At 40.2% G+C, this 115,343-nt stretch carries 92 protein-coding genes, 1 tRNA gene, 6 rRNA genes and 2 pseudogenes (2 of these 101 cut by a window edge); 77 read left to right on the top strand and 24 right to left on the bottom strand.

What is annotated here, in order from left to right; genetic code table 11:
- Window positions 1-206: the 5' portion of a hypothetical protein gene (locus CCK98_RS30650; RefSeq protein WP_088090031.1), read on the bottom strand. It extends 118 nt beyond the left edge of the window; the window shows 206 of its 324 coding nt (coding positions 1-206); it begins with the start codon at window positions 204-206; the stop codon falls past the left edge of the window.
- A 904-nt stretch (window positions 207-1,110) separates the two neighbouring features.
- On the opposite strand from CCK98_RS30650, the gene CCK98_RS30645 reads away from it, so the two are divergent.
- The 5 genes from CCK98_RS30645 to CCK98_RS30625 all read left to right on the top strand — a co-directional run bounded on the left by CCK98_RS30645 (window position 1,111) and on the right by CCK98_RS30625 (window position 6,116).
- Entirely contained in the window at window positions 1,111-1,860 is a 750-nt protein-coding gene (locus CCK98_RS30645; RefSeq protein WP_088090030.1) for an IclR family transcriptional regulator, read from the top strand.
- Between the two features lie 16 nt (window positions 1,861-1,876).
- Entirely contained in the window at window positions 1,877-2,830 is a 954-nt protein-coding gene (locus tag CCK98_RS30640; protein WP_088090029.1) for a sugar kinase, read from the top strand.
- Window positions 2,831-2,855: 25 nt separating this feature from the next.
- Window positions 2,856-3,485 carry a bifunctional 4-hydroxy-2-oxoglutarate aldolase/2-dehydro-3-deoxy-phosphogluconate aldolase gene (locus tag CCK98_RS30635; RefSeq protein ID WP_088090028.1) on the top strand — a complete coding sequence of 210 codons (630 nt, stop codon included), beginning with the start codon at window positions 2,856-2,858 and terminating at the stop codon, window positions 3,483-3,485.
- Window positions 3,486-3,513: 28 nt separating this feature from the next.
- Window positions 3,514-4,662 (top strand): galactonate dehydratase, encoded by a 1,149-nt coding sequence (gene dgoD, locus CCK98_RS30630; RefSeq protein ID WP_088090027.1) that lies wholly within the window; start codon window positions 3,514-3,516, stop codon window positions 4,660-4,662.
- Window positions 4,663-4,802: 140 nt separating this feature from the next.
- Window positions 4,803-6,116, top strand: coding sequence for an MFS transporter (locus tag CCK98_RS30625; protein WP_088090607.1), 1,314 nt, complete (start codon window positions 4,803-4,805; stop codon window positions 6,114-6,116).
- A gap of 219 nt (window positions 6,117-6,335) precedes the next feature.
- On the opposite strand, the gene CCK98_RS30620 is transcribed toward CCK98_RS30625, so the two are convergent.
- From CCK98_RS30620 to CCK98_RS30605, 4 genes are all read right to left on the bottom strand, one after another.
- On the bottom strand, window positions 6,336-7,487 hold the full coding sequence (locus CCK98_RS30620; protein ID WP_088090026.1) for an asparaginase: 1,152 nt from the start codon (window positions 7,485-7,487) through the stop codon (window positions 6,336-6,338).
- A gap of 387 nt (window positions 7,488-7,874) precedes the next feature.
- Window positions 7,875-8,018, bottom strand: a complete 144-nt coding sequence (locus CCK98_RS30615; RefSeq protein ID WP_088090025.1) for a YvrJ family protein — start codon at window positions 8,016-8,018, stop codon at window positions 7,875-7,877.
- 68 nt (window positions 8,019-8,086) lie between these two features.
- Window positions 8,087-8,305 (bottom strand): DUF2922 domain-containing protein, encoded by a 219-nt coding sequence (locus CCK98_RS30610; protein ID WP_088090024.1) that lies wholly within the window; start codon window positions 8,303-8,305, stop codon window positions 8,087-8,089.
- 38 nt (window positions 8,306-8,343) lie between these two features.
- Window positions 8,344-8,562, bottom strand: a complete 219-nt coding sequence (locus CCK98_RS30605) for a DUF1659 domain-containing protein (protein WP_088090023.1) — start codon at window positions 8,560-8,562, stop codon at window positions 8,344-8,346.
- A 1,408-nt stretch (window positions 8,563-9,970) separates the two neighbouring features.
- On the opposite strand from CCK98_RS30605, the gene CCK98_RS30600 reads away from it, so the two are divergent.
- From CCK98_RS30600 to CCK98_RS30590, 3 genes are read left to right on the top strand one after another with little or no spacing between them, the layout of a single operon-like run.
- Window positions 9,971-10,693, top strand: a complete 723-nt coding sequence (locus CCK98_RS30600; protein ID WP_088090022.1) for an amino acid ABC transporter ATP-binding protein — start codon at window positions 9,971-9,973, stop codon at window positions 10,691-10,693.
- Between the two features lie 23 nt (window positions 10,694-10,716).
- A complete protein-coding gene (locus CCK98_RS30595) occupies window positions 10,717-11,508 on the top strand; it encodes an ABC transporter substrate-binding protein (protein WP_088090021.1) in 792 nt (263 codons plus the stop codon).
- Window positions 11,509-11,568: 60 nt separating this feature from the next.
- Window positions 11,569-12,285: an amino acid ABC transporter permease gene (locus CCK98_RS30590; protein ID WP_088090020.1), complete on the top strand. Its 717-nt coding sequence runs from the start codon at window positions 11,569-11,571 to the stop codon at window positions 12,283-12,285.
- Between the two features lie 320 nt (window positions 12,286-12,605).
- On the opposite strand, the gene CCK98_RS30585 is transcribed toward CCK98_RS30590, so the two are convergent.
- On the bottom strand, window positions 12,606-13,523 hold the full coding sequence (locus CCK98_RS30585; protein WP_088090019.1) for a response regulator: 918 nt from the start codon (window positions 13,521-13,523) through the stop codon (window positions 12,606-12,608).
- Between the two features lie 5 nt (window positions 13,524-13,528).
- The gene (locus CCK98_RS36880) at window positions 13,529-14,800 is read right to left on the bottom strand and encodes a sensor histidine kinase (protein WP_306298979.1); all 1,272 of its coding nucleotides are present in this window, start codon (window positions 14,798-14,800) and stop codon (window positions 13,529-13,531) included.
- A 180-nt stretch (window positions 14,801-14,980) separates the two neighbouring features.
- On the opposite strand from CCK98_RS36880, the gene CCK98_RS30575 reads away from it, so the two are divergent.
- The 5 genes and pseudogenes from CCK98_RS30575 to CCK98_RS30560 all read left to right on the top strand — a co-directional run bounded on the left by CCK98_RS30575 (window position 14,981) and on the right by CCK98_RS30560 (window position 19,345).
- The gene (locus CCK98_RS30575; RefSeq protein WP_088090017.1) at window positions 14,981-16,267 is read left to right on the top strand and encodes a cation:dicarboxylate symporter family transporter; all 1,287 of its coding nucleotides are present in this window, start codon (window positions 14,981-14,983) and stop codon (window positions 16,265-16,267) included.
- A 32-nt stretch (window positions 16,268-16,299) separates the two neighbouring features.
- Window positions 16,300-16,518 (top strand): annotated as a pseudogene (aspA, locus tag CCK98_RS30570) (aspartate ammonia-lyase); the annotation flags it as partial.
- Window positions 16,519-16,659: 141 nt separating this feature from the next.
- On the top strand, window positions 16,660-16,815 hold the full coding sequence (locus CCK98_RS35765; RefSeq protein WP_179195978.1) for a hypothetical protein: 156 nt from the start codon (window positions 16,660-16,662) through the stop codon (window positions 16,813-16,815).
- 113 nt (window positions 16,816-16,928) lie between these two features.
- Window positions 16,929-18,176, top strand: a complete 1,248-nt coding sequence (locus tag CCK98_RS30565; protein WP_088090015.1) for an NADP-dependent malic enzyme — start codon at window positions 16,929-16,931, stop codon at window positions 18,174-18,176.
- A gap of 548 nt (window positions 18,177-18,724) precedes the next feature.
- Window positions 18,725-19,345 carry a YARHG domain-containing protein gene (locus tag CCK98_RS30560; RefSeq protein ID WP_088090014.1) on the top strand — a complete coding sequence of 207 codons (621 nt, stop codon included), beginning with the start codon at window positions 18,725-18,727 and terminating at the stop codon, window positions 19,343-19,345.
- A 77-nt stretch (window positions 19,346-19,422) separates the two neighbouring features.
- On the opposite strand, the gene CCK98_RS30555 is transcribed toward CCK98_RS30560, so the two are convergent.
- The 3 genes from CCK98_RS30555 to CCK98_RS30545 are packed head-to-tail and all read right to left on the bottom strand — an operon-like array spanning window position 19,423 to window position 20,483.
- Window positions 19,423-19,704, bottom strand: a complete 282-nt coding sequence (locus CCK98_RS30555; protein WP_088090606.1) for a hypothetical protein — start codon at window positions 19,702-19,704, stop codon at window positions 19,423-19,425.
- 10 nt (window positions 19,705-19,714) lie between these two features.
- On the bottom strand, window positions 19,715-20,104 hold the full coding sequence (locus tag CCK98_RS30550; RefSeq protein ID WP_088090013.1) for a hypothetical protein: 390 nt from the start codon (window positions 20,102-20,104) through the stop codon (window positions 19,715-19,717).
- 13 nt (window positions 20,105-20,117) lie between these two features.
- Window positions 20,118-20,483: a DUF2089 domain-containing protein gene (locus CCK98_RS30545; protein WP_088090012.1), complete on the bottom strand. Its 366-nt coding sequence runs from the start codon at window positions 20,481-20,483 to the stop codon at window positions 20,118-20,120.
- Between the two features lie 284 nt (window positions 20,484-20,767).
- Between CCK98_RS30545 and CCK98_RS30540 the strand changes: the two genes are divergently transcribed.
- The 7 genes and pseudogenes from CCK98_RS30540 to CCK98_RS30510 form a co-directional block, all read left to right on the top strand.
- On the top strand, window positions 20,768-21,934 hold the full coding sequence (locus tag CCK98_RS30540; protein WP_088090011.1) for a MalY/PatB family protein: 1,167 nt from the start codon (window positions 20,768-20,770) through the stop codon (window positions 21,932-21,934).
- A 703-nt stretch (window positions 21,935-22,637) separates the two neighbouring features.
- On the top strand, window positions 22,638-24,092 hold the full coding sequence (locus CCK98_RS30535) for an NADP-dependent glyceraldehyde-3-phosphate dehydrogenase (protein ID WP_088090010.1): 1,455 nt from the start codon (window positions 22,638-22,640) through the stop codon (window positions 24,090-24,092).
- A 154-nt stretch (window positions 24,093-24,246) separates the two neighbouring features.
- On the top strand, window positions 24,247-24,444 hold the full coding sequence (locus CCK98_RS30530; protein WP_088090009.1) for a hypothetical protein: 198 nt from the start codon (window positions 24,247-24,249) through the stop codon (window positions 24,442-24,444).
- Window positions 24,445-24,541: 97 nt separating this feature from the next.
- Window positions 24,542-24,730, top strand: a complete 189-nt coding sequence (locus tag CCK98_RS30525) for a hypothetical protein (protein WP_088090008.1) — start codon at window positions 24,542-24,544, stop codon at window positions 24,728-24,730.
- Between the two features lie 442 nt (window positions 24,731-25,172).
- Complete coding sequence (locus tag CCK98_RS30520) at window positions 25,173-26,648, top strand: DHA2 family efflux MFS transporter permease subunit (protein WP_088090007.1); 1,476 nt, start codon at window positions 25,173-25,175, stop codon at window positions 26,646-26,648.
- A 177-nt stretch (window positions 26,649-26,825) separates the two neighbouring features.
- On the top strand, window positions 26,826-28,100 hold the full coding sequence (locus CCK98_RS30515) for an RNA-guided endonuclease TnpB family protein (RefSeq protein ID WP_179195977.1): 1,275 nt from the start codon (window positions 26,826-26,828) through the stop codon (window positions 28,098-28,100).
- 142 nt (window positions 28,101-28,242) lie between these two features.
- Window positions 28,243-28,626, top strand: a pseudogene (locus tag CCK98_RS30510) (ABC transporter permease); the annotation flags it as partial.
- A 119-nt stretch (window positions 28,627-28,745) separates the two neighbouring features.
- Here CCK98_RS30510 and CCK98_RS30505 read toward each other — a convergent pair.
- Window positions 28,746-29,525, bottom strand: a complete 780-nt coding sequence (locus CCK98_RS30505) for a LysM peptidoglycan-binding and 3D domain-containing protein (protein WP_088090005.1) — start codon at window positions 29,523-29,525, stop codon at window positions 28,746-28,748.
- A 287-nt stretch (window positions 29,526-29,812) separates the two neighbouring features.
- Here CCK98_RS30505 and CCK98_RS30500 point away from each other — a divergent pair, with 287 nt between their 5' ends.
- The 5 genes from CCK98_RS30500 (at window position 29,813) to CCK98_RS30485 (ending at window position 34,631) form a co-directional block, all read left to right on the top strand.
- Window positions 29,813-30,517: a hypothetical protein gene (locus CCK98_RS30500; protein WP_088090004.1), complete on the top strand. Its 705-nt coding sequence runs from the start codon at window positions 29,813-29,815 to the stop codon at window positions 30,515-30,517.
- 147 nt (window positions 30,518-30,664) lie between these two features.
- Window positions 30,665-30,838, top strand: a complete 174-nt coding sequence (locus CCK98_RS35760; RefSeq protein WP_179195976.1) for a hypothetical protein — start codon at window positions 30,665-30,667, stop codon at window positions 30,836-30,838.
- 262 nt (window positions 30,839-31,100) lie between these two features.
- A complete protein-coding gene (locus tag CCK98_RS30495; RefSeq protein ID WP_088090003.1) occupies window positions 31,101-31,388 on the top strand; it encodes a hypothetical protein in 288 nt (95 codons plus the stop codon).
- Window positions 31,389-31,947: 559 nt separating this feature from the next.
- Window positions 31,948-32,130: a hypothetical protein gene (locus CCK98_RS30490; protein WP_088090002.1), complete on the top strand. Its 183-nt coding sequence runs from the start codon at window positions 31,948-31,950 to the stop codon at window positions 32,128-32,130.
- 113 nt (window positions 32,131-32,243) lie between these two features.
- Entirely contained in the window at window positions 32,244-34,631 is a 2,388-nt protein-coding gene (locus CCK98_RS30485) for a SpoIID/LytB domain-containing protein (protein WP_179195975.1), read from the top strand.
- A gap of 134 nt (window positions 34,632-34,765) precedes the next feature.
- Here the strand turns inward: CCK98_RS30485 and CCK98_RS30480 are convergent, their stop codons facing one another.
- A complete protein-coding gene (locus CCK98_RS30480; RefSeq protein ID WP_088090000.1) occupies window positions 34,766-34,909 on the bottom strand; it encodes a YvrJ family protein in 144 nt (47 codons plus the stop codon).
- A gap of 295 nt (window positions 34,910-35,204) precedes the next feature.
- On the opposite strand from CCK98_RS30480, the gene CCK98_RS30475 reads away from it, so the two are divergent.
- The 7 genes from CCK98_RS30475 (at window position 35,205) to CCK98_RS30445 (ending at window position 40,258) form a co-directional block, all read left to right on the top strand.
- On the top strand, window positions 35,205-36,062 hold the full coding sequence (locus CCK98_RS30475; RefSeq protein ID WP_088089999.1) for a dimethylarginine dimethylaminohydrolase family protein: 858 nt from the start codon (window positions 35,205-35,207) through the stop codon (window positions 36,060-36,062).
- A 252-nt stretch (window positions 36,063-36,314) separates the two neighbouring features.
- Window positions 36,315-36,791, top strand: a complete 477-nt coding sequence (locus tag CCK98_RS30470) for a DUF2975 domain-containing protein (RefSeq protein ID WP_088089998.1) — start codon at window positions 36,315-36,317, stop codon at window positions 36,789-36,791.
- Between the two features lie 10 nt (window positions 36,792-36,801).
- Window positions 36,802-37,023 (top strand): helix-turn-helix transcriptional regulator, encoded by a 222-nt coding sequence (locus CCK98_RS30465; protein ID WP_088089997.1) that lies wholly within the window; start codon window positions 36,802-36,804, stop codon window positions 37,021-37,023.
- A 57-nt stretch (window positions 37,024-37,080) separates the two neighbouring features.
- Window positions 37,081-38,013, top strand: a complete 933-nt coding sequence (locus CCK98_RS30460; RefSeq protein ID WP_088089996.1) for an ABC transporter ATP-binding protein — start codon at window positions 37,081-37,083, stop codon at window positions 38,011-38,013.
- Window positions 38,006-38,950, top strand: coding sequence for an ABC transporter permease (locus CCK98_RS30455; protein ID WP_088089995.1), 945 nt, complete (start codon window positions 38,006-38,008; stop codon window positions 38,948-38,950). The genes CCK98_RS30460 and CCK98_RS30455 overlap by 8 nt, the downstream gene beginning before the upstream one ends.
- Before the next feature lie 48 nt (window positions 38,951-38,998).
- Complete coding sequence (locus CCK98_RS30450) at window positions 38,999-39,364, top strand: hypothetical protein (RefSeq protein ID WP_088089994.1); 366 nt, start codon at window positions 38,999-39,001, stop codon at window positions 39,362-39,364.
- A 129-nt stretch (window positions 39,365-39,493) separates the two neighbouring features.
- Entirely contained in the window at window positions 39,494-40,258 is a 765-nt protein-coding gene (locus CCK98_RS30445) for a DUF817 domain-containing protein (RefSeq protein ID WP_088090605.1), read from the top strand.
- Window positions 40,259-40,386: 128 nt separating this feature from the next.
- Here CCK98_RS30445 and CCK98_RS30440 read toward each other — a convergent pair whose 3' ends face one another.
- The 4 genes from CCK98_RS30440 to CCK98_RS30425 all read right to left on the bottom strand — a co-directional run bounded on the left by CCK98_RS30440 (window position 40,387) and on the right by CCK98_RS30425 (window position 42,589).
- The gene (locus tag CCK98_RS30440) at window positions 40,387-40,530 is read right to left on the bottom strand and encodes a YvrJ family protein (protein ID WP_088089993.1); all 144 of its coding nucleotides are present in this window, start codon (window positions 40,528-40,530) and stop codon (window positions 40,387-40,389) included.
- 69 nt (window positions 40,531-40,599) lie between these two features.
- Complete coding sequence (locus CCK98_RS30435; RefSeq protein WP_088089992.1) at window positions 40,600-40,818, bottom strand: DUF2922 domain-containing protein; 219 nt, start codon at window positions 40,816-40,818, stop codon at window positions 40,600-40,602.
- A gap of 83 nt (window positions 40,819-40,901) precedes the next feature.
- Window positions 40,902-41,120, bottom strand: coding sequence for a DUF1659 domain-containing protein (locus CCK98_RS30430; protein ID WP_088089991.1), 219 nt, complete (start codon window positions 41,118-41,120; stop codon window positions 40,902-40,904).
- An 899-nt stretch (window positions 41,121-42,019) separates the two neighbouring features.
- Entirely contained in the window at window positions 42,020-42,589 is a 570-nt protein-coding gene (locus tag CCK98_RS30425; RefSeq protein ID WP_256942499.1) for a DUF6241 domain-containing protein, read from the bottom strand.
- A gap of 292 nt (window positions 42,590-42,881) precedes the next feature.
- Between CCK98_RS30425 and CCK98_RS30420 the strand changes: the two genes are divergently transcribed.
- From CCK98_RS30420 to CCK98_RS30375, 10 genes are all read left to right on the top strand, one after another.
- Window positions 42,882-43,562, top strand: a complete 681-nt coding sequence (locus CCK98_RS30420; protein ID WP_179195974.1) for an RraA family protein — start codon at window positions 42,882-42,884, stop codon at window positions 43,560-43,562.
- A gap of 87 nt (window positions 43,563-43,649) precedes the next feature.
- The gene (locus CCK98_RS30415; RefSeq protein ID WP_088090604.1) at window positions 43,650-44,951 is read left to right on the top strand and encodes an MFS transporter; all 1,302 of its coding nucleotides are present in this window, start codon (window positions 43,650-43,652) and stop codon (window positions 44,949-44,951) included.
- A gap of 42 nt (window positions 44,952-44,993) precedes the next feature.
- Window positions 44,994-46,175 (top strand): aminotransferase A, encoded by a 1,182-nt coding sequence (locus tag CCK98_RS30410; protein ID WP_088089988.1) that lies wholly within the window; start codon window positions 44,994-44,996, stop codon window positions 46,173-46,175.
- A 201-nt stretch (window positions 46,176-46,376) separates the two neighbouring features.
- Entirely contained in the window at window positions 46,377-47,030 is a 654-nt protein-coding gene (locus tag CCK98_RS30405; RefSeq protein WP_088089987.1) for a GntR family transcriptional regulator, read from the top strand.
- A gap of 144 nt (window positions 47,031-47,174) precedes the next feature.
- Window positions 47,175-48,818: a M20/M25/M40 family metallo-hydrolase gene (locus tag CCK98_RS30400; protein WP_256942498.1), complete on the top strand. Its 1,644-nt coding sequence runs from the start codon at window positions 47,175-47,177 to the stop codon at window positions 48,816-48,818.
- Between the two features lie 264 nt (window positions 48,819-49,082).
- On the top strand, window positions 49,083-49,955 hold the full coding sequence (gene galU, locus CCK98_RS30395) for a UTP--glucose-1-phosphate uridylyltransferase GalU (protein WP_088089986.1): 873 nt from the start codon (window positions 49,083-49,085) through the stop codon (window positions 49,953-49,955).
- A gap of 510 nt (window positions 49,956-50,465) precedes the next feature.
- A 16S ribosomal RNA gene (locus CCK98_RS30390) occupies window positions 50,466-52,015 on the top strand.
- 204 nt (window positions 52,016-52,219) lie between these two features.
- Window positions 52,220-55,154 (top strand): 23S ribosomal RNA (locus CCK98_RS30385).
- Window positions 55,155-55,229: 75 nt separating this feature from the next.
- Window positions 55,230-55,346 (top strand): 5S ribosomal RNA (rrf, locus tag CCK98_RS30380).
- The 16S, 23S and 5S rRNA genes sit together here with 1 tRNA gene alongside, the layout of an rRNA operon.
- A 39-nt stretch (window positions 55,347-55,385) precedes the next feature.
- Window positions 55,386-55,460: transfer RNA gene (locus tag CCK98_RS30375), tRNA-Glu, on the top strand.
- Window positions 55,461-55,688: 228 nt separating this feature from the next.
- Here the strand turns inward: CCK98_RS30375 and CCK98_RS30370 are convergent.
- The 4 genes from CCK98_RS30370 to CCK98_RS30360 all read right to left on the bottom strand — a co-directional run bounded on the left by CCK98_RS30370 (window position 55,689) and on the right by CCK98_RS30360 (window position 59,203).
- Window positions 55,689-55,958, bottom strand: a complete 270-nt coding sequence (locus CCK98_RS30370) for an excalibur calcium-binding domain-containing protein (RefSeq protein WP_088089985.1) — start codon at window positions 55,956-55,958, stop codon at window positions 55,689-55,691.
- 469 nt (window positions 55,959-56,427) lie between these two features.
- Window positions 56,428-56,601, bottom strand: coding sequence for a hypothetical protein (locus CCK98_RS35755; RefSeq protein ID WP_179195973.1), 174 nt, complete (start codon window positions 56,599-56,601; stop codon window positions 56,428-56,430).
- Between the two features lie 321 nt (window positions 56,602-56,922).
- Window positions 56,923-57,186: a hypothetical protein gene (locus CCK98_RS30365; protein ID WP_088089984.1), complete on the bottom strand. Its 264-nt coding sequence runs from the start codon at window positions 57,184-57,186 to the stop codon at window positions 56,923-56,925.
- 1,105 nt (window positions 57,187-58,291) lie between these two features.
- Window positions 58,292-59,203, bottom strand: coding sequence for a TauD/TfdA family dioxygenase (locus CCK98_RS30360; RefSeq protein ID WP_088089983.1), 912 nt, complete (start codon window positions 59,201-59,203; stop codon window positions 58,292-58,294).
- A 492-nt stretch (window positions 59,204-59,695) separates the two neighbouring features.
- Between CCK98_RS30360 and CCK98_RS30355 the strand changes: the two genes are divergently transcribed.
- From CCK98_RS30355 to CCK98_RS30340, 4 genes are read left to right on the top strand one after another with little or no spacing between them, the layout of a single operon-like run.
- Window positions 59,696-60,739 carry an ABC transporter substrate-binding protein gene (locus CCK98_RS30355; protein ID WP_088089982.1) on the top strand — a complete coding sequence of 348 codons (1,044 nt, stop codon included), beginning with the start codon at window positions 59,696-59,698 and terminating at the stop codon, window positions 60,737-60,739.
- Between the two features lie 12 nt (window positions 60,740-60,751).
- Window positions 60,752-61,579: an ABC transporter ATP-binding protein gene (locus CCK98_RS30350; protein WP_088089981.1), complete on the top strand. Its 828-nt coding sequence runs from the start codon at window positions 60,752-60,754 to the stop codon at window positions 61,577-61,579.
- Window positions 61,580-61,614: 35 nt separating this feature from the next.
- Complete coding sequence (locus tag CCK98_RS30345; protein ID WP_088089980.1) at window positions 61,615-62,445, top strand: ABC transporter permease; 831 nt, start codon at window positions 61,615-61,617, stop codon at window positions 62,443-62,445.
- A 17-nt stretch (window positions 62,446-62,462) separates the two neighbouring features.
- Window positions 62,463-63,809, top strand: coding sequence for an LLM class flavin-dependent oxidoreductase (locus CCK98_RS30340; RefSeq protein WP_088089979.1), 1,347 nt, complete (start codon window positions 62,463-62,465; stop codon window positions 63,807-63,809).
- A 124-nt stretch (window positions 63,810-63,933) separates the two neighbouring features.
- Here the strand turns inward: CCK98_RS30340 and CCK98_RS30335 are convergent, their stop codons facing one another.
- Window positions 63,934-65,571 carry a response regulator gene (locus tag CCK98_RS30335; protein WP_088089978.1) on the bottom strand — a complete coding sequence of 546 codons (1,638 nt, stop codon included), beginning with the start codon at window positions 65,569-65,571 and terminating at the stop codon, window positions 63,934-63,936.
- Between the two features lie 5 nt (window positions 65,572-65,576).
- Window positions 65,577-67,283, bottom strand: coding sequence for a sensor histidine kinase (locus CCK98_RS30330; protein WP_088089977.1), 1,707 nt, complete (start codon window positions 67,281-67,283; stop codon window positions 65,577-65,579).
- A 313-nt stretch (window positions 67,284-67,596) separates the two neighbouring features.
- Here CCK98_RS30330 and CCK98_RS30325 point away from each other — a divergent pair, with 313 nt between their 5' ends.
- From CCK98_RS30325 to CCK98_RS30290, 8 genes are all read left to right on the top strand, one after another.
- Window positions 67,597-68,490, top strand: a complete 894-nt coding sequence (locus CCK98_RS30325) for an ABC transporter permease (protein ID WP_373408550.1) — start codon at window positions 67,597-67,599, stop codon at window positions 68,488-68,490.
- Between the two features lie 15 nt (window positions 68,491-68,505).
- Entirely contained in the window at window positions 68,506-69,426 is a 921-nt protein-coding gene (locus tag CCK98_RS30320; protein ID WP_088089975.1) for a carbohydrate ABC transporter permease, read from the top strand.
- Window positions 69,427-69,442: 16 nt separating this feature from the next.
- Window positions 69,443-70,984: an extracellular solute-binding protein gene (locus CCK98_RS30315; protein WP_256942496.1), complete on the top strand. Its 1,542-nt coding sequence runs from the start codon at window positions 69,443-69,445 to the stop codon at window positions 70,982-70,984.
- Window positions 70,985-71,135: 151 nt separating this feature from the next.
- Window positions 71,136-71,804 (top strand): YesL family protein, encoded by a 669-nt coding sequence (locus tag CCK98_RS30310; RefSeq protein ID WP_088089974.1) that lies wholly within the window; start codon window positions 71,136-71,138, stop codon window positions 71,802-71,804.
- Window positions 71,801-72,865: a Gfo/Idh/MocA family protein gene (locus tag CCK98_RS30305; RefSeq protein WP_088089973.1), complete on the top strand. Its 1,065-nt coding sequence runs from the start codon at window positions 71,801-71,803 to the stop codon at window positions 72,863-72,865. The genes CCK98_RS30310 and CCK98_RS30305 overlap by 4 nt, the downstream gene beginning before the upstream one ends.
- Window positions 72,866-72,950: 85 nt before the next feature.
- Window positions 72,951-73,679 (top strand): ThuA domain-containing protein, encoded by a 729-nt coding sequence (locus CCK98_RS30300; RefSeq protein ID WP_088089972.1) that lies wholly within the window; start codon window positions 72,951-72,953, stop codon window positions 73,677-73,679.
- A gap of 27 nt (window positions 73,680-73,706) precedes the next feature.
- Window positions 73,707-74,756 (top strand): Gfo/Idh/MocA family protein, encoded by a 1,050-nt coding sequence (locus tag CCK98_RS30295; protein ID WP_088089971.1) that lies wholly within the window; start codon window positions 73,707-73,709, stop codon window positions 74,754-74,756.
- Window positions 74,757-74,961: 205 nt separating this feature from the next.
- On the top strand, window positions 74,962-76,719 hold the full coding sequence (locus CCK98_RS30290) for an alpha-amylase family glycosyl hydrolase (RefSeq protein ID WP_179195972.1): 1,758 nt from the start codon (window positions 74,962-74,964) through the stop codon (window positions 76,717-76,719).
- Window positions 76,720-76,872: 153 nt separating this feature from the next.
- Here CCK98_RS30290 and CCK98_RS30285 read toward each other — a convergent pair whose 3' ends face one another.
- Complete coding sequence (locus CCK98_RS30285; protein ID WP_142292210.1) at window positions 76,873-76,998, bottom strand: YvrJ family protein; 126 nt, start codon at window positions 76,996-76,998, stop codon at window positions 76,873-76,875.
- Between the two features lie 818 nt (window positions 76,999-77,816).
- Here CCK98_RS30285 and CCK98_RS30280 point away from each other — a divergent pair.
- The 14 genes from CCK98_RS30280 (at window position 77,817) to CCK98_RS30220 (ending at window position 99,826) form a co-directional block, all read left to right on the top strand.
- Window positions 77,817-78,221 carry a hypothetical protein gene (locus CCK98_RS30280; RefSeq protein WP_088089969.1) on the top strand — a complete coding sequence of 135 codons (405 nt, stop codon included), beginning with the start codon at window positions 77,817-77,819 and terminating at the stop codon, window positions 78,219-78,221.
- Between the two features lies 1 nt (window position 78,222).
- The gene (locus CCK98_RS30275) at window positions 78,223-78,894 is read left to right on the top strand and encodes a PspA/IM30 family protein (protein ID WP_179195971.1); all 672 of its coding nucleotides are present in this window, start codon (window positions 78,223-78,225) and stop codon (window positions 78,892-78,894) included.
- 79 nt (window positions 78,895-78,973) lie between these two features.
- Window positions 78,974-79,651 carry a M50 family metallopeptidase gene (locus tag CCK98_RS30270; protein ID WP_256942596.1) on the top strand — a complete coding sequence of 226 codons (678 nt, stop codon included), beginning with the start codon at window positions 78,974-78,976 and terminating at the stop codon, window positions 79,649-79,651.
- Window positions 79,652-80,038: 387 nt separating this feature from the next.
- Window positions 80,039-81,169 (top strand): SH3 domain-containing protein, encoded by a 1,131-nt coding sequence (locus CCK98_RS30265; RefSeq protein WP_179195970.1) that lies wholly within the window; start codon window positions 80,039-80,041, stop codon window positions 81,167-81,169.
- 253 nt (window positions 81,170-81,422) lie between these two features.
- Window positions 81,423-83,591: a transglycosylase domain-containing protein gene (locus tag CCK98_RS30260; protein ID WP_088089965.1), complete on the top strand. Its 2,169-nt coding sequence runs from the start codon at window positions 81,423-81,425 to the stop codon at window positions 83,589-83,591.
- 405 nt (window positions 83,592-83,996) lie between these two features.
- Window positions 83,997-84,155 (top strand): hypothetical protein, encoded by a 159-nt coding sequence (locus CCK98_RS35750; RefSeq protein ID WP_179195969.1) that lies wholly within the window; start codon window positions 83,997-83,999, stop codon window positions 84,153-84,155.
- A gap of 512 nt (window positions 84,156-84,667) precedes the next feature.
- Window positions 84,668-86,217 (top strand): 16S ribosomal RNA (locus tag CCK98_RS30255).
- A gap of 194 nt (window positions 86,218-86,411) precedes the next feature.
- Window positions 86,412-89,347, top strand: a 23S ribosomal RNA gene (locus tag CCK98_RS30250).
- Between the two features lie 75 nt (window positions 89,348-89,422).
- A 5S ribosomal RNA gene (rrf, locus tag CCK98_RS30245) occupies window positions 89,423-89,539 on the top strand.
- A 472-nt stretch (window positions 89,540-90,011) separates the two neighbouring features.
- The gene (locus CCK98_RS30240) at window positions 90,012-92,708 is read left to right on the top strand and encodes an alpha-mannosidase (RefSeq protein WP_088089964.1); all 2,697 of its coding nucleotides are present in this window, start codon (window positions 90,012-90,014) and stop codon (window positions 92,706-92,708) included.
- A gap of 17 nt (window positions 92,709-92,725) precedes the next feature.
- Window positions 92,726-94,060: a glycoside hydrolase family 125 protein gene (locus CCK98_RS30235; protein WP_088089963.1), complete on the top strand. Its 1,335-nt coding sequence runs from the start codon at window positions 92,726-92,728 to the stop codon at window positions 94,058-94,060.
- A 38-nt stretch (window positions 94,061-94,098) separates the two neighbouring features.
- Entirely contained in the window at window positions 94,099-94,719 is a 621-nt protein-coding gene (locus CCK98_RS30230; RefSeq protein ID WP_088089962.1) for a YesL family protein, read from the top strand.
- A 45-nt stretch (window positions 94,720-94,764) separates the two neighbouring features.
- The gene (locus CCK98_RS30225; RefSeq protein WP_088089961.1) at window positions 94,765-96,645 is read left to right on the top strand and encodes a beta-N-acetylhexosaminidase; all 1,881 of its coding nucleotides are present in this window, start codon (window positions 94,765-94,767) and stop codon (window positions 96,643-96,645) included.
- Between the two features lie 70 nt (window positions 96,646-96,715).
- Window positions 96,716-99,826 (top strand): alpha-mannosidase, encoded by a 3,111-nt coding sequence (locus tag CCK98_RS30220; protein ID WP_088089960.1) that lies wholly within the window; start codon window positions 96,716-96,718, stop codon window positions 99,824-99,826.
- A 613-nt stretch (window positions 99,827-100,439) separates the two neighbouring features.
- On the opposite strand, the gene CCK98_RS30210 is transcribed toward CCK98_RS30220, so the two are convergent.
- Window positions 100,440-103,448, bottom strand: coding sequence for a discoidin domain-containing protein (locus CCK98_RS30210; RefSeq protein ID WP_088089958.1), 3,009 nt, complete (start codon window positions 103,446-103,448; stop codon window positions 100,440-100,442).
- 416 nt (window positions 103,449-103,864) lie between these two features.
- Here CCK98_RS30210 and CCK98_RS30205 point away from each other — a divergent pair, with 416 nt between their 5' ends.
- From CCK98_RS30205 to CCK98_RS30165, 9 genes are all read left to right on the top strand, one after another.
- Window positions 103,865-104,794 (top strand): sugar ABC transporter permease, encoded by a 930-nt coding sequence (locus CCK98_RS30205; RefSeq protein ID WP_088089957.1) that lies wholly within the window; start codon window positions 103,865-103,867, stop codon window positions 104,792-104,794.
- A 48-nt stretch (window positions 104,795-104,842) separates the two neighbouring features.
- Window positions 104,843-105,835, top strand: coding sequence for a carbohydrate ABC transporter permease (locus CCK98_RS30200; RefSeq protein ID WP_373408513.1), 993 nt, complete (start codon window positions 104,843-104,845; stop codon window positions 105,833-105,835).
- A 28-nt stretch (window positions 105,836-105,863) separates the two neighbouring features.
- The gene (locus tag CCK98_RS30195) at window positions 105,864-107,321 is read left to right on the top strand and encodes an ABC transporter substrate-binding protein (RefSeq protein ID WP_088089956.1); all 1,458 of its coding nucleotides are present in this window, start codon (window positions 105,864-105,866) and stop codon (window positions 107,319-107,321) included.
- A 172-nt stretch (window positions 107,322-107,493) separates the two neighbouring features.
- Window positions 107,494-109,290, top strand: coding sequence for a sensor histidine kinase (locus CCK98_RS30190; RefSeq protein WP_088089955.1), 1,797 nt, complete (start codon window positions 107,494-107,496; stop codon window positions 109,288-109,290).
- Window positions 109,283-110,788: a response regulator transcription factor gene (locus tag CCK98_RS30185; RefSeq protein ID WP_088089954.1), complete on the top strand. Its 1,506-nt coding sequence runs from the start codon at window positions 109,283-109,285 to the stop codon at window positions 110,786-110,788. The genes CCK98_RS30190 and CCK98_RS30185 overlap by 8 nt, the downstream gene beginning before the upstream one ends.
- 70 nt (window positions 110,789-110,858) lie before the next feature.
- On the top strand, window positions 110,859-112,271 hold the full coding sequence (locus CCK98_RS30180) for a glycoside hydrolase family 1 protein (RefSeq protein ID WP_088089953.1): 1,413 nt from the start codon (window positions 110,859-110,861) through the stop codon (window positions 112,269-112,271).
- A gap of 74 nt (window positions 112,272-112,345) precedes the next feature.
- The gene (locus CCK98_RS30175) at window positions 112,346-113,254 is read left to right on the top strand and encodes an ROK family protein (RefSeq protein WP_088089952.1); all 909 of its coding nucleotides are present in this window, start codon (window positions 112,346-112,348) and stop codon (window positions 113,252-113,254) included.
- 15 nt (window positions 113,255-113,269) lie between these two features.
- Window positions 113,270-114,184 (top strand): ROK family protein, encoded by a 915-nt coding sequence (locus CCK98_RS30170; RefSeq protein WP_088089951.1) that lies wholly within the window; start codon window positions 113,270-113,272, stop codon window positions 114,182-114,184.
- Window positions 114,185-114,335: 151 nt separating this feature from the next.
- Window positions 114,336-115,343: the 5' portion of an ABC transporter ATP-binding protein gene (locus CCK98_RS30165; RefSeq protein ID WP_088089950.1), read on the top strand. 747 nt of this gene lie beyond the right edge of the window; only the first 1,008 of its 1,755 coding nucleotides appear in the window; it begins with the start codon at window positions 114,336-114,338; its stop codon lies beyond the right edge, outside the window.

The raw sequence follows: 115,343 nt of genomic DNA, 5'->3' as shown, positions 1-115,343 counted from the left end.
TCCTTTAATGAATCGGTTTCTAAATCAATCCATTTTCCATATTCCGATACCCATTGCAATAGTTCTTCCCGTAATTTATCTGATAAAGGGAAATCCTCTATTTCAAGATTCCAGCCACATACGTTGCACCAAATAGGGTCAGCCACTAAATCCGCTTCTAGTTTAAATGAATTAGTAAATTCGCATTTACAAACCTCTTTTAACATCAAAAAGTCATCTCCCAAAAATACAATTTCTCAACTGATTTCACCTTTTATTTGTGCAAATCCCTCATATTGATCATACGTCCCAAATGAGGAGGGTAATGGAAGCCAATCCGCATAGATACCAACACCCTTCCGTTCTCTAACAGGACTCGTTGGTCAAGATGTATTTGGCTTTTTAACCTTAGTAATTAAAGCAGTGCCTTGTGCATTGTGAATTCTGCTCTAATTCTTCGATATTGCCAGATTTTCAACCCAGGAAGGGGTGTTAGTTCGTTATTCCTCATTTTTAATAACCTTCTATATTGATTCTGTTAACTGGGTTTACTAGAGAACATTCAGTAACAAGCCGCATATTTGAATGGGGGGAAATCCTAATTCAGCTGCCCACCTGGGTTCCTTTTTAAAAAAGGAACTGTTGGAGACAGCTATCGACATTCTTTTCAGGTATTTGAAGCGATAAGTCCAGTCATGGTAGATACTGAGGGGAGTTTTAACCAATCGTTTGTGTAATAGGGAAAAGACGGGCAATTAATAGAATTATGTAAGTTTAATAGAAACCTATCTGATTTTGTGGAAAATTGGGTTATTTCCTGCGAAATTAACAAACGGTTCTCGACAATCTTCCGCCCCTTAGCCGGGAAAACCCATATAGGTCAGTACTTGCAGCTGTTTCAACCGAACGTTTGATTAGTATAACCCATTTGGTATTTAGTCGAATGGCTGCATATTTGTGTGCAAAACTCCCGATTGTCCCCGAAAGGAACCCACCTGTGGAGTCATTATTTTTTGCGAACGGTTGCATTAACCGGTTGACGGAGGGATGGAGTGGTGCTATTATGTGTCTGTAATAATCACATATAGGATTTAATATCACATATGTGATTTTGAAAGAAGGAGGGAGAGTATGTCGGTAAAATCGGCTGAACGAGTTCTCCAGGTATTTGAATTACTAGCAAATAATCCTGATGGGTTATCGATTAAAGAGATTAGTGAAAAACTTTCATTTCCGCAAAGCAGCACATCGAACCTTATTGGCACTCTTTTAAAACAAGGGTATTTAAGTTTAGACAACATGAAGAAATATAAGCTTGGAGCAAAGTTAGTTCACATTGGCACCATGGCTATGGAGAACTTAGATATTTCTCTTCAAGCAAAGCCATTTCTTGAAAAACTAATGCAAAGTGTCCAGGAAACGGTATTTATGGCAACGCTGTCAGGGGAGGATCTGGTCTATCTTACTAAAATAAACAGTAATCGATCGATTCGAACAACCGCTCAAACGGGATATAGTAAACCGCTTTATTGTACGGGGTTAGGTAAAACCTTTTTAGCGAATATGGCAGATGAGGATAGAAAAAGTATCTTAGATCGGGTTGACTTAGTACCGATCACCGCGAAAACCATCACCAATCGGGAAGAGCTAGAGAAAGAACTGTATCAGTATTCATTAATTGGCTACACCATTGATGATGAAGAAAATGAAGAAGGATTATATTGTGTGGCAGCTCCTATTTTTGGTGCGGATCGAAGGATTCAAGCTGCTATTAGTGTGGCAGGTCCAAAAGAACGAATGCTGGCTCAAAAAGCAGAGGTAGTGGAACGCGTCCTTTGGACATCAAAGAAAATATCTGAAAGTATGGGATGTATTTTATAAGAAACAAGGTGAGTACATGGATGTTATAAGCATTGGGGAAACGATGGTTTTACTAACCCCCAATACGCCTGGAAAAATGCGCTATTCAAATCAATTTACCTCGAAGATAGCTGGTGCAGAAACGAATACACTTATTGGGCTAGCTAAACTTGGCCATAAGGCGGGGTGGATTAGCCGGTTAGGGAGAGACGAATTTGGAGCTCAAATCCTAACTTCCGTTCGCGGAGAAGGTGTAGATATTAGTCGAGTAGCTTTGGACGAGAATGCCCCAACAGGTGTATTTTTTAAAGAAATTATCAATCAAGATCGGGTTAATATTTACTATTATCGAAAAAATTCAGCAGCGAGTCAGCTCGCTCCTACTGATATAGATCAAGAGTATATCGCCCAGGCGAAATACTTATATATATCGGGGATTACGCCGGCTCTTAGTCAATCTTGCAGGGAATCTATCTTTCATGCGATTGAAATTGCGAAGGACAACCGGGTAAAGGTTGTGTTTGACCCAAATATTCGCAGGAAGCTGTGGGAAGATGATGAAGCAAGGGCAACTATCTTAGAAATTGCAGGGAAATCAGACATTGTCTTACCTGGGATTGGTGAATGTGAATTTTTGTTTGGCTCAAGGGATTGTGAAAAAGCAGCTCGTTCCTTACTGGCTTTAGGTGCAGAGACCGTTATCGTCAAGCTTGGCGAAAAAGGGGCTTATTATTCTACAGCAGCTGAAAAAGGATATATTGATAGTTTTACAGTTAAAAACGTAGCCGATCCAGTCGGAGCAGGAGATGGTTTTGCTGCAGGGGTACTTTCTGGATTTCTCGATGGCCTATCTATTGGAGAGGCCGTGAAACGAGGCTGCGCGATCGGTGCTATGGTTGCTACCATAAACGGTGATATAGAAGGACTACCGGACAGGATTGAATTGGAGAAATTTACTCAATCAAATTTAAGGGATGAAGTCAATCGCTAGTTTTTAAGAAGGAAGGGAATGTCTAATGAGTACACTGCAAAAAATCTTAGATCACAAATTAATCGCTATTATTCGCGGAGCAAACCCTGAGGATACATTAAACATTGTTCGATCCTTATATGAAGGGGGGATAAGAGTCGTTGAAATCACGATGAATTCCCCGAAAGCGCTATCTGCAATTGAGATGGTCGCTGATACATTTGGTAAAGAAATGGCCGTTGGCGCAGGAACGGTTTTGGATCCAGAATCTGCTCGAAGCGCCCTTCTTGCAGGTGCTCAATTTATTCTATCTCCGACGTTAAAGGCTGAAACGATTCGGATGACCAAAAGATATGGTGCGGTGAGTATTCCGGCTGCATACACTCCGACTGAAATTTTGGAGGGTTATGAACAAGGCGGCGATATTATTAAAGTTTTTCCGGCAACCACTTTAGGTCCAAAGTTTATCAAGGATATGGGGGGACCACTGCCGCAAATTCCATTATTGCCTACAGGCGGTGTGGGCTTAAATAATATCAAGGACTATCTTGCTGCTGGTGCTGCAGGACTCGGAATTGGTAGTTCTCTTGTGAATACAAAAGAGGAAATAACAGAGGAGTATTTAGTGAGTTTAACGGAAAAAGCAAAGCAATTTACATTAGCAGCCAAAAACTAATACTACTATTAAATGGAGAGTGTTCATTATGAAAATAACAGGTTATGAATTATTCACAGTCCAACCACGCTGGTTATTCTTAAAGATTGAGACAGATGAAGGTATTGTTGGTTGGGGAGAGCCGGTCATCGAAGGTAAAGCGGCAACCGTAAAAGCTGCAGTTGATGAAATGATGACTTATTTAGTAGGTAAAGATCCTTTAAGAATTGAGGATCATTGGAATGTTATGTACCGAGGTGCCTTTTACCGAGGCGGCGCTATTTTAATGAGTGCGATTGCTGGTATTGACCAAGCTCTCTGGGATATCAAAGGGAAATATTTCAATGCACCAGTTTACCAGTTACTGGGAGGAGCATGCCGCGATTCGATCAAGGTGTATTCATGGATTGGCGGAGATCGCCCAAGTGATACAGCACGGGCTGCGAAGGAATGTGTAGAACGAGGGTTTCAAGCGGTTAAAATGAATGGAACCGAAGAATTACAATACATTGATTCCTATGACAAGATTGATAGAGTACTAGAAAACGTGGCCGCTGTTCGTGAGGCTGTTGGAAGAAATATTGGAATTGGTATTGATTTTCATGGACGTGTACATAAACCAATGGCAAAAGTATTGGCTAGAGCCCTTGAAGAATTTAATCCTATGTTTATTGAAGAACCTGTCTTGCCAGAGAATAACGAGGCACTAAAGGAAATTGCTTCGTTAACATCGATTCCGATTGCAACGGGTGAGCGTATGTTCTCAAGATGGGATTTTAAACCGTTATTACAAGGTGGGTACGTTGATATTATCCAGCCTGACTTATCCCATGCAGGCGGTATTACCGAATGTAAAAAGATAATAAGCATGGCTGAGGCATATGATGTTGCCGCTGCTCCGCATTGTCCATTAGGACCCATCGCTTTAGCGGCGTGCTTACAAGTAGATGCCACTGCACATAATGCGTTTATCCAAGAACAAAGCTTGGGAATTCACTATAACCAGGGCAGTGATTTATTAGACTATCTAAAGGATCCAACTGTCTTTGATTATGAAAACGGTTATGTGAAAATTCCACAAGGACCAGGTCTTGGTATTGAAGTGAATGAGGAGTTTGTTCGTAAAATGGCTAAAGAAGGTCATCAATGGCAAAATCCAGTTTGGCGCCATCGTGATGGCAGTGTAGCTGAGTGGTAATCCTTTTTTGAAAGGGTGAAAATGTGCTTGGGCTTACCTTTGAACACAGGGGTAATGCGGCAAAGGTAAGTCCTCTAAGCGCATGTCGAAAGATGTATGGATTGAACGTTAAGAGGATGAAAAAAATTACCTACAAGGGGATGAGAAAAATGAATAATAAAGCGACGAAGGTTCGTTATGGTGTTGTATTTATGTTGTTCATAACGGTTATTGTAAACTATATGGACCGTAGCAATATTTCCATAGCCGCTCCTTTTATAACAAAGGAATTAGGAATAGACTCCGTCACAATGGGCTTAATTTTCTCTGCTTTTGGCTGGACCTATTGTGCCCTGCAAATTCCTGGCGGCTGGGTTTTAGATAAGTTAGGAAACCGAAACACTCACGCTATTGGTATTGCAGGATTTTCTATTATGACTTTATTGCAAGGGTTTGCAAGCGGTTTCTCTGGAATGTTTTTATTACGTGTAGGTTTGGGTGTCTTTGAAGCCCCTGCTTTTCCAACAAACAGTAAGGTAGCGGCTAGCTGGTTTCCAGAAAATGAACGAGCTAGAGCGATTTCCATTTACACTTCTGGTCAATTTATTGGACTAGCCTTTTTAACACCAACCCTTATCTTCCTACAGCAATCCTTTGGCTGGCGGGGATTGTTCATCATTGCCGGTATCGTTGGTCTTGCTTGGTCAGTTCTTTGGTATATTTTCTATCGCGATCCAAATAAAAGTAACAAGGTCAATCAAGCGGAACTTGACTATATCCGCGAAGGAGACGGATTTATTGAAGCGTCAGAAAAGGGAGAAAAGGTTAAAATTGGAGCAAAGGATTTCCGTATAATTTTGAGTAGTAGAAAATTGTGGGGCATTTTTATTGGACAATTTGCAGTGAGCTCCACACTTTGGTTCTTTTTGACATGGTTCCCTACCTATCTAGTGGAATATAGAGGATTAAGTTTTATTAAAACAGGATTTTTATCGTCATTGCCGTTTCTCGCTGCTTTCGTGGGTGTTTTATCAGCCGGTTTTCTTTCTGATTTCCTTGTGAAAAAGGGTGTTTCGAAAGATAAAGCAAGAAAAGCACCAATTATCACTGGTTTATTATTGTCAACCTCAATTATCGGTGCGAATTATGTTGATAGTCCTGGATTAATCGTGATGTTTATGTCTATTGCCTTTTTTGGTAACGGTTTCGCATCCATCACTTGGGTTTTCGTTTCACTTCTAGCTCCAAAACGATTAATTGGAATTGCTGGAGGGGTATTTAACTTCATCGGTGGTACGGCCTCTATCATTATTCCAATTGTTATTGGATTCTTGGTAAAAGGCGGTAACTTTGCCCCTGCACTAACCTTCATTGCGTGTGTAACCCTAACGGGAGCATTGTCTTACATCTTCCTAGTTGGCAAAGTTGAACGTGTAAAAGAACCAATAGATCAATTGGGAAAAGTCGCTTCTTAAATTAGCATACCTGTCACACCCTAGTTTTTTCGGAAATTGCTAAAGATAAAAAACTAACAATTAATAATAATAAAAATAATTAAACATTTTAAATAACAAAGCAAACAAAAAAGGAGAAGAGAAATCATCCTCAGACAATTTCTCTTCTCCTTTTGTTGTGTAGAGTTCTACAACTTGATTATTCAATTGAATTTGTATCGTATCAATTTCCCTCCTGCCTTAGTATTCGTTGAAATACTCTTGGATCTTCTTAGAGTCTTCGGTTTTGGTGAGTGCCAACATCAACAGAATACGAGCTTTTTGAGGGTTAATGTTGCCAGAATTGACGAAGTGGTTGTCTACGTCAATTTGTTCGTGAGTAACCATGCCTACTGGTACACGGGTGTCACGAACAACGACAACACCATTCTTCACAGCATCCTGCAGACCCGGAAGCGTTTTTTCATGGATAGAACCGTTACCAGTACCAGCGTGGATAATTCCCTTCGCACCGGCAGCAACCGTAGCGTCAACTATTACACGGTCATCATTGGCATGTGAATAAACAATATCAACACGATGTAGATTGTCTTCAGTGATCTTGCGAATGTCAAACTCGGACTCAGTGGTGTGCTTTTTAATTGGCAGGTTATAGAAATAGGGATTACCGCCTTGTATAATGCCGAGGGAGCCGAGCTCCGGATTATTGAAAGCATCAACGTCGGTGGTATTAGTTTTAAATGTGTCGCGAGCACTTCCAATCTTGTCATTCAGGGTGATCAGGACGCCCTTGCCGCGAGCTTCTTTGGAACCAGCAAGTGCTACAGCGTTGTACAGGTTCAACGGACCGTCAGCAGAGATTGACGTAGAGGGGCGCATTGAACCAACCACGACGATCGGTTTGTCAGAATGAACAGTCAGGTTGAGAAAGTAAGCCGTTTCCTCCATTGTGTCGGTACCGTGGGTGATGACAACACCGTCACACTTTGGATCATCCAATTCCTTTTGGACTTCCTTCGCCAGTTTGACCATTATGGCATTAGTGTTAGACGTACCAGAATCAATGCGTGATACCTGCTCAGTGGAAAGGTTAGCAATATCTTTTATCGTAGGAATTGCTTCTATTAGTTGATTTGGGGTTAGGACGCCAGCCTGATAGCCGGTTGTTTGGGTAGAAGTAGAACCAGTTCCTGCGATGGTGCCACCCGTTGCCAGAATTTTAATGTTAGGTAATTTTTTCTCAACAGGATTGGTTGTATTAGATGTTGTAATCTGTTTAGCTTCAACAGGATGCGATGCACCAGTGTAACTTGAAGAGATGGTGATAATCCCGGTTGACATTAATGCTAGTGTGGTGAGAGCAACTTTTTTCTTTGTAGTTAGTTTCTTCATTAGAAATTCCTCCATATAACGTGTGATTGGCAAAAATTAAAGTGAAACTTCCATCAGTGGGATCTTACTGCCCGTTAATTCGGGATAAATCTCATTAAGCGCTTTCATATTTGTTCTAAAAAAGGATAATTTTAATTTATAATAAGAACTACTAAAAACTACAAAAACTCACAAAAAAATGAAAATTAAAAAAATGATTGTTTTAATACCAGTTAGTTCTTTGGGTTCTGATGCAAAAACTTGAAGACAATTGCAAGTAAGATTCCACTGTCACGCCCCGAAATTTGTCTAAGATTGATAGGCTTTTAGATTGTGGAAAGTGAAAGATTAAAAACAAAAAACCACCTTGGATCTACTTAATAGTAGAGGCTAGGTGGTTTCTCTTTTTTAGGTACGCTCCCTCATCCGCTCAGGAAGTGTCTGTATCGATTGGACGACCAAATCAAGCTTTGCTTCAATCCGGTAAAGCAAATAGAGCGTCACAACGATGGGGAATCCCACTTGGCTGATGATTGGAATCAACTGCCCCACTTTTCTCCTCTCCTTCCATTATTGATAAAAAGAGGCTGGTTCATCATGAATCCGGCCTCTTTTCCTTATTAAGCAATCACGTAATCCGTCACATTGCGGTCAATCACTCTTGCTCCTTTTGCAGCTATAAACTTCCCACTGCTAGTTGTGAAAACTTCAGATGCAATAATCTGCGCCATCGATAATTTGACGACTTCTTCATCGATTGGCTCTTTGGGGTTATCAACGGAAAGGCTCGCCGTCTTTCCAAACTCCGTGGTAAATTGCAATTCCAATGTTTTTGCCATTTCTTTCACCTCCCATCACTTCGTTTTTTACTAGACTATTAACCTACAATTGCGATGCTATCATTCCGCTCCACTTTGTTTAGCGTGTCATTGCATAGAACTGCAACTGCTAGTGCCGCTTGCGATAATTGATCTGCAGTAGCTGCCTTGGTGACATTGCTAAACGTTTTCGATTTGAGGATGGGATTTCCCTCGTCATCCATGCCCGCTTCAAATACGATACGAAGCTTCGTTACTTCTAATAACGCTAGTGCCATTGTCTCTCACCACCTTTCACCTTATATATAGAAAAAAGTCGGCAAAAAGGACAGGGGAGGGAGAAGAGAATTTTAAATAAATTGAAAAAAGCCCTGGAGGATAGCGTCTCTCAGGGCAATTTAATAGAGTTTTCGAGATTTCGTGGACGATCCGCAAATAAAAGCAGTGAATCCGCAAATAAAAGCCAAATTTGCATAAATAAAGCTAACTTTTAGGCGGAGGAGGGAGCCCGGAGGGGGGGAATTAGTTCAATGAGCAGCTTATCAGCGAATTATTGAAGGATATCAGCGAACTGGACCATTTTATCAGCGGAAATCCCACTTTTATCAGCGAAACTAGCATTTTATCGGCCAATGAATCTTCGAAGCTGCAAAGTAAGAACCCATTATTGAGTTATATTAATCTGAAGTTTGAGAGGATTACTCATGGAGGGCTAGTTTAAATGAATTTTGGTGTAAAATTACACTTCAATAGTTGCGCATTTATGATTTATTAAACGATTTGACCCTTTAATGGGCGAATTTTTGAGTTTTATGAGCGAATCTTCGAGTTTTATGGGCGGATTTTGGGCTTTAATGAGCGAATTTAACCATTTAATGAGCGAATTTAGAAGCAATAGCTTAATAGTAAGAAACTAAATCTCCATGCCTGTCACGCCCCGAACTTGTGGACAGAACTAATCTCATTTGGACCATGAGAACCGTCCCTGTTGTGTGTGATTTAACTTGTTTTCAAGTGAATCCAAATACAAAAAGCGAAGCCTATTTTAAGGCCTCGTTAAAGACGATGGCTAGTGCTAGTCTATATGAATCATGGAATAAACAGATGTTTTAGAAACCTAAAAAAGTGTAAAGAGAAGAGTTAATAACTGAACTACTATCGTGTATGGTCCAATGGTCATCATAGAACCATTCAATCTTAATATTGTTTGTGAAATATCTAAGACCTTTAGCGCTATTAGGTCCAACACTTAGAAAGACCATCATCTGGAGAGCTGGAATTCCTTGCAGCGAAACAAAAAAATTTTATTCGCGGAGCTTGTGGCAATAAATAGAGTAATGGATTATGCGCTTGGATTACTAGAATCCAAGCGCTGTTTGTTCTATTGTTACTGTATATGACCGTCTCCAAAGAACCCTCCTAAAAATGAATTGGAAATAATTGATTTATTCATCTATTTTATGGATAATTATAATTATCAGAATATTATTTTAGTAGAAGGGAGAATTGAAAAAGAGAACACCAGAAAATAACAAACATTTAATAATAAACATTTTTGTATCCGCTTGCAATTTATATACAATTTGAAATTTTCAAAATTTATTATTATAATAGAGTGATATTCTATCATTTATGCTGTTTCATCAGTTTGAATCCGTTTTTAATTATAGAAAAGGGGGGGTCTTGTTGATTCAGATAAAGCAATTATACAAGTCATTTGATTCATTGGAGGTGCTGAAGGGAATCGATTTGTCGGTTCAGCCGAAGGAAGTGGTGGTATTGGTGGGAGCCAGCGGTTCAGGAAAGAGTACATTGCTGCGCTGCATTAACTTCCTTGAAGTTTATGATAAAGGAGAGGTATGGATAAACAACGAACAGATCGATCCGGGGAAAACGGATTTAAATCGCGTACGTGCAGAAGTTGGGATGGTCTTTCAACATTTCAATCTCTTTCCACATAAAACAGTGCTGGAGAATATCATCGAAGCCCCGATGCATGTAAAAAGAGAAAGTAAGGAGGATGCGAAGAAAGCGGCCTATAGTCTTCTGGAGAAGGTGGGATTAGGCGATAAGGCCAATACATATCCGAATTTATTGTCCGGGGGACAGAAGCAGCGGCTTGCCATCGCTCGTGCGCTTGCCATGAAACCCAATGTGATGCTTTTTGATGAGCCAACCTCTGCGCTTGATCCAGAATTGGTAGGGGAAGTTTTGCAGGTCATGAAAGAACTGGCCAATGAAGGGATGACTATGGTAATAGTTACCCACGAGATGGGATTTGCCCGGGAAGTGGCAGATCGTGTTGTCTTTATGGGAGATGGACAGATTCTTGAACAGGGGGCACCTAAGACGTTTTTTGAAAATCCGCAGCATGAAAAAGCAAAGCAATTTCTTAACAGTATTCTATAGCCAATGATAAGGGGGAAGAAATAATGAAAAAGTCAATTATCAGTCTTGTAGCAGCCTGTATGGCTGGAGTTTTGATCATGTCAGGGTGTGGAGCGAAAGAACAAGTTTCTCAGTCGACTTCTGCAGAGAAAAAAGAGTTTCACTATGCCATGAGTGGGCTGTTCAAACCGTTTAATTATAAAGAAAGCAACGAACTGAAGGGATTTGATGTTGAGATCGGCAAGGCACTTGCTAAAAAAATGGGAATGAAGGCCGTTCCGGTAACGAATCCTTGGGAAACGATCATCCAAGGCCTACAAGCCAAAAAATACGATGCCATCCTGGGCAGCATGACGATTACGGATGAGCGAAAAAAGGTGGTTGACTTTTCAAATCCTTACTACAGATCAGGCTCACAGGTTTTCGTATCGGAAAATAATACGGATATCAAATCGCCGGATGATTTGAAAGGGAAGCGTATCGGGGTGGCCAAGGGAACGCCTTATAAGGATCTGGCGTTAAAATACACATCAAAAGAAAACATTGTTGAATATGATACAGATTTAGTGGCTCTTATGGATCTTCCTTCCAAGAGAATTGACGCTGCGATAACCGATCGAATGGTGGGACTGCCGATTATCAAGGCAGGCACCGTTAAAATCAAGGATGTTGGAAAGCCTATGACACATGATGATCAAGCGATTGCCGTCAGGAAAGAGGATAAGGAATTAATGGACAAGCTGAACAAGGCTATGGATGAAATCATAAAAGACGGCACCTATGACAAGATTTCTGATAAATATTTTGGCCGCAACATTTTAGGAACAAACAACTAGGGTGAAAAAGGGTGCCCTCGAGGGGCACCTGATAACAGATCATATGTGGGGTGAATCCATTTGCTAGAAATTCTTCTTTCCAATTATAAGCTTTTTTTTGAAGCAACGTTGCTTACGCTTAAGGTTACCATTATCTCTCTTCTGATTGGCTGTCTTATTGGCTTAATCTTTGCCTTTTTTCGTCTCTCTAATAACAAATTTTTGAACTTTATTGCACATGTCTATATCACCGTGATCCGTGGAACTCCGCTTATTGTTCAGATTGCGGTTCTTTATTTTGGCATCACATCGATTGTGACTCTGTCGCAGTTCTGGGCCGGAGCGATTGGCTTGGCTATTCATTGCGGGGCTTATATTGCCGAGATCTTTCGCGGGGCCATTCAATCTGTTGACCGCGGGCAAATGGAAGCTGCAAGATCACTTGGAATGTCCTATCCGTTGGCAATGAGAAGAATCATTCTGCCCCAAGCGTTTAAATCAGCCATCCCTTCACTCAGTAACCAGTTCATCATTTGTTTAAAGGATTCTTCTCTTGTTGCCTACGTGGGCATGGCGGATTTGTGGGGGGCGGGCCTTAGCGTCGCGGCATCCAGCTTTCAACAATTGAATTCGTATGTGATTGTAGGATTGTATTATTTTGTTCTTGTGTTAATCTTCTCTTTCCTCTCCGGCAAACTAGAAGCAAGAATGAATGTAACAGAGCCAGGAAGGAAGCAGAAGTCAAATTCAATATTTAATCCTTTTAAAAAGCCGGCAGAAGAGATAAACAGAGTGTAATTAGAAATAAGGTTGAAAACGAGGGCTGTCAGGTCCTGAAAAAAAGCGGATTAGACACATGTAAATGTGGGTTCTAATTCGCTTTTTTTGGGTGGGCTGAACCCTCCTCAATTAAAAAGAAGGATAAAATGAAATTTTTTGGTGAAATTACCAGGTGCAAATAATTCGTAGAATACAAATAGAAGTATAGATTCCTTACTGAATCTCATATTATGCGGTGAGATTGAAGAAACGGGCTAGTGCCTCAACCCGCACACCTTGTTACAACAGTACTGTAATATTTTTACAATCTCTGCGATTTGCAAGAAACAATTTATTGGCTAATCCACCAACTGCTGTGCTTCGATATAGAGCGATTGAATGAATTTTTTCATGTTGATTCGGCTTTGATTGGTGCTTCTTTCACTTTTATCTTCAAGCTCCAACATTTTCTTTCGGACTTCCGAGAAATCGAAAAACGTGGATGAATACGCTTCAAATTTTGGATTCGTGTAATCTGTTAATCCTAATGAGGCAATATGGATGAGCACCTGGTGAATAGCTCTGCGAACCCGTTGTTCGGAGGCTTTCATTTCTTTTTGTATTTCCGCCTCGGCAGCCTGTTCTCCAAGCTTTTTTTTGGCATTTTCATAAAATATTTCTTTTAGAGGCGGAAAGATGTAGAGGGATCCGAACTTTTGTTTTTGATCCTGCAGGAATTCTAAAATTTTCATCAAGTCTTCACTGCCGCTTTCTCCGATTATCCCTAAATCCGAAATCAATGAACCGCCTGCTTCGATTATATTTTTTGTATGAGAAGAGCTGGATGGAGGCGACTGATGAACTGTAAATAATGTTAACGATTCTTGTATGCCTCGAATTGATTTTTCCAGAATCACCTTTTCGTTTACCTTTTTTAACACTCCTGCGATTTCAAGGCGGTTTATCGGTTTTGTGATATAGTATTCTGCTCCTAAACTATATGCTTCCCCTATGAGCTCCTTTGCCTCCACTTGCGAAATCATCACGAATTTCCCCTGGAATTCAGAAGAAAGAACACGAATTGTTTCAATGCCATCCCTTTTTGGCATCAGTAAATCAATGAGCACCACTTCTACTTTTTTGAGCGCAAGCAATCCATTGTCCACCAATGATCCGTCTTCAGCTTCACCCACCACTTTTCCTAAATCCTCATCCTCAATCATGTCTGTCAGCATCGCTCTAATAGCTGGATCATCGTCTATAATGAAGTAATTCATATGACCTATCCTTTCTGTATCATCGCCTCAATTGGAATCTCGATAACAAATACGGTTTCTTTATGACTTTCTATTAGCTTAATATGTCCGCCAAGCTTGTCGACGGTTTGTTTCACATACGAAAGTCCAATGCCTGTGGAAGGATTGCCGCAAGCATCATACTTCGTTGTAAACCCATCTTTAAAAATGACTTCTTTCAGCTTCGGCGCAATGCCTGGTCCATTATCACAGACATGAAATTCTACCATCCGGTCTCTTCGAATGACATACAACGATACATGTCCCTCTTGTTCAATGGCTTCCACCGCATTTGAGATCAAGTTATTTATCAATGATAACACCATGTATACATGATATGGCGGATGTTCTTCTTCCACTTGCAGGGAAAACGAAACGTGTTTATTCAATAACTCCGCATACCTTCTATTGGAAACAAACATAATGTTACTAAGCTGCTCAATGCTCATGTAGTCCTCTAGCTTTTCAGAGGACATCAACTTGGATAGTCCAGCATAAATTCGCTGATTATCTTTTTTCATTTCATGCACGAGACCTGCGATTTGCAGTGCGGTTTGGGCATCATGGCCATGATAATCTCCCGATTTCAACCTACGATAAAAATCGTAACATATGCGGGTGATTTCTTCTGCATTTTGCATCGTTTTCTTAAGCTGAACAGATTCCTCATACAAATTCGAAATGAACAGCAGCATTTGCTCGTTTTGTCTGCGCTGCTCTTCCTCTGCCAATTTTGCTTCTCTCAGTTTAAAAATGTTAAAAAAACCAAGTACAAAAAAACTTCGAATAAACGCGATAAAGATAATTTGTTCGATTGAATAAAATGAAATGGTTTGATCCGCTAACGAGGATCGAATCGCCATTTCCGACAAGCTTGCCCAAAATTCAATGACCACGCCTAGTAATCCAATCATAAACGGCTTGTTATGCTGATCATTCAGCTTTGTAAAATGAAACATGAAGGCGTAAACGACGTAATAAAAGAATACTGGAAAATGATGGTATATCGCCTCTTCAACCGGTATATCCCTGATTATGACCGCAAGCAAAAACCGAAACACAAACACACTTGTCCCAGTCAAAATTCCTACAATATTCGGGTGAATGCCCCTGCCTAATAACAAAAACAAGAAAAATGCCGGTGTCCCCAGGCTGACGCGGAATGCATCATTGAACGGATAGAATTTAAACTCTCCAGCGAGCGGTACGGTAATCATCATCAATACGACTGCTAAAATTCGTTCCTTCAATTCGGACACCTCTATAAATTACATTGTACAAACATTACACATTGTACTCAAAACTTTGGAAAATTGAAACAGTTATGAGAAAATTTTTTATTTTTTAATAATTATTTGTAGGTTTTCGTATGATTCGGTAGGTTTTTGTATGTAATCGCTTACACTCATATTAGAAATAAACATGAAGGGGTGTATGGGATGAAAAAACTAAAACTTAGCCTAGCTTGGCAGATTGTAATTGGTCTCATTTTAGGAATCGCGGTTGGAGCTGCCTTTTATGGAAATCCAAATATTGAAGGATTCCTCAAGCCGATTGGAGATATTTTTATTCGCTTAATCAAAATGATTGTGATTCCAATTGTTGTCTCAAGCTTAATTGTCGGTGTTGCCGGGGTTGGGGATATGAAAAAGCTTGGTAAACTCGGTGGTAAAACGATTTTATATTTTGAAGTCATTACGACTATTGCCATTCTAATTGGATTGTTAGCGGCAAATATCTTTCAACCCGGCAGCGGTGTTGACATGTCATCCTTACAGAAGACAGATATCGGCAGTTATGTAGCAACAACCGAAACGACGAAAAGCCACGGTTTTGCTGAAACTTTCGTCAACATCGTTCCTCCGAACATCATTGCAGCAATGACAGAAGGAAACATGTTGGCCATTATTTTCTTCTCTGTTTTATTTGGACTAGGAGTGGCAGCCATAGGTGAAAAAGGAAAACCGGTCTTAAAGTTTTTCGATGGTACAGCTGAAGCAATGTTCTTTGTGACAAACCAAATCATGAAGTTTGCTCCATTTGGTGTATTTGCATTAATTGGTATAACGGTATCAAAATTCGGTGTTCAATCACTGATCCCATTAAGTAAGTTAATGATTCTTGTTTATGCAACGATGATTTTCTTTGTGTTAGTTGTTTTAGGACTTGTCGCAAGATGGGCAGGCATTAACATTATTCATTTTATTAAGTTATTAAAAGATGAACTGATCCTTGCTTATTCAACGGCTAGTTCTGAGACTGTTTTACCTCGTATTATGACTAAAATGGAGAAATTGGGATGCCCAAAAGGAATCACTTCGTTCGTTATCCCAACAGGCTATTCTTTCAACTTAGATGGGTCTACTTTATATCAAGCATTAGCGGCCATGTTTATTGCGCAAATGTATGGCATTGATTTATCGATTGGCGACCAAATCTCTTTATTACTTGTATTGATAGTAACATCTAAAGGAATGGCGGGGGTTCCGGGAGTGTCGTTTGTTGTATTGTTGGCAACGCTCGGTACAGTTGGAATTCCGGTAGAAGGATTAGCGTTTATCGCTGGTATTGACCGTCTTTTAGATATGGCGAGAACAGCGGTTAACGTCGTAGGTAACTCGCTTGCGGCAGTTGTTATTTCTAAATGGGAAGGTCAATTCAATGAACAGAAAGCAAATGATTATATCAAATCACTTGACTCCAGTAAGCAAACAAATGTAGCTTAATCTTTCTTAACATCATAAGAGAGCAAGATATAGAAGAAAAAAGCGTAGGAATTATTACAGCTGTAAATCCGCATATTGGATACGAAGTGGCTGCACGCATCGCACGGGAAGCTATTTTAAAAGGAAAATCCGTACGCGAGCTATGCCTGCAATATGATGTATTAACAGAAGAAGAGCTTGATCTCATATTAAATCCTTATGAGATGACAAACCCTGGGATTGCTGGTGCCGCCCTTTTTGAAAGAGAGTAACAGCTTATTCAAGATGTAAGAACAGAAAAGCAATAAAAAAAGTAGATTCAGTATGATAAGTAAAAAACATGGTGCTTTTGAAATTACCTATCAGTCTGTGGAAAAAGAAGAAAAATTATCTTTTAATTGGGGGATATTTTTATGTGGGTCATCACTCTCTATTCAAATTCAACTATTAGCATGTTTGAATTTGACACAGAAGAAGAAGCAAGAAAAGCTTTCGAAAACATTAAAGGCTGTAAGATTCTTTCCGAGATTGTGTACTTTACAGATTATGATTTTTTAGTTGCTATTTAAGATCTTTATCATGATAACTAAGAATAAAATGGGCTGAAGCCCAAAGTTATGTATTCTTTTGTAATATAGGCTAGCAGTATGGAAACAAAATTAAAAACAGGGAGAGATATTGTATGTCAACTTTACGTGAAGAAGCATTAAAGATGCACAAAGAAAATCGAGGAAAGCTTGGTGTTCACTCAAAAGTCGCAGTACGCAATGCAAACGATTTAAGTCTTGCTTATTCACCAGGCGTTGCAGAACCCTGCCTAGAAATTTATGAGAATGAAAGCAAAGTATATGACTATACTATGAAGGGTAATCTTGTTGCCGTCGTTTCAGACGGAACAGCTGTACTCGGACTTGGAAATATTGGCCCAAAAGCTGCCATGCCTGTTATGGAGGGAAAAGCATTGTTATTCAAAACATTTGCCGATGTCGATGCATTCCCTCTTTGCCTGAATACGACTGATCCTGATAAAATCGTAGAAGTGGTTAAATTGTTAGAGCCTACATTTGGAGGCGTCAACTTGGAGGACATTGCAGCACCGCAATGCTTTGAGATTGAAGAACAATTACGAAAAGCTTGCAACATCCCTATTTTCCATGACGACCAGCATGGAACAGCGATTGTAACAGCAGCCGGGTTGATTAACGCCCTTAAGCTTGTAGATAAGAAGTTGGAAGAAATTTGTGTTGTTGTCAATGGAGCAGGTGCTGCCGGTGTAGCGATTGTGAAGCTTTTACTGCAAATGGGTGTAAAAGATGTGATGTTATGTGACACAAAAGGAATTATCTATAAAGGTCGCCCTGTCGGCATGAATCCTTTTAAAGAAGAAATGGCACTTATCACAAATAGAGAGAAGAAACAAGGAACATTAAAAGATGCGATGGTTGGATCCGATGTCTTTGTAGGTGTATCGGCTGCCGGTGCTAACAATGAAGAAATGATTCAGTCCATGAATCATGATCCAATCATTTTTGCTCTCGCAAATCCAATCCCTGAAATTATGCCCCAAGAAGCAAAAGATACGGGTGCTAAAGTAGTCGGTACAGGTCGGTCCGACTTTCCGAACCAGGTCAACAATGTTCTTGCCTTCCCTGGTATTTTCCGCGGTGCGCTGGACGTATACGCAACAGAAATCAATGAAAAAATGAAGTTAGCAGCAGTTTACGCCATTGCCGAACTCATTCCAGATCAGGAGCTTCATGCAGACTATGTAATTCCAGATCCATTTGATCGCAGAGTTGCTGCTCACGTTGCGGCAGCTGTAGCGCAGGCGGCAATAGACAGTGGAGTGGCCCAAACAACTGTCAACCCAGAAGACATAAAAAAACGCTTACTATCCCTTGTGGAAGAAAAAGAGCTTGTATTAGCCTAAAACTCCCCTTAATGGGGTGAAAAGAACGGAAGCGAATAGTTCACTCCCGTTTCTTCTTTTATTCTATCCACCAATAGAGTGAACCTTACATCACTGGGGGTTCGACTTACAGAATGCTGCACGGTTAGTTTTTCAATGTACAGAATGATGTTCCTGTATTAAAGAAATAAATTTAGGTGCACTGTCACCGCCCGATAAGAAATTGTGGCCTAGTGCCGTATTAGTCGAAATGAAAAAATAGATTTCTTCTTTTTTAGAAATAAGGTTGAAAACGAGGGCTGTCAGCTCCTGAAATAAAGCGGATTAGACACATGTAAATATGTGTTCTAATTCGCTTTTTTTGGGTGGGCTAAATCCCTCTCTTGTAGAAAGGAAGATTAACTGGAGATTTTTAGGGAATTATAGGACCTGAAATGGTGCTGTCACATCAGAATAATCTGTTTGAAATAATTCCAACCTCTTTTTGTTCTATAATATTTATGATTGCAAAGTATAGAATTTTGGATGTCCTTTAGTAAGGAATATTCAATAGAAAGGGGAATGTTTAAATGGATTTTTGCACAAATTGTGGTGAAAAATATATGAATCTAGTAGATTTCTGTACAAACTGTGGTTCGAGGGATGCACAAGATAATAAGAACATGCCCTCAACCTTAAAAACGCGCATGGAAATAAAGAAAAATCGTTCGAAAACGAGATTAACAGTAGGACTCGGATCGATTATAGGTTTGCTGCTCGTCATAAGCTTTACCTTAATGGTTAAAGATTTTTATAAGCCTGGACCTAAATCGAATGTAGCAGCCACCAAAACGATTGATCAATCAAAAGATAAAGCTGTAGAAAATAAAGATCAATCTAGTTATGATCATCATTCAACTGAAGAAAAAAGTCATGAAAGTTCAAATCTTTCCTCTTCAGATCATATTTTGCCTGCTAGTGATAAGAGGGTGTTGAGTGAAGAAGACATTGCTAATCTTACAAAAGGGCAGCTGCGTTTAGCCAGAAATGAAATCTATGCACGTCATGGGTATGGCTTTAAATCACAGGATCTGCAAACATATTTTTCAAGTAAGTCATGGTATCATCGAGACCCTTCCTTTGATGGCTCTTTAAATGAAGTAGAAAAAGAAAATGTAGACTTCATAAAGGTGAGAGAGGACAGTCTTTAGTGAGTTTCTTTTTTTAGGAAGACCCAAGTGATTAATCTTCACTTGGGTCGTGATTTAAGTCGTATTAGTGATTTTCTTCAAAGTCTAACCTTTACCTCAGTACCGTCTTTAGCTTTGACATCTACCAGCACGATCCCTTTATGATTTTTCAGTTCCTTTAAGATTGGCTTTAGCGTTTCTTTGTCTATCAGTGGAATGGTAAAGTCCAGTTTTTTTCTTTCGAAGTGCTCTTTTGTCCATTTGTTTGCATGGTGATGAAGCAATTTTGAAGACAAAATTGATATACCCATGTTTAAAATGGCATATGGAATGGGAATGGTGAGCCGAAAGTCTTTTGCTTTCACTTTTAAATGCAGCATAAGCAACTCACTATTCAATGATGACAGAAACGGTATCTCCGTTTGCCGATTTAACATCAACAATTTGGCCATCCAATTCGTTTTCCATTGCTTCAATAATCAGGTTTATGTCTAGATCCTTTACATATTTTTCTGCTTGAGGAATACTCGCTGCGATGCTGTGTCCAGCCTTTAATACTACCTGGATAAGTTTTATGGGCAAATTGACCGTGACGTTATCATTTTCAGCGGATACCACACGAACTTTTAATGTTTTATCTAAATATTTAGTCGGTTTGTCTACTAGCTTACTTCCTGCTTCTTCTTTCTCTTTTAATACTTGGATAAGTTCTGATCCCTTATCTGCATCAATTTTTCCTTCTTGGACCATTGTTAATACTTTTGCAATTTCCTCTCTCATGGTAAATTCCTCCCTATTCGTCTTTTAAGAGCTTAATGGCTTCTTCAGGAGTGATTTCGCCATTTTCCAACATGGCGACAACCTTTTTCTCGTCTACTTCATTTTTCTTCTTCTGCTCATATCCAAGGGATGAAATGATGTCTGTTAGCTTGCCTCGAACCGTTGGATACGAAATCCCCATTTCCTTTTCAACTTCTTTGATATTCCCTCTACATGTTAAAAATACTTCCACAAAATGAAGCTGATCCTTTGATAATGACGCCAGCTTGGATAATTCAAATTCATTTTCAATCGTCGTGTGACAATGAGAGCAATGCAACTTCGTAATCTTCAATGTTTTGCTGCAGACGGGACAATTTGTAATTACTTGATAGGCCATAATGAATTCCTTTCTTTTATTTGATTATATATCAATAAATTTAAATAGTAAATAAGAAAACTTAATTTTATTAACGAAAACATTAAAATAATTAATTAGTGAATCAATATTATTAATTCGGCGTTTTTTGGGGTATGTGTTAAATAAAATCAAATGGACGAGACTGCGATGTTAATAACAGACTTTTTCAAAAGAAGGCCAAAGTCACACGGATAACTATACTTCAATTTCCTGTCTAATATGGATAGACTATCAATAGGTGATGAAAGATAGGAGAGAATGCCATGCAACTTGAAAAATTTATTGATCGAAGAAAAACACATTCGGTTAAATGGTACATAGAAGATCAAGATATTATTCCATTATGTATTGCCGATATGGATTTTCAAGTTTCAGAAGAAATAGTAAATGCCATAAGTCAAAAAGCAACGCACGGAATATACGGCTATAGTACGTTTTGCGAGCGTTATTATGATGCTGTTCAGTATTGGTGGAAAACACAATACGATTGGGAGTTAAAACGAGAGTGGATTTCTTTTAGCCCGGGAATCATTCCTGGAATTAATTTATTGTTAAATGCATTAACACAACCAGGTGATGCGGTTATCGTTCAAGATCCTGTATATTATCCTTTCTTTTCTACGATTGAAACACAAGGTTGTACCATTTTAAACAATTCACTTGTTTATTCGAATGGTTCATATGAAATGAATTTTGAAGACTTTGAGGAAAAAGCATCACATCCCAACACGAAAGTATTTATTTTGTGTAGCCCTCACAATCCAGTAGGTAGAGTGTGGACTCGGGAAGAATTACAAAAAATTGGAGAAATTTGTGATGAACATGGTGTCTTTGTTATTTCGGATGAAATGCATGGGGATTTAACTTACTCAGGTTATAAACATACACCATTTGCAACGGTTCATCCAAACCATTTAAAGTTTTCTATCACATGTGCTGCACCGAGTAAAACATTTAACATTGCGGGAATGCAAAGCTCTATATTTATTATTCCGAATAAAGATGTTAAAGAAAAGTATGAAGCGCTTTTAACAGGATACGGATTAATGCGGCCAAATGCCTTTGCAGTGGAAGGGACGATTGCTGCCTACTATAGAGGATTACCTTGGCTTCAAGAAGTAAAGAGTTATTTAGAAGGGAATCTTCAATATGTTTGTTCGTTTCTAAAAGAATATATTCCTTCAATTAGAGTAGTGAAACCAGAAGCAACCCATTTGATTTGGCTAGATTGTCGTGAACTAGGAATTCCACACAAAGAATTGCATACGTTCTTCTTAGAAAATGTAAGAGTCCGCCTCGATGAAGGAATGAAGTTCGGTAAAGGTGGATATGGTTTTGAACGTATAAATATTGCATGTTCGCGTGAGGTTCTAACTGAAGCTTTACTTAGAATGAAAAATGCAATAAAAGGAAAAGAAGAGATTTCCTAACGTGTTTTGAACTGACACATAGTTCGGGGACACTAATAAAACACTAGGCTACCGATGAAACGTATGTAAAAGGTCAATGGATGTCTGAATCGTGAAGTGGATTCCGAAGGAAATGCAGACTTATTATTATAAATAAACAAAAAAATACATTGGAGTAACGAAAAAAGCCCAATTCCTCAATTTTAGTGCAAAGGAATTGGGCTTTTTACTATCGGAATTCCCTAAACGTTGTAAATCCGCATTTTCCTGATGCTACCCTGAAGGTCCCCCCTACTTTGAGAAACATGGCTACGTTTCGATATAAATTCGTACCATAGATCAATTATCTGAGATAAAGGGGAAAGAATATTTATGAATTAATGATCTATGAATAGTTAGGATTTATAATGATTGAATTTTGTCTATTTTTGTAATGTTTTGATATTTTTTGTAGAAACTATTTTTATTTTTCTTAATATGATCCATAATACTTTTTGTAGAATTCCAATCTTTTATGGAAAGGGAAAAATTGAAATATTAAAAAAATATAATCTAAAGTGGTCCCAATGAAGGAATGACTGATCTTGCAAGAATAAAAAAGTAACAAGAAGAATTTTTTTTACACAAGTCGGGACATTTTATGTCTACACGGGACAAATTAGGTCCCTATCTATTATGTTGCAATTTATTCAAAATATATTAAAAACTTCAAGGAGGATTTATTATGCCAACAAACGTATTATCCTTAACAGCTTATCCTTTTTATATAAATGGGGAATGGAGAGAAGGTAAGTCTGGTGAAACAATTAAAATCACGTCACCTTATCTTTATGAAGAGATTGGAGAAGTACAGGCGATTACAACTGAAGAGGTAGATGAGGCAATTTATTATGCTCATATAGCCCAAAAAAATTGGGCAGAAACTTCCCTTCAAGAACGAGCAAAGTTTTTGTATAAATGGGCAGAAGAATTAGTGAATATGCAAGATGAAATTGCTGAAATCATTATGAAAGAAGTAGGGAAAAGTTTGAAAGATGCAAAGAATGAAGTCATACGTACTGCGGATTTCATTCGTTACACGGTTGAAGAAGCAATGCATATGCATGGTGAAAGTATGAAGGGTGATAGCTTCCCGGGCGGTTCTAAGTCTAAGATTGCGATTGTTGATCGTGTTCCACTGGGAGTAGTCCTAGCCATCCCTCCATTTAACTATCCGGTCAATTTAGCTGCTGCTAAACTGGCACCTGCACTTATTTCCGGGAATGCTGTCATCTTTAAACCTGCTACACAAGGCGCGATCAGCGGGATTAAAATGATTGAGGCTCTTCACAAAGCAAACTTTCCAAAAGGTCTTGTCAATATCGTGACAGGTCGTGGTTCGGTTATTGGTGATTACTTAGTGGAGCATAAAGGAATTAATATGATTTCCTTTACAGGTGGAACAAATACCGGAACTCGCTTAGCGAAAAAAGCGGGCATGATTCCACTTGTCCTTGAGCTTGGCGGGAAAGATCCTGGTATTGTGCATGAAGATGCTGATTTAAATGAAGCGGCGAAACATATTATCAGCGGTGCATTTTCTTATTCCGGTCAGCGTTGCACAGCGATTAAACGCGTATTAGTTCATGACAGTGTTGCGGACGAACTTGCTTCGATTTTAAAAGAAGAAATTGAAAAACTGGTGGTAGGCTCCCCGGAAGACGGCAGCACGGTTGTCCCGTTAATTGATAACCAGTCTGCTGACTTTGTTCAAGGATTAATTGAGGATGCCATTGAAAAAGGTGCAACTCTTGTAACAGGAAATAAGCGTGAACGCAATTTAATTTACCCTACTCTTCTTGATCATGTGACAGAAGACATGGCCGTAGCTTGGGAGGAACCGTTCGGACCTGTGCTGCCAATAATCCGTGTATCCTCTGATGAAGAAGCGATCAATATTGCGAATGAATCTGAATTTGGTTTACAGGCAAGTGTCTTTACCAAAGATATTAATAAAGCATTTGCGATTGCAAATAAAATTGAAACAGGCTCAGTTCAAATAAACGGACGTACCGAACGCGGCCCGGATCATTTCCCATTTATCGGTGTAAAAGGATCCGGAATGGGTGCGCAAGGTATCCGTAAGAGCCTTGAATCGATGACGCGTGAAAAAGTAACTGTATTAAATCTTGCTGAGTAATATAAATTTGTAAAATTGTAACTTTAATTCCTAATAGAGGGGTCCTTATTGGCCCTTCTTTGTTAATTTCCTTTGGAAGCTTTAAAAGCAATTTGCGTTGCATTGGCCCCAGCAAATCCAGGGGTCCCACCAAATAAAAGGAGTTGGAAGATTTATGAAGAATACTAATAGCCTTACTATAGAGGAATTAGAAAGACGAATTGCTCATTTTGAGGATCGTCTTAAGGATTTTATTATTACCGAGGAACAAATTGAGTTTATCAAAGAATGGTTAAGGGAACTAAAAAACGCTAAAGAGTCAGTAATTGATTATATAGATGAAAATGGTAAGACATCTCAATATTTTGTATAACAAATTTAATCCGTTCCTAAAAAACATTTTAAAGCGGAAACATGCATTATCAATCTTTCTGGCTCGATTTTTTGTAAATCAAAAAGAGGTGAGTAGATTGAAAACAAAACAAGAAATACTTGAAGAGTTGAAAACAGAATTGCTAAGGATTGGTTCAACCAACCAAAGGGATTATGATTTGTTGAAGAAGAAAGGACAAGTTTTTAGTACAACCATTTGTCGCAGGTTAAAGTTAAGCTGGCCTGAAGTCGTTAATCAAACTGGATTAAAGTTTTTTTCTACATAGAAAGAATTCGTAAAAAATAAACTTTGTTTAACGAGATTACTAAAAATCGATGATACGCACACGAAATTGCCATTTTTGTACCTTTTTCATATTTTCCGATATTCAACAATCGGGCGCTTTAATGGAGTAACGAAAAAAAGCCCAATTTCTTAATTATTAATGCTAAGAAATTGGGCTTTTTAATATTGGAATTTCCTTAACGTTGTAAACGCGGTTTCGAATTACATTGATACTCTTGATACTGTCGATAGTTTCATTCGAGCTTCTTTAAACGACCGATATGCTGATCTGGCCGTTGTGGCAAATTTAAAGAAACTTTTGGGTTTAATGAAAAAACTGTAAGCAAGGAATCCTGTTTAGATAATCATTTAAGAGGAAATCCTGTCATTACCATGATAAACTTTGTGAAGACTGCAGTTTTAGAAAAGGAGGTAAATTCCGTATGTCAGCAAAAACAGAAAATAGCAATGAAGCATTTTCCATTAAAACCATCATAGGGCCACTACTAGCTGTCATTGTTGGAATGATAATGGTAATTCTTGATAGTACGGCGATGAATGTTGCTCTTCCTGGAATAGTGGAAGATTTTAAATCTGATTTATCGACCATGCAATGGTCCATTACAGGTTATACGCTTGCATTATCAGCTGTCATTCCTTTAGCTGGTTGGATGACGGACCGATTTGGGGCAAAAAAGATATTTTTAATTACAATCGCCTTGTTTACGCTTGGTTCCGTTCTATGTTCTGTAGCACAAAACCCTGAACAGCTCATCCTCTATCGGGTTATTCAAGGGCTGGGCGGAGGAATGGTTGCCCCAATAGGAATGGCCATGATTTTCCGACTTGCTCCTCCGGATAAAATGGGGGCCGTAATGGGAACACTTGGGGTTCCTATGCTATTAGCACCTGCACTAGGGCCTGTTTTAGCAGGATATCTTGTAGAATACGTTACTTGGCACTGGATTTTCCTTATTAATTTGCCAATCGGTATTATTGCACTATTGGTCGGAATGAAATTTTTGCCGAATGTTGAACGTAAGACAGTTCCATCGCTTGATTTTTTAGGAATTATATTAGCACCGATTGCATTCGCAATGCTCGCCTATGGAGTGAGTGAAGGGGGCAAAAGCTGGACTTCAACGGAAACTCTTACCGGATTAATTGTAGGTGGAGCTGCTCTCATTATTTTCATTTTTGTCGAACTTCGTCAAAAGCAGCCTTTATTAGAGCTGAGAGTTTTTGGATCATCTGACTTTAGAAAAGGGATTGTGATTGCATGGATTTCCCAAATCGCCTTATTTGGGGTTATGATTATTGTCCCGTTATTTTTACAAACAGTTAGAGGTTACGGTGCTTTAGATACTGGTTTAATTCTACTTCCACAAGCTCTAGCATCAGGTGTTATGATGCCAATCGGAGGGCGTTTATTTGATAAAATAGGTGCTCGTCCTTTAGCCATAACAGGCTTGTCTATTATTACTGGAGCGCTATTTATGCTTTCACGAATTTCTATGGATACAACTACCGGATTTATCATTACATGTTTAGTGATGATGGGAGCAGGAATGGGTCTATCCATGATGGCAATTAATACCCATGTTCTTCAAGCCGCTCCAAGACATCTTGTTAATCGTGTCACACCATTAACAACAGCGGCTCAACAAGTAATGGTTTCATTTGCGGTAGCAGGTATGACTGGGTTCCTGACGTCAAGAATCACTGCTCATATGACTGAAACAGCTAACCCAATTGAAGCATCCGTTGATGCCTATGGTGACACATTCCTTCTAGCTGCAGGGATTGCATTAGCTGGGGCACTTTTAGGAACAATCCTTAGTAGACCAAAACAACAGCCGGAACATGCACCAGATGATGAAACAAAAGACGCGAATGCCGTAATGATGGCAGGGCATTAAAAAGAAAGATGGATGACCTTTTCTCAATAGGGGAAAAGGTCATTTTTCATTTATCAAATAGTGGCGTAAAACCTCTTTCTTCAGAAATGGTTTTTTTTCTTTTTACTATCAATTTCTAATCCATAGTAGTATAATAAAAATATAGAACAAATGTTCCGTAAAGGGGTGAATAAAGAAATGGAACCTCATAAAAAGAACATGAAAGAACAGAAGAAAAGAGAATCGAAAGGAGATATTGTCATTCGGAAATTTCCGCTCCGTTTAACCAGCGAGGACAGAAGATTAGTCGATACTCTACGTAAGGAAGCAGCAAATCTGTGGAATGACTGCTTAGATCTCCATTGGTGGCTATATGATGCTTATAAGGTTTGGACAAGTGCGTCTGAAAAAAAGCAATGGTACAATGCCACCACACATAAATTACACTCGCAAACGATTCAATCGATCATCGAGTTACATGAAGAAACATGCAAAAGAACAAGGGAGTTACGGGCAAAAGGTGAGAAACAGTGGAGGTACCCTTGGAAATACAAAAAGTTCTTTTCCGTTAAATATAAAAAAACTGCGATTAAATTGTCCGGTAAAAAGCTCAGGTTTAGCAATGGAAAACAACAATCCCCCTTAGTGATCCCTCAACCGAAGCACATTGATTTCCATACGATAAAAAGTGCCGAAATCGTTTGGCACAAAAATCACTACTGGATGCATATAGCAGTGGAAGTATCAAAACAAAAGCAGGTTCAAGGTAAAAAGGAAGCCGGCTGCGATTTAGGGCTCATCCATGCGGCCGTTTTAAGTAACGGAAAAATCCACCTCATGGTAACAGGAAGAGAACTTCGCTCGTTACAGCGCTACAGAAACAAAAGGTTGAAAAAGTTTCAGAAGCTGATTAGCCAGAAGAGGCCAGGTTCGAATAAAAGGCAAAAACTCATTTTGCGTAAACGCCGTTTTTTAGAAAAACTGGAACGGAGAATGGAGTATCTATTGCATTCTATTTCGAAAATGGTCACAGATTGGTGTGTGGAAAACCAAATTAAAACACTCTATATAGGAACACCGGATGGCGTTCAGAAGAATACGAAAAAGAAAAAGAAAACCCGTAAAGAAATTCGTCAACAATTGTCCAATTGGAGTTTTGGGCAATTAATCGAAACAATAAAATACAAACTAAAACTTCGAGGAGTCAAAGTCCAACTTGTGGAAGAGTCCTATACTTCCGGCACGTGCCCGTCATGTGGAGAATTCCGCAAACAAAGGAATCGAAACTTCAACTGTCATTGTGGCGCGGAAGGACATCGGGATGTAGTAGGTGCCATGAATATTTTGGACAAGTCTGTCAATAAACAGCTAACGAAAAATCGGGAACTACCTAAAATAGAAGATACAAAGTATCGCCGAGTCCTTTTAGCTCCCATTGTCTCGCACAATGAGGCTAAAAGGGCAGTGGCGTAGTGCCTATGATTGGGCTGCGGTATGTGGTTTTTACTACATGTCGTAATGAACTGGAGAAGTAGTAAGACCTGGAAGCCCCGGCCGAAAGGCGGCTTTGATGAAGGTTTAAAAAAGAATCCCCTGGATTTATCCATGGGGCGAAGTCAAGGGGTATAGACCTGATGGAGGTCTAGGTTATGTCGCAATCGCTGGGCTACTTGTGATTGTGTGCTCTTGGGCAATTAGCTGGATTTTCGCCTTCTTCGGTGTGATTGCACGTACGGCTTCAAGCGTACAAGGAATCTCGATGCTAGTGCTGTTCCCACTTACTTTTCTTTCTAATGCTTTTGTTCCAGTTGAGACAATGCCTAATTGGCTTCAGTGGTTCGTGAAGCTCAACCCAGTTTCGCATCTTGTGACAGCTGTCAGAGAGCTTGCCAATTCTGGAACCATTGGTACGGATTTCGGCATCTCCCTCATTGGGGCTGCCATCATTGTAGCGATTTTTGCACCTATCACAGTACGTGCATATATGCGCCGAGCATAGACATGAGGCGATAATCAATAAAGGTAATATAAAAACACTGCAACCCCTTGATAAATAAAGGGAGTTGCAGTGTTTTTTACGTAAATAGAGATCAACAGGATGGTCTGGTTTTTGGAATGTTAGTTTAGTATTGTTACCTTTAATTGTTTTACTCCAAAATTGATCGCATCTTGTTGAGAAGGAATAAAGATATCAATTCGATTTCCTTTAATGGCTCCGCCGGTATCTCCGGCGATTGCATTTCCATAGCCTTCTACATAAACTTTACTGCCAAGCGGAATAACAGATGGGTCAACTGCGATGACCTTTGCATTTGGGTTTGCTTTAAGGTTAATACCAGTAGCGGTAGTACCGGAACATCCCTCACATGAAGCCGTATAGGCTGTAGCCTTCACAGTAATTTCCCTTGAACTTGTATTACTAGTTGCCGCGGCTTCTACCGCTTGTTCACTTTCCTTTGGTGCTTCCGCCGTAGGTTTTGCTGATGCTGTAGGTGCAACAGGCTTCGTTTGTTTTTCTGTTACAACCGTATTAGTCGTATTTAAACCCTCATAGATTAATAGATTTAATCCAGGATGGATAAGATCGGTAGTTAAATTGTTCCATTCTTTAAGTTGCGAAACAGTTACCTGATAATCAAGGGATATATCCCATAGTGTGTCACCTTGTTTAACAGCATAATGTTTTTCCGGTGCAATGGTTAGTACATCACCAGGGTGAATAAGGTCCGTTGTAAGATGATTCAACTTTTGTATATTTTCTAAAGATGTATTATTTGCGCGTGATAGATCCCAAAGGGTATCCCCTTTTTGTACTGTTACTGTTGCAGCTTGTACATTAGCACTTACAGTTACTGAGAGTACAGCAACTGCTATAATTGAAATAATTTTTTTAAGCATTCTTTTACCCTCCATGTTCTTTGGTTGCTAAGTTTTTATCATCGTAACATAGAATTTTCTGACACAAAGAACAGGGAGATGTTAAATCGTTTACATCCGTGGCGTTTATATTACAATAGTATTTCCAATCCCATTTTAATAACTTTCGATATTTTTGCCCCAATACAATCTGCATAACGATAACATTTCTTAATTTTTTCATATTTTTTTCACTGAAAGTACACACCAAGTGGATAAATTAGATAGGGAAGTGGTAATGCCATTTCTACAATAAAGGAGGAATGTGAATGAAAGTTAAATCATCTTTACTGGTACCGGCAATCACACTTGCTTTACTTGGTTCTGCTGCATCTGCAATCAAATCGGACAAGGAAAATACGGATAAAGCAAAACAAGAACAGATCGTATATAAAAAATCCGATAAAAGGGATGAGTTATTGAACAAAGCATTACAATACGCTTCCCCGGCTGTAAAACAAGAATATGAAAACAATGTAAAGACAATGCGCTCATTGAGAGAAAAGCTTGGAAAGAAAGTGGAGTTTGGAAAAAGAGTAAAATTTAACAAAAAGATAGAAGCTTCGCCGGAAGCAAAAGTGATTATCGAGAAAGTAAAAGATGGTAATCTATCGAAACAGGAAGCGAAACAACAGCTTATGAAACTTCATGGCGGAGGAAAAGGTGTTCGTATAAAAATTTCCGGCGCAGACAATGAGCAAGTGAAGGCGATTATGGATAAAGTAAAAGCAGGAACCATCACAAAAGAGCAAGCCATGAAAGAAATGGAAAAACTTCCTGGAGCAAAAGTGATTCAAATTAACAAAGAAGACCTAGCAAAAGTAAAAGAAAAACAGACGGACTGGGAGCAGCAACTGCAAGAAGCAATCAACAAAAAGGATCAAAAAACGATTGATTCGATCATTACCCAGCTCAATGATAAAATGGAGCAAGGTATACAAAAAAGACAACAATTGCTGAATGAAGCAAAATAAGAAATATAAGGATTCCTTGAACTCACTAAAAAAGCAATATTTTATGAACACAAAAGGAGTTTTTAGTGCAAAGTTTTGTTTTTAGGTTTTATATTGTTAGCCAAAGGGGAAAATAGTAAAGATAACTTGGAAAGGGAGGAATGAAAAATGGATATTCCATTCACATCAAAGGAAGTCATTACTCAGATCCAGAAGTTACAGAACCAAGGTAATTCTCTACGTAAAAAAGAGGTAAAACAACTTTATCCTGATTTAATGCGGAGTGCTTTGTATTACTACCCAAGTTGGCAACATGCCATAGAAGAAAGTAAAGTAGGCTAGAATATTAATTTACATCAAGATTAGAATAATATGAACTCTGTTAACAAAAAAGGCTTCGCTCCCCGTGAAGCCTTTTTGTTATGCTTAAAGTTCATTATTAATACCTATTTTTAAATTAGAGGTACCACCATAAAACCAACGCAAATACAATAAATGAAAAATAATAGTTTATTTTTCTAATAATAAGGAAATAATTGGTCATGTTTATATATTCTTTAATTGACGCAATTGATTTGAGTTGGGATTAATAGGAGTGGTACCAATGAGGAAAATAAATAAATTAGCAGACTTATGTTGGGAGGGATTAACTTTAAAACACGTTTCTCACAAAGAGATTGTTATTCCTTATGTACTATTTTTTATTATTACATTAATTTTTGAGCTGTTTTTATCTTTTTTGTTTATCGTATCTTTTTTTCTATTCAGTAAATATGGATATAAACCTAATATTCAATACTATATGAGCGCTGTAATTTTGATTTTAATGTTAATCATTACAGTTCAATTGCTAATTACAACAATGAAGGTAGATAAAACCTATACGAAATGATGATACTTTAGATTGTTCGAAAAATGATTTATAACTAACGTATGGATTTATTCAAACAAATGGTGTCGTTTCGCAAAAAAATGGCTGACCAAATACAATTTTCTCCTTTTGATAACCACCTATATTTATTCTGTAACTAGGTTTACTAGAGGACACTCAGTAAAGGTCACATATATGAATTGGGAGAAATCCTAATTCAGATGTCCACTTGGGTTCCTTTTTCAAAAAGGAATGGTTGGAGACGGCAATCGACAGTCTTTTCAGGTATTTTAAGTGATAAATCCAGTCATGACGGGTACTGTGGAGAGTTTTAACCAATCGTTTGTGTAAAAGGAGAAAAACAAGGTATTTGCCAAAGAATGCAGTATTTAGACGAAAAAGATCATTATTGCTAATCTGGAGGAATAATCTATTAAAATCTAGTCGTTCCCCGACAATTATTTTACCTAAATCAAGAGGGAAAGCTTTAAACAACGGGATTTATTCCATTTTTACACAATCGTTTGATTAACATGCTATGTTGTAAGAACCCGTCGATGATTGTAGAAAGCCATTTTTATTGGCTAGCTTTGTAGAATTTGAGAAGAAAGCAGAGCATTTCCTCGACAAGAAATTCTCTAGAATCGAGGCTAAAGTTCCTTTTTCAAAAGGGTTTGTGGCACTTTCAATCAAACGTTTAATTAGGAAGAATGTAATCGTCATTTGTCGAAGATGGAAGGTTCTGATTGGTGGAAAATGGTAGAATGAAAGATTCAGGTGCCAGTCACCGGGATTCCTATTTTTTAGGACAAATGAGGAAATATGGTAGAAAAAGAAGTATTATTAAGATATGAAACAAAGAGAGAGGATTTTCTTATGAAAAAACTATTAATCTACCTAATTGTATTCGTTGTCTGCTTGGGGATGGTTCCAAGTAATAAAAAGGCAGAAACGATTGCGACAGAACCACAGGTTCAAGTAAAGTTAAGGAATTTTTTAGGTAATCAGTCAAGTATTTCACTAAACATAGAGGGCAGCTACTACTTAAACGGCGATTCCACGAATCTATTAACTAGCGACCGAGGTTATTCAGTGAAGGTAGAGAATGAAACACTTGGATTATATGATGGAAGTATTGAATTAGCCTCCGGGAGTGAATTATCAATCACTCCGGTTAAAAGTAATGATCATGCCGTCATCAATAATCGTGAATACGCCGGCAGTTTTCTTTTTACGGTTGAAGATAAACAATATGTCAGGCCGATTAACACTATTAATTTCGAAGATTATGTAAAGAGTGTTGTCCCGGATGAAATGCCTGCGCTTTGGCCGATGGAGGCCCTAAAGGCACAGGCGGTTTCAGCCCGAACCTATGCGTATTTTCGTTTGAACCAGGTGATCAATGATACTACCACTTTTCAGGTATATGGAGGCGTGACAAGCTTACATCCTAGATCATCTGAGGCAGTTGACGCGACAGAAGGTGAAATCTTAACCTATGGTGGGAATGTCATTGATGCTGTTTTCTCTGCCTCTAACGGTGGAAAAACGGAAAAACTATTTAATGTCTGGTACCCAAAATCCCTTCCGTATTTTAAGGTTCAAACCGACGAGTACGATACGACAAATACCTGGGCAGCTACCTTACATAAACAGCAAATGGATATCACTTCATTGGACCTCAAAAATCCAGACAGCTGGTGGGATTTTTCGAATGAAATAGATGCCATGTACGCAAACAACATTAAAAAATGGATGATGAAAAATCTATCAGGATTGAGTGGTAAACAAATCAAAATTGTTGCCATCCCTAAGGTTTCCTTTTACGAGCCTACCGAAAGTGGTCGATTTTCAAAAAGTAATCTATCGCTCGAATTTTTTGTAAAAGACGTTTTCAATTCAAATGGGGAGCTTGAACTTCAAACCGCAAGTATCAATAACCAGCTTGCAGACGATATGCGTACAATCATCGGCACAAACGACCCTAAGAAGGTCGGTTCAAGAGACTTGAAGAGCAATTTGTTTTCCATGAACGAAACCAACGATGCTTTTGTGTTTTCAGGCTCCGGGAACGGACATGGTGTAGGTTTAAGTCAATATGGTGCTAATCACCGTGCAGCTGCAGGTATCCTGTACAAGGACATTTTATCTTTCTACTATCCCGGTACTGTTTTAAACAGACAATATGCGACCCCACCCATTGTTGATAACATAAAACCAGTCATTTCAGGGGCAACATCGAAGACGATTTATGTGAACACAACGTTTGATCCAAGAGTTGGCGTAACTGCCATGGATAACTCAGATGGAGATGTGACAAGTGCCATAAAAATTAATGGTTTAGTCAACAGTAAGACTGCCGGCGTATACACGTTGACGTATACTGTTACGGACTCGTCAGGGAATGAAACGACTGTTACACGCCAAATCACTGTAAAACTTGCATCACCAGCGAATTTGAAGGCCGTGGCAAGTACTTACAATAGCGTGAACTTATCTTGGTCAGCCGTTAGCGGCGCCTCAGGATATGAGATTTATCGATCAACATCCAGCACGGGGACTTATACAAAAATAGCGTCTACGACGAGTACGTCATATAGCAGCACATCTCTGAATACGGGGACGGCTTATTACTATAAGGTTAGAGCCTATAAAACTGTAACACCATCAGCCTATAGTGGTTATAGTTCGGTCGTTTCTGCCAAACCAGTCCTTGCGACACCATCTTCAGCCAAGGCAGCATCATCGGCTTATAATAGTATCAAAACGAGCTGGACAGCTGTTAGTGGCGCAAGCGGATATGAGGTATATCGGGCAACCTCAAGTACGGGGTCTTATTATTATGCAGGCTCAACCACATCCACAATTTTTAATAATTCAGGGCTTGTTACAAATACACCCTATTACTATAAAATTAGAGCCTACCGCATGGTCGGAAGTACGAAGGTTTATAGTAATTTATCGGCTGTTGTTTTTGCAAAACCTCTACCATCTGTTCCGGCTAACTTCAAAGCAGCTAGAGTAAGTTCGACCAGCTTTAAGCTGACATGGAGTGCTGTAGCAGGCGCCAGTGGTTATGAACTTTACAGAGCTACTTCGAGCTCAGGAGCCTATACTCTCCTAAAAAGTACCACTTCCTTATATTACACGAACAGTGGTTTAACAAGAGGAAGGACTTATTATTATAAATTAAGAGCCTATAGAATGGTTGGCAAAACCAAGGTGTATAGCAGCTGGACCACGATCATAAGTGTGAAGCCTTAATTAGAATCCAGTGCCTCTCACGCCCCGGAATTTGTCTAAGAATGCTAGGGTTTTAGATTGTGGAAACTGAAAGAATAAAAACAAGAAACCACCTTAGATCTACTTGATAGTAGAGGCTAGGTGGTTTCTCTTTTTTATATTCGCTCCCTCATCCGCTCAGGAAGTGTCTGTATCGACTGGACGACCAAATCAAGCTTTGCTTCAATTCGGTAAAGCAAATAAAGCGTCACAACGATGGGGAATCCCACCTGGCTGATGATTGGAATCAACTGCTCCACTTTTCTCTCCTCCTTCCATTGTTTATAAAAAGAGGCTGGTAACGAATCCGGCCTCTCTTCCTTATTAGGCAAGGGTGTAATCCGTCACATTGCGGTCGATTACTCTTGCTCCCTTTGCAGCTACAAACTATCGGAAATAGTATTCTTATTAATGATTTATCCCCATTTGTTAAAAGAGGAAATTCCTTCATTAAAGACCCTATGATGCAAAGAGATTTCCTATTGTCTCTGTTTGTAATATTAACGATAGATTAGGAAAACCTAATTTAAAAAGAGAACGCAGGAGGGCAGCAAAATGGCAGAAATCCCAAAGACAAACAACAAGACTTTTTGCATGAGTGAATACGATGTATTAAAACGAGTAATCCTTTGTCAGCCTCAATATATGACGATCCGCGAAGTAATTAATGAAACGCAAGAGCATTTTAAGAATGAAGGTATCCATATTGAACGCGCGCTTGAGCAGCACAGTAAATTTGTCAAAACGCTAAAGCAGAATGGCATCGAAGTTATTTTATTGCCTTATCATAAAAAATATCCTGAACAGGTCTTTACCCGGGATATTGGTTTTACTCTAGGGCAAACAATCTTTGTTGCTAATATGGCAACAGATGTTCGCGCAGGGGAGGAAAACGTTTTAAAACAATGGCTCGAGGATGAAGAAATCTCTTATTATAATTTAGCCGAGGAACGAATTGAGGGCGGAGATGTTGTGATTGATCGGGAAAGAATTTACGTGGGGCTCAGCAATCGAACGGACCAAAAAGCTGCTGATCAATTACAGCGTCTTTTGAATCAATTCAATGTCATTCCCATCTCTTTTAAAGCAAAATACCTGCATCTGGATTGTATATTTAATGTTGTTTCTCCTGATGTGGCCCTTATTTACCCAAATGCCTTAACGAAAAAAGACATCGAGCTTTTTGCTTCACGCTATGAATTAATTGAGGTTTCGGAAGAAGAACAATTTCAATTAGGTACAAATGTATTGAGTATCGGGAACAAACGGGTATTAAGTCTGCCGGTCAACGAGAAGGTAAACAAGCAGCTTCGTAACCGAGGCTTTCAAGTTATTGAAGTGGATATCACAGAAATCATTAAATCTGGTGGCTCCTTCCGTTATTGTACCCTTCCTATCTTACGAGAAATGTAAAATAATCATATAAAAATGACCATTTAAACAACCCTCAAGCCCGTAAAGGCTGAGGTTGTTTATATAGTCATAAGATACATAATTTAGCTTTTTATAGAGCATTTCTTAGTAATGAGGAATGTTTTTTATTTTTGTATAAAATTAATATTTGGTTATCAATAAAAATATTATAAAAAATAATAAAAGTTTATTGTAAATCAATAAATAACGTGTTAAATTTCAAATAGATAATAAATATGTGAGGTGGTTTTTATGAAACGAGGGTCAACACTATTTTTAAGGATGGCTGTTTTCCTTATTGGAACTCCAGTTCTTGCTTTGTGTATATTTGGGTTGCCTTGGTTAGCTAAGAATTCAGTAAATCTAGATTATGCCCATATCCTATATCCCATTTTAATAGGTATGTATGTATCAGTGATCCCGTTTTTCGTTGCATTGTATCAGGCTCTTAAACTTTTAAGTTATATTGACAAGAATCAAGCTTTCTCTGAATTGTCTGTTAAAGCTCTAAAGAATATTAAAATCTGTGCAATGACAATCAGTGGTTTGTATGTGGTCATTTTGCCATTTGTTTATCTCGTAGCAGATCTAGACGATGCCCCAGGTCTCATCATAATCGGAATGGTCCCTATCTTTGCTTCAATAGTAATCGCAGTATTCGCTGCTGTTCTTCAAAGACTTTTACAAGAAGCGATTGATATAAAATCGGAAAATGACTTAATCGTCTGAGGTGATAACAATGGCAATGATAATCAATATTGATGTGATGCTGGCGAAAAGGAAAATGAGCGTAACAGAACTCTCGGAAAGGGTTGGAATCACGATGGCTAACCTTTCTATATTGAAAAATGGAAAGGCAAAAGCAATTAGGCTTTCAACTTTAGAAGCGATTTGTAAGGCATTAGAATGTCAGCCAGGAGATATTTTAGAATACCGAAGTGATGAAGACATCCAAGATTAATAAGGCATTGTGAACAAAAGGACGAAACGTCCAAATCATCATTAAAGGAGGACATGTATGAGCAACGAACCTATCATCAGCTTGAGTCGTGTGACCAAACGGATTGGCCGGACCACCATCATCGACGATCTTACATTTGACGTACCGCAAGGCGAAATTTTCGGTTTCCTTGGTCCAAATGGGGCCGGTAAAACAACCACAATCCGCATGATCGTCGGACTGATGTCGATCACTAAGGGACAGATACTGATTAAGGGGAAAAATATCAAAACCGAATTCGAGCAAGCGATCCGGCACGTCGGCGCCATAGTGGAAAGTCCAGAAATGTACAAGTATCTGAGCGGGTACCATAACCTCGTTCACTACGCCCGCATGGTGCCGGGGATAACCAAGGAAAGGATTGACGAAGTGGTGTCGCTGGTCAAGCTGGAAAACCGCATCCATGACAAAGTCAAAAAGTACTCGCTCGGCATGCGCCAGCGTCTGGGAGTCGCCCAGGCACTGCTGCATCGGCCGTCCCTGCTGATTCTCGATGAACCGACGAACGGTCTTGACCCGGCGGGGATTCGCGAACTGCGCGATTATTTGCGGCATTTGACCCGTACGGAAGGAATCACGGTTATCGTCTCCAGCCATCTGTTGTCCGAGATGGAGCTCATGTGCGACAGGGTCGCCATCCTCCAGCAGGGAAAGCTAGTCCATGTGATGCCGGTTCAGCATTTTACCCATGGGAACGATCAAGCTCAAACGTATCTAATCCAAGCACAGCCAGTGGAACAGGCATTGGTGACCATGAGGCAGATGGATGGGGTTCAGGAGGTCAAGCTCGCTCAGGAGGGGATCATCGAGGTCACAACCGAGCGGGAACACATCCCGGACATTCTGGCAGGGCTGATGCAGAACCATATTCGTATCTATGGCGTGCAAATGGTTTCCCAGTCTCTAGAAGATCGATTCTTGGAAATAACGGGGGGTGGACAAATTGGTTAATCTAGTACTCAATGAAAATATGAAGATTTACCGACGGGTGCGAACTTGGATTCTGGTCGGACTTATGGCCGCTTTTGTGCTTTTTGTCAACATCATTGAATGGCATTCCGATGGAAAAAAGGCGCAAGGCGAAGGCTGGCGGGCAGAACTGCTGCAGGAGAAGCAGCAATGGAGCGAAATTCTGAAGCAGCCCAAGCTGGATGAAGAGGATCGAATGTTCTATCAGCAGCAGATTGCCGTCAACGACTATCATTTGGAGCAGAATATTCGCTCGACGGACGGCACGATGTGGGATGGTGTGAACGGTTCGGCCAATCTGATGATCGTGATTACCATTTTCACCACCATCATTGCGGGAGACAGTCTGGCGGGCGAATTTTCATCCGGCACCATCAAGCTGCTGCTCATCCGGCCAGCCAGCCGGGTCAAGATCCTCGTCTCCAAGTATATCTCTTTTCTGTTGTTCAGCATGCTGCTGTTACTCACTCTGTTTGTCATATCCGTCGCGGTCAACGGAATCTTATACGGCTTTGGATACATGGATCTACCGTTGATCAGCATGACTGCGGAAGGGCAAATCGTCGAAAGGAATATGGTCCTCAATCTGTGGAAAACGTATATGCTGGGCGGTGTATCCACGGTCATGTACGTAACCATGGCCTTTATGATCTCGTCCGCCTTCCGAAGTAGCGCGATGGCTATCGGGTTTTCCATCGGCGCCTTGTTTGCGGGTAATATTATTCTGGGGGCACTGCAGCGGTTCGATTGGAGCAAGTACCTGTTGTTCGCCAACACCGATCTTACGCAGTACCTGACCGGACATCCTTTCCAAGAGGGAATGACATTGTCCTTTTCCATCAGAGTGCTCGCTGTCTATTTCCTCGTGTTCAATCTGATTTCCTGGCTCCTTTTTACACGTAGAGACGTGGCGGCCTAAACTTGCCAATTTTATAACAATTAAGATTCACCAAGGAAGTGATTCAAATTGATAAAAAATATTAGCCTTATAACTGATAAAATAAAAGATTTTTCATTACAAAATATAGAGTTTATTGTTAGATTCCTTTTGAACTTTCAAAATAGGTCTTTTGAAGACAATTGTGTACTCGACATAGATTTTATTATTAAGGATAAAGAAAAACAATATATTGCCTGGTTTCGCTTCTACAACCCTAAGAGTATCAATTTTGAAAGTGGGGGTATCTATCATCAAATGTCAATCGAAATTTACGATATAAAGGATAGAGGTTGGGGAAATAAGAAATATGAAGTGATAGACTACGAAGATGATACCTTACACTTTTATTGTTCAGACATTGAAATTATTTCTTTAAGAGAACTCAATAAATAATTTAGTCCATTTAGCTACCATGAAAATAATCTGCTGAAATTCTGATGAATCAAATTCATAAAAGGGGATTTACTAATGAATTTAACTATTCAAAATTATTCTCAGAAAAAACCTTTGAAGGTACAAATCATGAGAGCAATAAAACAACTCGTTCGTTTTGGTTGGGAGCAGGCCCTATCATGTTTGTTTCCTGTGATTATTTTTGCCTCTTTGGCTTTTACACAAATCATGCCACTTCCCTACCTGCCACGGTATGACTGGCTGCTCATCATCTGCCTTCTGATGCAGTGGTGGATGGTGCGTTCTGGGCTTGAAACACGGGATGAGCTAAAGGTTATCACATTGTTCCACCTTATTGGACTTGCTCTTGAACTTTTCAAGGTACATATGGGCTCCTGGTCTTATCCAGAGGAAGGATATTTCAAAATTTTAGGAGTGCCTTTGTATAGCGGATTCATGTACGCAAGTGTAGCGAGTTTTCTTTGCCAGGCATGGAGGAGGCTTAAGGTTGAACTGATTAGGTGGCCGCCGTTTTTGGTAGTTGTACCTCTTGCAGCTGCGATTTATTTAAATTTTTTCACCCACCATTATTGGATTGACTTTCGTTGGTTGTTATCTGGCCTTGTTATTATAGTCTTTTGGCAATCATGGGTCACATACGAAGTTGATGGAACTCGTTACCGTATGCCGCTCGCACTTTCCTTTGTACTCATCGGATTTTTTATATGGATAGCCGAAAATATCGCAACGTTTTTTGGAGCGTGGAAATATCCGAATCAAACCGATGCATGGAGTCTCGTTCATCTAGGAAAGGTGAGTTCATGGCTCTTATTAGTGATTGTTAGCTTTCTAATAGTAGCGACGTTAAAGCAGGTTAAGGGGAAAATTCCATAAATTTAGTGCCTGTCACGCCCGAACTTTGTCAAAGATTGATAGGGTTTTAGATTGTGGAAACTGAAAGAATAAAAACAAGAAACCACCTTAGATCTACTTGATAGTAGAGGCTGGGTGGTTTCTCTTTTTTATGCCCGCTCCCTCATCCGCTCAGGAAGTGTCTGTAGCGACTGGACGACCAAATCAAGCTTTGCTTCAATTCGGTATAGCAAATAGAGCGTCACAACGATGGGGAATCCCACCTGGCTGATGATTGGAATCAACTGATCCACTTTTCTCTCCTCCTTCCACTTGTTATAAAAAGAGGCTGGGTTCATAACGAATCCGGCCTCTCTTCCTTATTAGGCAAGGGTGTAATCCGTCACATTGCGGTCGATTACTCTTGCTCCTTTTGCAGCAACAAACTTCCCGCTGCTAGTTGTGAAAACTTCAGATGCAATAATCTGCGCCATCGATAATTTTACGACTTCTTCGTCAATCGGCTCTTTTGGGTTATCAACGGAAAGACTTGCCGTCTTTCCAAACTCCGTGGCAAATTGCAATTCCAATGTTTTTGCCATTTCTTTCACCTCCTATCCCTTCGTTTTTTACTAGACTATTAACCTAGAATCGCGGAGCTGTCATTCTTTTTCACTTTAGACTATTAACCTACAATTGCGATGATATCATTCCGCTCCACTTTGTTTAGCGTGTCATTGCATAGAACTGCAACTGCTAGTGCCGCTTGCGATAATTGATCTGCAGTAGCTGCCTTGGTGACATTGCTAAACGTTTTCGATTTGAGGATGGGATTTCCCTCGTCATCCATGCCCGCTTCAAACACGATGCGAAGCTTCGTTACTTCTAATAACGCTAGTGCCATTGTCTCTCACCACCTTTCACCTTCTATATAGTAAAAAGTCGGCAAAATGGACAGGTAGGGAGGGGGGAATTTTAATTAAATTGAAAAATGCCCTGGAGGATAGCGTCTCTCAGGGCATAATAATAGAGTTTTCAGGATTTCGTAGACGGATCCGCATATAAAAGCAGTGAATCCGCAAATAAAAGCTAAATTTCCGCAAATAGAGCTAACTTTTAGGCGGAGGAGGGAGCCTGAAGGGGGAAAATTAGCCCAATGAGCAGCTTATCAGCGAATTATTGAAGTATATCAGCGAACTGGACCATTTTATCAGTGGAAAACCGACTTTTATCAGCGAAACTAGCATTTTATCAGCCAATGAATCTCCGAAGCTGCAAAGTAAGAACCCATAATTGTGTTGTATTAATCTAAAGTTTGAGAGGATTTCCAATTATTATCCAGCAAATGTCGTAAGTTTGGGAAAATATGTAGTAAGTGTAAGAAAATATGTAATAAGAGTCGGAAAATATGTAGTAAGAGTCAAACAATATATAATAAGAAGCAATAATTACGTAATAAGGATCTGAAGTTTGAGAGGATTACTCATGGGGGGCTCGTTTAGATGATGTTTTGTGTAAAATTACACTTCGATAGTTGCGCATTTATGATTTATTAAACGTCTTGACCCTTCAATGGGCGGATTTTTGAGTTTTATGAGCGAATCTTCGAGTTCTATGAGCGAATTTTAGGCTTTAATGAGCGAATTTAACCATTTTATGGGCGAATTTAGAAGCTATAGCTTACTTAATAGTAGGAAACTAAATTTCCATGCCTGTCACTCCCAGGATTTTGTCGAAGATAGATAGGTTTTAAGAGAAATAGAAATAACAGAATGAAATTGTAACTGAATATTGCAGCTCCCATTAGTGCTGGGAGCTTACTTCACGTGCAATATCTTCTTCGAAGTTATTCAGGATGAACGTTTCTTCTTCTGATTTGCTCATTATTCCATAAGCTTTACCGATCGTGCCGCCTTGGTACGTCCAGAAATAGTTGTGGTCATCATCTACTGCAGAAAAAGTGCCTTTTTTCCATTTATCTAAAATGGCTAGCAAATCATCTTTTTGTTCGAACTCACTGTTCTCCACAATGTCATAAACTTGATTAATTGTATCTGGAATCATTGGAATGGCTCCCCATTTTTCTTTCGCCTTCACTTTTTGATGTGTCATCTTGTGCATCACTTCGATCACCGCATCTTGTGAACTGCTGTCATCAATTCCAATATCATATTGAACTCCGCCAATTTTGGCTGTCTGTTGCTTGTCTACTTCCTTTTTCTCCTTATTGACCGTATCTTGAACAGCTTTCGCTTCTACTTTCTCTTGTTTTTTTCCAGATTCGGCTCCATTGTCGACCGGTTTAAAACCTTCGTATTTTACGCCTATTAAAACAGCCAAAATAATACCAGTTACGATTAATACTATTTTCACTTCATCTCCCCCTGTTTTACTAGATAGCTCTAATTTAACAAAGAATTCAGAATTCATCTAGCATATTTAAATTACATAATCACTTCAAAGAAGACAGATATCGACATTTTTTCTGAATGTGGATTTAATCGTATACCGAATGTATTTTGCTCTTTCTGGATAAACAAGTGGTTTTGAACATGTATTTAAGTAAGAAATTTAATTTTCTAAATAGTATTTACAATTGATCTTTCTCGCATATATAATGTATTTGTATTTGTATACAATAGAAGAAAGGGGTAGAAATAACCTAATGAAGATTATTTCTGAAATTCAAAGACCAGATCCACAAGTTATTAAAGAATTGGAAGCGATTTCTCCAAGTGATTATGGACACAGTCTCAATTTTCAATTAATCAGTACAAGAAAAATTAAGCCCTTATTTCCAATTGACAATACCTTTGCAGGACCTGCAGTCACCGTAAGGATACCTCCCAATGATGGTTTATTAGTCAATAAGGCATTAGATTTTGTGAAACCTGGTGATGTGGTTGTTATTGATATGAACGAAGAGGAACGTTTTGCTTGTTGGGGAGAAATCACAACTAAACTTGCTCTGGAAAAAGGTGCGATTGCTTGTATCATTAACGGACCGGTTACAGATACCAGGATGATTATTGATCTCCAATTTAAGGTTTTTTCTTACGCTGTTTCCCCTTTAACCACCAAAGTTTACAGTCTTGATGGCGATGTAAATGTGCCAGTATCCATTTCCGGTTGTGTTATTAACCCCGGTGATATTATTGTCGGAAGCAACGATGGCTTGTTAGTAGTCCCAAAAGAGGATGCATTAACCTATCTTGAAATTGGTAAAAAGGAACAGGAAGCTGATGAAAAACGCCGCCAAGATTTAGAACAGTTAGGTGCAGAGAATTACCTTCGCCGCTTCGACCCAATATGGGATCAGCTGGTGGAAAAAAGCAAGAACGACTAATGATATGAAAGACTATTAAAATGTTTATCTATTTTTTTGCTGCTTTTCTACATTTATTTTAAAAAAGGAGAGGGTACGGTGGGAAGAATGGAAGCTGAAAAACAAATAGAAATGGTACAGGTAAAGGAAAAGAAAATCGGGTTACGTTGGGGACTTGCCTTTCTATTTTTTGTCATTGGTTTCATCGCTTACATGGACCGATCAAATATTTCTATCGTAGCTGTACCAATGATGGAAGATTTAGGTTTGAATAAAGTTCAATTTGGACTACTCTCTTCACTTTTTTACTTAGGGTATTGTTTTGCGCAAATTCCTGGCGGTATGCTTGCTGAAAGGTTTGGAGCAAGGAAAATCGTGACCATCGCAGTTGCATGGTGGTCCATCTTTACTGCTTTAACCGCTGCAAGTGCCAATTATGTTGTCATGTGTATCATAAGATTTTTATTTGGAGCTGGTGAGGGTCCGATGTATCCGGGGAACGCTGTTTTCAACTCTCACTGGTTTCAAAAGCATGAAAAGGGACGTGCGTCTAGTGCTTTGCTAGCCGGTTCCTTCTTGGGTCCGGTTATTGCACCAGGGATTTCAGTAGCCATTTTGGCAGCGTTTGGTTGGCAAGGGGTCTTTTATGCTTTTGGTCTTTTGGGCATCGTGGTTGCAGTGGCTTGGTATTTCTTCGGACGAGATAAGCCAGAACAGCATCCTTGGATTTCTGAAACAGAAAAAAGGCTCATTATTGAAAACCGTAGTTTTTCCGGTCTTCAAAAAAAATCAGCCCCTTGGAAGCAGTATTTGAAAAACTACCGATTTTGGTTGGTAGGGATTCAATATCTAGTTGTGATCTACATGAACACATTCTTTCTAACATGGCTGCCTACATATTTAATGGAGGCAAGGAACTTTTCTCTAAAAGAAATGGGATTTGCTGCAAGTTTCCCTTGGTTGGCTATCTGTCTCTCCGTTCTAATCGGTGGTGCTGTTTCAGATAAAATCCTACAAAAAACAAACTCACGGATGATCGCTCGTGGGGGGATGGCTATATTCGGTTTTGTCGTTTTCATGGTAGGCTTGTATCTCTCTGCTTACTCTGTTAGTCCTACATCAAATGTTGTTTGGTTGACAATAACACTTGGTGCACTAGGGTTACCTATTGTTGCTTCTTGGGCGATTGCGAACGATTTAGGTCAAGAATTCTCGGGTTCCGTCAGTGGCTGGATGAATACGTGGGGAGCCATTGGAGGGATCACATCTCCGATTATCTGCGGTTGGTTTGCACAAGAAATGGGTTGGAACACGACTCTATTAATCAACATTATCCCTGTCATTATTGCAGCTTTGATATGGTTCTTTATTAAGCCTGATCGTCCTTTAGTTCCAGTGGAAAATAAATAAGAAATGATGAATGAGTGTAAAACTAAAAAAAGGTGAGATCACATGGAAAATTTGATCAATAAGAGAGTTACGACGATTCAGGTTCCTAGTATTAGGAAATTTTCCAATATGGTTGCTGATTATCCTGATGCGATTAATCTTACCCTTGGTCAGCCTGATTTTCGTACCCCCGAACATATAAAAGAGGCTGGTATTTCAGCCATAAGACGGAATCAAACGGCCTATACGCATAATGCGGGGTTACTTGGCCTTAGACAAGCGGCTAGTGACTTTGTGCATCGTAAATACGGTCTATCCTATGACGCCGAAAAGGAAATCATTGTCACCAACGGAGCGACAGAAGCCATTGATACAGCATTTCGCACGATTTTGCGAGAGGGAGACGAAGTCCTTCTCCCAGCTCCTATTTATCCAGGGTACGAACCGCTTATCAGATTGTGTGGGGCAGTTCCCGTATATATTGATGTGACTCAAAATCAGTTCAAGGTCAATGCCGAACTGATTGAAAGTAAAATTACCAAAAAAACTCGCTGCCTTGTCCTTTGCTCTCCATCTAATCCGTTAGGAAGCGTGTTAGATCAAGAAGAGATAATTGAAATTGCACGACTTCTGAGGGAAAAGAATATTTTCGTAGTTTCGGATGAAATATATAGTGAACTGACTTTTGATAAAAAACATTATTCGATTGCCTCTTTTCCAGGAATGAGGGAAAAAACGATCGTTATTAATGGTCTTGCTAAGTCACATTCTATGACTGGGTGGAGAATTGGTTTTACCTTTGCGCCGGCCTATTTATCTGAAGAGATGTTGAAGGTGCATCTTTATAATTCTGTCTGTGCTAGCACGATAAGCCAGCATGCAGCCGTTGAAGCTCTCACACATGGAATCAATGATGCGCATCAAATGGTCGTAGAATATAGGAAAAGAAGAGATTATGTTTGCGAACGATTAACGAACATGGGATTTGATGTTGTGAAACCAGAGGGTGCCTTTTATGTTTTCCCTTCGATAAAAAGTACCAACATGAATTCATTCGATTTTGCGATGAACCTTTTACAAGAAGCAAGAGTGGCGGTGGTGCCTGGCACTGGGTTTTCTGAATATGGAGAAGGTTTCATAAGGATTTCATATGCTGCTTCCATGGAAATGCTCAAAACAGCTTTAGATCGAATCGAACTTTTTATGGATTCCATTAAGAACAAAAGGGCAGTGGGGAAACCTTAATAAGATGGTGACCCCAACTAGAAAGGATCTTTTTACAGTTTCACTCTAATTGTTCAATAAATTTAATGGGAATTTATTTTGCAGATATTTACAATCTTAACATCATGTTATAATCAAACTATATTGTCCTTCTAGTACAATATAGTTTGATTATACGTTTAAGTAATTTCTAAATTGGACTAAAGGTAAAGGAAGATTATTATGCGAAAATTGAAATCTGCTGGTTCGTTATCTGATCAAGCGTATGATGTGATAAAAAATGCCATTATCAATAATGATATAAAACCATTGGAGTATTTAACCGAAGAGCATTTAGCCGAAAAGCTGGGGATCAGCCGAACTCCGATCCGAACCGCCCTAAAAAAGCTAGTCTATGAAGGTCTGGCTGAAATGGAATCATCCAAACAAACAAGAGTTCGAATGATCTCTGTAGAAGAAGCACGAGAGTACCAGGTTTTAAGAGAAACGTTGGAACCTCTAGCAGCTAAACTTGCCTGCTTAAGCATTGACGAAGAGCAATTAGCATTTTTAAAAGATATTTGTAATCAACAGCGTGAAAGTATCGTTGAACAAGATTTTAGCCAATTTATTAATTTGGACACCCAATTTCATAGCTATCTCGCGGAGTTTACCAATAACCATAAATTAAATGAATTTATTAATTCTCTTCGCACCCAGATGCAAAGGTATCTCATTCTAACGAATACGCTACAAGATAGTGCGTCAGAAGCTCTTCAAGAACATCTTCAAATCATTGATGCTCTTGAAAGGAAAGACCCAGAAGAAGCAACTGAATGCATGGCCAATCATGTGAAAAATGTATCCAAAAGATTTGGACTTACACTTTTAAAATAAAAAACCGTATGGGGTTAGGCGCTCTAGTAGGATGACCTGCTGCTGGGGCTTCTTAAACTTATATTTACTCATAAATATTTTTTTAAAAACAATTGTATACAAATACAAGCACAATTTTTATTTAAAAGGGGATGACGTAAGCAAATGATGGTAAAAGAAAGTAAATGGCAAACAAAAAATCAATTATTGGACTCACTCTGTGAACTTGTTGAGATTCCAAGTGTGACACACAGTATCGGCGAAATCAAAGTGGCGGAATATGTTGAAAATAAACTTCGTGAGCTTCCTTACTTTCAAACGAATGAAGAGTATTTAACTCTTCATACAACAGAGGACGACCGTAAATTTGTTACGGCTCTCGTAAAAAAGGGGACGAATGAAAAAAGAACCGTGATTCTTGTCAGTCATTTTGATGTAGTGGGAGTAGAGGATTATGGTGAATGGCAGGAATATGCTTTTCATCCGAAAAAATTAACAGAGTTATTTTATGAAAACAAGAATCAAATGCCTAAAGATGTTCAAAAGGACTTAGAAAATGGAAATTGGTTGTTCGGCAGGGGAACGATGGATATGAAGTGTGGTTTAGCCCTGCATATGTCGCTCATCGAAGAGGCATGTTCTGGATCATTTGATGGGAATTTATTGCTTTTAACGGTTTGTGATGAAGAAGTGAATTCAGTTGGGATGCGTAATGCGGCACCGATCCTATTGGAAATGGCGAAGCAGCATAATCTTGAATACAATGCGTGTTTAAACTCAGAGCCAATGTTTGCCCGCTATCCAGGAGATGAGAATCAATATATTTATTCCGGTTCAATTGGTAAGATTTTACCTGGGTTTCTCTGCTACGGGAAGGAAACACATGTGGGTGAGCCTTTCTCAGGATTAAACGGGAATTTTATGGCCTCGTTACTAACGAATGAGTTAGAGTTGAATACTGAATTTTGTGAAGTGGTTGAAGGTGAGGTCACTCCTCCTCCAACAACTCTAATCCAGAAAGACTTAAAAAAAGAATACAATGTGCAAATACCTCATCGCGCGATTACGATGTTTAATATGTTTATTATGGAACGATCAATGAATGAAGTCGTTGAACACCTAAGGAAAAGTGCTGAAAAAGTTGCCCGAAGGATCGAACAAGGTTACGGAAAAAGAGCAGCCCATTTTTCGAAACTAGAAAATTCTACACCACATGAAGTTTCTGTAAAGGTTTATCATTTTGATGAATTACTCCGTTATGCAATCGAAACCTATGGAAAAGAAAAAGTCGATACTATTCAAACGAATGTAATGAGCAGCAGAGGGCTGAAGGACGATCGCGACCTGACCATTCATCTGGTTGATGAGCTTTCTATCCTTTGTAAAGAGTTATCACCAATGATTGTCCTTTTCTTTGCTCCGCCTTATTACCCGGCGGTAAACTCTCGAAACCACCCGCGTATTAGTCGTGTAGTGGATCATATCATTGGGTATGCCAAAAACCAGTATCATATCGAGCTTAAAAAACAAAATTATTTTGCTGGATTATCGGACTTAAGCTATGTATCTTTAGATAAACCTGCTTCAAGCCTTGGAGACCTCACCGCTAACATGCCTCTTTGGGATAAGGGATATAGTGTTCCTTTAGATGTATTAGAGAGTCTAAATATTCCTGTACTCAACCTAGGCCCTGTTGGAAAGGATGCTCATAAATGGACGGAACGTCTAGATGTTGACAATGCTTTCGGAGCTTTAAGAGATATGCTTTCAATTACAGTGAATCTATTATTAGCTAGGGACAATGATTAAAAAAATATGTGAAGATCCCCTTCATTAAGGGTCAGGCCCCACTACGTTAAGCATGATTGTAGTGGGACCTGACCCTTTTTCAATGGAATGGGACTAACCAAATTAAATAACATGAGAACCGTCCATGTGGCTATCTGTGTTAAAATAAATATAGTGAAGATATGCTTAAACTAACTGGGTAGAAGAATGATTATATGGATGAATGGAGTTTGGAACTGTAAACCCCCTGTTTTTACAAAAAAATAATAAGAAGGTGGAGTAAGTATGAAACGAGTACGGAAGGCGATTATTCCAGCTGCTGGACTTGGAACAAGATTCCTACCTGCAACAAAGGCAATGCCTAAGGAAATGTTGCCGATTATTGATAAACCAACCATTCAATATATTGTCGAAGAAGCAGTGGCTTCAGGGATTGAAGATATTATTATTGTTACTGGTAAGGGGAAACGGGCGATTGAAGACCATTTTGATATTGCACATGAATTAGAGCAAAATCTATTGGAAAAGGGAAAGTTAGATCTACTTGAAAAAGTACGTTATGCTACTAATCTTGCGGATATTCATTATATTCGTCAGAAGGAACCCAAGGGGCTAGGACATGCAGTTTGGTGTGCTCGTAACTTTATAGGGGATGAGCCGTTTGCGGTTCTCTTGGGTGATGATATTGTTCAAAGTGAGACTCCTTGTTTAAAACAGCTTATTAATATATATGAAGAAACGCATTCGTCAGTTATTGGAGTACAGTCTGTTCCAGATGATGAGACACATCGGTATGGGATTGTTGAACCTTTGGATCAGGTGGGTAGAAGGTATCAAATAAATAATTTGGTTGAAAAGCCTAAGGCTGGAACTGCCCCTTCTAATCTAGCCATTTTGGGACGTTATATACTAACTCCAGAGATATTCATGTTTTTGGAACAGCAGGAAACTGGGGCTGGTGGAGAAATTCAGTTGACGGATGCGATCCAGAAGTTGAATCAGATCCAACGGGTGTTTGCATATGATTTTGAAGGTAAGAGGTATGATGTAGGAGAAAAGAGTGGGTTTGTGAAGACAACCATAGAATTTGCACTGCAGGAACCTACTTTACGTAAAGAGATTCTAGCTTTTATGGAAGAAATAATTAAGATGGAATAAAATTTCGTGCCTGTCACTCCCCGTATTATTTCGAAGATTGATAGATTTATAAGTGGCAGGCACTAGACCCTAACCGGGATTTCTCTTTTTAAATAGTAAGGGAGGTGATAAATATGATCATGCGAAATTTGTTATCGCCGGCACTATTAGAGTATAGAGGTCCAGTGGGCCCAGTTTTGGTTGTTGAATTAAAAGGAAAAAAGTATTGTTATCTTAAAAATAGTTTTTGAAGAAATGAAACTTTCTATTGCATAAGTAAATCGAAGGTGCTATTATTAGGAAGTTGCTTTTAACAGCAGTTTTATTAATTAAAAGTGATAACAAAAAAATAAAATTATTATATTGATATTATAATAAAGATATGATATGATAGTTTCACTGTCACTTTTGACAGACAAGATTGTTCTTTGAAAACTAAACAAACAAAATCGTGCAAACAAACAAAAATTATTAGTGAATCTTTCGTAAGAAAGTGAAACTAAGCCAACGTAACAAATGAGCTAATCAACTTTCTTGGAGAGTTTGATCCTGGCTCAGGACGAACGCTGGCGGCGTGCCTAATACATGCAAGTCGAGCGAATCAATAGGAGCTTGCTCCTGTTGGTTAGCGGCGGACGGGTGAGTAACACGTGGGCAACCTGCCTGTAAGGCTGGGATAACACCGGGAAACCGGTGCTAATACCGGATAATCCTTTTCCTCTCATGAGGAAAAGCTGAAAGTCGGTTTCGGCTGACACTTACAGATGGGCCCGCGGCGCATTAGCTAGTTGGTGAGGTAACGGCTCACCAAGGCGACGATGCGTAGCCGACCTGAGAGGGTGATCGGCCACACTGGGACTGAGACACGGCCCAGACTCCTACGGGAGGCAGCAGTAGGGAATCTTCCACAATGGACGAAAGTCTGATGGAGCAACGCCGCGTGAGCGATGAAGGCCTTCGGGTCGTAAAGCTCTGTTGTTAGGGAAGAACAAGTACCGGAGTAACTGCCGGTACCTTGACGGTACCTAACCAGAAAGCCACGGCTAACTACGTGCCAGCAGCCGCGGTAATACGTAGGTGGCAAGCGTTGTCCGGAATTATTGGGCGTAAAGCGCGCGCAGGCGGTCCTTTAAGTCTGATGTGAAAGCCCACGGCTCAACCGTGGAGGGTCATTGGAAACTGGGGGACTTGAGTGCAGAAGAGGAAAGCGGAATTCCACGTGTAGCGGTGAAATGCGTAGAGATGTGGAGGAACACCAGTGGCGAAGGCGGCTTTCTGGTCTGTAACTGACGCTGAGGCGCGAAAGCGTGGGGAGCAAACAGGATTAGATACCCTGGTAGTCCACGCCGTAAACGATGAGTGCTAAGTGTTAGGGGGTTTCCGCCCCTTAGTGCTGCAGCTAACGCATTAAGCACTCCGCCTGGGGAGTACGGCCGCAAGGCTGAAACTCAAAGGAATTGACGGGGGCCCGCACAAGCGGTGGAGCATGTGGTTTAATTCGAAGCAACGCGAAGAACCTTACCAGGTCTTGACATCCTCTGACACTCCTAGAGATAGGACGTTCCCCTTCGGGGGACAGAGTGACAGGTGGTGCATGGTTGTCGTCAGCTCGTGTCGTGAGATGTTGGGTTAAGTCCCGCAACGAGCGCAACCCTTGATCTTAGTTGCCAGCATTCAGTTGGGCACTCTAAGGTGACTGCCGGTGACAAACCGGAGGAAGGTGGGGATGACGTCAAATCATCATGCCCCTTATGACCTGGGCTACACACGTGCTACAATGGATGGTACAAAGGGCTGCAAGACCGCGAGGTTTAGCCAATCCCATAAAACCATTCTCAGTTCGGATTGCAGGCTGCAACTCGCCTGCATGAAGCCGGAATCGCTAGTAATCGCGGATCAGCATGCCGCGGTGAATACGTTCCCGGGCCTTGTACACACCGCCCGTCACACCACGAGAGTTTGTAACACCCGAAGTCGGTGGGGTAACCGTAAGGAGCCAGCCGCCTAAGGTGGGACAGATGATTGGGGTGAAGTCGTAACAAGGTAGCCGTATCGGAAGGTGCGGCTGGATCACCTCCTTTCTAAGGATAAAGCTGGACCTGTGAGCCAGACAAAACAGTTTGTGACACGATCTTTGTTTGTTTAGTTTTGAGAGTACAATTCTCTCAAAGCTTTTTTTAATCGTTCTTTGAAAACTAGATAATCGTAATGAAGAAGTCAATGTAAGAACCGAGTCAATGCCATTTTAGTTTTCTCTCTTATTTAGTTAAGAGAATAACCTTTTAGGTTAAGTTAGAAAGGGCGCACGGTGAATGCCTTGGCACTAGGAGCCGATGAAGGACGGGACTAACACCGATATGCTTCGGGGAGCTGTAAGTAAGCTTTGATCCGGAGATTTCCGAATGGGGGAACCCACTGTTCGTAATGGAACAGTATCTTTACCTGAATACATAGGGTATTGAAGGCATACCCGGGGAACTGAAACATCTAAGTACCCGGAGGAAGAGAAAGCAAACGCGATTCCCTGAGTAGCGGCGAGCGAAACGGGACATAGCCCAAACCAAGAGGCATGCCTCTTGGGGTTGTAGGACACTCAACATGGAGTTACAAAGGAACGGGGTAGATGAAGCGACCTGGAAAGGTCCGTCATAGAAGGTAAAAACCCTGTAGTCGAAACTTCGTTCCCTCCTGAGTGGATCCTGAGTACGGCCGGACACGAGAAATCCGGTCGGAAGCAGGGAGGACCATCTCCCAAGGCTAAATACTCCCTAGTGACCGATAGTGAACCAGTACCGTGAGGGAAAGGTGAAAAGCACCCCGGAAGGGGAGTGAAATAGTTCCTGAAACCGTGTGCCTACAAGTAGTTAGAGCCCGTTAATGGGTGATAGCGTGCCTTTTGTAGAATGAACCGGCGAGTTACGATCCCATGCAAGGTTAAGTTGAAGAGACGGAGCCGCAGCGAAAGCGAGTCTGAATAGGGCGTATGAGTATGTGGTCGTAGACCCGAAACCAGGTGATCTACCCATGTCCAGGGTGAAGTCCAGGTAACACTGGATGGAGGCCCGAACCCACGCACGTTGAAAAGTGCGGGGATGAGGTGTGGGTAGCGGAGAAATTCCAATCGAACTTGGAGATAGCTGGTTCTCTCCGAAATAGCTTTAGGGCTAGCCTCACGTAGTAAGAGTCTTGGAGGTAGAGCACTGTTTGGACTAGGGGCCCTCATCGGGTTACCGAATTCAGACAAACTCCGAATGCCAAAGACTTATCCGTGGGAGTCAGACTGCGAGTGATAAGATCCGTAGTCAAAAGGGAAACAGCCCAGACCACCAGCTAAGGTCCCAAAGTATACGTTAAGTGGAAAAGGATGTGGAGTTGTTTAGACAACCAGGATGTTGGCTTAGAAGCAGCCATCATTTAAAGAGTGCGTAATAGCTCACTGGTCGAATGACTCTGCGCCGAAAATGTACCGGGGCTAAACGTATCACCGAAGCTGTGGATTGACATCTTAGATGTCAGTGGTAGGAGAGCGTTCTAAGGGCGTTGAAGCTAGACCGTAAGGACTGGTGGAGCGCTTAGAAGTGAGAATGCCGGTATGAGTAGCGAAAGATGAGTGAGAATCTCATCCACCGATTGCCTAAGGTTTCCTGAGGAAGGCTCGTCCGCTCAGGGTTAGTCGGGACCTAAGCCGAGGCCGAAAGGCGTAGGCGATGGACAACAGGTTGATATTCCTGTACCACCTCTTTATCGTTTGAGCAATGGGGGGACGCAGGAGGATAGGGTAAGCGCGCTGTTGGATATGCGCGTCTAAGCAGTTAGGTTGAGAAGTAGGCAAATCCGCTTCTCGCGAAGGCTGAGCTGTGATAGCGAAGGAAATTTAGTACCGAAGTTCCTGATTCCACACTGCCAAGAAAAGCCTCTAGCGAGATAAAAGGTGCCCGTACCGCAAACCGACACAGGTAGGCGAGGAGAGAATCCTAAGGTGAGCGAGAGAACTCTCGTTAAGGAACTCGGCAAAATGACCCCGTAACTTCGGGAGAAGGGGTGCTTTTTGAGGTGAATAGCCTCGAAGAGCCGCAGTGAATAGGCCCAGGCGACTGTTTAGCAAAAACACAGGTCTCTGCGAAGCCGCAAGGCGAAGTATAGGGGCTGACGCCTGCCCGGTGCTGGAAGGTTAAGAGGAGGGGTTAGCTCACGCGAAGCTCTGAATCGAAGCCCCAGTAAACGGCGGCCGTAACTATAACGGTCCTAAGGTAGCGAAATTCCTTGTCGGGTAAGTTCCGACCCGCACGAAAGGCGTAACGATCTGGGCACTGTCTCAACGAGAGACTCGGTGAAATTATAGTACCTGTGAAGATGCAGGTTACCCGCGACAGGACGGAAAGACCCCGTGGAGCTTTACTGTAGCCTGATATTGAATTTTGGTACAGCTTGTACAGGATAGGTAGGAGCCTGAGAAGCCGGAGCGCTAGCTTCGGTGGAGGCGTCGGTGGGATACTACCCTGGCTGTATTGAAATTCTAACCCGCACCCCTGATCGGGGTGGGAGACAGTGTCAGGTGGGCAGTTTGACTGGGGCGGTCGCCTCCTAAAGAGTAACGGAGGCGCCCAAAGGTTCCCTCAGAATGGTTGGAAATCATTCGCAGAGTGTAAAGGCACAAGGGAGCTTGACTGCGAGACCTACAAGTCGAGCAGGGACGAAAGTCGGGCTTAGTGATCCGGTGGTTCCGCATGGAAGGGCCATCGCTCAACGGATAAAAGCTACCCCGGGGATAACAGGCTTATCTCCCCCAAGAGTCCACATCGACGGGGAGGTTTGGCACCTCGATGTCGGCTCATCGCATCCTGGGGCTGTAGTCGGTCCCAAGGGTTGGGCTGTTCGCCCATTAAAGCGGTACGCGAGCTGGGTTCAGAACGTCGTGAGACAGTTCGGTCCCTATCCGTCGTGGGCGCAGGAAATTTGAGAGGAGCTGTCCTTAGTACGAGAGGACCGGGATGGACGCACCGCTGGTGTACCAGTTGTTCTGCCAAGGGCATCGCTGGGTAGCTATGTGCGGACGGGATAAGTGCTGAAAGCATCTAAGCATGAAGCCCCCCTCAAGATGAGATTTCCCATAGCGCAAGCTAGTAAGAACCCTGAAAGATGATCAGGTTGATAGGTCAGAGGTGGAAGCGTGGTAACATGTGGAGCTGACTGATACTAATCGTTCGAGGACTTAACCAATTTTTAAGGCATACTCATTTTTACAACTTCTTCTGCATTATCTAGTTTTGAGGGAATGATACCTCAACAAAATAGTCTGGCAATTATGGCGAGAAGGTCACACCCGTTCCCATACCGAACACGGAAGTTAAGCTTCTCAGCGCCGATGGTAGTTGGGACACGCGTCCCTGTGAGAGTAGGACATTGCCAGGCTAACCCTTTAGGGTTATTTTTTTTGTTCAAATTTAATATGGCCCCTTGGTCAAGTGGTTAAGACACCTCCATTTCACGGAGGTAACACGGGTTCGAATCCCGTAGGGGTCACCATATTTACCAAGGTTTTTTAAAAAATAGCAAATCTGATAGTCAGATATTTTATCTGATTTCTTGATAATAAAAAAAGTCGTATACCTATCAAGCAACCTAGTGAGTTTTAGTATGTGACTTACAAATCATTGAAGAGAATTATTACGAACCATTAAAATGCACCCATCTCTCAGAAACAACCAAAAATAAAGGAGGACTGATCAGCCCTCCTTTTGATATTTATACCTATTATCGCTCACATGCAATAAAATCTTTATCCCGGTCACTTTTCTTATTAGCGTCATACAGCGCTTTTGAAACGTATGGCTTGTACTTAGTTTTCCCCCCTTTGTTTTTAACATTAGATGCTCTTGCCACTCCACCTTTGAAATCCTTATTCAAAGCAGTACAGTTTGGGTAAGTTTTAATCTTTACCTGTGCTTCCGCAGAATCAGTCAAACTGAAGGATAGCCCCACAACTAATCCCAAAGAAAGTAAAATAGTAAACAACTTTTTCATATTTTTCATACTCCCTATATTGAAATCTAATTTCCATAATAGGGTATTATTAGGTAAATTGCAATACAAATATGATGTGTTCTGGTACATTTGCACTAATTTTAATAACTTTCTAGATTATTTCCCCAAACTAAGTTCACTAGAGGAAAATAAGCAACTAGTCACAATAATGGATTTGGGCACGGACCCTGGTTCAGTAGCTAAACAAGGTTCCTTTTTAAAAGAGTCATTGTTGAAGACAGACCACGACATTCTTTTTATACTTTTAAAGGGATAAAGTCAGGAAGGAAGGGAGCGTGCTGAGGCCACTATTAATTAAACGTTTGTGTAGTAGGGGAAAGGTGGTAAATAATAATGAAAAGGTGGTAAAAATCGTGGCTATTCCACAAACAATGCCTCAAAAAAACAAGAAGAAGTCAGTCAGCGTTCGCAGCACACCCTAACCGGGACTTCTCTTTTTAAATAGTAATTATTTCTCAATTGCATGATTAAACTTTTCCAATTGTTCCTGTAGGACTAAAATGTAATTCATCATTGCTACTCTCACTATTGAAGGGTAGTAACGACTGTTAAGTTCTTGCTCACATTCCTCTAAATCCATCTTCTTAACTGTAATAATTTTATTCAATTCTTCTGTGCTCATTGAAAATCACCCCTATTTATCGGAAAAAACATTATCAAGTTCTCCACTCTCCTAACCTATCTTTTATATGATCAGGATGGACAAATTTTTCATAGCTTATACAAAAGTTACCTCTGTTAAATTTTTTTCTCATAGATGAGGAAACTTAGACCGGGGCTGCTGAAAAAGTAATTACTTCAATAAAAAAACGTGTGTTTTACTCGAAAATAGTAAGAAAAAAGATACGGATCATCTACATATGGTAGATGATCCGTATCTTTTACACATAAAGAGGACTTATCACTGGTCCTGAACCGTCCCTGTGGAGCTTTCATTTTTATTTTAAGAAAATCCTCCCCCGAGTATAAGGGCCGCACCTAATATTAGGACTAAGAGTAAGGCTAAATAACCTATTATGCTAATAATCGTGATAATCCAACCGATGACCTTTCGATTTGTTTTTATTAGATAAATACCCAAAGCGATCAACCCAAAAATGAATCCGAGAATTCCCCAAAGGATGGGGCTTTTACCATGCTTACGAGAATCAATCACTAAATAAATCGTTAGGATTATATTTAAAACCAATCCAATAAAACCTTCCAAATTAAACTCCCCTTACTATGTTCAAATTGTATTCTTAAAATGAAATTATACCAGAAAATTCGAACGTTAGAGCAAAAGAAATTCCCTTTTATAAGGGAATTTGAAAACTCCCGGTAACAATATAAAAAACCATGCTGCTTTTCCAACATGGTTTCGATCATACAGTTCTAGCATTTCTCCTTTTTATTCTAAAATAGATACAACATATTGCCAAGTTTGTGCAAATAAAGCTAACTTTTAGGAGGATGTGGGTGCCTGGAGGGGGAAAATTAGTACAATGAGTAACTTATCAGCGAACTATTGAAGGATATCAGCGCACTGGGGACCATTTTATCGGCGGAAAACCGACTTTTATCAGCGGAAATGCCACTTTTATCAGCGAAACTAGCATCTTATAAGTCAATGAATCTCCGAAGCTGTGAAATAAGAACCCATAATTGTGTTGTATTAATCTGAGTTAGAGGTAATTTCCATTTATTATCCAGTAAATGTCGTAAGTTTCGGAAAATATGTAGTAAAAGCCTGAAAATATGTAGTAAGGAGCAATAATTACGTAAAAAGGTCTGAAGTTTGAGAGGATTAGTCATGGAGGAGCTCGTTAAAATGATATTTTGTGTAAAATTACACTTTAATAGTGAGCGTTTATGATTTATAAAATGACTTGCCCCTTTAATGGGCGAAGTTTTGAGTTTAAGGAGCGAATCTTCGAGATTTATGGGCGAATTTTGGGCTTCAATGGGCGAATTTAGTGTTTTTATGGGCGAATTTAGAAGTAATAGGATTCGGTGCCTGTCAGAGCGACCGAGTCTAGGCCGTAACATATAGTGGGTGGGATACCCGTCGAGTAAGAGCTAGCCACTGAACTTCGGGCGCAATACACTAACACCACCCGATATTCCGCAAGTTCTGTCAAAAAACAAATAGGCATCAGTAGCGGCCTTCCTATATTTGGTTGAAAGTGAATAAGCCTAAATTCTCCCTATTTTAAAAGGAGAATTTAGGCTTTTAATTTTCTGAGGGGTTTACGGTGGAAATTCCATTTTCCAAGCTGTCCCATTTTGGGATCATGATTACCTTTACTTTATCTTCAAAGGATAGAAGAAACTTATTTATTCTTTCTAATTTTTGTTTTTGTGGCACTGCGGCGACCATCTAAACTAATAGGCACGTCTCCATCAATGGTTATTCTTCGGACCACTCTTTGTGCATGGCCGTAGTCATTCACTGCGTAATGCTGGGTGGCGCGGTTATCCCAAATGACCACATCTCCCGCTCTCCATTTCCATCGTACCGTATTTTCGAGTTGTGTTACATGTCCTTGTAGGATGGAGAATAAATGAGCCGAATCGGTGGAAGAAAGACCGCTAAAATTTTTGACAAAATGACCGAGGAGAAGATGGCGCTCTCCGGTTTCAGGATGTACATGGACAACTGGGTGTTCGGTTTCATATAGGGTAGAAGTAAAGATTTCGTCATGGCGTTTGATCGCTTCATCCGAAACATTATGGTGTTTTGCTGCATAATCATAAGCGTTGGTATGGACTGCCCATAATTGATTCGCCAGATTTTGTAATTCTGTTGGAAGATTTTCATAGGCCGTAGCCGTGTTTGCCCAAACGGTATCACCTCCTGCCTCCGGTATCTCCACTCCACGTAAAATGGAGAATTTTGGGTAAGCTGCTTCAAATGTTACATCTGTATGCCATGAATTGGCTCGGCCGCCATGTTCGGAATGAAGTTCTAATATATAGTTTGTGCCATCTTTTGCTGGTACAGTTGGATGAACAACTGGATTACCAAGTAGTTGTGCAAAGGCTTCTTGTCCTTGATCGTCCAGATGATTTTGATCACGGAAGAAAACAACCTTATACTTTAACAGCGCTTCACGGATAGATTTAACTGTAGTGGAGTCTAGTTCTCCGGAAAGTTTCACACCTGATAATTCTGCTCCAATACGTCCAGCCACTGGTTTTACTACAATTCCTGCTTCATTTTGAACTTCTTTGACATTACTCATTTTTATTTCCTCCTTGTTTTTAGCCGTAAAAGCCAGCTATAATAATGGACCGATAAGACGAAAGAAAGCCAGAGCATAATAGCTCTGGCTTCCAGGTGACTGGTCAGCAATTCAATTGCTTGTAAATTTAATTTATATAATTCATATCGGCTTAATGTGATTTTAATTTTCTGGAAAACATCTGTCAATAACTAATTTTGATTTTTTAGTTTTTTTTAAAAATTAACTTTATTTTAAATTTTTCGTTGACGACTGAAAATTGAATTGGTAATATAAGTGAAAACCAAGTAACCCAATAGGAAATCATGAATTTAATTGACCGGTCAACCGGAGACTTTTCTTTTTAAAGAAATGTCTCCGGTTTTTTTTATCGAGAAAAAGGCATGCCTGTAGAAAGGTGAACGTTTGATCAGACTTTTTTTCTCGTGGCTGGTAATGGATTTTTCGATTGGATCGGTTGGTTTTAATTTTAAGAGAAGGTAGGGGCCCGTTATGAAGATTTGGAGAACCAAGGCACTTTTATTTTTAATTGTATTATCAGTTGTTATATCGGCTGGATGCCAGGAGAAAAAGTCAGGAGCGACAGAAACAAAAGGAAATGGCACGTATGAAACGCTGAAACTCCGGTATGAAGGATCAGTGGGTCAGGTTACTTATCCAGAGTTAGCAGAGGATTTAGGCTATCTAGGTCCGATTAAACTTGAATGGATTGGAAATCAAACGAGCGGGCCTGCCTCTATTCAAAACGCGGCGACCGGTCAAGCAGATTTTGGCGGTGCTTTTAACGGTGCTGTTGCCAAATTGATAGCGAGCGGTGCACCGATAAAGTCGGTCGTTGGTTATTACGGCAGTGATAAAGATACATATACCGGCTATTATGTATTGGATGATAGCCCGATAAAAAGTGCCCAGGATTTAATTGGCAAAAAAGTTGGTATGAATACAATGGGAGCACATGCTGAATTCGTTTTAAAAGAATATTTAAAACAAAATGGATTAACAGATGAGGAAATAAAGAAAGTAACTTTAGTTGTTCTGCCACCGGTCAGTCTAGAGCAGGCAATACGCCAAAATCAAATAGATGTAGCAGTTTTGACTGGGATGTTAGGGGATCTTGCTGTAAAAAGAGGCGGGATCAGAACGCTTTTTAGTGATTATGATTTGTTGGGCTCCTTTACAGCCGGCAGCTATGTCTTTACCGATAAATTTATCAAACAAAATCCGCATACAGTGAAAAAGTTTGTTGAAGCCACAGCGAAAGCCATTGAATGGGCACGTACGACTCCACGGGATCAAGTGATTGCCCGTTTTGAATCCATTATTAAGAAAAGGGGGCGGAAGGAGGAAACAAACCAGCTGCAATATTGGAAGAGTACAGGTATAGCAGAGAAAGGGGGGTATATTCAGGAAAAGGAGTTTAAAGTATGGGTAGACTGGTTGAAGAAAAACGGTGAGTTTACGGATGGTCAAGTGAAACTGAATGATTTATACACGAATGAATTTAATCCTTTTAAAGGTGATGTGGAAAAAAACTAATGAGGTGAGACAATGACGGAAAAAATTCAGTTTGAACATGTCAGCAAGGTCTTTAACGTAAGGGATTCTCATCAAGGAAAGGGAACGCTTAAAGAATTTACAGCCATTAAAAATGTACATTTTTCGGTCAACAGTGGAGAGTTTCTTGCATTAGTAGGCCCATCAGGTTGCGGAAAATCCACTTTGCTTGACCTTTTAGGCGGTCTAACGAAACCTACCTCCGGCCGAATCTTACTGGATGGAAAACCGATTAAGGGTCCGGGTTTAGATCGGGGGATTGTCTTTCAGCAGTATGCATTAATGCCTTGGAAAACAGCAAAAGGAAACATTGAATTTGGCTTAGAATCAAAAGGTGTTCCCAAAAAGGAGCGGGCTGAAATATCCCGTTACTTTTTGTCACTGGTTGGATTATCGGGTTTCGAAGATCGGTATCCGCATGAACTTTCGGGTGGAATGAAGCAGCGTGTGGCTATTGCCCGAAGTTTGGCGTATGACCCAGAAGTACTGTTGATGGATGAACCGTTCGCTGCACTCGATGCGCAAACGCGTGAAACCTTACAAACAGAATTACTTCGAATCTGGGAACATACGAAAAAAACCATTGTTTTCATTACACATGGAATTGATGAAGCGGTGTATTTAGGACAGCGTGTGGCCGTCATGACTTCTCGACCGGGAACCATTAAACAAATTATTGAAAACCCACTTCATTCAAGCAGTCAAGAAGAAGATTTACGTTCAACTCCGGAATTTTCAAGGACACGTCACCAAATTTGGGATTTGCTGCGTGAGGAAGTAAGTAAAGCACAAAAAGTCGAGAAAACGGACCAATCCGCTTAAAAAAGGTGAATTATTTTATAGAAGAGGTGAAAAAAATGCCTGGTTATGGTAAATCGATTACGGCACCGATGCAAACATCACAACGCGTTCGTATATCCTTTCATTGGGGGCAAAAGTTTGTCAAACAATCCATTGCAATTTTGCTTTTACTCATCCTTTGGGAGATTGCTCCCCGAATTGGATTAGTAGATTCAACGTTCTTTCCACCTTTTTCTAAAGTTGCGGAGAGCTGGTGGGGGTTAGTGATTTCGGGTGACATGTATGCCCACTTTCAGGCCAGTATTTTCCGTTCGCTTTTGGGATTGGGGTTAGCGATCCTGATTGCTATTCCTTTAGGCCTTGTCATTGGATGGTATCCGCTAGCAAATGAATTTTTAAACCCCGTGCTGGAACTGTTTCGTAATACAGCTGCCTTAGCGTTATTACCTGTCTTTATTTTGCTGCTGGGGATCGGTGAAACATCGAAAGTTTCGATTGTCTTGTTTGCTTGTACGTTTCCGATTCTTTTAAATACGATTAATGCTGTTCGAAATGTCGATCCATTACTGATTAAATCAGCCAAATCAATGGGGCTGCCTTCCTACAAACTGTTTTATAAGGTGATTTTGCCTGCATCCATTCCGACTATTTTTACCGGAATACGGATGGCTGGATCATCTTCCATTCTGGTGTTAATCGCTGCCGAAATGGTTGGAGCAAAGGAAGGTTTGGGTTATCTCATTAATTACACGCAACAAAACTTTCAAATTCCACAAATGTATGCCGGTATTATTACGATTTCTCTACTCGGTGTGGTTATCAATTATTTTCTAGTCTCCTTAGAGAGGAAATTTTCAAGCTGGAAAACAAATTCAAATGGACAATGAAGATAGGAGGAGGAAACATGACTCAACATAATCGGGAAATGAAATTAGGCGCATTTTTTATGATCCCTGGACATCATGTCGCTGCTTGGAGGCATCCAAAAGCAGAAGCCCATCAAATCATGAGCTTTGATTTTATCAAAAGGCTTGCCCAAACAGCGGAACGTGGTAAGTTTGATATGGTTTTTCTTGCAGATGCCTATGCGGTGAGAGGGAAAAATCAAACGGTATTGGGCCAAACTGTGAATACGTTATTTGAACCCTTTACCCTGTTATCCGCCCTTTCTGCTGTGACAAATCATATCGGATTTGTAGGAACGGTATCAACTACTTTTAATGAGCCATATAATGTTGCCCGCAGGTTCGCCTCTCTTGATCATTTGAGCGGCGGCCGTGCAGGGTGGAATGTTGTCACATCAAGCACTGACGTAGAAGCTCAAAATTTTAATTTAGAACAGCAGCTCCTTCATGAAAAACGGTATGAACGGGCTGAAGAGTTTGTCGATGTGGTCACGAAGCTGTGGGATAGTTGGGAGGATGATGCGTTAATTATTGATAAAGAGTCAGCCCAATTTGCGGATTCATCCAAAATACACTCCATTAATCATAAAGGAGAATGGTTTTCCGTAGCTGGTCCATTAAATATCTCCCGCCCGGTGCAAGGGCATCCTGTTGTGATCCAGGCTGGTTCTTCTGAAGCAGGGAAGGAGCTTGCGGCGCGGACAGCCGAGGTTATATTCACTGCTTGGCAAACGATTGAAGAAGCTAGAAGCTTTTATGCGGATGTAAAAGGAAGAATGGCGAAATACGGTCGCTCACCTGAGGAACTGAAAATTATGCCTGGAGTTTTCCCTGTTATTGGTAGTACAGAGGAAGAAGCGGAAGAAAATAAGGCGCTGCTTGAGGAACTTATACCGGAAGAAGCGGGAATCTCTCTTTTATCTGGCATGATAAGTGTTGATTTATCAGGATATCCGGTGGATGGGCCCCTTCCAGATTTGCCTGAATTGAATCAGATAAACGGGGGGAAAAGTCGTTTCCAATTATTAAAGGATCTTGCAGATCGTGAAGGATTGACGATTCGCAAACTGTATCAACGGATAGCCGGTGCCCGCGGACATCGTGAAATCAAAGGCACACCTGAGCAAATTGCAGATCATATGCAAGAATGGTTTGAAAATGGGGCAGCGGACGGCTTCAATGTCATGCCACCTTATTTACCTGGTGGTCTTGATGATTTCGTTGATCTCGTGATTCCTGTCCTTCAACAACGTGGTTTGTTCCGTAAACAATATACAGGTAATACATTAAGGGAGAATCTGGGATTAAAGCGGCCTGTTAATACTCTTATTGAGTCCCTAAAATAGAAGTCAAATAGAAGTCGGTGCCTGTCGCGCCCCGACTTTTGTCGGAAATTACTAGGTTTTTTAGATGGTGGAACATGAAAGAATAAAGACAAGAAACCACCTTGGAACTACTAGATAGTAGAGGCTAGGTGGTTTCTCTTTTTGAATGGGCTATTTTTCGATAGTCTACTGGAGTATAATTGGTTTCTTTCTTAAAAAGCTTCGTAAAATAGGAGTAATTTTCATATCCTACTTTATCAGAAATTAAATGAACAGGAAGATCTGTATTCATCAGTAAGTCTTTTGCGATGTCGACTCTCTTTTTAATAATATAATTGACCAGTGATATTCCCGTTTCCTTTTTAAATATTCTAGCGATATAATCTGGGCTAAGATAGACCGTTTTAGCTAAGTTCGTTCTCGTGATATTTTCTTGATAATTTTGATCAATATAATCACAAATAGTCTTTACAACTGATTTCTGTGAGTTAGTAAATGCCATATAGTCTAGAGAAACATCTACTAAATAGGAAATATAAATCATTAAATCGTCTATAGATCTTGAAGATTGTTCTAGTAAAAAATCACCAATCTTCCCTTGGAATAACTTATTCGCAAGAATTTCTTTTTTCTTTAAATGAGTATAGATTAACTGAGTAATATCTAGTCTAAAACTACACATCACATTATGATTTAACTCATTTTTATCTAATAAGTTTGTAAGGTATTGGTAGCACTTATTAATGAAACTTAATCTATTGCCAGTTTGGAGATATTGCTCCAATAATTGCACATTGGGTTCAGCATATTTTTTGTCGCTTATTTTGTGAGTTTTTAAACAAAAGGTTTTGTTTCTATAATCGAACATTTCTTCACGGACCACTTTGAGTTTCTTCACTATGGATTGAATGTTGTCTAAAGGACCTGAGATACCTAAATTACATTGTGCATCACAATGTAATTGATTGTTAATAACTGCAATTGTCTGCTGACAAGAAGAAATCAAATCCCTTGAAGATGGTTCAATCGTACAATCTAGTAATCTAAAAATAGCGAGATACTCGTCTTTATTTGTGTTTAGTTGCAGGAAACCATCTAAACAAATAGGGCTGTCTTTGAAGGATTCAATTATTATAGATTTCAACCTTTTTTCAAGAGCATTTTCTTTATCAAATAGTGAAATGATTTCGTTATTCTCAACTAATTTATATGGGAAAAAGTCAAGTATTAGTGGTAAAAAACAATCATCCATAGAATAATCTATATTATGGATTCCCAGTTGTTCTTGTAGTTCTTCGCTAGATAATGAGTGATTGTCTTTTAAATAAGTGTACCAAAAATGGTCTACGAGTTTTTCTTTATTTTGTTGCCAGTAATGTCCAACTTTCATCGCATCTTCATTTATTTGACTTACATTTACTTTTTTTATAGCTTTTTTTATGATTAATTCTAGTTTATCAAATTCAATTGGTTTTAAATAATATTCAAAGCTTTGAAGTTCTATCGCTTTTTGTGCGTAGTTAAAGTCCGCAAAATTCGTTAAAAAGATAGCTTGGACATTAAATCCCTCTGATCGTATCCACGCTAATAATTCAAGACCGCTGCCTTGTGGCATTTCTATATCGCTAATGAGAATATGGATTGTATAGTGATCAAATATTCTCTTTGCTTGACGAATATTGTTAGCGGTGTAAATTTGCTCGATGCCTAAAGAGGCCCAATCCATTTTTTGTTCTAAAGCAGAAACGACAAAGCGATCATCGTCAACAATCAACACATTCATACCGCTCACTCCTCGTACATAAGGTAAGGGATCATTAGCATTATTCTGGCACCGCCATCAGGATCGTTAGAAAATTTTATCGAAAACTCTCCCCCATACAATAGTCGAAGCCTTTGAACTACATTGTTGATCCCGATTTGATTTCCTTTTCTATTGATTAAAGGAATATTGTTCTGAAGCTTATCTAGTATATCAGGAGGGAATCCTGGGCCCGTATCCTTTATCGTGATTTTAATGAATTTATTGTTATTCATATTAACATGATAAATACTTATGAAAATGCTCATTTCTTCATCTAAAGAAACGCAATATTTAACCGTATTTTCAATGAATGTTTGGATGACTAAAGGCGGAATTTTCGCTTGGTCTATATCAGGTTCGATAAATCTTTCAAAAAGAAAAGCGGGTCCATGAACTAATTTTTGAATAGCCAAATAATCATTTATATGCTCTAATTCCTTCTCTAGTTTGACAAAGTCTTGGTTTGTTTGAAATAAATATCTGAAATATTTAGCTGTGGATGATGCCATTTCTATAATTTCGTTATACATTTTCATTTGAGCCATACTATATATGGTCGTTAAACAATTTAGATAAAAATGGGGTTTTATCTGTAATTTCATAAAATCCATTTGTATTTTATTCTTTTCAATTTCTTGCTCATAAATATTTACTTTTAGTTTTTTTATTTCACTGATCAGCCCTCTGAATTGGACATTTGCTTCTTCAAGCTCTTTAATACTACTGGTTTCAAAATCAATGATTTCATTATTGTTATTTATATCAGCAAGATTTTTAGAAAAAGCTTGAACGGGGGATATGACCTTTTTCTTTATATAGAGCAGCATAAGGAACAAAATCAAACTAATAAAAATGGTTGCTGTTATAATAGTTAATTGAGCTAAAATGACTTTTTCAAAAGCACCAAAATGATCAACGGTTACATGTAGGGAAAAGGGGAGTGATGTGTCTTCCTCATCAAAAAACAGGTGACTATTGAAAAGTGTACCGGGTTCCTCTTTTTTCAATAAATGAACCGGATTTGAGTTAGAAAGAAAAACATATTCATCCTGTTCCATAATAATCGAGCCGTTCTTTCCTAATTTGATGTCTTGTAAAGGCGAAAGGATATCATCTACTGAAACCAAACAAATAAATACTCTATTTTGGTATTCGATTAAATGATATAAATAGAATTTATTATTCAGCTTAAGAGATTGCCAGGTTTTTATGTTCTCATAATTATTTAACGTTTTCGTTTCTGACATTAAAGTTTTTTTCATTTTAAGGTAATCAGAATAGTTGATTTTAATGGGAGAACTATTAAAAAAGAGGTTCTCCTTTTTTAATGCTAAGAAGAACTGATATTCTTTTCCGGTAGAGTATTGAAAATCGTTTACTCTCGTTCTGAAATTGCTAAGGCTAGTGGAGAATTCATCTACACCTTGAGCATCTTCGATATCTCCAATTAATGGTTCATTCTTAACAGTCCAAATCATAAAATGATCGATTGCATTAAGCCTTTTTTGTGTGTCCTTTAAATAAAGGTTAAAAGTATTTTCAATGTAATCAATGCTTTGTTGTCTCGTAATAGAGATTGTTATGACACTAACAACGCAATTGATTAGGAAAATACAAATTAAAATGATAATAAGCATTTTCGAATAATAATTAATGGAATAGGATGGATTTTTTCCAAAAGGTAACCGCAACTTTTTTCAACTCCTGTACTATCCTCATTATATATAGTATAAACTTGCAGTTTCTAGCAAAAAAACGTCAAGAAAGCGATTGAATAGCTGTAAAAGGACTGAATAGTGCTATTTCGTTAAATTTACTTAAGAGAATGTCTCCATTTGCACTAAATAGTATTACGAATGGTCGGTTTATTTCTATTTATTGTGAATGCGCTTTCTTATAATAGGTATATCAAATAAAGGAGGGAATCATGTGAAAAGTACACTTGCTTCGCAACGATTTACGAATGCCGCCGTCCTATCGAACGAAAGCAAAACATCTAAATGGATGAGACAGTTTAAGAAAAGCGGCCCTTTATATGTTTTACTATTACCTTCCATTATATTATTAATCTGTTTTACTTACATTCCTATGTACGGATTAGTAATGGCCTTTAAAGATTATTCACCAGCATTAGGGATATGGGGAAGCCCCTGGGTAGGATTCAAGCATTTTATTCAATATTTTCATTCCTATCAATTTGATCTGACGTTAAAAAATACATTGTATATCAGTTTATACAGTATTTTGGTAGGGTTTCCATTACCGATTACGTTAGCCATACTTTGTAATCAAATTCGTATCGGACTGTTTAAAAAGGTATTTCAAGTCACAACCTATTTACCGCATTTCATTTCTACAATGGTTATGTGTGGAATGATCTTGATTTTCTTGTCACCAAGCAATGGATTGATTGCTAATTTGTTAGGATTAATTGGAATCGAAATGCCCAACCTATTATCAAATCCATCATTTTTTAGCAGTATCTATGTATGGAGCGATGTTTGGCAGCATTTAGGCTGGGATAGTATTATTTTCTTAGCAGCTCTATCAGCCATTGATCCTACCTATTATGAAGCTGCTACCATGGATGGTGCGAGCAAAATGCAAAAAATTCGTCATATTGATTTACCCTTACTTTTACCTACCGCAATGATTTTATTGATCTTACGAGCAGGCAGTCTTTTGAGTGTCGGATTTGAAAAAGTCTTTTTATTACAAAATCAATTAAACTTACCTGGAAGTGAAATCATATCTACATATGTTTATAAAATAGGGATACAGAATTTCCAATACAGCTTATCAACTGCCATTGGGTTATTCAATACTGTAGTCAATATCATTATCTTACTATTAGTGAATTATATGTCTAAGAAACTTACGAAAACAAGCTTGCTTTAGAAGGGAGGTAAGGCAATGGAACTATTAATAAACAAAAAGTTTTTTAATAAAACGAGAGCTCAAAAGAGTTGGAAAGATCGAATTTTTGATTTTGCCGTGTATGGATTCGCGGTACTAATGATCTTGATGATTATTTATCCACTTTGGTTTATTATTATCGCCTCATTTAGTAATCCTGCCGATGTTTTAAATGGAAAGGTCTGGTTTTGGCCCGAAGAGTGGAAATTAGATGGGTATATGGAATTATTTAAACAAGATATCGTTTGGAAAGGATATCTAAATACCATCATCTATACCGTTGTCGGAACATTTATTGCATTAGTTGTAAACATTCCAGCAGGTTATGCATTATCAAGGCAAGAGTTGTTTGGAAGAAAGTGGATATCGTTGTTCATTATTATTCCGATGTTCATCGGCGGTGGGTTAGTTCCAACTTATTTAGTCGTGAAAGCTTTTGGATTATTAGATACCTTCTGGGTTATGGTGTTACCGTTTGCCGTGTCATCTTTCAACATTATTATCGCAAGGACATTCTTTAAACAGAGTATTCCTGAGACTCTTTGGGAAGCAGCGCAGATTGATGGCTGCGGGACCTTTAGATATTTTCTCACGATGGTGCTGCCATTATCAAAGGCAATTTTAGCCGTTATCGGTCTTTGGACAGCAGTCGGGATATGGAACTCTTGGTTTAATGCATTAATTTATATTACAAATGAAGATTTGCAACCGCTTCAATTGATACTTCGAAGAATTTTGATATCGAATCAGTCCCTTTTGGGAACTGCCTCAGGAGATTTAGCATCGGAATTAAGGAGATTATCAGAGATGATGAAGTATGCAGCAATTGTCGTCTCCACTGTTCCTATCATGTGTTTGTATCCATTTTTACAAAAGTATTTTAATCAAGGTGTTATGGTTGGTTCAATTAAAGAATAATCTATTGGGGGAAAAAATGATGCTTAAGAGAAAATTAGGAATCGTCATGAATTTAACGTTGGCGGCTAGTTTAATAGTTGGCTGTAGTAATACTTCATCTAGTTCTAAATCTAATGAAGATGGAACGTATAAAATTGCGACCGTTCGTTGGGCCGATTGGGGAGACGACTACTTAAAAGGGTTTGTTGCAGAAACTGAAAAAAAAGCAGGAATTTCAATTGATTGGGATACGTATTTGAATTCTGAATGGCCAGACAAAAAGTCAGTATTATTAGCTGGAGGAGATTTACCGGATGCATTTTGGGGGTCTATTACGCTAACGGATGCAGATATAGCTAAGAACCAGAGCATGTTTATTCCTCTAGAAGATTTGATTGAAAAAAACATGCCGAATTTAAAAGCAGCATTTGAAGCGGACCCTACATTACGTGCTATGGCTACATCTCCTGATGGACACATTTATAGTTTGCCGAAGAAGCTTCCTTTAAGACCAATTGCAGGAAATTCCTTGTACATCAATCAAAAATGGCTGGATAATTTGGGTCTGTCCATACCTGAAACATATGAAGAGTTTTATACCGTTTTAAAAGCATTCAAGGAAAAAGATGCAAATGGAAACGGGGACCCAAATGATGAAATTGCTTATCAAGGTGATGTTCTGGGGTTCATTTTACCATTTGGTTTGCCTAAAGGCAGCTATTCCACTTCTATGACTGTAAAAGATGGAAAGCCAGTCTTTATGCCAACTGAAGAAGCTTTTAAAGAAGGTATTGAATGGATGCATAAAGCGTATGCAGAAGGACTAATTGATAAAGAGTTATTTACACAAGATACCTCAATGGCTGAAGCAAAACGGAAAGATGAAAAAGGTTCCTTGGTGGGAGTATCCTCTGGTTGGACGCCTGACGCCACATTTGGACCAAATGCAAGTGAGTATGTTCAATTACCTGCACTAGAAGGTCCAGATGGACAACGTTATGCCATGACGGATGCACCAATTTATTCTAGAGATGAGTTTATGATTACAACAAAAGCGAAGGATCCTGCTAAATTATTAAAATGGGCAGACCAATTCTACACAGAAGATGCAAGTATTCAAACGTTCTACGGTTCGTTCGGTGTCGGGGTTGAAAAGAATGATGACGGAACATACAAAGTATTAGATGCTCCGAAAGGTGAGTCTGCAGATATTTTTGCTTGGGTTAACTCATTCCGTGATTTTGGTCCTAAATTTATCGGGGAAGGTTTTAACGAAAAAGTAATATTACCAACTAATGGTGGAGATGGATTGAAGCTTGAATTAGATAAACAAATTAATAAGTATGCAAGAGAACAATTTCCAAATGTTTCTTATACAGCAGAAGAGATGAACCAATTAAGTGCATTAAATACGGACCTTACATCTTATGTGAATTCTATGCAATCTAAATGGGTTGTTGAGGGTGGAGCTACTAAAGAGTGGGATTCATATATTTCCCAATTAAAACAAATGGGCTTAGATGAATATGTGAAAATTCAGAAGAAAGCGTTTGATAGATACCAAAAAAATCTTAAATAAAAGGACATTACCAAAAAAACCTCTTTTAAGCTCTTGATCGAAATGACAGCCGGTTCACGTGATTATCGCGCGGCCGGCTGTTGTGTATGCAAAGAAGAGAGTCAACATTGGACGGTCAATAACGGTTTATCTAGAAAGGGGCGGCAAAAAAATGAGTCAATTATTTCAGTTGAATAGTCCATTGATTAAATTCTTATCAAGAGCAGTTGATATTGTCATATTAAACTTTTTATTCATACTCTTTTGTATTCCGATCCTAACCATTGGAACTTCCATTACTGCCTTATATTCTGTAACTATTAAAATGGCAAGGAATGAAGAGAGTTATCTATTTAAGAGCTTTATTCTATCTTTTAAAAAGAATTTTACCCAAAGTACTATTGTTTGGTTCATAATGTTGGCCGCAGGTTTTATCCTTCTAGCAGATTTCTATCTTTTAGGAAATCTTAATGGAGTGCTTAGGATATTTTTCACAAGTGTGTTAATCCTTTTTGGATTTGTTTTTCTTTGCATCCTGCTTTTTATTTTCCCTTATATGGCCAGATTTGAAAATACGATTAAACAGTCCCTATTAAATTCATTATTAATAGGAATTTCCAATTTTCCAAGTCTGCTGTTATTAATCGTTTTGACCTTTGTTCCAGTTACTTTTCTGTTTTCTTCGGTTATAGGGTTCCTATCCGTGTTATATATAGGAACTTTTGGAGGATTTGCGTTATTAGCTTTTATAAATTCCTATATGTTTAGAAAAGTGTTTTCAAAATATGAATGTAGGAATGTAGAGGAAAAAAATCTGTTAAAAGAAGGAGTGAACATATGATTCGCAATAAAGTAGTGACTGTTGGGGTAATTGGTCTTGGTGGGATGTCAAATTTTTATCTTAGGAACATTTCTAAATTAGATTCGATTCAAGTGGGTGCAATTTGTGATATTAATCAAGATATTTTAAACAAAATCGGTGAGGAGGAAGGCATTAGGCAGGATAAACGCTTCAATAATATTGAAGAGATCATTGCCTCTCCTAATGTTGATGCCATAATCTCTGTTGTTCCTAATAACCTACATGCTAAAATCCTGGAGTTATGTATCTTACATCAAAAACCAATCTTAGCTGAAAAACCATTTACATTGAATTTTGAAGAAGCAGAGAATCTGAATCTTTTATATAAGAAAAATCCAATTCCTTGCATGATAGGATTCATTCATCGTTATACCCCATCTTTTCAATACGCAAAAAAATTATTAGAAGAAGATACAATAGGTCAAATACGTCATATTGATGTACGATACCAACAATCGTTTGGAGCGCCTTTATTCAAAGTTCCGTATTTATGGCGGTTTAATAAATCAATTACAGGTACAGGAGCATTGGGCGATTTGGGAGCTCACATGATTGATAGTGCTCGGTTTTTTGTAGGAGAATTCCATTCAGTCTCAGCATTGATGAAAACCTTTGTTGATAGACGGTTAGATCCTATTACTGGGGAAGAGAGACGGGTTGACGTGGATGATTTTACAAGTTTCCAGGCGATTCTTGGAAATAGTGTAGTAGGAAATTTTGTCACCACAAGAAATGCCATTGGATCATCGAATCAGCTTGAAGTTACATTATTCGGGGATTGCGGAACGATCCATGTGAATATTGAGCGTCCAAATGAAATTGATATTTATGTTAAAGGTAAATCGGAAGAGAACCCTGTTTTGAAAACAGTAAGAGTACCAGAGAAATATCATAAGACAATTTTAAGTGACTTTGCTGAATTAATCTTATATAACGAAAGTCATAATATGCCTACTTTTAACGATGGATACAAAAATCAAAAGGTAATTGATCGGATCATCATTTCTGCAGAAAAAGGGCACGTTGTAAATGTTGATTGATTCGATTGGAGCAAAGTGTCGTTTTCTATACAAAACGTAGAAAACTAGAGTACTTATATTGTTAATGAAAATGGAGGAAGAAAAGATGATAAAGGTAACAGTATGGAATGAAAATCGTCATGAACAAAAAAATCCGGTTGTAAGCGAAATTTATCCGAATGGCATTCATGGTGCGATTGCTGGATTTTTAACAGAAGCAGGATTTCAAGCAGGAACGGCTACATTGGATGAGCCAGAGCACGGTTTAACAGTTGACGTATTAAATAACACAGACGTACTCATTTGGTGGGGACATCTTGCACATGGTGAAGTAAGTGATGAAGTCGTTTCGAAAGTACAGCAGCGCGTGTTGGATGGAATGGGACTGATTGTTCTTCATTCTGGTCATTTCTCCAAAATCTTCAAAACATTAATGGGGACAAGCTGTGACTTGAAATGGCGTGAAGCGGATGAGAAAGAACGTCTGTGGGTTGTAGCTCCAAGCCATCCGATCGTCGAAGGAATTGGGGAGTTTATTGAACTTGAAAAAGAAGAAATGTATGGTGAGCATTTTGATATCCCGGCACCAGAGGAGCTTATTTTTACAAGCTGGTTTGAAGGCGGCGAAGTATTTCGAAGCGGCTGCACCTATACAAGGGGCAACGGCAAAGTATTTTATTTCAGACCGGGACATGAAACCTATCCAACGTATTATAACAAAGACATTCAACGTGTGATTGTGAATGCAGTGAAATGGGCTCAGCCTGTAGAGCGTAATCGCCCTGTCTACGGAAATGCGCAGCCATTAGAAAAAATTGCAGTGAAAGTAAACTAATTTAGGGAATCCGTGGGGAAAAGAACAATGGAAACTCTAAAAGTAGGCATAATCGGATGCGGAAGTATTGCTCAGCATCGTCATTTGCCAGAATATGCGTTTAATAAACATGTAGAGCTTGTGGCAGTTTGTGATATTAATAAAGAACGTGCAGCAAAAGTAGCCGAAAAATACGGGGTAAAAGGCTATACAAGCTATGAAGAGTTATTGAAAAGCGGTGAAGTAGAAGCGGTGAGTGTATGTACACCAAACTATTTGCACGCACCAATCTCGATTGCTGCCTTACATGCAGGTGTGCACGTTCTATGCGAAAAGCCAATGGCAACATCAAAAGAAGAAGCAGAGGCGATGATTGAGGCAGCGAAACAAAGCGGCAAAAAGTTAATGATTGCTCACAACCAGCGTTTTGTTCAATCTCATCAAAAAGCACGGCAGTTGATAGAAAGCGGTGAAATCGGAAAAATTTACAGCTTCCGTACTGCGTTTGGTCATGGTGGACCAGAAGGCTGGAGTGTAGAAGGGAAAGAAGGATGGTTCTTCCAAAAAGAAAAGGCGTTTGTTGGCGCGATGGGTGATCTAGGTGTTCATAAAACTGACTTGCTGCGTTATTTGCTTGGGGAAGAAATAACAGAAGTGGGAGCATTTGTGGAAACAAGTGCAAAAGATTTCGCAGATGTAGATGATAATGCAGTGTGTGTACTGAAAACCGAAAGTGGTATTATTGGCACGCTTGCAGCAAGCTGGGCGTATGTGAGTAAAGAAGATAACTCAACCATTATTTATGGTGAGAAAGCGATTCTTCGACTAGAGGATAATCCAACATATTCTTTAGTGGTGCAGTATGCAACAGGTGAAGTTGTGAACTATGAGCTAGGGAAAATACAGTCCAATGCAGAGGGTGGTCAAAATAACTCTCATATTGTGGAGCAGTTTGTGGATGCTATTCTTTATGATAAAGAGCCAGCGGTTACAGGTGAAGAAGGCATGAAATCACTGCAGGTTATTTTAGCCGCGCTTGAGTCACAGGAAACGAAACAAATTGTTTCCTTACAAAAGCAGGGAGTGTTAGTGAAATAATTAAGCTAGGTGTATCAAGAATACATATCCTCTTTAGGGAGGTAATTGAAAAAGTATAAGTGAACTTAATAGTGTTTTTATGCGGATGTATGACTTCTTTTTTGTTTCAAAACTAGGAATTATAGAAAAACAAAGGAGAAAAAGAATTCCTGGCTTACAAAATTTCTGCACTAAACTAGAACTCTTATAAAAGAAGGAGGAAGTTATGTTGAAAAGGTTCTTCAATAAAGTTTCAGTACTTATGATGTTATTGGTTATGGTATTTTCTATTGGGAAACTTCCATTTTCTAATTCTGCTAGCGCTGAGCAGGTGAAGGTACAACAATCAGATTCTACAACTATCCCTGATAATACAATAAGAATTCATTATGAAAGAGCGGATAAAAATTACGATATTTGGGGTCTTTGGTTATGGGGGGATGTTGCGACTCCTTCAGCAGAAGTCGGTGTCTGGCCAACAGGTGCTATTGCTTTTTCTAATACTCAGGTAGACGAATATGGGGCATATGTGGATGTGAAATTAAAAGATAATCCAGCAAGTATAAATTTCATTGTTGTAAATCGTGCAACCGGAGAGAAAGACGGTGATGCGAAGGGTTTCACTCAGTTTGGTGAATATAAAGAGTTGTATATAACAGAAGGAGATGACTTTGTGTACACTTCCCCTGATGGATCGCAAGTGGAAAAGAGTAAAGCTCATTTCCCAGAATGGTCGAAAGATGCAACAATTTATGAAGTGAATGTCAGACAATATACTTCTGAAGGAACTTTTAAGGCATTTGAAGCGCATCTACCCCGATTAAAGAAATTAGGTGTGAAAATATTGTGGTTTATGCCTATTCAACCGATTTCCAAAGAAGGACGGGTTGGAACGTTAGGCTCACCTTACGCTGTCCAAGATTATAAAGCCGTGAATCCAGATTTTGGGACGATAGAAGATTTCAAAAGCTTGGTGAAGAAGGCGCATAGTATGGGATTCAAGGTCATGCTTGACTGGGTAGGTAATCATACAGGAATGGATAATATTTGGACAAAAAATAAAGAATGGTACACACTTGACAATGAGGGAAACATCACTCATCCTGCAGGTACAAATTGGTTGGATGTTGCGGATTTGAATTATAATAATTCGGATATGCGTGCAGCAATGATCGATGCGATGGAATATTGGGTTAAAGAAGCAGACATTGATGGGTATCGTGCCGATTATGCTGGGGGTGTTCCTGTAGATTTTTGGGAGACAGCCCGAAAACAACTCGATAAAATAAAACCAGTGTATATGTTAGCGGAAGATAATACAACCTATAGTTTGTTAGATAAAGCGTTCAATTCTAACTATGGTTGGACACTTCATTATATGATGAGGGATATTGCAGCTGGAAAAAAGGGTGCAAAGAATGTGAAGTCATATATTGATAGTATGGAGCGACTTTATCCAAAAGGTTCTTATTCAATGAATTTTCTTACTAATCATGATATAAATGCCTGGGAGGGCACTACATCCGAATTGTTCGGTGAATCTGAAAAAACGATGGCAGCTTTAACCTTTACTTTACCAGGTATACCGTTAATTTATTCAGGTCAAGAAGCTGGACTTGACAAGAGGTTAGCGTTTTTTGATAGAGATGAAATCTCTTGGAAAGATTTGTCTATGCAAAAGTTCTATCAGGATTTAGTTCGCCTTAAAAAGGAAAATAAGGCACTATGGAATGGAACAGCTGGTGGAGAGATTCGTTTATTAGACACTTCTGACGAACATATACTTGCATTTGAACGGGAAAAAGGTGATTCAAAGGTAATTGTAGTAGTGAATCTATCTGCAGATCATGTTTCTGGGAGTGTGATTATGGATTCAAAGTCTGTGGGCAATTATAAGTTGTTCCCTTCACAGGAAATCTTTAAAATGAAAAATCAACAACCGTTCGATTTGGAACCGTGGGCTTGTCAAATTATAGTTAAATAAGTTGTTAGGTTCTGGTGCAAGAAATTCCCGTGCCTGTCACCACCCGAGTTTTGTCGAAGATTGCCAGGTTTTTAGATTGTGTAAAATGAGAGAATAAAGACAAGAAACCACCTCGGATCTACCTGATAGTAGAGCCTAGGTGGCTTCTCTTTTTTATGTCCGCTCCCGCATCCGCTCCTGTATCGTCTGGACGACTAGATCATGCTTTGCTTCAATTCGGTAAAGTAAATAGAGCGTCACAACGATGGGGAATCCCACCTGGCTGATGATTGGAATCAACTTAGTAAAAAGGACAGGGTAGGGAGAAGAAAATATTAATTAAATTGAAAAATGCCCTGGAGGATAGCTTCTCTCAGGGCATTTTAATAGAGTTTTCGAGATTTAGTAGACGATCCCGCAAATAAAAGCCAAATTTGCGCAAATAAAGCTAACTTATAGGCGGATGTGGGAGCCAGGAGGGGGAAAATTAGCACAATGAGCAGCTTATCAGCGATTGATTGAAGGATATCAGCGAACTGGACCATTTTATCAGCGAAACTAGCATCTTATCAGCGAATGAATCTCCGAAACTACTAAGTTAGAACCTAATAATGTGTGGTATTAATCTGAAGTTTGAGAGAATTCCTAATTATTATCCAGTAAATGTCGTAAGTTTTAGAAAATATGTAGTAAGACTCAGAAAAGGTGTAGTAAGAGTCAAAAAATATGTAATAAGAAGCAATAATTACGTAATAAGGATCTGAAGTTTGAGAGGATAACTCATGGAGAAGCTCGTTAAAATGATATTTTGTGTAAAATTACACTTCGATAGTTGAGCATTTATGATTTATATAACGACTTGTCCCTTTAATGGGCGGATTTTTGAGTTTTATGAGCGAATCTTCGAGTTTGTGGGCGAATTTTGGGCTTTAATGGGCGAATTTAGTGTTTTTATGAGCGAATTTAGGAGTAATAGCTTAATAGTAAGAAACTGAAACTTTTTTTGGTAGATTTCCCACCCTAAATAAAAAACTTAATTGCTAGCTTTCTCTTTTCACCAAGTTTTCACCATTCTCTATTAATATTCATTACATCAGATAACGAAAGGAGATAAAGAGATGAATACAAAAGTGAAAAAGGGTATTTTCTGGGGTGTGATCATTGCCTCTACGGTACTAGTGATTAACGTACTCCACTTTCTACTAGGAGGGAGCAGTGCTTATGCAAGAGGTCCTCATGGACATGGTCCCGGTGAAATGGGAGGCCGTGGCGGATTTGGCGGGGGCCACCAAATGATGAATGGCGCTCACCATGACGGAGGATTCCCTTGGCTCTTCCTAATTATTGGACTAGCTGCTCTAGTACTATTCGTAAGATGGCTTAGAAAGAAGTCGAAAGCTTCCTCTATGCAACAGTTTATTAACACCTCTGTGGTAGGCTCGCATATCCCGGTAACCAACCAGAATGCTAGCGTTTTAGATCAATGGGAAAAAAATTTAGTAACTAAAAAGGAGAATGAATAACATGGGTATTTTTAAAAGATTAAAGACAATTACAATGGCGGAAATTAACGGACTATTAGACGGTATCGAAGATCCGATTGCGATGTTAAATGAGTATTCTAGGGAAATGGAACAGGAAATTGTCAAAGGTCAGAAAGCCCTAGCTAGGCAAATTTTTGTAGAGAAAAAACAAGCGGCACTCATTTCGGAAACGAAAGCATTAGTGGACAAGCGTACTCGTCAGGCTAAACTGGCGATTGAACAAGGGGACGAGGCCATGGCCAAATTGGCGGTGCAAGAAAAGCTCAACCATGACCGCCAGCTACAACTATATGAGGAGCAATACGAGTCGATTAAGGGACAAACCCAAATCCTCATCGGAAAATTGGACGAGTTGAAGGAAACGTACAACCAAATGCAGCAAAAGAAAATCTTGTTAGCTTCACGTGCGAATGTGGCTCAGTCAATGAAGCAAATTCAGAAAGCGACGGTTTCTTTCCATACTGATGATATTGCGAGAGGTGTAGCCCGTGCCGAAGAGCGGATCTTAATGATGGAAGCAGAAGTACAGGCAGGCAATCAATTTGCGACTCCATTAGCTCAGTTTGAGGCAGCAAACAGCAGCTTTGTGAGCGATGAAGAGCTCAATAAGGAAATTGAAAAGTTAAAGTATGAAAAAGTGGCGGTCTTATAATTCAAGTTTGTGAAGCACCACCGTTTTGGTCTGGTGCTTTTCATTCTATCTAGCATAGAGAGGAGGGTTTAGATTGAATATGACAACGCTGATTCTTATTTACCTGGGTGTAGCGTTGGTGGGGAGCGGGCTTCCTTTTATCAGGGTCTATTTAGCCCATTTCCATAACTTGGTCCATCTCGTGATCAGTGCCTGCTTGGAAGGTAGTAAAATCCATCTGAATCGAGATGGTTCAGGCCAGACAACTGGGAATCATACTTCCCCCTTTAAAAAAGCGCTCATTTCGTATGCAGGCTATACGGGGGCTTCGGTGGCAGCAATTGGATTGTTTTATTTAGTTTCGAGAGGTCACTATCATTTGGTTATTTATCTGTATTTAGGGCTTAGTGTTCTTGCCTTATTGTTGTGGATTCGCAACGCATTTGGGGTGATCTGGGGACTTTCCATTGCTGTCTTATTGGCTTCGTTCATCTATTTCCGCTATGAAACGGTTTTACCTGTGAATATTAACTTCGAAATGGTGCTCGTTCATATGAGTATATTCCTAGCCTCGGTTCTATTTGTTCAATCTATTATTGGTGGGGTTCAGGTGTGTAAACAAGCGTTTATGTCGAGAAGCAACCCGAAGAGAAAGGCGGCGCTGGTTCAAACGAAATTAGTTCCAGCCGTTGTTTTGGGGCTAACTCTGGCCGGACAGACGGCTTGTGTCGGCTACTTTTTAGTACAGAATTTTATCAGTTTTCCGTTTAGTTTTTGAAAAATTTGTTAATCAATTGATTACCGTGGTCTTTTTTAACAACTACTGCAGTTAATTATTAAAGAAATAAAGGATAACAAAGAAAAGAAATTGAAGGTATTCACATGCAAATTAATTTTGAGCTGCAAGCTGAATTTAATACATGAAGTCCTATCCGATCATTCGGTTAGGGCTTTTTCAATTTGTTTAACAATTTAAGCAAGGCTTGGTGAAACTTTATGGGCATATTAAACTTCCAAAGAGTATTGGGATTTAATAGGTAGTGGAAATGTCGTTAGATGTTTTAAATTGTCAAAAGGTTGTGTAGAAATTTATCGATCATTATTGGTAAAATGGTAATGGAAAAAAATCCTTATTCGAAGAGATAGTTCAATGGGAGCGGATAAAATGGAAGTAGCTAAATATATTAGAATGAATTTACTAGTCAACAAGTATTCACCTATTAATAAGCCAAAAAGGTCATTATCGAGTATCCTTATGGCAGCTTTAATCATAGCTATTGTAACGTCTATGAGTTTGCCATCTAAGGCTACTGCAAGCACCTTACAAACTAAAGTTGTGACAGCAAATTTGCTAACCTTACGAAACGGTCCCAGCGTGAACTATAAAGCAATTAGTTATCTAAAAAAAGGTACAAAAGTGTCTGTGCGTTCATATAAAGGTACTTGGGCAAATGTGATTGTTAACAAGCACATTGGATATGTTAGCTCCAAATATTTAACTAGTGTATATAAAAGTCAACCAGTACCTAAGCCAGTATCTAAGTCAGTGCCTAAACCAGTACCTAAACCAGTATCAAAACCGGTAGTTTTACCAGCAACGATACCGGTTAACCCCACTGCTTGGAAGGCAACAGACTCAACTGCGTTTTTGGTTAATTCAACAGCAAATATGCAAGGATTAGCATACCACGATGGTTTTTACTACATAGGGTTCGATGTGGGAAACAATCATGGAATGATAAACAAGTATACACAAAAGGGTGTATTAGTAAAAAGCTCTGGCCCTCTACCCATCGGCCATAGTGCTGAATTATCGTTCCGACCAAAAGATAATCATATTTATGCAGCTAATGGCGGCGGAAGTAACCCAGTCATTGTTTATGAAGTAAATATGGATGCAACTAAGCCATACATTGTAAAACAAATCGACCTAAGTAAGCTAGGAAAAGCAGCACTTTTAGGAATCGATAATGATAGCGATATGTTAGTGATTCATTCCGCAAGCAGCAATATAGGAAATCCAACCTTTAGTGTAACTGATTTCAATGGTAAGATCATAAAGCAGTTCTCCGTCTCAAATCAGGGAATTCCTCAAGGAATGGAGATTTATAACAAAAAGATCTATTTCTATACAAACAACAAAATAACCGTTATGGATTATACCGGGAAAATCACAAACATCATCAAACTTCCATATACGGGTGAGAGTGAAGGATTAGCGATCTCCGGTACAAAGGAAAAACCAGTTTTATCTGTAGGTTATAACAACCCTAACAGAATTTACGAATTAAAGTAAAAGAGCTTCCTTTGGGAGCTTTTATTTTTTTCCGTAGCCAATTGAAAGAAAAAATTATTCCTGATTCCCTCATAAATGTAAGACCACTTACGAAATTCTATAAATAGTTGGTTGAAGGGAGAAGATTTCCCTTTATACGTCTTAGTGAAGGAAGTACAACGGCCTAAATATTCTTATCCATTTTAATAACTAATCAATACCTCCATTAAAATCAACTTTGCGTAACTATAAATAGACATGGGAGAGAAGAAGAATGCCAGAAGAGACCTATCAATCTCGTGAGGAACGAAAACAAGCGGAAAACGCAAGACAGAATCAACAAAGAAGTCAGCGAATACCGAAGAAAAAAGGATCATTATTGAAAAAAGTAATCATTGTCTGTCTCGTTCTTGGACTTGTTTCAACAGGAGCAGGAGCTATATCGTTCGCTTCAATGATCAAGGATACGCCTAACTTGGATGATTCTAAGCTGGTGGATCCACTTTCTACAAAATTCTATGATGAGAGCGGAAATTTTATTTATGAGTACGGGAAGGAAAAGCGAACAAAAATTGCGTATGAGCAAGTTCCGAAAGTGCTCGAGCAAGCGTTTATTGCCACGGAAGATTCCCATTTTTATGAGCATCAAGGGATCGATATCAAAAGGACGGCCAAGGCCATTTTTGTTAACTTAACCGGAGATTTCGGATCACAGGGCGGTAGTACCATTACTCAGCAAGTGATAAAGAATTCCTTTTTGACTCCAGAGAAAACATTAAAGCGAAAAGTGCAAGAATGGGACTTGGCGTATCAGTTGGAACAGAAATATTCCAAGCACGATATTTTAATGATGTACTTAAACAAAATTTACCTTGGAAACCGCTCTTACGGAGTAGCTGCTGCCGCCAAGAGTTACTATGGTATTGAAGCAAATGATTTGAAAAAATTGACGCTCGCGCAGGCAGCCATGTTAGCTGGACTGCCGCAGAGTCCGAATAACTATGATCCGACCAAGCCAGAAAACAAAGAAGCAGCCACAAAACGTCGTAGTATTGTCTTACGTTCGATGCTTAGAGATGGTTATATAACAGAGAAACAATTGCAGGAAGCTTCAAAAGTTCCAGTTACTGAGGGACTTGTATTAAAAAGCACGCAACAAAGTATGCCTTACGAAGCGTTTTTAGATGCAGTTGTAAAAGAGGTAAAGGGTAAACTGAAGGATGTAGACATCAGTAAGGATGGATTATCTATCTATACTACCCTAAATCCAAAAGCACAGGATTATGCAGACAAAATGTTGAACACCAATGAAATCATTGCCTATCCAGATGCAGGTTTTCAGGGAGCTTTCGTCTTTTTAGATACCAAAACTGGTGAAGTCAGGGCGATCGGCAGCGGGCGAAACGACTATAAAGCAGAGTTTCTAGGTAACAACTTTGCAGTTGATATCAAACGTCAACCAGGCTCAACATTTAAGCCGATTTTTGATTATGGCCCTGCGATTGAAAATTTGAAATGGTCCACTGCACATCTAATCAATGACCAGAATACCTCCTATTCAACCGGCGAGCCGATTTCCAACTGGGACCATCAATATCACGGAATGCTGACGATACGGAGTGCACTGAAAAAATCTTATAATATTCCTGCTCTTCTCACGATGCGGGAGGTTGGAATGGATCAGGCAAAGAACTTTGCAGAAAAACTCGGCATTACTTTTAAAGATAACCAAGTATATGAATCCTATTCGATTGGAAGCAATACCGTAAGTCCTTTAGCCATGGCAGGGGCCTACAGTGCTTTTGGAAATAACGGCAACTACAATAAACCGCATTTTGTTCAAAAAGTGGTACTTCCGAATGGCAAAGTAGTGAATTTTACGGAGAAATCAAAACGTGTCATGCAGGATTACACAGCGTATATGGTGACGGATATGTTACGCACAGTCGTAAATGATGGGACAGGTACAACAGCGAATGTTCTTAACCTAGATGTTGCAGGGAAGACAGGTACAACCAATTTTAATGCAGAGACTAGAGCTAAATTTGGATACCCGACCAACGCGACAAATGATAGCTGGTTTGCAGGATATACCCCGCAATACACAATGGCGGTCTGGACCGGATACGCACAAAACGGTAATGGTAACTATATGGTCGCAAATACGCAGAAAATTTCGCAGTATATGTTTAAAGCCATGATGCAGTCATTTGGAACAGATTCATCTCGTTTTCAGGAGCCAAACAGTGTCTATCGAGTAAATAATGAACTGTATATTAAAGGGGTCAATTCTGCAGAAGTACCACCAAAACCTATTATCAAAAAAGAAAAACAGGTTAGTGAAGATGGTGGGAATGGGAAAAAGCAAAAAGAAGAAGCGAAACAACAAAAAGAGCAACGGAAAAATCATCAAGGGAAAGGGAAAGAGAAAGGGAAGCATTAATCCCGGAGACAGTCGCGGGAATCCCGGTGCCTGTCACGCGCCGGATTTTGTCGAAGATTGATAGATTCCTAAGTGTCAGGCACCGTCAGTCAGGATTCTAAAGAAGTTCAAAGCATTAGAACAACCCTTATCTACACATGTAGGTAAGGGTTGTTTTGTATTATTAGGTCTAGGTTATTAACCTCTATTAAACAATAAAAAGACTCTAATGGGTACTTCGTACTTTATGAGTCACTAAAATAATCTTCACTCCTCCCAATTAGGAATTTGTTGGCGCAAGAACTATGTATCTATTAATTTCTTGGGTTTCGCAAACAAATGGTCTGGTTTCGCAAACAAAACCTAAAATTGGGCAAATAAACTCTCTCCTATTGAGAATCTGGAGTGGCTGAGGGGGGTGAAAGCGTGGAAATTGGTCAAACTGAGCTCCCTATCTATGAATCATTGAAGAATATCAGCGAACTGGACCATTTTATCAGCGGAAAACACAGATTTATCAGCGAATCTAGCATTTTATCAGCGGGAATCACAGATATATCAGCGAATGTGCACTATATAAACTAAGTCTATTTGGGTTACCAAACTCTCCAAGGTCCCACTAGGTCTGAGGCGCAGGTAAAACGCGGCTTTCTTTGAAGGGACCTATTCGGTGGTCTTCTTATGATATTCAGGTTTTCTCAATTATTATTGAATGGTTTATTCTTTGACTTCATGTGAAACCGGTTTTGGTTGTTGATTTAAATAGATCAGGTATTGTTATCTCAAAAAAGGTTTTTGAGGAAATGAACTCTCTATAAAAAAAGAAAAACTTTCTGTTGCATATGTGAATCGAAGGTGCTATTATAAGGAAGTTGCTTTTAACGGCTGTCAAATTCGTTGAAAGTGAGAACAAAAAAATAAAATATTATATTGACATAGTAATTGAGATTCGATATAATAATAAATGTCGCTTCTGACATGATAAATTGTTCTTTGAAAACTAAACAAACAAAAACGTCAACAAACAATAAAAAAATCGTGTTTCTTCTATTAATATGAAGAACATGAGCCAACGTAACAAAATGAGCTAATCAACTTTCTTGGAGAGTTTGATCCTGGCTCAGGACGAACGCTGGCGGCGTGCCTAATACATGCAAGTCGAGCGAATCAATAGGAGCTTGCTCCTGTTGGTTAGCGGCGGACGGGTGAGTAACACGTGGGCAACCTGCCTGTAAGACTGGGATAACACCGGGAAACCGGTGCTAATACCGGATAATCCTTTTCCTCTCATGAGGAAAAGCTGAAAGTCGGTTTCGGCTGACACTTACAGATGGGCCCGCGGCGCATTAGCTAGTTGGTGAGGTAACGGCTCACCAAGGCGACGATGCGTAGCCGACCTGAGAGGGTGATCGGCCACACTGGGACTGAGACACGGCCCAGACTCCTACGGGAGGCAGCAGTAGGGAATCTTCCACAATGGACGAAAGTCTGATGGAGCAACGCCGCGTGAGCGATGAAGGCCTTCGGGTCGTAAAGCTCTGTTGTTAGGGAAGAACAAGTACCGGAGTAACTGCCGGTACCTTGACGGTACCTAACCAGAAAGCCACGGCTAACTACGTGCCAGCAGCCGCGGTAATACGTAGGTGGCAAGCGTTGTCCGGAATTATTGGGCGTAAAGCGCGCGCAGGCGGTCCTTTAAGTCTGATGTGAAAGCCCACGGCTCAACCGTGGAGGGTCATTGGAAACTGGGGGACTTGAGTGCAGAAGAGGAAAGCGGAATTCCACGTGTAGCGGTGAAATGCGTAGAGATGTGGAGGAACACCAGTGGCGAAGGCGGCTTTCTGGTCTGTAACTGACGCTGAGGCGCGAAAGCGTGGGGAGCAAACAGGATTAGATACCCTGGTAGTCCACGCCGTAAACGATGAGTGCTAAGTGTTAGGGGGTTTCCGCCCCTTAGTGCTGCAGCTAACGCATTAAGCACTCCGCCTGGGGAGTACGGCCGCAAGGCTGAAACTCAAAGGAATTGACGGGGGCCCGCACAAGCGGTGGAGCATGTGGTTTAATTCGAAGCAACGCGAAGAACCTTACCAGGTCTTGACATCCTCTGACACTCCTAGAGATAGGACGTTCCCCTTCGGGGGACAGAGTGACAGGTGGTGCATGGTTGTCGTCAGCTCGTGTCGTGAGATGTTGGGTTAAGTCCCGCAACGAGCGCAACCCTTGATCTTAGTTGCCAGCATTTAGTTGGGCACTCTAAGGTGACTGCCGGTGACAAACCGGAGGAAGGTGGGGATGACGTCAAATCATCATGCCCCTTATGACCTGGGCTACACACGTGCTACAATGGATGGTACAAAGGGCTGCAAGACCGCGAGGTTTAGCCAATCCCATAAAACCATTCTCAGTTCGGATTGCAGGCTGCAACTCGCCTGCATGAAGCCGGAATCGCTAGTAATCGCGGATCAGCATGCCGCGGTGAATACGTTCCCGGGCCTTGTACACACCGCCCGTCACACCACGAGAGTTTGTAACACCCGAAGTCGGTGGGGTAACCGTAAGGAGCCAGCCGCCTAAGGTGGGACAGATGATTGGGGTGAAGTCGTAACAAGGTAGCCGTATCGGAAGGTGCGGCTGGATCACCTCCTTTCTAAGGATAAAGCTGGACATATGAGCCAGACAAAACAGTTTGTTCGATTGACGTTTCTTGTTTGTTTAGTTTTGAGAGTGCAATTCTCTCAAGTCACTTTCGTTCTTTGAAAACTAGATAATCGTAATGAAGAAGTCAATGTAAGAACCGAGTCAATGCCATTTCTTATTAAATAAGAAGAAACAAACCTTTTAGGTTAAGTTAGAAAGGGCGCACGGTGAATGCCTTGGCACTAGGAGCCGATGAAGGACGGGACTAACACCGATATGCTTCGGGGAGCTGTAAGTAAGCTTTGATCCGGAGATTTCCGAATGGGGGAACCCACTGTTCGTAATGGAACAGTATCTTTACCTGAATACATAGGGTATTGAAGGCATACCCGGGGAACTGAAACATCTAAGTACCCGGAGGAAGAGAAAGCAAACGCGATTCCCTGAGTAGCGGCGAGCGAAACGGGACATAGCCCAAACCAAGAGGCTTGCCTCTTGGGGTTGTAGGACACTCAACATGGAGTTACAAAGGAACGGGGTAGATGAAGCGATCTGGAAAGGTCCGTCATAGAAGGTAAAAACCCTGTAGTCGAAACTTCGTTCCCTCCTGAGTGGATCCTGAGTACGGCCGGACACGAGAAATCCGGTCGGAAGCAGGGAGGACCATCTCCCAAGGCTAAATACTCCCTAGTGACCGATAGTGAACCAGTACCGTGAGGGAAAGGTGAAAAGCACCCCGGAAGGGGAGTGAAATAGTTCCTGAAACCGTGTGCCTACAAGTAGTTAGAGCCCGTTAATGGGTGATAGCGTGCCTTTTGTAGAATGAACCGGCGAGTTACGATCCCATGCAAGGTTAAGTTGAAGAGACGGAGCCGCAGCGAAAGCGAGTCTGAATAGGGCGTATGAGTATGTGGTCGTAGACCCGAAACCAGGTGATCTACCCATGTCCAGGGTGAAGTCCAGGTAACACTGGATGGAGGCCCGAACCCACGCACGTTGAAAAGTGCGGGGATGAGGTGTGGGTAGCGGAGAAATTCCAATCGAACTTGGAGATAGCTGGTTCTCTCCGAAATAGCTTTAGGGCTAGCCTCACGTAGTAAGAGTCTTGGAGGTAGAGCACTGTTTGGACTAGGGGCCCTCATCGGGTTACCGAATTCAGACAAACTCCGAATGCCAAAGACTTATCCGTGGGAGTCAGACTGCGAGTGATAAGATCCGTAGTCAAAAGGGAAACAGCCCAGACCACCAGCTAAGGTCCCAAAGTATACGTTAAGTGGAAAAGGATGTGGAGTTGTTTAGACAACCAGGATGTTGGCTTAGAAGCAGCCACCATTTAAAGAGTGCGTAATAGCTCACTGGTCGAATGACTCTGCGCCGAAAATGTACCGGGGCTAAACGTATCACCGAAGCTGTGGATTGACATCTTAGATGTCAGTGGTAGGAGAGCGTTCTAAGGGCGTTGAAGCTAGACCGTAAGGACTGGTGGAGCGCTTAGAAGTGAGAATGCCGGTATGAGTAGCGAAAGATGAGTGAGAATCTCATCCACCGAATGCCTAAGGTTTCCTGAGGAAGGCTCGTCCGCTCAGGGTTAGTCGGGACCTAAGCCGAGGCCGAAAGGCGTAGGCGATGGACAACAGGTTGATATTCCTGTACCACCTCTTTATCGTTTGAGCAATGGGGGGACGCAGGAGGATAGGGTAAGCGCGCTGTTGGATATGCGCGTCTAAGCAGTTAGGCTGAGAAGTAGGCAAATCCGCTTCTCGCATAAGGCTGAGCTGTGATAGCGAGGGAAATTTAGTACCGAAGTTCCTGATTCCACACTGCCAAGAAAAGCCTCTAGCGAGATAAAAGGTGCCCGTACCGCAAACCGACACAGGTAGGCGAGGAGAGAATCCTAAGGTGAGCGAGAGAACTCTCGTTAAGGAACTCGGCAAAATGACCCCGTAACTTCGGGAGAAGGGGTGCTTTTTGAGGTGAATAGCCTCGAAGAGCCGCAGTGAATAGGCCCAGGCGACTGTTTAGCAAAAACACAGGTCTCTGCGAAGCCGCAAGGCGAAGTATAGGGGCTGACGCCTGCCCGGTGCTGGAAGGTTAAGAGGAGGGGTTAGCGCAAGCGAAGCTCTGAATCGAAGCCCCAGTAAACGGCGGCCGTAACTATAACGGTCCTAAGGTAGCGAAATTCCTTGTCGGGTAAGTTCCGACCCGCACGAAAGGCGTAACGATCTGGGCACTGTCTCAACGAGAGACTCGGTGAAATTATAGTACCTGTGAAGATGCAGGTTACCCGCGACAGGACGGAAAGACCCCGTGGAGCTTTACTGTAGCCTGATATTGAATTTTGGTACAGCTTGTACAGGATAGGTAGGAGCCTGAGAAGCCGGAGCGCTAGCTTCGGTGGAGGCGTCGGTGGGATACTACCCTGGCTGTATTGAAATTCTAACCCGCACCCCTGATCGGGGTGGGAGACAGTGTCAGGTGGGCAGTTTGACTGGGGCGGTCGCCTCCTAAAGAGTAACGGAGGCGCCCAAAGGTTCCCTCAGAATGGTTGGAAATCATTCGCAGAGTGTAAAGGCACAAGGGAGCTTGACTGCGAGACCTACAAGTCGAGCAGGGACGAAAGTCGGGCTTAGTGATCCGGTGGTTCCGCATGGAAGGGCCATCGCTCAACGGATAAAAGCTACCCCGGGGATAACAGGCTTATCTCCCCCAAGAGTCCACATCGACGGGGAGGTTTGGCACCTCGATGTCGGCTCATCGCATCCTGGGGCTGTAGTCGGTCCCAAGGGTTGGGCTGTTCGCCCATTAAAGCGGTACGCGAGCTGGGTTCAGAACGTCGTGAGACAGTTCGGTCCCTATCCGTCGTGGGCGCAGGAAATTTGAGAGGAGCTGTCCTTAGTACGAGAGGACCGGGATGGACGCACCGCTGGTGTACCAGTTGTTCTGCCAAGGGCATCGCTGGGTAGCTATGTGCGGACGGGATAAGTGCTGAAAGCATCTAAGCATGAAGCCCCCCTCAAGATGAGATTTCCCATAGCGCAAGCTAGTAAGAACCCTGAAAGATGATCAGGTTGATAGGTCAGAGGTGGAAGCGTGGTAACATGTGGAGCTGACTGATACTAATCGTTCGAGGACTTAACCAATTTTTAAGGCAACTTGTTTTTACAACTTCTTCTGCATTATCTAGTTTTGAGGGAATGATTCCTCTAAAAAAATAGTCTGGCAGCAATGGCGAGAAGGTCACACCCGTTCCCATACCGAACACGGAAGTTAAGCTTCTCAGCGCCGATGGTAGTTGGGACACGCGTCCCTGTGAGAGTAGGACGTTGCCAGGCACATTAAAGACAACCTGAAAAGGTTGTTTTTTTGTTTTCCGCATGTAATTCCAATGCCTGTCACCACCAAATATTAAATGAGATGTGGACAGTAAGTAAATGTTTTACTAAATGAGGTATCTGGAAAGGCCTGAGAAAGAGGGTTATCCCTGTAAATTTGGAAAGAATGTTAGCTGAGCCAGTCTTGTGACTGGCTTTTTAATCGTATTATACCGTCATGCCATTAACAGCAGGCCATGGGAATTATCTGCTAAAAAAGGGGTCAGGTCCTCACTACGTTAAGAATTTTTGTAGTGAGGACCTGACCCCTTTTCAATGGAATAATTTTATATCCACTGGAATATCTAAATGACTTACGCCCATTCTATTGCTACTTGAAGTCTGGACTTTTATTGTTAATAGTAATAGTACACATTCATAAATGACAGCGTTTACTTATCACATAAATCAAAAGTGTAGGAGGGGAAGTCTCATGAAGAAGACAGCCCATATTATATCTCATTCCCATTGGGACAGGGAGTGGTATTTACCCTTTGAGAAACACCGCTATTACTTTATCAAGCTGATGAATAATCTGATCGATGAGTTTGAACAGGAAGGAAATCAATTTCAATCGTTTCATCTGGATGGACAAACGGTTCTGTTAGAGGATTATTTCGCTGTTCACCCAGAAAACCGTGAAAAGGTTAAACAATTGATTGAAGAGAAAAAACTAACGATTGGTCCTTGGTATGTGTTGCAGGATGCCTTTTTAACAAGCTCTGAAGCAAATGTTCGGAACTTGCTGATTGGCATGAATGATGCGAAGTCCTATGGTGGACATGTATCAAAAATTGGCTATTTTCCTGACACATTTGGTATTTACGGGCAGGCGCCCCAGCTTTTAAAACAAGCGGGGATTGAGACCGCTGCCTTTGGAAGAGGTGTCAAACCGACTGGCTTTAATAACACGGTATCAGACACCCCCAACTTTGAATCTCCTTTTTCCGAGATGATTTGGAAATCGCCGGATGGCTCTAGTGTTTTAGGGATCTTATTTGCCAATTGGTATTCAAACGGAAATGAAATCCCGGTGGATGAAGAAGAAGCAAGAGTCTTTTGGAATCAAAAGCTCCAAGATGCCGAAAAATATGCGTCCACGAATCAATTATTGTTTATGAATGGCTGTGATCACCAGCCGCTGCAAAAGTCGATTCCTGAGGCAATCGAAACCGCCTCCGCCCTTTATTCCGATTATACATTTAAGCATTCAAGTTTTGACGAATATACAGACGCTTTAAAAATGGTACTTCCAGAGAAGTTGCAAGTCATTGAAGGGGAATTGCGCAATCAGCGGACAGACGGATGGTCCACTCTCGTTAATACGGCTTCTGCCCGTATTTACTTAAAGCAATGGAATAACCACTGTCAAACTCTTTTGGAAAAAATAGCGGAGCCTTTAGCGGCTTTTGGCTATTTAGCAAACGAAACTTACCCGCGCGAATATATTCGCTTTATGTGGAAATCCCTTTTGAAAAATCACCCACATGACAGTATTTGCGGCTGCAGTGTCGATGAGGTCCACCGTGAAATGGTCACGAGATTTGAAAGAGTTTCACAAATGGGAGAGGTATTTGTACAAGAACGAGCAGCAGAACTTGCTCTTACGGTTGATACATCCAAAACACCGGATGGGGGAATTCCGCTTGTTGTCATGAATACAACGGGATGGAACAAAAACGAAGTAGTGACAAAATTAGTCGATCTTGAAAAAGTGTATTTTTCACAAATGCATTTTGAAGAAATTCCTGCCTATTTGAAGGATAAAGAAATGCCTGGCTACAAGCTGGTTGATGATCAAGGTCAGACCGTCGAATTTCAACTCGTAAGCCCGACTGTCGAATTCGGTTACGATCTGCCAGACGACAAGTTCCGCCAGCCGTTTTTTGCAAAGCGGGCTACTCTATCATTCTATGCAGAGGAGATTCCATCCTTCGGTTACAAGACCTATTATCTTGTTCCGGAAGGTCACTCGTTGGTGCAACAACAGGTAAAAGACCCTGTTAACGACTTGGAAATGGAAAATGAATTTGTGCATTTACTGTTCCATGAAGATGGCACGTATGATGTAACGGATAAAAAAACAGGCAAGGCCTTCTATCGTCTCGGTATATACGAAGACACAGGCGATGTCGGGAACGAATACATGTTCAAGGAAGCGAAGGGTTATTCCGCGATCACGACAAAAGGGATACCAGCGGAATTTACCTTAGTGGAAAGAAGTGCCCTGCGTACAGTCCTTGAGTTTAAGCACACGTTATCGATTCCAGTTTCGGCGGACGAGCGACTTGACATCGAACGTCATAAACTTATTTGGCATAAGGAAAGAGAAGCAGGAAGAGCCAATGAAATGACTGCCATTTCGCTTCGAACCGTTGTGACACTCGAAAAAGGAATGAAAGGACCGGCCTTTAAGCTTTTTATCAATAATCAAGCAACAGACCATCGTCTCCGTGTCCTTTTCCCAACAGGGCTGCAGACGGAAACACATCAAGCTGACAGTATTTTTGAGATTGTTACTCGCCCTAATACGCCGGAAAAGGAATGGGAAAATTCGAGCTTTTGTCATCACCAGCAGCGATTTGTCAGTCTCTCGGATGACAAGATGGGGGTAACAGTGGCAACGGATGGTCTCCATGAATACGAAATCCTGCAAAAGGATGGAACAATCGCAGTAACCGTGCTTCGTTCCGTTGCGGAGCTTGGGGACTGGGGATACTTCCCGACACCTGAAGCCCAATGCTTAGGGTTGCAAACAGCGGAGTGGCAAGTGCTGCTTCATCAAAAAGATGTCATTGCTTCAAAAGCATATGTGGATGCCTATCAATACAAAGTCCCGCTGCTGGTTATTCAGACAAGCATCCATCAAGGCAAATTGCCTGGAACCCATCAGTTCGTAAACTGGGAATCAAATGGACTTGTATGGTCGTCGATGAGAGTAGCGGAAGAGCAAGATGATGTGATTGTTCGCTGGTTTAATCCGGCTGGACAAAAGGAAATGCTAAAAGCTGCCATCCATGACGATGCTCGATCCTATAAAAGTACTATTCTTGAAGAAAAAACAACAGACTCAAAGAGTCTATATGAAGTAGAAGGTCACGAAATTATTACACTTGGTTTTCATCATTAACGATAGGAGCGAAAAAAATGACGTCAGTACTGCCAGAATCGATGCAAAAGCTCATCCATCATGTTAAGGAATTCTTTCCAGGTGATGACCAGCTGCACCGTATGTTTGAACAATGTTTTGTAAATACGTATGAAACAACGATGAAAAAGCAAGAAGATGGAAAAACATTCGTGGTTACCGGAGACATTCCTGCGATGTGGTTAAGAGACTCAGCAGCACAGGTGAGACCTTATTTACTTGCTGCCGAAGAAGATCAAGAGGTAGCTGATTTACTCGAGGGGGTCATTCGCCAGCAATTTGCGTTTATCTTACACGACCCTTATGCGAATGCTTTCAATGAAGCGGCAAATGGCAGGGGACATCAAACGGATCATACCAAGATGACACCACATATTTGGGAGCGGAAATACGAGATTGATTCCCTGTGCTATCCAGTGCAGCTGGCCTACCTGTTTTGGAAGTCTACTGGACGGACATCCCATCTCAATGAAACGTTCCAGCAGGTAATCGAAACGATTATCCACGTATGGCGAACAGAGCAAGATCATGAAAATCAATCCTCCTACCGGTTTGAACGTGCAGATGTTCGCCAGTCAGATACGTTAATCCGCGATGGAAAAGGAGGGCGTGTTGTCCCAACCGGGATGACCTGGAGCGCCTTCCGCCCGAGTGATGATGCCTGCACTTACGGATACCTTGTACCGGCTAATATGTTTGCGGTTGTCATCTTAGGGTACGCGGCTGAAATATGTGAGGAAGTTCTCCACCAGTCTTCCTTAAAAGAGGAATGCTTGAAGCTTCGTGAAGAAATTCAAAAGGGAATTGAGCACTATGCGAAGCTTGACCACCCTGTATATGGTGATATGTATGTGTATGAAACAGACGGGGAAGGGCGGGTCAATTTAATGGATGATGCCAATGTACCGAGCTTACTGGCTGCCCCCTATTTGGGCTACCTTCCATTTGAAGATTCGACCTATGTAAATACACGCCAGTTCCTTTTAAGCAGGGATAATCCTTATTATTACGAAGGAAAATATGCGAATGGAATTGGAAGCCCGCACACACCCGATCATTATATTTGGCATATTGCGCTCGCCATACAGGGCATGACAACGACAAATGAAGCAGAAAAACAGGAAATTTTAGCTTATTTTAAACAGACAGATGGCGGTACCCATTTTATGCATGAAGGCTTTAATGCCGATTGTCCTGAAGAATTTACTAGGGACTGGTTTGCATGGGCGAACACGATGTTTAGTGAATTTGTGTTAAGTCTTACAGGGAAAGCGGTTAAAGGAAGCCCGCTTTATCATCAATTAATGAAAAACAAAAGCAACCAAGCAGTTTAGAAAAGATAAGAGTAGGAATTGGAAAGGGTGATGACGTCATGCAAAAAGGTCATTGGATGGTCGGAATTTGCGAATGGATCTGGAGGGTGGTCTCGGTGAATCTTTGCTGGATTGTCTTTACTGTCCTAGGATTAGGGATTTTTGGCTTTTTCCCGTCGTCTGTTGCCCTTTTTACCATTGTCCGGAAATGGATTAAGAAAGACACGGATACACCTGTATGGAAGACTTTTAAGAACGTTTATTTTAAAGAGTGGAAGCGAAGCAATGGATTGGGTTTTGTTTTTTTCGGGATTGGACTTTTCCTCTTTGTCGATATCCGGATTGCTGAGGGAATGATGTCAGGCGTTTTTTCTAACTTTCTATCGGTGATCTTATATTTTCTAGCGTTTTTGCTCCTATTATCCGTTGGCTATTTCTTTGCTATTTATGTCCATTTCGAGCTTACCAATAAGGAATATTTAAAACAGTCCTTTCTATTTGCGGTGACCAGTTTACCATCCACGCTATGGATTGGAGCCGGATTTTTTGTCATAGGCTATCTCATTAATCAGCTTCCAGGCTTAACCCCTTTTATTTCCGCCGTGGCTCCGGCCTACTGGATGATGAGGGTCTGCCTGAATCGGTTTAACCATTTAGAGAAAAGAGCCGCATTAATCTAACGAAAAAGATTGACCATAAGGTAGTGAAACAGGAGGGGAATGTACGTGAAACTAAATTTAACGGGTGACGTGTCGTCGGTTACAGATGGACTAAAGGCTGTATTGGAGAATTTTGCGATTCAACTTTCACAGGATGGTTATCCCATACATGTGAAAAATCAAAAAGGCCCCATACGGGTCGTGAATAAAAATGGTCATGGTGAAATTACCTTTGAAAAGCCGGTTCACTTTTTTCGGGCATTAGGATTATGGCTTGAACAGGTTAACAAAGTCAGTGAATTTGATTTTACGGAGAATCCGCAGTTTGACATGAGTGGTGTCATGCTTGATGCGTCAAGAAATGCAGTTCCAACGGTTGCTGAAGTAGAAAAGTTCTTGCAGAGAATGGCCGTGATGGGATTAGACACATTGATGCTTTATACAGAGGATACATACGAAGTAAAGGAACATCCTTATTTTGGGTATATGCGGGGAAGATATACGTTTGAGGAGTTAAAAGCATGTGATGACTATGCAGAGAAACTAGGGATTGAGATGATCCCTTGTATTCAATCTTTGGGCCACTTACGAGAAGCACTTAAATGGAATTATGCTTCAACCTTTAAAGACACGGATGATATTTTATTGGTTGATAAGCCGGAGACCTATGAGTTTTTAGAAAATTGTATCAAGGCCGCTTCAGAACCATTTAAGACAAAACGGATTCATATCGGAATGGATGAGACGTTCCAGCTTGGGTTAGGTAAATATTTAGAACAAAATGGCTATGAGAACCATATTGATTTGATGAATAGACATCTTCAAAAGGTTGTTTCCATCACGGAGAAATTAGGGCTTAAGCCAATGATTTGGAGCGATATGTATTATCCTTTGTTTACGGAAAACAGCAAATATAAGGATGAAAACGGCAATATCGAGAAAGAACTGGCTGCTTCTATCCCTGATGTGCAACTCGTTTATTGGAATTACTATAGTAAGGATCAGGCCATCTATGAAAAAGATATTACGAACCATAAATTGCTAGGATCAACTCCAATTTTTGCAGGCGGTGCATGGACTTGGAATGGACTCGCACCGAACTATGGCAAAGCGATTGTGACGACTGAGGCCGCCATTGCTGCTTGTAAAAAGGAAGGGGTGAAAGAAATATTTGTCACGATGTGGGGCGATAATGGCGCAGAAACACCGCTATCTACTTCATTCCCAATCTTACAATTATTCGCAGAACACTCCTATCATAAGGAAGTGACCATTGACCAGGTAGCGGAACGATTTGAATTTTGTGGTGATGGGCACTTTGATGATTTTATCAATCTAAAGCTATTGGATGAAACGCCTGGAGTCATGCAGAATAACATGAATACATCGATGACTTCTAAAGTTTTACTCTACCAAGATAGTTTAATTGGATTATATGATGAAAATGTGCGCGGTCTATCTTTAGGGGAGCATTATGAAAAATTAGTATCTGTATTGGAAAGAGCAAAGGCTCATAATCCAAAATGGGAAGCGCTATTTGACTTTTATGAGCAATTGGCAAGAGTCCTTAGTGAGAAGGCGGAAATTGGCCTTGTGCTAAAAGAAGTTTATGAGAAAAAAGATTACGAGCAAATGAAAGCGATCCTTACTAAATTAGAAATGATCCAATCCAATGTTGACCTTTTACGACAAAAGCATCGTAAAGTTTGGTTTGCAGCCAACAAGCCATTCGGCTGGGAAGTCCTTGATATTCGTTATGGCGGAGTCATTACACGCTTGGATTCGGTAAAATATAGGATTAACGAATGGCTGGAGGGAACAGTTTCTAGTTTAGAAGAGTTAGAGGAAAAAAGATTACGACATGATGGACCATGGGAAATTGTGGACGGGTTAGTCGGTGGTAATGTCTATCATCGTATCGTAACCGCAGGAAACTTTTCACTATAAGCAGTTATTGTACCTTCTATGATGTTTTTAGCTAGAAAAATAGTTCAAATGGCCAAATGGGGTGAAAACGGTGTTTTTAGCAGAAAGAAAATTTGAATCGCGTATTAGGGAACTTGAAAGTTACCGTTATCGTGATTGCGTCTCCATCCATCAATTTTATACACATGAAGATGATGGTACGGTTGGTGCTTATCCACCAGCCGCTTACGATGAAAAGAACGTCATGCAAATTGGCGACTATTGGAAAGGCCGCGACCGTTATATTTGGCTTCATGCCGATGTTGATTGTCATTTGCAAAACACCATCCATCCAGTCGTCGGTCTTTTCTCATTTGGAAAGACTGGCGGGGGCAATAATTCAGGGTTTGAATCCTTACTATTTGTTAATGGCAAACCCTACCAAGGTGTCGATTCCAATCATGAAGAAGTTCTCTTTGATGAACAAGTCGCTAAGGGAGCGATGAGTTTAGATTTTAGGCTCTGGTCTGGACTTGAGGGGGGAGGGCTTCCGATTGAAAATGAATTTAAACTTCAGATGGCAAAAATAGGCTGGCTTGATCAACAAGTCGATAATTTATACTATACCCTTTTGGCGGCTTACGAAGTGTTATTGGAAACGAATGAGGAAGAGTCTGCATCTTTGACTTTGAAAAAGGTTATTGCGGATGCCTTACAGCGAATTAATTGGACGGAACCCGGAAGTACGGAATTCTATGAATCCTGCTATGAAGCTGAAGCCAGCCTTATGGATGCCATCCATTCAATTCAACCATCATCCGATATTACGATTCATACGGTTGGTCATACCCATATTGATGTAGCTTGGCTGTGGAGATTAAAAAATACGCGAGAGAAAGCTGCTCGTTCGTTCTCCACTGTGCTGCATTTAATGAAACAATTCCCTGAATACCTGTTTTTGCAAACCCAGCCACAACTCTATGATTATATAAAAACAGATTATCCGGAAATCTATGACCAAATGAAAGCAAGAATTGCAGAAGGAAAGTGGGAAACCGGCGGCGCGATGTGGCTGGAAGCTGACTGTAATATTCCAAGTGGTGAGTCGCTTGTTCGCCAAATCCTGCATGGAAAAGCCTTTTTCAAAGAGGAGTTTGGTGTCGACTGTCATTATTTATGGCTGCCCGATGTTTTTGGGTACAGTTGGGCCCTTCCGCAAATCTTACAAAAATCAGGGATAAAAACGATGATGACAACGAAGATTAGTTGGAATCAATATAATCGGATGCCCCATGATACCTTTTACTGGAAGGGAATCGATGGATCAGAGATTCTCACCCACTTTATTACGACGCCGGAACCATGGAATGGCCCAGATTCTTGGTTCTATACCTATAACGGCTTTATTACGGCGAAAACGGTTAAAGGGGCTTGGAAAGGCTATCGTGATAAAGAGCTATCAAAGGACCTGCTTCTTTCCTATGGGTATGGTGACGGTGGCGGTGGTGTCACTCGAAATATGCTCGAAATGAGAAGAAGATTGGACAAATTGCCAGGGATGCCGAATGTGAAAACTTCTACGGCAGGAGAATTTTTTGAAAAGCTTCATAAAAATATTGAGGAATCAAACAGTTACATCCATAAATGGGATGGCGAATTGTACCTAGAATATCATCGGGGAACCTATACAAGCCAGGCGTTTATGAAAAAGATGAATCGTAAATTAGAGCTTTTGTATAGGAGGGTGGAATTCTTATCTTCTTGGCTTTCGGAAAATGGTCATTGGCTTGGAAATGATGAGCTGAAAAGTGGTTGGAAAATTATCTTAAGAAATCAATTTCATGATATTATTCCGGGCTCCTCCATTCATGAAGTATATGAGGACGCCAAGGAAGAATACGAGGAAGCTTGGCAAATCGGGAATCAGCTGGAATCTCGTGTGATCCATAACGGAATCGAGCAGGCTGGACATTCTGTTGTTCTATTTAACGCTACCCATCTCAAAGGGTTAAAAAATGTGGTTATTCCTCAATTTGCTGAGTATGAAGCAGGTGAGTGGAGAAACAGTAACGGAGCAGTGTTGAACCATCAAAAACGTGAGAATGGCTGGCTCGTTGAAGTGGATACACTTCCATCGTTTGGAGCAAAAACCTTATATTTTGAACCGATTGAAAATGCTAGAGTAATAAAAGCAAATTTTAGCTATACTGACAGGAAATTGGAAACACCGTTTTATCTCGTTGAGTGGAATGAGTTTGGCCAAATGACGACTATTTATGATAAGGAAGCACAACGTCATGTTCTGGCTGACGATCAAAGGGGGAATATTCTTCAAATTTTTGAAGATAAACCTCTTGCGCATGAGGCATGGGATATTGATATTTTCTATCAAGAGAAAATGGAGGAGATCCATGATTTAGTCAGATTTGGAGTAGTGGAAAATGGTGAACTTACTTTTACTATTCATGCCATCTGGAAGTATCATCATTCTGAAATTTCTCAGCGGATTGTTTTTTATAAAAATGACCGCCGAATCGATTTTGAAACGAATGTAGACTGGCATGAAAAAAGAAAATTGCTTAAAGCTGCCTTTCCTGTCGATGTTCGAACAACGGAGGCCACCTATGATATTCAATTTGGCAATGTCAAGCGCCCTACACATTGGAATACCAGCTGGGATATGGCAAAATTTGAATCGGTCGGCCATCAATGGGCCGATCTATCAGAACCCGATTATGGGGTAAGTTTATTGAATGATTGCAAATATGGCTATGACATCAAAGAAAATACGTTACGATTAACACTATTAAAATCAGCTACTCATCCGGATCCGCAAGCAGATCAGGGGGCGCATTCGTTTGTTTATTCGTTATATCCACATATCGGGGATTGGCGGCAAGCGAAGACAGTGGAAAAAGCCTGGGATTTAAATGATCCTATTTCCGCTGTAGAAGGCAGTTGGACAAAGGAAGCATCCTTCATCGAAACTGATGCTGACCATATTTGGATTGATGCCATCAAGCCAGCCTTTCATGGCGACGGTATCATTATTCGTTTCCATGAGTATGAGGGACGCAGAGGAAAGGTTTCTTTGAATGTTCAGAAAGACTTCCGATCATGGGTGGAGACCAATTTAATGGAAGAACCGATTGGTGAACAATCTGAAGATCCGATTGAGTTGGAAATTAAACCATATGAAATTAAGACCATAAAGCTTTTGTAGTGGAGTACTCGAATGGAGTATGTAGGGGACGTGGGGATAAACCACGTCCCCTTTGTCATTTATATAATTATTCAAAAAGGCCAGTTAGCTTTTCTAATGTCGAGCGGCTTTCGACATTCTTTTCTCCATTTCCCGGGAAAAAATCCTTTTGTTAAAAGGGTTTTTCCCGCAACTAATCAAACGTTTGGTTAGTAAGGAATGATCAGGAAACGTGTCGAAGCATGAGAGTTTCCCTAAGGAAATCCTAATATCGACATGTTTTTTACTTTTTATAGAGGGAAAATATAGCAGCGTCGACAAAGCCTTTTTTAAATAAAAGACTGAAACCCTTTATTTATATAGCCCCGTGGCTAACTAATCAAACGTTTGGTTAGTTTTTTGGAGGATGGTAAATTCAACAATTTTTTTTTCACATTTAAGAGTAAAAGGTTGATACAGAAGGAGATCAGCCGATTTAATTAAACGTTTGATTAGTTTGCAGTGGGTCGAAGGATGTAAATTTTAAAAGGGATAAGCCGGCCACACAAAAAGAACCTGTGGATCCACGAATGGTTTCCTCACAGGTTCGAATCACAAATTATTTATCCTGACTTGTACTGCACTTCACTACGAGTTAATTCCCATTATTAAACTCTTTCTTCAACTCCTGCATCCGCGCCATGGCCTGCACAAGTCGATCTTCATTGGTGACTTGTTTTCTTAATGTTGGATGAAGCTTGTTGTAGGCCACTTTACACTCATTGACCTCGTTTTTATCAGCCAAGGTTAACTCGTTAAGCTCTGGCAAATGGTTAATTTTATGAATGACCTCTGTTACCGACTCATTCAAATAAGCCGTACTGTACTTGAGGGATTCTCTTGTATCCGGGTTCTGAACGGTGTAATAGACCCTGCCGGCGTCAGGCCCAAAGTCCAACTGCTCAAATGTGAGCGTTCCGTCTTTTTCGGCCGTTTTTTCCGCCAAAACTTCTTTTGTGTCCAGAGATCTGTATAATCTAACCGTTTGGCCTTGCTTCACTCGTTCGATTACAACTTTATCCTGGGCACCGAGATTGTTTTCAGCTGATACAAAATGCATCATAATATTCTCTGTTCTTGGCAATGCATCACTCTCAAACATCTGCCATTCATAAATACGGATGGCTCCCCATGGCGATGTTCCACTATTATAGACCTGAAGTTTAAACTCACGTGCTGTAACAGGTTGGTCGAGAATAATATCTGTTACGGCTTTCGTATTACCGGTCATTCTTTTTGCACTGACCCACGCACCTGTCTGATCTTTGTAGAGCAGTTCAAAATCAACGGTGTTCATGTTACTTGCTTCGCCGCCATATTGGGCATGCTCGACTCTCCAGCGGCGGATGGTTTTCGGCTCGCCTAAATCAATCGTCATGTAACCACTTTTTGCATTCGTGGCACACCATTTACTGTTGCCAGCAGCTGTTCCATCCAATGCCTTAGAAGCAGGCTCCGCTTCATTTTCAGCAGAAACACCCGTCACTTTGGCATTAAGGGCAACATTTGCAGATGGGCCATGTTGTTCTATTTCGGTTCCATCCGTGCCCATACCCCAGTCAAATGCAATCTCTGCCGGTTCGCCACGTACGTAATCCTGATTCACTGGCACTACCTCTAGGGTAGTCATATGATCTGGTGAAGCGTTTGCAACAGTTCTGGTAATATTAGAAACATAGAAATGATTATTTGGTGTAGAACCTAAAAGCGTTTTTACTCCATCGGCATTCTTTTGGTAAATCTCGTATTGAAGTACTTTTTCATCTGCTGACCAGCTTAGACGTGCCTCGGCATCAAAAGCAGTTCGCAGCATCTTTTGAGTGACTTCTGCATTTTGCGGTTTTGATTGAATAGAGGCAGCAGTATCATAAACAGATAGTTGACCTACATTCATTTCATAGTTTGCTAAGCTTTCAGAGTTGCTGACTTTAAGGCTTACTGCATAAGCGGTTTTCCCTGCATCCTCTTTCAGGTCAAGGACCGCTGTTTGCCACCCATCGGTGGTTTTTGGCAATGAATAATACTTCATCTGTTCCGGTGAATAATCTTCACTGTAGGCAACACCAAGCGAAACATCGGCACCTGATTGATTCTGATAGACCACACGAATTTTCGTTGTATCCGTGATTTCGAGCTTTGAACTGTAAAGCATCATGTCATTGACAGAAGAAGCGTCGAGCGGACCGCTGAATTTTAGCGAGTTCCCACCGTTATAGGCTTTATCAAAATCATATGAAACTTTGATTCTGCTGCCTTGATTACGGACCCACCAACGCCACGTTGGCATAATATCTTGGATGGAACGGTTATTCCACTCAAGCGGGCTGGCTATTTTTCCGTCAACAAAATATTGTTTCCCGTGTCCACTGTTAAAGTTGGTAGTAAAAGGCATCTTTTGAATGACAGATGAATCTGTGACAAAACGGGCCATCCCTTTCCAGTTTGCTGAATCGTCTGCTCGTGTCGGGTCACCTTGAGGTCCTGTCCAGAAATAGGTTTCTTTTTCATGGAAATCTACAGGATCGGCCGCAAATCCCATGGTTGAGTTTGGTGCATAGAGGGCAATGGAAACCTTTGCCTGTTTTTGTTCATTTAAGAGTGCGTTGGTATTAATTTTGGTATTATAAGAATTCTGTTGTACTTCGAAACCGGCATAAGCATCATAAGGGTCACGGTTATGACTTTTCATTGTAGCAACCGTTGTGTTAATTTGCGGGGTTCCCCAGTTATAGTTTAGGAAAAACTCATCCACCGCATACTTCCCATCTGCTGCTGGTTTGACATACAAATCATTATTGCTGTTAACGGCATTTTGATACGAAACAGAGCCATTATTGGATTGGGAATCATACCAGCCAAAGCGAAGGTTTGAATGCCGCTTCACATAGCGGATCATTTCATTCATTCGTTCCGCTGTTTTTTGACTGACACCATAGGTTTCCTGATTCATAAAATAACCATCAAAGCCATAATATTCGGCTACTTCAATCATTTTATCCGCTACTGGGAAGCTCCCATCCTCCGCCTGCTTCGTGAATGCTTCGACCTCCGCAAGTGCCTCTTTAGAAGCTGGCCCCCATGGAAAACCTACGGTTGCGTAAACTGGAACACCATTCCGATGGGCTGCATCGACGATATCTGGTGAGGGAATGGCGAAAATTCCTTCATCCGTTCCTGCCCAGTAAATATAAGAATCTAGCAATTGCCAGTTATCAAACGCGTAAACATTAAAATCGTTGCTGCCAACAGGGCTTGTCTGGTCATGATTCGAGAGCGTAATTGCTGCCGAGGAAATACCAGCCTCCGGATGTGCTAGCGGGTTAATCTGGTGTCCTTTAAATCGATTTTTATTTAATGGGACGCTTGCGCGGTTCAACGCTGCATCTGGGTCTTTTTTAGGCGACCAGTTTAGGAGTGTCTCGACCCTAAAAGCCGGAGCTAATGGCTGTAAACTCAGTTGATCAGCATAATTCTCATTGACGACATTCGTTCCATCTCCATCCACAGCGGCATAGGCTTCTGGCGTTATCATGGAAATAAGAAGAGAAAACAATAGGACAAAGGAAAAGATACGCTTATTACTATTATTCTTTTTATTTTTCACCGGGATCCTCCTCGTATTAAATAATGATGTTGGGTAACTGAACGATATAAATACGAAAAACTAAATATCCCTCCCCTCTGTTAAACTATCGATATATTTCCCCCCTTATTTCCTTCTAATAGGAAGTTTTCTAATTTTCAGAAACAACACTTTTATACTATCAACTATTATGTAAGCGCTATACTAAATAAACTATAGATTTACTGGATTAATGTTAGTAAACTCTAAACCGTCATTCCAACTACGTTTTCATTGATTCAAAGTGAATGATTCTAGTCAGAAATAAAATTTGATTATTTAGAAAATCTATATATGATTTTTGCAGTTAATCCTAAATAAGTTCACTATAAATAGAATCATGACAGCTATAAAATATAAATATGGAAGTGCTTACATTGAAAGGGAGGAGGAAAAGCATGAAAGGAATGTTGAGTGATATTTATAAAAATCGAATTTGGCTGCTTATGGTTTTACCTGGAACCATTTGGTTATTATTGTTCTCTTACTTACCTATGTTTGGACAAGTTTTAGCCTTTAAGAAATTTAGGATTGATCCAGATGGTTTTTTTGCCAGCGTCATGAATAGTGAATGGGTGGGCTGGGATAACTTTAAATATTTGTTTAGCACGGAAGATGCCTTTATTATTACAAGAAATACCATCCTATACAATCTTGTCTTTATTGTGTTAGGACTTGTCGCAGCGGTTGTAACCGCTATCTTACTCAGTGAGCTTGTTAATCGGAAGTTATCCAAGTTTTATCAAACCGGAATGCTGTTCCCGCATTTTATTTCATGGGTTATCGGCAGCTATTTTGTATTTACCTTCTTGAGTGCAGATCGTGGTCTTTTGAATAATATCCTTGGCTGGTTTCACATAGATGCCATTTCGTGGTATAGCGAGCCAAAATATTGGCCATTTATTCTTGTATTTATGAGCCTATGGAAGGGGATTGGCTATGGCAGTATCGTGTATCTAGCAGCGATCGTCGGCATTGATAAAACTTATTATGAGGCTGCCATGATTGATGGCGCGACAAAATGGCAGCAGGTCAAGCATGTCACCTTACCAATGCTGAAGCCATTAATGATTATTTTAACCATTATGAATATTGGTAGAATATTTAACTCCGATTTTGGATTGTTTTATCAAGTACCAAGAGATTCGGGGGCCTTATATCCGGTTACCAATGTTATTGATACGTTCGTTTACCGGGGGCTTATGACCTTAGGGGATATTGGTATGAGTACGGCAGCAGGTCTTTATCAGTCGGCAGTTGGTTTCGTCTTGGTGATGATAACGAATTACATTGTTAGAAAAGTTGATCAGGAAAGTGCATTATTTTAATGTTAAATTCTTCACGAAGGGAGGAAAGGTCGCCCGGCGGCTAACTATATGCCAAATGAACTTCATAATACCCAATCATCTATAGTCCAATCCCAACCCGCGAAAGAAATTAAGGGGGGGCTGGTGAAAATGAAACGGAAAAAGACCAGAAATCCTCATGAGCTTCACCCGGTCACCAATAGGATTATAAGTGTGCTGTTAGGTATTTTTACTTTGATCTGTGTCTTTCCTTTTCTCTATGTTATTGTGATTTCCTTTACCAGTGAGGAGAGCATTGTGAGAAATGGCTTTCAACTTATACCGGAGGCTTGGAGTACCGATGCTTATCAATACTTATGGAATATGAAGGACCAATTATTCCGTTCTTACGGTGTCACCCTTTTTATTACGATTGTTGGAACGTTTATTAGTGTGTTGATGATTACCTTTTATTCTTATGCGATTTCACGACCCCAATTTAAGTATAAAAGATTTTTCACATTCCTAGCGTTCTTCACGATGCTTTTCAGCGGGGGCTTAGTTCCAAGTTACATTATTACCACTCAATTCTTACATTTGAAGAATTCCATTTGGGCATTAATATTACCACTTGCCATGAATGCCTTTTATATTATCATCATGAGAACATTCTTTATAAAATCTGTTCCGGAATCGATTTTGGAATCTGCACGAATAGATGGGGCAAGCGAATGGAGAACCTTTTTCCAAATCGTTTTTCCGCTTTCTTTACCAGGGATTGCCACAATTGCCTTGTTTAGTACCCTAGGTTATTGGAATGATTGGTTTAATGCCTTGCTTTACATTGATTCGCCCAATTTAGTGCCACTCCAGTCCTTACTTATGAAAATAGAGGCAAACCTAGAATTTATGAGGCAAAATGTTGATATTAGCTTAATGCAGCAAAGCTTATTTAATACCATCCCACAAGATTCAGCCAAAATGGCTATGGTCGTAATCGCCACTTTACCAATAGCAGTCTCTTACCCGTTCTTTCAAAAGTACTTTATTAGCGGACTGACTATCGGCGGTGTTAAAGAATAAAAATAGAAAGAGAAAGAGGAGAGTCAAGATGAAGAAACGGTTAATATTTTTACTAGCATTAGTTTTATCGATTGGAACCATTCTTTCCGCATGCACTAGTAAAGACAGTTCCACTTCAGAAAAAGGCAGTAAAAATGGCGAGCCCTATGAAATTAAATGGTACACCATTGGAACCCCACAAAAAGACACAGATAAAGTATTTGCCGAAGTAAATAAATATCTAGAGAAAAAAATTAATGCCACCGTTAATATGACCCAAATTGACTGGGGTGATTGGCAACAAAAAACGCAGGTTATTATTAATTCAGGCGAACCTTTTGATATTATCTTTACTAATGGTACGGAATACGTCCAAAATGCGCAAAAAGGGGCCTTCCAACCAATTGATGAATTGTTAGATACTGAAGGGAAAGAATTAAAAGCGGCGTTAGATCCTGCCCTATTAGCAGGAGTTAAAATTAACGGAAAGACCTATGGTATTCCTGCTAATAAAGAAGCTGCCAGACAATCTGTTTATACGTTCAATAAACGTCTTGTCGACAAATACAAATTTGATATTACAAAGGTGAAAACCTTAGAAGATCTCGAGCCAATGCTTCAAGTCATTAAAGAGAATGAAGCTTCGATTACTCCAATGGCAACAGTTAAAGCCTATCTTCCATATGACTATGTCTTTAATAATGAAATGCCTTTTGCCTTCCCTCTTAAAGGGGATCGAGACCATGTCGTTAATTTCTTTGAAGACGATTTAACCATGCAAACCTATAAAACGATGCATAAATATTATAAAGCCGGCTATATCAAGGCAGATGCCGCGACAAGCAAAGATACTTGGCCAATGGATGTAGAAAACTGGTTTGTTCGGATGGGTGATTCCCAACCGTATGCGGATTTATTGTGGTCTCGTTCTGCAAAATATGAGGTTGTTTCTGTGCCAGCTGAAGAACCAACCACTTTTAATGATTCTGTATCGGGTTCCCTTCAGGCCATTTCGACTACATCAAAAAATCCTAAAAAAGTCATGGAATTCTTAAATCTACTTAACACAGACCCATACCTTCGTAACCTTGTTGACAAAGGGATTGAAGGCGTTCATTACAAGAAGAATGCAGATGGAACCATTAAAGATCTTCCAGCGCGTATCGATAAATATAACGTTCCAACTTATTCGCTTGGAAATCACTTTATCTTAGATTTATATGAAAATGAACCTAAAGATAAATGGGAAAAATTCAAGGAATTTAATAATGCTGCAAAACCGGCACCAACTCTTGGTTTCCATTTTAACAGTGACCCAGTAAGGTCGGAACTTGCGTCTATTACGAATATCTCTAAGGAATTCTATCCAGCTTTGGCAACAGGTTCTGTTGACCCAGAAAAATACTTGCCAAAATACAATAAAAAGTTGAAAGAAGCTGGAGTTGACAAAGTATTAAAAGAAATTCAAAAGCAATTTGATGAATGGAAGGCAAAGGAAGGGAAATAATCAATAAAATCAAGCTGGTTGAAAAACTCCCAGCTTGATTTTATTTCTCCATTGTTTAAAGATTTTTCGAAATAATAAAACTCGCAAAACAATAGGGTTTGGTCTTCGGGGGTTAAATCTAGTCCAACGTGTTAAAATTGAGTAAACACTATGAATAATTGAGGAAACTGAAATGGAATTGAAAAGAAAAGGAAATTTTAATCAAAAAATATTTAATAGACTATTTTTAACCTCTTCCATAACCATCATTGTGACGGTCATTGTCTTAATTGTGACGATTACGAACTATTATTCAGATATCATTATTCAAAAGGAAGTTAATATTAATACTAGAACGATGGAAAGAGTAGAAGATTACTTTTCCGGTAAGGATGCAGATATTAATAGAGCGATAAGAGATCTCTATGTTAAGGGGGATATGATTGATGATATGTCCTTTGCCCTTAACAATGGCTATGAGAAATATTTGGAATACCGTCTAGATAAATTCTCAGAAGATCAATCGTTTACTCCGAGAAATATTGATACCTATTTTAATGGTTTCTTTAGTCAAGATAGTGATATTAATGCGGTAAGTTTACGTTCGTCGGAAAATCCCGCTATTGAATATTTGATAGTTAATAATAACATACGATGGAATAAAAGCATTATCGGCCCTTCAACCATATCAGGTCCGCTTTTCAACCAGGGCTACCCACATGTAATGGAAGAAAGCCTGCCTAGGAGCCGGAAATTAAGAAATACCATTACCAAAGAGATTGCTATTAACAATCCCGTAACGCTCAAAAAAATAGGTGTCGTGTCTATTTTTTACTCGACAGACCGTTTAGACAAGATTGTAAAAAAACATGAAGGGGCACCAACTTCTATTTTTTTGCTAGATGCGGACGGCAAAATTGTTTATTCCGTGAATAAGGGGGTTCCCCTTGCTATTTTAGATAAGGTCAAACATGAAACGAATGAGACGAAAATTAAGTGGGAACATGATAACTATTATATTAATTCGATTGCCAATATGGGTGATTATACGTTTGTAGGTGTTATTCCTGACAAAGGATGGCAGAAGTTATCGATCGTCAGGGGAACGATGTGGATTGTTATTACCTTTCTCATTTTAATTGCTATTTTAATATCCTATTCATTTATGCGAAATTACTCGAGGAGAATTAATCAAATAGTTTCTATTATTCGTCAAGTGGAAAAGGGAAACTTAGACGCACGGATTCCCGAATCCAAACATGAAGATGAATTATCGAGGATTGCTGTCAATATTAATTCCATGTTAAATGAATTGAATCATAATATTGATCAATTTTATCTGCTAACCATGAAGCAGCAGCAGGCGGAATTGAAAGCCCTTCAAGCACAAATTGATCCACATTTTTTATTCAATACGCTCGAAGCGATACGGATGGTGGCAGTCGTAGAAGGCTCAAAAACCTCTAGTAAAATGATTTTCCATTTGGCCAAACTGTTTCGATATTCGTTAGAATCTAAAGACATGGTGCCTTTTTATACTGAAATTGAATATGTGAATCAATATTTAAAATTGATGCAGCTTAAATATCCGGATAAATTACTCGTTCATTTTGATATTGCAAGTGATGTGGACCAAATACTCATTCAAAAATTAATTCTGCAGCCGATCATCGAAAATTACTTTGTCCATGGTTTTAAAAAGGAACGATCCGATAATGAGTTGTTCATATGTGCCGCTAATCTTGGCGATAAAATCGAAATACGTATACAAGACAATGGTAAAGGAATGACGGAAGAGGAGTTATCCAACATAGTGAATCATATCAATCGTGAGGATGGGGAAGAAATGAAATCAATCGGTCTTAGAAATATCCATCAACGCTTAAAATTGAAATATGGGAACCAGTTTGGTATTACCCTTCAAAGTGACTATAACCAAGGAATGATGGTCACCCTAACCATTCCAGTAGAGGGATCCAGCCATGTATAAGGTCCTGCTTGTTGACGATGAACCGCTTATTACGAAAGGACTTAAGGCGCTCTTAGATTGGGAGGATTACGGATTTGAGATTGTCTACACTGCTGAAAGCGGGGAAGAAGCCCTTGCTTATCTAAAGGAGAATCCGATCGAAATTCTTATAACTGATATTTTAATGGGCGAAATGTCTGGCTTGGAGTTAATTAGAGAAACGAGGAAATTTCAGCCACAGATCAAATGTATTGTCTTAACAGGTTATCAGGAGTTTGAGTATATTAAACAAGGTTTATTACTAGGAATCGAAAACTACTTATTGAAACCTGTAGATGAAGAAGAATTATTGACGACCGTCCAAAATGTAGGCCAGAAATTGAATGCGGTGACAGGGCCGGATTATACACAGGAAACGACAACCATGAAGGATAATACGTTATGGCGCTTTATTAATGGTGAAATTGACAAGCGTGACTGTCTTGAAAGATTGGCGTTATATCATATTACCTTTCAACAACCGTATTATAATGTCTCAATATTAGATTTTGAACATTATCATCATGCTGAGGTTTCTAAGAAGATCAGGAACTTTATTGAAGAGAATGTTTCGGCCACCTGTCTTTATAGTCCAAATCAAGAACTCATTATTATTTTTGAAAGCGCGAGTGAAGAAGCGTTATATACATGGAACCAAACCCTTGTACAGCAGCTGCGTGATGGGCAAAAAGGGACAGGTGTTTTCTATTTATCAATGGGACATCCGGTTCAAACGATCGATAGATTGGAAGAAAGTTTTACCTGTGCAAGAGAAAATAGTTTGCTTCAACTTTATTCAGAGCCCAATGTGCTTATTTCAGATCGGTTGGCGATTGATAAACAAGACGAATTAAAAAAACAGCAAGAATTTAAAGAAAATATCGTAAAACAACTAGTGAATGCAGATGAAGAAACGTTACATATGATTGAACTATTTTTTCAAAATCTTACGAAGAGAACCAAATTTATCTCACCACAGGTTGCTAGCAAATATACCTTTGATTTAATTTCGTATATCCATTATTCCATCCAGACAGATGACCTTTCCTATTATACAGCAGCTGTTGAAAGAATGGTGTATAGCTCGGATATCGATCAAATGAGAACCATTTTGAAGGAGTATTGCCACGCACTGATTCTGTCGATTAGTCATCAAGTGAATATGCGCAGTCCGATTGTGCAAAATGTTCTAAAGTTTATACATGCCCACTACGATCAAGGAATATCATTAAAAACATTGGGCCAACAGTTTCATGTAAACGCTATCTACCTTGGACAATTATTTCAAAAAGAAGTTGGAGTGGTCTTCTCTGAATACCTTAATCGGTATCGATTGGAAAAAGCAAAGGAATTACTAAAAACAACCCACTATCGAGCAGGTGAAATCGGGAAAAAAGTAGGTTATTCGGATACCACTTACTTTTATAAGCAATTCAAGAAAAATGTTGGAACCACACCAAGTGAGTGGAGAAAAATTTAACGATCAACATGGTTCTAAGGAGCCTTTTTAACAATAAAGAATTTATTAAAAAAAGAGTCGGTGATGAACAATGGAAAATTCTATTCAAGGGAATAACCTCAGCTATCGTTTTCCAAAAAACTTTTGGTGGGGAAGTGCTGCATCCGGACCGCAAACAGAAGGTGCCGCAACTATCGATGGGAGAAAATCAAGCATTTGGGATTATTGGTATAGCATCGAGCCGGGATGTTTCCATAATGCTGTAGGACCTGAGCATACTTCTAACTTCTATCATAGGTTTAAAGAAGATATTCAGCTTATGAAAGAAACGGGTCATACTTCCTTCCGCACTTCCATCCAATGGTCACGATTGATTCCAGATGGAGTCGGGGAAGTGAATGAGAAAGCCGTTACCTTTTACAACCAAGTGATTGATGAACTACTGGCAAATGATATTGAACCGTTCATGAATCTATATCATTTTGATATGCCGATGTGCATGCAGGAAAAAGGCGGCTGGGAAAGCCGGGAAGTCATCAAGGCCTATGTAAACTTTGCGAAAATCTGCTTTCAATTGTTCGGGGACCGGGTCAAGTATTGGTTTACTTTTAACGAACCGATTGTTCCTGTAGAGGCCGGTTATTTATATGATTTGCATTACCCTAATGTTGTAGATTTCAAACGTGGTGCACAAGTTGCCCATCATACCATTGTTGCCCATGCCTTAGCAGTCGAGGCTTATAAGAAGTTGAATTTAGACGGCAAGATTGGCATTATCCTCAACTTGACGCCATCCTACCCAAGAAGCCAGGACGCGGACGATGTCAAAGCTGCTCATAATGCGGATTTATTCTTTAACCGCAGCTTTCTTGATCCGGTCACAAAAGGGGAGTACCCGAAGGATTTAGTTGAAATTTTAAGAGATAGAGAGTTACTGCCAACAGTGGAACCGGGAGATTTAGCAGTCATAAAAAACAATCCGATTGATATTTTAGGAGTGAACTATTACCAGCCCCGCCGTGTAAAAGCAAAGGAACAGCCGGTACCTAAGGACGCTCCATTTATGCCGGAACATCTATTTGATCCTTATATCATGCCAAATCGTAAAATCAATCCGCACCGCGGCTGGGAAATTTGTGAGGAAGTTATCTATGACATTATGATCGACATTCGCGATCATTATGGTAATATCCCATTCTTTATTTCAGAGAATGGCATGGGGGTTGAAGGGGAAGCGAAATTCTGTAATGAAGCCGGATATATTGAGGATGATTATCGGATTGAGTTTATTCAAGAACACCTGAAATGGGTTCATAAAGGTCTTCAAGAAGGGGCAAATTGCCTTGGTTATCATCTTTGGACATTTATGGATAACTGGTCATGGACAAATGCCTATAAGAACCGATACGGATTAGTAGAAGTAGATCTAACGAATGATTTTAAACGGACAATAAAAAAATCAGGCAGATGGTATAAACAGCTGTCTGAGAACAACGGTTTCTAATATGGAAGAATGGTAAGAGGTGTGATCCTGTTAAATTAGTATTCTAGTGAACTTGCTTGAAGGAAGTGGACGGAATGGAAAAATATCTTCTTGGTATTGATTTGGGAGGAACAAATTTAAGAATTGCCGTTGTGACCTTGGAGGGACAAATAATAGAAGAGCTTCATGTAACAACGGAAAGCGATAGAGGCCCCCACTATGTCATTAATCAGATGATTCAACTTTGCGAGGGGATTTTGCAGAAAAGAAATATTGAAGCCATCGGAATCGGCTCGCCAGGTCCTTTGGATTTAAGACAAGGACTTATTTTAAGTCCGAATAATTTACCTGGGTGGGATCGTATCCCATTGGTTGAAGTGCTAGAAAAAGCTTTACTGAAAAAAGTTGTCCTTGATAATGATGCCAATGCAGCGGCTCTCGCAGAGGCCATGATTGGGGCTGGTAAAGGAAAAGAGTCTGTTTTTTATATAACCGTTAGTACAGGAATCGGGGGAGGGTTTGTCTATCGGAATCAATTGATTCAGGGTGCCCATTTCTGTGCAGGTGAAGTGGGCAATATGATCATGGATCGAGACGGTCCTCCGCACCCTGCTTTGAATATCGGATCCTTAGAAACATTGGCAAGCGGGACGGCTGTAAAACGACATGGAAAAGAAAAATTAGGGATTACAGGACACGCAGGCGAAGTATTCGCAATGGCGATGCAGGGTGAGAAAGAAGCGGTCGTGATTGTTGAGCAAATGGTTGCATCATTGGCAAAAGGAATTGCCAATGTTGTTCATACCGTTGACCCGCACATCATTGTTTTGGGCGGAGGAGTCATGCAATCAAAAGAATATCTTATGCCGCTCCTTCTTGAAAAAGTAAATGACTATTTATATCCACAGTTGCGTAAAAAGGTACAAATTGAGTGTGCTTCCTTAGGTACAAAGGCGGGTGTCATTGGGGCGGCCCTGCTGACACAACAAACATGGCTTCAATAATTGGGGGGAATTTTCATGAAAACTTACATGGTATTTGATATCGGCGGCACTTATATCAAGTATGCGGTCATGAATGATCAAGCCAAGAAACTAGAAAGCGGGAAGATTCCAACTCCTCAACAAGGAATAGACCGATTCCTGACAAATATCACAGAACTAGTAACGAAATATAAAAGCTTGTTTGATCTTGAAGGGATCGCTTTAAGTTCGCCTGGTGCTGTAGACGTGAATAGAGGCTTTATTGGCGGAGCAAGCGCTATTCCCTATATCCATGGAGTAGGCATGACAGACTTGCTAAAAGAACGGACGGGCCTCGACGTGTCGATTGAAAATGATGCGAACTGTGCAGCCTTGGCAGAAGGTTGGATCGGGGCGGCTAAAGAAACGGATTACTATATTTGCATTGTCATCGGCACAGGAATTGGCGGCAGTATTGTTATCAATCAAACGATTTTGCGTGGAGCTACTCTTCACGGCGGTGAGTTTGGTTTTATGATAATGGGGAACCCGCCCAAGCATCCGCTGCAATCGACCTGGAGCCGGTTGGCATCGACCCGGGCTTTGATAGAAGAAGTGGAAATGAGAAAGTCACTTGCAAAAGGAACGTTGGACGGGGAAGCCGTATTTCGCTTGGCTGAAGAAGGTGATCCTCTAGTCAACGAATGTCTTGATCAATATTACAAAAAGCTGGCGATCGGAATCTATAATTTGAAATATGCTCTCGATCCGAAAAAAATCTTAATCGGCGGAGGAATAAGCAAGCGGTCAGAAGTGATTGACGGCATCAATCAAGAATTGAAGCTGCTGAAGGATGATATCTCTACGCTGGATATTATGGTGGAAGCCTGTCAATTTCATAATGATGCCAACTTAATCGGGGCTTTATTTCACTTTTTAAAATTAAAAGGAAGAGTTGTGACGATTTCCTAGAGGGATGACAATCCATTGGACTTTTAAAGAAGTGAGTCTTGGAATATTTTTTTTAAAAAATTAGTTATTCGAAATTTCGTAATTGCGAAATATTTTTGACGTAAACTTTATATGATGTAAAGGATGAAAATTTTTTCTTTAGGAGGAAGAGATGTTAGTTTTTAAAAAATTAAAATCCTTTTATCTCCCTTATAAAAGAGATTTTATTTGGTCGATGCTTTTCCTGCTGGTCGTCGCGGCTATTACGGTTGTCTATCCAATCATTTTGCAAATGACAATTGATGAGGTGGTGCTTGGTAAGAAATATGATTGGGTACCCTGGATATCCTTTGGATTTATCGCGATCATGGCGGTAAAAGGGCTATCAACGTATATTCAACATTATTTGGCGGATATGTTTGGAATTAAATCTGTGTATCTGCTTCGAAATGCCCTCTATGAAAAACTGCAGCGGCTATCCTTCCGTTATTATGATAATGCGAAGACAGGGGACTTAATGTCACGGTTAACCGCAGATGTAGAAGGGTTTCGCATTTTTGTCTCCTTTGGATTTGTTGAGATTCTTCGTTTTGTCATTCAAGTTGGGGCTAGTTTGTGTGTGATGTTGTATTATTCTGTTTCGCTCACCTTCGTCACCCTGGTGGTGTTACCCTTTATCTGTGTGACTGCTTATAAATTTGACAAAGCTGTACATCCCGCTTTTCGAGGGATTCGCGAATCGTTTGGACAATTAAATACGAAGGTACAAGAAAATATTAGCGGCATTCACACGGTTAAAGCTTTATCAAAAGAAGCGGTGGAAATAGAGCGATTTAATAAGACAAATCAAGTTTATAGAACGAAACAACTTACTACGGCAGCTGTCTGGGCAAAGTACTTCCCGCTCATGGAGCTGATCGGCAATATTTCCGTAGTCGCTTTATTGGGATACGGGGGATTTCAGGTTATTCAGGGTGTACTAAACCCTGGTGAGCTTGTGGCCTTTTACAGTCTCGTTTGGTATATTATGTGGCCCATCATGAACCTTGGTTTTACCATTAATATGTTCTCACAGGCGAAAGCCTCCGGTGAGCGGCTTCTTGAAGTATTAGAAGCGCCTGAAACTATTTATGATGGTAAGGATGTAAAGCCGATCGATCATCTAGAAGGACATGTCGTA

It is taken from the genome of Bacillus sp. OV166 (genome assembly GCF_900177675.1).
GTDB lineage: Bacteria > Bacillota > Bacilli > Bacillales > Cytobacillaceae > Neobacillus.
Note: the sequence above shows the minus strand (reverse complement) of the source record. Positions and strands in the feature narration are given on the sequence as shown.

Coding starts and splice junctions, on each gene's coding strand:
- CCK98_RS30645 (WP_088090030.1), top strand. CDS start 1,111: ATGTCGGTAAAATCGGCTGAACGAGTTCTCCAGGTATTTGAATTACTA.
- CCK98_RS30640 (WP_088090029.1), top strand. CDS start 1,877: ATGGATGTTATAAGCATTGGGGAAACGATGGTTTTACTAACCCCCAAT.
- CCK98_RS30635 (WP_088090028.1), top strand. CDS start 2,856: ATGAGTACACTGCAAAAAATCTTAGATCACAAATTAATCGCTATTATT.
- dgoD (WP_088090027.1), top strand. CDS start 3,514: ATGAAAATAACAGGTTATGAATTATTCACAGTCCAACCACGCTGGTTA.
- CCK98_RS30625 (WP_088090607.1), top strand. CDS start 4,803: ATGAGAAAAATGAATAATAAAGCGACGAAGGTTCGTTATGGTGTTGTA.
- CCK98_RS30620 (WP_088090026.1), bottom strand. CDS start 7,487: ATGAAGAAACTAACTACAAAGAAAAAAGTTGCTCTCACCACACTAGCA.
- CCK98_RS30610 (WP_088090024.1), bottom strand. CDS start 8,305: ATGGCAAAAACATTGGAATTGCAATTTACCACGGAGTTTGGAAAGACG.
- CCK98_RS30605 (WP_088090023.1), bottom strand. CDS start 8,562: ATGGCACTAGCGTTATTAGAAGTAACGAAGCTTCGTATCGTATTTGAA.
- CCK98_RS30595 (WP_088090021.1), top strand. CDS start 10,717: ATGAAAAAGTCAATTATCAGTCTTGTAGCAGCCTGTATGGCTGGAGTT.
- CCK98_RS30585 (WP_088090019.1), bottom strand. CDS start 13,523: ATGAATTACTTCATTATAGACGATGATCCAGCTATTAGAGCGATGCTG.
- CCK98_RS30575 (WP_088090017.1), top strand. CDS start 14,981: ATGAAAAAACTAAAACTTAGCCTAGCTTGGCAGATTGTAATTGGTCTC.
- CCK98_RS35765 (WP_179195978.1), top strand. CDS start 16,660: ATGTGGGTCATCACTCTCTATTCAAATTCAACTATTAGCATGTTTGAA.
- CCK98_RS30565 (WP_088090015.1), top strand. CDS start 16,929: ATGTCAACTTTACGTGAAGAAGCATTAAAGATGCACAAAGAAAATCGA.
- CCK98_RS30560 (WP_088090014.1), top strand. CDS start 18,725: ATGGATTTTTGCACAAATTGTGGTGAAAAATATATGAATCTAGTAGAT.
- CCK98_RS30555 (WP_088090606.1), bottom strand. CDS start 19,704: ATGCTGCATTTAAAAGTGAAAGCAAAAGACTTTCGGCTCACCATTCCC.
- CCK98_RS30550 (WP_088090013.1), bottom strand. CDS start 20,104: ATGAGAGAGGAAATTGCAAAAGTATTAACAATGGTCCAAGAAGGAAAA.
- CCK98_RS30545 (WP_088090012.1), bottom strand. CDS start 20,483: ATGGCCTATCAAGTAATTACAAATTGTCCCGTCTGCAGCAAAACATTG.
- CCK98_RS30540 (WP_088090011.1), top strand. CDS start 20,768: ATGCAACTTGAAAAATTTATTGATCGAAGAAAAACACATTCGGTTAAA.
- CCK98_RS30535 (WP_088090010.1), top strand. CDS start 22,638: ATGCCAACAAACGTATTATCCTTAACAGCTTATCCTTTTTATATAAAT.
- CCK98_RS30530 (WP_088090009.1), top strand. CDS start 24,247: ATGAAGAATACTAATAGCCTTACTATAGAGGAATTAGAAAGACGAATT.
- CCK98_RS30520 (WP_088090007.1), top strand. CDS start 25,173: ATGTCAGCAAAAACAGAAAATAGCAATGAAGCATTTTCCATTAAAACC.
- CCK98_RS30515 (WP_179195977.1), top strand. CDS start 26,826: ATGGAACCTCATAAAAAGAACATGAAAGAACAGAAGAAAAGAGAATCG.
- CCK98_RS30505 (WP_088090005.1), bottom strand. CDS start 29,525: ATGCTTAAAAAAATTATTTCAATTATAGCAGTTGCTGTACTCTCAGTA.
- CCK98_RS30500 (WP_088090004.1), top strand. CDS start 29,813: ATGAAAGTTAAATCATCTTTACTGGTACCGGCAATCACACTTGCTTTA.
- CCK98_RS35760 (WP_179195976.1), top strand. CDS start 30,665: ATGGATATTCCATTCACATCAAAGGAAGTCATTACTCAGATCCAGAAG.
- CCK98_RS30495 (WP_088090003.1), top strand. CDS start 31,101: ATGAGGAAAATAAATAAATTAGCAGACTTATGTTGGGAGGGATTAACT.
- CCK98_RS30485 (WP_179195975.1), top strand. CDS start 32,244: ATGAAAAAACTATTAATCTACCTAATTGTATTCGTTGTCTGCTTGGGG.
- CCK98_RS30475 (WP_088089999.1), top strand. CDS start 35,205: ATGGCAGAAATCCCAAAGACAAACAACAAGACTTTTTGCATGAGTGAA.
- CCK98_RS30470 (WP_088089998.1), top strand. CDS start 36,315: ATGAAACGAGGGTCAACACTATTTTTAAGGATGGCTGTTTTCCTTATT.
- CCK98_RS30465 (WP_088089997.1), top strand. CDS start 36,802: ATGGCAATGATAATCAATATTGATGTGATGCTGGCGAAAAGGAAAATG.
- CCK98_RS30460 (WP_088089996.1), top strand. CDS start 37,081: ATGAGCAACGAACCTATCATCAGCTTGAGTCGTGTGACCAAACGGATT.
- CCK98_RS30445 (WP_088090605.1), top strand. CDS start 39,494: ATGAGAGCAATAAAACAACTCGTTCGTTTTGGTTGGGAGCAGGCCCTA.
- CCK98_RS30435 (WP_088089992.1), bottom strand. CDS start 40,818: ATGGCAAAAACATTGGAATTGCAATTTGCCACGGAGTTTGGAAAGACG.
- CCK98_RS30430 (WP_088089991.1), bottom strand. CDS start 41,120: ATGGCACTAGCGTTATTAGAAGTAACGAAGCTTCGCATCGTGTTTGAA.
- CCK98_RS30420 (WP_179195974.1), top strand. CDS start 42,882: ATGAAGATTATTTCTGAAATTCAAAGACCAGATCCACAAGTTATTAAA.
- CCK98_RS30415 (WP_088090604.1), top strand. CDS start 43,650: ATGGAAGCTGAAAAACAAATAGAAATGGTACAGGTAAAGGAAAAGAAA.
- CCK98_RS30410 (WP_088089988.1), top strand. CDS start 44,994: ATGGAAAATTTGATCAATAAGAGAGTTACGACGATTCAGGTTCCTAGT.
- CCK98_RS30405 (WP_088089987.1), top strand. CDS start 46,377: ATGCGAAAATTGAAATCTGCTGGTTCGTTATCTGATCAAGCGTATGAT.
- CCK98_RS30400 (WP_256942498.1), top strand. CDS start 47,175: ATGATGGTAAAAGAAAGTAAATGGCAAACAAAAAATCAATTATTGGAC.
- galU (WP_088089986.1), top strand. CDS start 49,083: ATGAAACGAGTACGGAAGGCGATTATTCCAGCTGCTGGACTTGGAACA.
- CCK98_RS30370 (WP_088089985.1), bottom strand. CDS start 55,958: ATGAAAAAGTTGTTTACTATTTTACTTTCTTTGGGATTAGTTGTGGGG.
- CCK98_RS35755 (WP_179195973.1), bottom strand. CDS start 56,601: ATGAGCACAGAAGAATTGAATAAAATTATTACAGTTAAGAAGATGGAT.
- CCK98_RS30360 (WP_088089983.1), bottom strand. CDS start 59,203: ATGAGTAATGTCAAAGAAGTTCAAAATGAAGCAGGAATTGTAGTAAAA.
- CCK98_RS30355 (WP_088089982.1), top strand. CDS start 59,696: ATGAAGATTTGGAGAACCAAGGCACTTTTATTTTTAATTGTATTATCA.
- CCK98_RS30350 (WP_088089981.1), top strand. CDS start 60,752: ATGACGGAAAAAATTCAGTTTGAACATGTCAGCAAGGTCTTTAACGTA.
- CCK98_RS30345 (WP_088089980.1), top strand. CDS start 61,615: ATGCCTGGTTATGGTAAATCGATTACGGCACCGATGCAAACATCACAA.
- CCK98_RS30340 (WP_088089979.1), top strand. CDS start 62,463: ATGACTCAACATAATCGGGAAATGAAATTAGGCGCATTTTTTATGATC.
- CCK98_RS30335 (WP_088089978.1), bottom strand. CDS start 65,571: ATGAATGTGTTGATTGTTGACGATGATCGCTTTGTCGTTTCTGCTTTA.
- CCK98_RS30325 (WP_373408550.1), top strand. CDS start 67,597: ATGAGACAGTTTAAGAAAAGCGGCCCTTTATATGTTTTACTATTACCT.
- CCK98_RS30320 (WP_088089975.1), top strand. CDS start 68,506: ATGGAACTATTAATAAACAAAAAGTTTTTTAATAAAACGAGAGCTCAA.
- CCK98_RS30315 (WP_256942496.1), top strand. CDS start 69,443: ATGATGCTTAAGAGAAAATTAGGAATCGTCATGAATTTAACGTTGGCG.
- CCK98_RS30310 (WP_088089974.1), top strand. CDS start 71,136: ATGAGTCAATTATTTCAGTTGAATAGTCCATTGATTAAATTCTTATCA.
- CCK98_RS30305 (WP_088089973.1), top strand. CDS start 71,801: ATGATTCGCAATAAAGTAGTGACTGTTGGGGTAATTGGTCTTGGTGGG.
- CCK98_RS30300 (WP_088089972.1), top strand. CDS start 72,951: ATGATAAAGGTAACAGTATGGAATGAAAATCGTCATGAACAAAAAAAT.
- CCK98_RS30295 (WP_088089971.1), top strand. CDS start 73,707: ATGGAAACTCTAAAAGTAGGCATAATCGGATGCGGAAGTATTGCTCAG.
- CCK98_RS30290 (WP_179195972.1), top strand. CDS start 74,962: ATGTTGAAAAGGTTCTTCAATAAAGTTTCAGTACTTATGATGTTATTG.
- CCK98_RS30280 (WP_088089969.1), top strand. CDS start 77,817: ATGAATACAAAAGTGAAAAAGGGTATTTTCTGGGGTGTGATCATTGCC.
- CCK98_RS30275 (WP_179195971.1), top strand. CDS start 78,223: ATGGGTATTTTTAAAAGATTAAAGACAATTACAATGGCGGAAATTAAC.
- CCK98_RS30270 (WP_256942596.1), top strand. CDS start 78,974: ATGACAACGCTGATTCTTATTTACCTGGGTGTAGCGTTGGTGGGGAGC.
- CCK98_RS30265 (WP_179195970.1), top strand. CDS start 80,039: ATGGAAGTAGCTAAATATATTAGAATGAATTTACTAGTCAACAAGTAT.
- CCK98_RS30260 (WP_088089965.1), top strand. CDS start 81,423: ATGCCAGAAGAGACCTATCAATCTCGTGAGGAACGAAAACAAGCGGAA.
- CCK98_RS30240 (WP_088089964.1), top strand. CDS start 90,012: ATGAAGAAGACAGCCCATATTATATCTCATTCCCATTGGGACAGGGAG.
- CCK98_RS30235 (WP_088089963.1), top strand. CDS start 92,726: ATGACGTCAGTACTGCCAGAATCGATGCAAAAGCTCATCCATCATGTT.
- CCK98_RS30230 (WP_088089962.1), top strand. CDS start 94,099: ATGCAAAAAGGTCATTGGATGGTCGGAATTTGCGAATGGATCTGGAGG.
- CCK98_RS30205 (WP_088089957.1), top strand. CDS start 103,865: ATGAAAGGAATGTTGAGTGATATTTATAAAAATCGAATTTGGCTGCTT.
- CCK98_RS30200 (WP_373408513.1), top strand. CDS start 104,843: ATGCCAAATGAACTTCATAATACCCAATCATCTATAGTCCAATCCCAA.
- CCK98_RS30195 (WP_088089956.1), top strand. CDS start 105,864: ATGAAGAAACGGTTAATATTTTTACTAGCATTAGTTTTATCGATTGGA.
- CCK98_RS30190 (WP_088089955.1), top strand. CDS start 107,494: ATGGAATTGAAAAGAAAAGGAAATTTTAATCAAAAAATATTTAATAGA.
- CCK98_RS30185 (WP_088089954.1), top strand. CDS start 109,283: ATGTATAAGGTCCTGCTTGTTGACGATGAACCGCTTATTACGAAAGGA.
- CCK98_RS30180 (WP_088089953.1), top strand. CDS start 110,859: ATGGAAAATTCTATTCAAGGGAATAACCTCAGCTATCGTTTTCCAAAA.
- CCK98_RS30175 (WP_088089952.1), top strand. CDS start 112,346: ATGGAAAAATATCTTCTTGGTATTGATTTGGGAGGAACAAATTTAAGA.
- CCK98_RS30170 (WP_088089951.1), top strand. CDS start 113,270: ATGAAAACTTACATGGTATTTGATATCGGCGGCACTTATATCAAGTAT.